Source organism: Paenibacillus sp. YIM B09110, assembly GCF_037167145.1.
Taxonomy (GTDB): domain Bacteria; phylum Bacillota; class Bacilli; order Paenibacillales; family Paenibacillaceae; genus Pristimantibacillus.
The window spans coordinates 1-81,892 of sequence record NZ_JBANSP010000026.1; the positions used below are offsets into that span (position 1 = coordinate 1).

An 81,892-nucleotide genomic window follows, 5' to 3' on the forward strand; every position below is an offset into this window, starting at 1 on the left:
GAGCTTCGCCTGCGGCGGCAGCCGCAGCGGCGCTAGCCTGCTGCAGCGTTGCGTCGCCGCCGCTTGCTGGCGCGGGAGCATCCGCCGCCGCGCCAGCACCGCCTCCGGCAGCCGATACGCTCGGCGCCGGCAGTTGCGGCTTCGCCGCCGGGCTCGGCAGCTCAGCTGCGAGCCTCGCCGCATGCGCGGCAGCGCGCTCCGCTAGCGCTGCCAGCGCCTCTGCGGCGCCAGCTTGCGAGCGTAGCCCCGCAAGCTGCGCCTGCGCCTCAGCGGCAGCGCTGCTGCTCGCTGCCGCCGCATGATCCGCCAGCGCTTCGATAATGCCGAACGCGCGCTGGCGGTATACCCCTTTCACATCCGCGGCAAGCTCGCGGCTGTAGATCATCGTATACTCGTTCCCGATCACAGCTCCGGTCTTCACGCGTTCAACGATCCAACCCGGCTCAGGCAGCCACGTCAGCTTCTCGGCCAACTGTGCTTCCAGCTGATCCGTGTTATAACCGATCCGCTCGGCCGCTTGGCGCAGCAAATGCTTCACATGCCATTCGATAGCAGCGCTAATTAACGAGTTCAGCTCCGCTCGGAACGCCTCCAGACGGCGCTCCTGCTCGGCAGCCGTCTTTGCACCTGCAAACAGCAAACCCGCCTTGAAGCCCGGCTTGCGGCTCTCCAGGAACGTCTGCGCCAGATCGCGCAGCCCTGCCGGCGTAATATTCGCGTTATCAAGCACCTTCTGCAGCTCTAGGCGAAGCTCTGCGCCGAACATTTCCTTCTGCTCCTGAAGCGAACGAATACGCTTCGTCAACCCGTCCATTTCCGACTTAAGCCGGCTAAGCGCTTCTTCCCCGCCAGCCTCCTCTGTAAGCCGTTCTCTTTCCGGCTCCTGCTGCTCCTGCATCCACTTCAAGTGGCCCTTAACGAGATGTCTAAGCGACGCATCCACGCTATAGGCACACAGCGGCGCTCTAAGCTCAGCAAGCTGCTTAAGCAACACGAGCAGCTTATCCCATTCCTGATGCGGATGGCTCGGTTCGCGCAACGACAAATAAACGATCCCCGCCGGCTCAAGATGCCAAGCATGGAACGCTTCCTCTACGCTTTTGCGATAGCTCTCGAACGACAGCTCACGATCACGATGCTTATCAATTTGATTAACGATAAAGTATAAGGGCTTGCCCCAGTCCTTAAGCTGCTTCGCAAATGCGAAGTTAATCTCGGATTGGACATGATTATAGTCCATCACGTAGAACACAACGTCTGCCAAATGAAGCGCCGATTCCGTCGCCATCCGATGCGCGTCATCCGTAGAATCAATTCCCGGCGTATCGAGCAGCACCGTATGGTCGCCAAGCGTTTCGCTCGGATAAATAATGGACACCGACGTGAACTGCTCGCCGTCTACGCAATACTTATCAAGCTCATCAATTCGAACCTCAGCCTGCGAGGTGACGCCGTTCTTGATCGTCTCCACAGCGGCGTAAGCTCTGTCTCCCCCGCGGATCGATACGACATTCGCGCTGGTCGGAATTGGACTCGATGGCAGCAGCTTCGTTCCGCAAAGCTTATTAATAAGGGTGGACTTCCCTGCCGAGAAATGTCCGCAAAAAGCGACAGTAAGCCGACCTTCGGTCAGCTTACTGTTCAGCTCCTGCACTTGCTGTGAATGTTGCCTATCTCCTGCAGCAGCCATATCGCCGGCTGCACTCGCAATAGCTCCCGCTATGCTCTGCACAGTCATTTCAGTCATTGTTCTGCTCCTTACACAGCTTCCTCTTCATCAGAAGGCAAGCAAATTTCGAACACGTTGCCGTGCTGCAAAATCATAATGTTGCGCGCCTTCTCCTTCATCACGACAACCTCAGGTTTTATACGCATACGCTCGATGTATTGTTCAGGCACGTCGCCTGAGCCGCTGACCGTAATGCCTTCAACGACGATGTCTTCGTTTTCTTGCGGTGGCGCTTCAAGCACCTGCTCGTAAATATCGGAGAAAAGCTCAAAATTGTTTGTGTACACGGAAATACATTTCATCCTTATCATCCCCTACCAGCTATTTTCAGTTCAGCTTTATTTTTCGTTTTATTGCCAGCCTTCATACGTTGCTTGCCTTCCTTGCACATATCAAGCAAAGGGCAGATCGGGCATTGCGGATTTTGAGCTTTGCAATGATAGCGGCCGAAAAAAATGAGCCGGTGATGCGTCACCGTCCACTCCTCTTGCGGAACAAGCTTCATCAGCTTCTTCTCGACCTCAAGCACATTATCGTCTAGCTTAGCTATGCCTAAACGTTTCGATACACGATCCACATGCGTATCTACCGCGATCGCTGGTACATCGAAGGCATTGGACATGACGACGTTAGCCGTCTTCCGTCCTACACCTGGCAGCTCGGTCAAGCCCTCATGGCTTGCCGGCACCTCACCGTCGTATTTATCGATCAAAATGCGGCTTAACTTCTGGATATTGGACGCTTTACTGCGAAACAGACCGATTCGGCGGATGTCCTGTTCCAGCTCCTCCAGCGGCACGCCTAAGTAATCCTCAGGCTGCTTATACTTTTGGAATAACGATGCGGTTACTTTATTTACCGTTTCGTCCGTACACTGCGCGGACAATAGAACGGCTATCGTTAGCTCGAACGGATTGCTGTGATTGAGCTCGCAATGAGCATCCGGAAACATCTCAGCAATGATGTCCAATATATGACGCATTTTCTGCTTCGCGTTCATCGTCCTCTCTCCAATCTAACACTATCGTTCAAAGTGTAGCGAAATTTGTCACGCTTAGCAACCGTAAACAGCTACTTTCTATAAAAAAAACTGCCCCGTAAGGCAGTTTTTTCACGAAACATCCTAATTTAAAGCTTTATTCCCTTGCTTTACTGCAATAAAACAAACCTCGTTATTTGTTCAATTGAACGCTAACAGCAGAAGTGCCCACATAGGAAGCTGTAATCGTATCGCCGACGGCAATATTCCCGATCAACGCTTCTTTGCCGTCCTTATTCGTTAGCGGCAAGTCTTTAATCGACAGATCGAACGCGTTGCCAGTCCCCGTAGCAGCTTTCACGCGAATCTTCTTGTTCAAAATATCGATAATTTCAACTTTATAGTTCACGTTGCGATGTGCTTTGATCTTAATAACGCTCTCCTGGGTCGGATTAAGCTCGACCGTGATGACATCGTCTTTCTTGAGCTCGCTGAGCGGCGTCGCATTGGAACCCGGCGTCTCCAAGTAATTAGCCGAATAAGGCAGCGTAATCGTAGATCCTGAATCAAGCTTCACTTTGAGCTCGTAATCCAACGTATCGATCGATACGAATTTACCCGTATACGTCGTTACGATCTTAATCGATACGACTTTATCTCCGGTGTAGGACAAAATAACTTGCGTGCCTTGCAGCAGCAGGTCATACGAGCCTTCTACCGAAATAATCGTGCCATAGTACTCGACTTTCGTTTTATCCGTTAGATAGAGCACCTTCGGGTTTTTACCGTCGAAATCCACTATCGTGAGAAGCTTCATATCCTCTACGAAGCTGGCGATCTTCGAATCGTCGAGCACTTCGACTTTACGGCTTTCTACCTTGATTTTTGACACTTGCTCATCCGCGTTTAAAGTGAGCTCTATTTGATCGGTCTCTGCGAGCAGATCGTCCAGCGTAGCTTCCTTAAGGCCCTCGATTTCCACATCAACCGCTTTCGCCAAATACTTCGTTACGAGCGTGTTGCCGCTTTTAATCGTAATAATCTTGCCGTCCGTTGAGAAGAACAATCCCTTAACCGTGTTTTGATTAACGATCGGCGCCGTCACAATTTTCAAAGTAAGCGGCTTGTCTCGGAACGTATCCTGTACAATGCTGACTACGCTATCTGCTTTAAGATCGCTTAGTTTCAGCGGTGTGCCTTCCGTATCTTCCACAACAACGGAGTCATCATAATCAAAGGGTACAGGCATTTTATTAATCCACAAATACAATTTTTTCTCGTCGTCGACATTGCGCAAGAACGTTCCGGATGTTGAAGTCGTATGTACGGTGTCGCCCTTCGCTTCTACATACAACGCTTTGCCATTCTTCGCTATAACCGTTACATCGCCGTAAGCAAGCAATTCCGCTCGCGTGATCGGGGAATCATTCAAATAGGTGTAATACAACGTGTTTTCATCCAGCGCATATGAAGTCTCGACCTTATTGCTGTATAAAGTGATTGAAGAGTCCGTAATTTTGGTTGCTATGCCTGTTGTTTGACCCTCATAATCGACTACGAACTGGGATTGCGCACGACTGAAAATCGTAGCAAGGCTGGCGCGGGTCACATTCGCTTTCGGATCGAATTTCGTTTCCGTAATACCTTTCACTAGACCTAGCTGAGCTGCAGCGTTTACGTATCCGTTATAGATCGGATCGATCGAGCCGCCGTCTGAGAATGATGACGTCGTATTTTGCAAGCCGTCCGCCACTTCCGATTTGCCGATTGCTTTAATAATAAGTTTCGTTACCCATTCACGCGAAGCAGGACGCTTGCCCCAAGCAACGCTAGTATCCTTAGCCGCAATCGTCAGCTCCGAGGAATCGAGCAACCCTTCATTAAATGCGAGGACAATATAAGGCTTGAAATAATTGCTTACAACGAAGGTGTCCGGAAATCCGTAATCAGCCCCGGTGTCTACTTTGTCAATGAGACCCGCAAAACGAAGCGCCATCAGTACCGCTTCCTCCTGGGACACGTTTTTGCTTGGCTGGAACGTATACGTTCCAGACGTCCCTACCTCATAACCTGTAATAATGCCTTGAAGAGCAAGCTTGGCAATATGCTTCTCTGCCCAATGCCCTTTGTTAATATCGGTGAATGGCGTAGATAAACCTGCTGAAGTCGTTGCTGCGTATACGGGCGCAGGCGCCGCTATGTAGCTGCTGCCCCCAATGACGAGCGACATCGCTAACGTTCCGATAATCGCTTTTTTCCAAGTGAACTGAAGTGGCATGTATTGGCCTCCCAAGAGTTGGTGATTCAACGATCATTTCTTTGTTTACAGGTATATAATAAGCTTTCACTTTATTTCCGGTAAGGGTGCTCAAGCTCGACATGGCCCATAAGCGTCTCCAATGCCTCACCGTCTACCAGAATATCGACAGCATCGACAAAGTCGAATTGAAACATCGTCTTGGTGAGCGACTCTATGGCAAGAATCTCGCCCGGTCCTCCCAGCCGCGCTTCATCAGGCAGCAATATATCGACGGTTGCGAGACCGTCTTCCAAGCTCACTTTGTCGAAGCTGATCGCCTTCCATAAGGAAATCTCTTCCGCGCCGCCGTCCTTCTGAAGCTCAGAAAGCGCAGATTTCACGAGAGCCAGCTCATCGTCGCCATCACTCAGCTCAATCTCGACTTCGCGTGCCGACGTTTTCGATAATTCGGAATCCGTTGAATAAACCGATATCGTTCGTTTCACAACAATCGATTGTTCCTCAGTCGGCGGGGTAGTTGCTCCGGACACGTCATTGCTAGATGGAAGCTTGTCCTGTCCCCCGCAGCCGGCAAGCGTTAATGTTAATAGAAAGGCAGCTAGCAGCCCTTTTGCTTTGACATTCGTCATACGACTGAACACCTGCTTTCTATTTCAATTTGAAATATTCCTTAATGCCGGCTACTAGCTCGGCTGCAATGCGATTTTGGACAGCATCGTCATAAAGTATTTTCGCGTCTGCCGCATTCGATAAGAATCCTGCCTCTACAAGCACGGCCGGCATCGTCGTTTCCTTAATGACTTTGAACGCTTCCTTCTTCACGCCGCGGTCCTTGAGCTTCGTTCCGGCTAACAGATGCTTATGAATGACTTCCGCCAAGCTTTTGCTATTATCACGATAATAATAGGTTTCAGAGCCGGTAGCGCTGCTGCCCTTCAAGCTGTTGGCGTGAATGGAGATGAACATGTCGGCTTTCAGGTTCTCAGCGAATGCTATACGTTCCAGCAAAGTCGGATACGTATCGCCCGTTCTCGTCATATGAACCTTGATCGACTTCTCGTTCGCCAAAAGCTTCTGCATCTTGAGGGCAACGCTAAGATTAAATTCCTTCTCCCATCTGTTCAGGACGCTTTGTGCGCCTGGGTCGCTTCCGCCATGACCGGCGTCAATAACAACATCATACACGTTATCCGTGACCGGTGGCTGAGGATCTACGGGAACTTCCGGTTCCACAGGAACTTCTGGTTCCGGTTCTGTCGGCGTCTCCGGCTCAGGCGGCACTTCGCCAGTCGGCATAAGATCAATTCGGAATTCTCCAACACCTTCTGTCATGACATAACCCGTATCCGTGTTAACATCAAGAACAACTCTCGCTACGGTAGGGCTATTGGAGAAGATCGAATAGCGATAGCCCGTAATTAACGGGTTATCCGTTACTTCCGCTTTCACTTGACCATTAGCCAGAGTGGTTGCGAGATCGGAGGAATAGCTCGTGTTCGGGAAGTCGAGTACGATTCGCTTCGGATTATCTAGCACTTGCACCTTATTAGGCTTGGATGATCCTTCGTAATTAACGATGACGCCGCCAATTCCGTCGAAGCCTACACCTGTAATCCATCCTGTCGGACCTTTCGGCGGTTGAACGATATGTACTTCCTTCGTGTCTGCCTTCCACTCGAATTCAAGGCCGAACTGCTCGCCTACAAAGCTAAGCGGCACAAGCGTCGTTTTGTTTACGATGATCGGTTGTGTGTCCATTTGAACCACTTGATCGTTTACAAGCGCAGTGTTGCTATTAATTGCTAGCTTAACAACATTGCTTCCGTCACTGATCGTAACTGTTTTGATCGTATTGTCCCATTCGACTTGAAAACCTAAGTTTTCCGTAATGACGCGGATAGGTACGATCGTACGCTGGTTCACAATTTGCGGATCAGCGTCTGGCTTCAGCAGCTGACCGTTCAGAAACAGCTTTGGAACGGCTTCGGCAGCTTGTCCCACGCTTGCGAACATCGTGAACAATACGGACATGAACAATAGAATGGTTACAAATTTCTTCATTTTCCACCTCGATGACTGAATTGCCCGCATCGAATGTGAACATTCGACTTTTACAGACGCAAATATAGACGCAGCTTGTCAGAAAAAGTTGCGTTTAGAGGAAAAAAGAGGACAATTGCCGTTGCCGGTAATTGTCCTCTTATCCTTCAAGCATTACACTAGCCAAGACGCGCTGCGTGCTTCTGCTCGTAAGCCGTAATCAACGATTCATGTTGAAGCGTCAAGCCGATATCGTCAAGCCCTTGAAGAAGGAACTGACGGCGGTGCTCGTCAAGCTCGAAAGCGATGCTAAGGCCATGTTCGTCAGTCAGCAATTTGTTCTCAAGATCGACCGACAGCTTGTAGCCTACATGCTTCGCAGTACGCTGGAACAAGTCTTCCACTTGCTCTTCGCTGAGCTTGATTGGCAGAATGCTGTTCTTGAAGCAGTTGTTGTAGAAAATATCGGCGTACGACGGCGCGATAATGACTTTGTAGCCATAATCGAGAATCGCCCACGGCGCATGCTCACGGGAAGAGCCGCAACCGAAGTTCGCACGGGAAATAAGGACGGATGCGCCTTCGTAGCGCGGTTTGTTCGGTTCGAACTCCGCATTCACTTCGCCGCTCTCATGGAAACGCCATTCGAAGAAAAGAAACTGTCCGAAGCCGCTGCGCTCGATGCGTTTCAAAAATTGTTTAGGAATAATAGCGTCTGTGTCGACATTGACCCGGTCGACCGGGGCGACGATGCCTGTAAGTTGTTTAAACGGTTCCATACCTAGAATACCCCTCTCTCACGTTCAATTAGTTCAACACTTCGGTTTTGATTTCCCAATCGCGTACGTCTGTGAAGCGTCCGTTAACAGCTGCAGCGACAGCCATAGCTGGCGATACAAGGTGCGTACGTCCGCCGCGGCCTTGACGACCCTCGAAGTTACGGTTGGAAGTCGATGCGCAGCGTTGGCCTGGTTTCAATACGTCCGGATTCATCGCCAGACACATCGAGCAGCCAGCATCACGCCATTCGAAGCCCGCTTCTGTGAAGATTTTGTCGAGGCCTTCCTTCTCCGCTTGAATCTTAACGCGGCCAGAGCCCGGTACGACGATTGCCGTTACTTTCTCGCTTACTTTGTAGCCGCGAGCGATCTCTGCTGCAGCGCGCAAGTCTTCGATACGGCCATTTGTGCAAGAGCCGATGAACACATAATCGATTTCGATTTCCGTCATAGGCGTGCCTGGTTTCAAATCCATATACTCAAGCGCAGCTTCAGCAGCTTTGCGCTCATTCTCAGTAGGAAGGTCAGCAGGGAATGGTACTTTTGCCGTAATGTTAGTACCCATGCCCGGGCTCGTTCCCCAAGTTACTTGCGGAATCAAAGCGTCAACGTCAAAGTGTACAACCGTGTCGTATTCAGCGCCTTCATCCGTCGTCAATTGTTTCCAAGCTGCTACCGCTTCTTCATAGTTGGCTGGAGCATATTCGCGGCCGCGAAGGTAGTTGAACGTCGTTTCGTCCGGTGCGATCAGACCTGCGCGAGCGCCGCCTTCGATCGACATGTTGCAGACCGTCATACGTTCTTCCATTGTCAGGCTAGTGATTGCTTCACCTGTATACTCGATTACATAACCTGTAGCGAAGTCCGTGCCGCCTTGAGCGATTACGCCGAGGATCATGTCTTTCGCCGTTACGCCAGGCTTGCGCTTGCCGTTGAAGCGAATTTCCATCGTCTTCGCTTTCGATTGCTGCAAGCATTGCGTTGCAAGAACGTGCTCAACCTCGCTCGTTCCGATACCGAATGCAAGTGCGCCGAATGCGCCGTGCGTCGAAGTGTGGCTGTCGCCGCACACGATTGTTTTACCCGGATGCGTCAAGCCAAGCTCAGGTCCCATAACGTGAACGACGCCTTGATCGATGCTGTCAAGATCGAACAGCTTAACGCCGAAGTCTTTACAGTTCTGCGTAAGGGTATCGATTTGTTGCTTCGAGATTGGATCGCTAATATTGAAGCGGTCTTTGGTAGGAACGTTGTGATCCATCGTTGCGAATGTCAGGTCAGGACGACGCACTTTGCGGCCCGAAAGGCGAAGGCCTTCGAACGCTTGCGGCGATGTAACCTCGTGCACAAGCTGCAAGTCGATATAAATTACGCTTGGCTTACCTGTTTCTTGATGAATGACGTGATTATCCCAGATTTTCTCAAACATTGTCTTTTTCGTCATTATGCTCACCCCATCATTTCATTGAATCTTTCATTGATTCTTTCTGCTCTGTTAACTGAACCTATCATAGCATTTCTTTCTTCATTGAACCAAGATATAATATCTATAACGTCTATAGGTAATAACTATAATGGAAATAATGTTTACAACTTTTACAATTGAAATGAGGAAATGACCATGGAGCTTAGACAATTGCAATATGTCATTCAAATTGCTATTGAAAAAAACTTCTCGAGAGCGGCTGAGAAGCTGCATATCGCGCAGCCTTCTCTCAGCCAACAGCTATCCAAGCTGGAGCAAGAAATCGGCGTATTATTGTTCCGCCGTACGACCAACTCCGTTGAGCTCACGCAAGCAGGTCAAGTGTTCGTTAATAAATCGCAATCAATACTTGATGCCGTCGAGCAATTAAAGCAAGAAATGGACGACATGGCTCAGATGCGCCGCGGCCGCCTTGTCGTTGGTACGCTGCCGATAACCGGCTCTCATATATTGCCGCTCGTCCTCCCCGTCTTCGGCGCTCAATATCCGCAGATCGAGGTTGTTCTCGTCGAGGATACGACGTCAAAGCTTGAACAATTGACCGCAAGCGGCGGAACCGACTTAAGTCTGCTTTCTTTGCCGCTGATCGATGCGTCGCTGTCCTGGGAGCCATTTCTCGAGGAAGAAATATGTCTAGCCGTGCCCCCTCATCATCAGCTTGCGAATCGACAGGAGCCGATCGACATTAGTGAATTGCAGGAGGAGCCGTTCATCGTCCTCAAGCGCGGACAGGGCTTCCGTCAAATAACGGTAGAGCTATGCGAACAATCCGGCTTCACGCCTCGCATCGTATTCGAGAGCAGCAATATGGAGACGATCCAGTCGCTCGTAGCAGGCGGCATGGGCATAGCCTTCGTTCCGCAGATGCTTACACGGCCCAAAGGTTCGGAGTTCGCTCCCGCCTACCTCTCATTCACGACGAAGCCGACTCGTACCCTTGTTATAGCGAGCCGCAAAGGCCGTTATTTATCCAAAGCTGCCGAAGCTTTTATTCGAACCTTAAATAAGACATTAACCAATTATCGTTAATTATTCGTTGTAGAGTGCAGGTCTGCGATCCTCAAATACGGGGATTTTATTTCTTACCGTATCGACTAACGACAAGTCGATGTCGGCATATAGAATCGTTTCTTCCTCGCCTGCTTCGGCGATCGTCTCGCCCCATGGATCAAGCACCATCGAATGACCGAAGAAGCTGGTATCTCCGCTCTTGCCCATCCGATTGCAGGCAATGACGAACATTTGATTCTCTATTGCGCGCGCGGTCAGCAGCGTGCGCCAATGATGCAGGCGCGGATGCGGCCATTCCGCAGGCACGAACAGCAACTTCGCGCCTTGGAGCGCCAGCTTGCGCGCCAGCTCTGGAAACCGAATGTCGTAGCAGATCATCATACCGGCTTGCTCGCCTTCGATGGTGAGCGATCCGGGCTTATCTCCTGCCTGCAAATACTTCTCTTCATCCATAAGACGGAACAGATGAATTTTGGAATAATCCCCTGCTGCATTGCCTTCACGATCGAAGGCGTAAGTGGTGTTGTAGACGCCGTCCGATTTCGACTCCGCGATCGAACCGCCAACAATATGAACCCGATGCTCTTTGGCGAAGCTTGAGAGCATTGCTTTCGTGCGCTCCCCGTTTTTGTCCGCTAGGCTTTCAATTTCAGTAAGCGCGTAACCGGTATTCCACATTTCCGGGAACACGATGACATCAGGTTTCTTTGCCCCAGATACAGCCTCCTCCAGCATTTCCTTCAACCTGCCAAAGTTTGCCTCCGGATTCCCCGCTTCTATATTCATTTGCAGCAAAGCAAGCCGCAGCGCTGTTGTCATATCCGCTTCCTCCAGTTACATCATTATTTTCCCTAATGATACCCTCTCATGGTTCAGTGTCAAGATGGGAACGTTATGGATACAGTCCTAACTACTATGCAGTCAACAAAGGAGAATTGCCCATGTGGCTCAAACGAGCAACGATCATGCTGATCGCATGTTTCGCAATGATGATGGCAGGCCAATCCGCATCCGCGTATGTATTCGACCCCGCCGAGAGCAACAACGAAACGTTGTCCGAGATCGAACAGAAGCCTGTTCAAGTATTTGATGTCGCTGCCGGCAAAGTCGTCAAGACGATAGCTAATGATACCGGTTTTCAAAAGATGGCTGCGGATTGGGTTGGCTCTATAACCGACCTAGCTCCCCAACTGTCGGCAGATGAGAGCTGCGGCTATGTATATCGTGTTCCGTTAACGAAACCCGTCACGATTAAGGTTAAGGAGATTTCGGTTACGACGGCCGATCTTTTCTTGTTTTATTGCAAAGACAAGCCGCCGCTTCTGCTCGCTTTTGACGAGAACCGCAAGCCGTTCTTATTTTTAGTCAAAGCCGATATTAAACCTTTTATTCAAAAAGTCGGAATCCCAGCGCTACCGTAAGGCTTATATCGCATCCAATCGAACAGGCTCGAAGCGACCGCTTCGGCCTGTTTTTTGCTTCTCTTCATGATCTATTCATGCTACATTATATAAAAAATATGAAGTAAGAATCAGGTGGAGTGAATCGAATGGAAACAAATATCGGGCAACAACGCATTGAGCCTGCGGAACGCATGAAAGTGCTTCCGACGCAATTTTTCGCCAAGCTGGTTGGCAAGGCGAACGCGCAAGTCGCCAAAGGTCATGATGTAATCAACTTGGGACAAGGCAATCCGGACCAGCCGACCCCTTCCCATATCGTAGCGAAGCTGCAAGAGTCAGCCGCGAACCCTCTTTATCATAAATATCCTCCCTTCAGCGGCTATGCCTTTCTGAAGGAAGCTGTCGCCAAGCGATACAAAGAGGATTACGACGTCGATGTTGATCCAGCCACTGAGGTTGCAATTCTGTTCGGCGGCAAGACAGGACTAGTGGAAATCAGCCAATGTCTGCTTAATCCAGGCGATGTATGCCTTGTACCGGACCCCGGTTACCCGGATTATTGGTCTGGCGTTGCGCTCGCTGGAGCTGAAATGTCGTTCATGCCGTTAACGGCGAATAACGATTATTTGCCCGATTACAGCGCGATTTCACCAGATATCGCGAGGCGTGCCAAGCTGATGTTCATGAACTACCCGAACAACCCGACAGGCGCAGTTGCAAGCAGCGAGTTCTACGCGGAGACGGTCAAGTTCGCCGCTGACCAAGGAATCGTTGTGGCAAGCGACTTCGCATACGGCGCAATTGGATTCGACGGCAAGAAGCCGATCAGTTTCTTGCAGACGCCTGGCGCGAAGGAAGTCGGCGTAGAGTTCTATACGTTATCCAAGACGTATAATATGGCAGGCTGGCGCGTAGGCTTTGCAATCGGGAATGCGCAGATCGTATCGCTAATCAACTTAATTCAGGATCATTATTATTGCAGCCTATTCGGCGGCATCCAAGAAGCGGCTGCGCTTGCGCTTACCGGCCCTCAAGACTGCGTAGTCGAACTGACTGCTAAATATGAGAGCCGCCGTGAAGCGTTGTTCTCTGCGCTTGATCGGATCGGCTGGAAGGCCGCTCGTCCCGGCGGCTCGTTCTTCTGCTGGCTGCCTGTGCCTGAAGGACATACGTCGCAGTCATTCGCCGATCTTGTCCTCCTGGAAGCAGACGTTGTCGTCGCGCCGGGCATCGGCTTCGGCGAGCATGGCGAGGGCTTCGTGCGACTCGGATTGCTTACAAGTGAAGAACGGCTTCAAGAAGCTGTCTTCCGCATAGGCAAGTTAGGTCTGTTCTAAGCTCCGCTAATTGCTTGGCATGCCGTTTGCCTTGCTTTACAGCGCGCCGCGAAACATGATATGCTAAGTTCAATTGAACACGAAACGTGATGACGGGACCAGTAAGCGAGATCAGGTCGTGAACAGAGAGTAAATTCCGCCGGGCTGTAAGAATTTACCTCGACCCCTTGCCGAACCTACCTCCGAGCGGCCGGCGTTTGCCGGACAGCGCCTACTGTTACAAGGCTTAAGCTGGATGTGCCGACGAAGACGGCCGTCAACAAAGGTGGTACCGCGGAAGCTAAGACTTTCGTCCTTTATGGACGGAAGTCTTTTTTGTTTTATGTTCAAATATAGGAAAGTACGCTTCTATTTCACCGCGAAACGAAAGCTTTTGCCTGAGTCATGAATCATAATCGGGGAAGTGATTTTATTATGTCCGAACGAATAGTTGTTAAGATCGGCAGCAGCTCTCTCACATCCGAGGAAGGCGGCCTGAATAACGAGCGGATCCATTATTTTGCCTCGGAGCTTGCTGCTCTGCATGCGAGCGGTCACAGCGTTATGCTCGTAACGTCGGGAGCTGTTGCAGCCGGATTCCGTCAGATCGGATATGCATCAAGACCGAAGGCCGTTCATGAGAAGCAGGCGGCTGCGGCCGTCGGCCAAGCACTGCTTATGCAGGCTTATCAAGAAGCTTTCAGCAAGTTCGGTATGGTAGCTGCTCAAATATTGCTTACACGCGCCGATTTCTCCAATCGCAGGCGCATACAGAACGCGCTGATGACGCTTGAAGAATTGCTGCATAAACGAATTATTCCAATCATCAATGAAAACGATACGGTAGCTACAGATGAGCTGGTGCCCAAGTTCGGCGATAATGACAATCTGTCTGCTCTTGTGGCCGCTATGGCGAAAGCCTCCAAGCTGATCATCATTACGGACATGGACGGTTTGTATACCGAGGATCCTCGCAAAAACCCGCAAGCGGTCAAGATTGAGCGCGTCGAACAAATATCCGAGGATATTATGAAGCTTGCCGGCGGAGCAGGCTCGTCGGTTGGCACAGGCGGCATGCGCTCTAAGATTGAAGCAGCCCGCATTGCCATGCGCGGCGGCGTCCCTGCCTTTATCGGCAAGGTACAGCAGGAAGGGGATCTTGCTTTAGCCGTAGGCGGCAATGGACGAGGTACGTACTTTGATACGAAGCTGCATAGTCTTCCTATGAAGAAGCAGTGGCTTGGCTTTCATTCGATGCCGCAAGGCCGGATCACGGTTGATGACGGCGCCGTTACCGCGCTGATCAAGGGCGGCAAGAGCCTCCTCCCTGCCGGCATAACGGCAATTGAAGGCGAGTTTCACTCTGGAGACGTCGTAGAGGTTGTCACGCCTCAAGGCGAGACGATCGGACGCGGCGTCATTAATTATGAAGCTTGGCAAATTCAAGCGGTCGTCGGGTTGTCGACCGAGGAAGTGAAGCGCCGAGTTGATGTTGGAAGAATTGAAGTCATTCATCGCGATGAGTGGATTACGTTGTAACCATAAAGAGTCATAAAGGAGGCAGTTTGAAATGTTAAGTGAAGTGAGACAAAAGGCTACGCTTGCGCAGATAGCCGCAAGCACAATGAATAATCTAACAACCGAGCAGAAGAATGAAGCGCTAGCGTGTATGGCCGATCGGTTAATCGCGGAGAGCGAGGCCATCATTGCAGCAAATGGACTTGATCTGCAACGCGGACGGGATCAAGGCACCAGCCCTTCCCTGCTCGACCGGCTAGCATTGAATCAGGCTCGCGTTGAAGCGATTGCGGAAGGGCTTCGTCAGATTGTCGCTCTACCTGATCCTGTAGGCGAATTGCTTGAGCAATTCGATCGTCCGAACGGCCTGCGCGTCGAGAAGCGCCGTGTACCGCTTGGCGTCATCGGCATGATTTATGAAGCGCGCCCTAACGTAACGGTAGATGCAACCGGCTTATGCCTCAAGACTGGCAATAGCGTCGTCTTGAGAGGCGGCTCTGCGGCTATCGAATCGAACCGCAAAATCGTGGAGGTGCTGCGCAGCGCGCTTGCCGAGACAGCTCTGCCTGCAGATGCCATCCAGCTCATCGAAGACTCTGACCGCGCTTCCGTCAATGAAATGCTTAAGCTTAACGGTCTCCTTGACGTTGTTATTCCGCGCGGCGGCGCTTCTCTTATCCGTAATGTCGTCGAGAACGCGACAGTGCCGGTCATCGAGACGGGCGCAGGTATTTGTCATACGTTTGTTGACGATAGCGCAATCTATCAAATGGCGGCTGACATTGCATTCAACGCGAAGGTTCAACGTCCCTCCGTCTGCAACTCCATGGAGACGCTGCTCGTCCATGAAGCATTCGCCGAGCGCCACCTCGCGCAGTTCGCTGAACGTTTCGTTGAGGCAAACGTTGAGCTTCGCGGCTGCAGCCGTGTCGCCGAGCTTCTCAGCGGCGTTCAAGTAAAGCTTGCTACGGATGAGGATTACGCAACGGAATATAATGATTACATTATGAATGTCCGCGTTGTCGCTAATTTAGATGAAGCGCTCGCGCATATCCGCAAATTCGGAACGAAGCATTCGGAATGTATCGTTACGGAGAACGCGGAGAATGCTGAACGTTTTATTCAAGAAATAGATGCGGCAGCCGTTTATCATAACGCCTCCACTCGGTTCACGGACGGCTTCGAATTCGGCTTTGGAGCGGAGATCGGCATTAGTACGCAGAAACTTCATGCACGCGGTCCAATGGGACTGCCTGCGCTAACATCAACGAAGTATCGCATATACGGCAACGGACAAATTCGCGGTTAATCATAATCAACTATTTAGCTTGGAGGAGAATCTTATGACGCAATTAACGCAAACCGGCATTGCATCGCTGCAGCTCTGCTTCTATGGCGCCGGCTCCATGGCCGAAGCAATCGCACGGGGAATCATTAATGAAGAACTGCTTGCCGCAGGACAAATCTCAATGCTTAATCGTCAAAATCAAGAGAGACTGACGGAGCTTCATACCCAATACGGCGTTCAAACGATCCTTCAAGGGGCCAGCAATGATGCTTATATTCAACAAGCGGATATTATCTTCCTTGCCATGAAGCCGAAGGATGCCGCGGAAGCTATTAAAGGAATGAAGTCGCTCGTATCAACGAATCAGCTCATTATTTCGGTCATTGCGGGACTATCGATCACAACGATCGAGCAGTTGCTTGGCGCGCCTGTGCCGATTGTTCGAGCGATGCCTAATACATCCAGTACGATTGGGCTTGGCGCTACAGGAATCAGCTATTCCGAGCATGTTAGCGAGCAGCAGCGACAGCTGACTGAAGCGATCTTTCAGTCGGTAGGTATTACGGCGACGGTTGAAGAACCGCTTCAATCCGCAATTACCGGAGTATCCGGCAGTGGCCCGGCATATGTCTACTACTTCATGGAAGCGATGATGAAGGCGGCTGGCGAGCTTGGTCTTGACGCCCGCGCAGCGAAGGATCTTGTCGTTCAGACAGTACTCGGCGCGGCGCAAATGGTTCGTGAGACCGGCGAAGAGCCTGCCGAGCTTCGGCGCAAAGTAACGTCTCCGAACGGAACCACGCAAGCGGCCATTGAGAAAATGGCTGAATTTCAGCTCACGGAAACGATCATTAAAGGCATGCACCGCTCCGCTGAGCGTGCAGGCGAGTTAGGCGCTGCTATCGAGAGGAGCATTAACGAATGAGCGGAGTTTGTATAGCAACGTATCGTTCCTATGACGACAAAGCTGATTTTAACAAAAAGGCGCTCTCGATCGCGGTAGGTTTAACGGTTGGCAGTTGGACGGAGCTTCCCGAAGCGAAGAAAGCAGAGATGGAGAAGCATCTCGGCAAAGTGTTGTCGATCGACGTGCATGAATCGGCTAATGCCGCACCCGGCGAGCGATATGCCGATATTCGTATCGCATATCCCGATATTAACTTCAGCCGCGACATCCCTGCCCTGCTCGTCACCGTATTCGGCAAGCTGTCCATGGACGGCCGCATTAAGCTGCTTGATCTCGACGTGTCGGACGACTTCGCGTCCGTGTTCCCCGGTCCGAAGTTCGGCTTGAACGGCGTTCGCGATCTGCTTGGCGTTCATGACCGTCCGCTGCTTATGAGTATTTTCAAGTCCGTTGTCGGCCATGATCTCGCTAATCTGCAGGATCAATTCTACAAGCAAGCGCTTGGCGGCGTCGATCTCATTAAGGACGATGAAATATTGTTCGAGAATCCGCTCACTCCGCTGGAGAAACGCGTCGAGGTATGCATGGAAGCCGCGCGCAAAGCGGAGCAGGAAACAGGACAGAAGCTGCTCTACGCGGTCAATCTGACAGGTCCAACCTCGCAGCTTGCAGCTAATGCTCGCAAAGCGATTGCGGCTGGTGCGAATGCTCTGTTGTTCAATGTGCTGTCGTATGGCTATGATGTGCTGCATGAGCTAAGCAGCGATAGGGCGATTAATGTTCCGATCGCATCGCATCCAGCTCTGGCTGGCGCTATGTATCCATCGCCACATTACGGTATTAGCGCCTCCTTGCTGCTTGGTAAGCTGATGAGGCTTGCCGGCGCCGATCTTGCGCTCTTCCCTTCCCCATACGGCTCCGTCGTCATGCCTAAGGAAGAGAATATGGCCGTTAAGGAAGCTCTGCTGCAGCCGATGCATCAATTGCGGACAAGCTTCCCGGTTCCATCGGCGGGCATTCATCCTGGACTTGTGCCGCTCATCTTGAAAGACTTCGGCACCGATGTCGTCGTGAACGCCGGAGGAGGCATTCACGGTCATCCGATGGGTACGGCAGCCGGCGGACAAGCATTCCGTATGGCGATTACGGCAACATTGAACGGTGTGCCGCTTCGCGAAGCCGCGCTGGAACAAGGCAACGAACCGCTGAGGGCGGCAATTGACGCTTGGGGGATTAAGGAATAATGACAGCTAAGAAACGCATCGTATTTTGTGATTTTGACGGAACTATTACTGTAAATGACAACATCGTTGCCATCATCAATCACTTCAATCCGCCGGGCTGGAAAGAAATTGCCGAGAAGACGCTCGCACAGGAGCTGTCCATTATGGATGGCGTCGGACAAATGTTCCGCCTGCTTCCTACTTCGTTAGAACGCGATGTGGTTGAGTTCGGCATCACGAATGCCTCAATACGCGAAGGCTTCGCTGAGTTCCTAGCGTACTGCAAGGAAGAGCAGATCGAATTCTACGTAACGAGCGGCGGCATCGATTTCTTCATCTATCCGATTTTGTCGCAGTTCGGCATTCCGGAGAATCATATCTATTGCAACGGCAGCGACTTCTCAGGCGACCAAATCGAGATTACGTGGCCGAATCCTTGCGATCATGAATGCAGCAATAACTGCGGCATGTGCAAGACGACGATTATGCGCCGTTTTCCGGCTGATGAGTATGAGAGAATCATTATTGGCGATAGCGTAACCGATTTCGAAGGCGCGAAGCTCGCTGACACCGTCTACTCCCGCTCCTATCTGACAACGAAGTGCAGAGAGCTTGGAATCGCACATACCGAATACGAGACCTTCCATGACATTATATCTAGCATGAAGTCCGAGAGGAGTCACACCTAGTATGAGCTTTGATCAAATTGCATTAGAAGATAAGCAGAAGGCGTTCGCCGATCTGCGCGATGTAAAGGAGCTCTTCTCCTCACGCGGCTGGTTCCCGGGCACAAGCGGTAATTTGTCTGTACGCGTCGGCGATTACAGCCCTGAACAATTCCAATTTGCCATTACGGCAAGCGGCAAGGACAAGACCGTTCACACGCCTGAGGATTATTTGTTCGTCGACCAAGAAGGCAAGCCTTGCGAGGCAACTCGTCTTAAGCCTTCGGCCGAAACGTTAATCCATTGCGAGATTTACCGTCTTACAGGCGCTGGAGCTATTTTTCATATTCATTCCGTATTTAACAGCATCGTTTCTGAATATTTCTGGGATCGCAAGGCTGTCCCTGTAGACGGCGTTGAGCTGATTAAAGGACTTAATATATGGGAGGAAGAAGCCCATATTGATATACCGATCGTATCGAACTTCGCCAGCATTCCAGCGATTATTCCTGAAGTAAGTGAACGGCTTGATAGCCGGATTCCAGGTATTTTGCTTCGCAAGCATGGTATATATGCTTGGGGCGCTAACGCGTTCGAGGCGAAACGCCACATCGAAGCGTTCGAATTTCTATTCGAATACGTTTATCGATGGGAGCTTCTGAACAAACGCTAATCCGTAAACAAAAGAACCAGTCAGCCTGCTAAAGGTCGACTGGTTTCTTCGTATATAGGGATTGACTTGACTTTAACGCAGCGTCAAGGTCCATCATGGTATAAAGCAGGACAGGAGGAATTCAGGTGAAAGTACATGAAGCAGCACGAAGCTTAGGCGTGACTCCGCGAACGTTGCGCTTTTATGAGGAGAAAGGACTTGTTCACCCATACAAAGAACCAAGCAGCGGTTACCGTGCTTATTCGGATATCGATATGACGAAGCTTCGCTGGGTCGTCTCATTGAGGGAGCTTGGAATGCCCCTCTCCGTCATCAAGGAAGCGCTTCAAGCCATCGATCGACCCGTACAGTTCATTCGTATAGTTGACCAGGCAAGAGCTCTGCTTTACGAAGATTGGGTCGCGGCAATGCAATCGCTTCAAGCATTGGACCAGACGATCCGATCATGGCAGCAGTTGGGCGAAACACAGCTTGCCGATGCCGAAGCAGCGGCATTGCGTATGAAACAAAATCGGATGATCCGCGAATCATGGTCTGATCAGTGGAACTATAATGAGATGGCCGTCCGATATGGCATAGAGGCACCTCTAGCTGCACTGGGAGGCCTTATAACGGCAGAACAATATGAGCACGCATTAATTCGCACCCTTGAATGGATTGACCCTAAGGAGGGCGATAGAGGCCTTGAGCTTGGCGGCGGATCGGGCAATTTATCAGTCATGCTGGCTAGTACAGGAGCAAATCTTACCGTCGTGGAGCAATCTGCGGCAATGATCGACCTGCTTCATGCTCGAATACCGCATGCCTCCATTAAGCAAGGCAATATGCTTGCATTGCCGCTTGCCGAATCCAACTTTTCATTCATCGGCTGCAGCTTCGCATTCCGCCACCTCAGCTCGTCCCAGCAATTGCTCGCGCTCGAAGAAATGGATCGCGTGCTGCTCCCAGGCGGTCGAATCATTATTACTGATATCATGCAAACAGCGGCTTCCCAGGAAGTACACGATCGGCAAAATGTCCATACGCCAGTCCAGCCTCTTCCTCTGCAACAGTGGCTCACTTCACGCGGCTACTCCGTTGTTGCCGAAGAGCTCCAATCGTCTGTTTACCTGCTTTATGCCCTTCGAATAGACAAAAACCGTCAGGAAAGTTACTCCTGACGGTCCTATTGCGACGCGCTGCCACATTCCTTTGCAACAACGTCTATGTTGGATTTTTGCAATAACTTTTGAAAATTAAGAGGGCTTTTAGACTCCATGTTGGATTTTTGTATTAACTTTGTCCAGAATTGCCTGAATCTGCTCGTTAAAGCATGAAGTTGCTGCAAAAATCCAGTATAGCGTTAATTCAAGCCTTCAAGTGACACTCTATCCTGCAGAAATCCAACATAGCAGATCGCCCAGCTAACATGCGATCTTAACTTCGTCCGCCGCCGCGGAACTTCTGGGAATGCGCGCGCGCTTCATCTACGTTCGTAACCCGATTGCGTCCCCATTCGAACAGGATCCGGTCGATATATTTGAGACTTAGCTTGCCTGCGAACACAGCTTCCTTCAAGGCGAGTAGAATGAGCTCCTCCGAGTAACGGTCTTGATCAAGCCAGACGCTAATCGTCTCGCATTCGAATGGCGACAGCAGACGGCCGAATTCCTGCTCGAACACATGGAACATTTCTCCGGCGCTTGTAACCGGTTCTGCAGTAGCTTTCATAAGCTGGCGCTCCGCCTTCTTCGTCTCCCGCTTATGCTCGGCAGTCCAATCGGCCGCCTTCATCAGCCATCCGCTCCAATTGTATCGCTCCGATTGCATGCCGGTAACGCTGTCGATATATTCGTCTATCGTCAAAAATTGATCCTTAATGAGCCTGTTCAGCATTTGTCCGATCGCTCGTGAGCCCGTGCCCATACGGTTCGCAAGCTCCTCCGGCGTCGGAAAATCGTTGTGCTCTACCTCTGCGAAAGCAATTAGCTGCAGCAGCAGCATCGCCTCTGAATCGGATAACTCCAGCTCCCTATAACTGCGGAGCAGCATGGCTGACAAATAAACGCCGCCTTCTTGAAGCGCGGCAGCCATGCCATGAGAATAGGCTTTCCATATTTCGTTGCTCATCGTCTGCCGGCCCCCTTCTCCTTATGACGAATGTGCCGCCTTAACCAGCTCATACGTATCTCTCGCGATAAGCAGCTCTTCATTTGTCGGAACAACCAATACTTTCACGCGCGAGCTGTCCTTTGATATTTCACGTACTTCCTTGCTGCGCACCGCGTTTCGCTCGTCATCGATCTCGATGCCAAGGAACGTAATGCCCTCGCACACGGCCTTTCTTACTGCCGAAGAGTTCTCGCCCACGCCCGCCGTGAAAACAAGCGTGTCGATACCATTCATCGCCGCAGTGTAAGCGCCAATATATTTCTTCAACCGATACACATACATATCGAATGCCAGCTTGGCGTTTTTGTCGCCATCCTCCATCGCCTCGGTAATCTCGCGCATGTCGCTGCTGATTCCTGATATGGCAATCATGCCGCTATGCTTATTGAGCATCGAGTTCACTTCATTCAGCGTAAGCTCTTCTTTGTTCATGACGAATGGAACGATTGCCGGATCGATATCGCCGCTGCGCGTGCCCATCATTAATCCTTCAAGCGGCGTCATCCCCATGCTTGTATCGAACGATTGACCATCCAGAATAGCAGCGCAGCTTGCGCCGTTACCAATATGACAGGATACCATTTTCAAAGACGCAAGCGGCTTGCCAAGGTATGCGGCAGCTTGTCCGCTTACATACGAATGGGAGGTGCCGTGAAAACCGTAACGACGAATCTTATGTCTGCGATACAACACTTTAGGAATTGGATATAAGTACGAAGTATTAGGCATCGTCTGATGGAACGCCGTATCGAACACTACGGCCTGCGGCACATGCGGCAGATTCGACTCGACAGCCGTAATCCCCATCATATGAGCCGGATTATGAAGCGGCGCCAAATCGAATAACCTGCGAATCTCAAGCTTAACATCCTGGGTAACGAGAACCGAGCTCTTAAACACTTCGCCGCCGTGCACAACACGATGACCAACCGCATCAATCTCATTCATGCTGCCGATCACGCCATACTCTTTATGCGTCAGCATGTCGATAACCCGTTTAACCGCGGTTACATGCTCTAGAATTTCACTTACGTCGCGAACCTCGGGCTTGCCCGCCGGCTCATGAGTCACAATCGAGGAATCCATTCCGATTCGCTCCACTCTGCCGCTCGCAAGCACAGACTCATCCCTCATATCGTACAACTGATATTTTAACGACGAGCTTCCCGCATTAATGACAAGAACTTTCATTAGATTCGGTCTCCATCCTTATCGTATTTGAAAAACCCGACGCCCGACTTGGCGCCGAGATGTCCCGCTCGCACCATCTTCTTAAGCACGATCGAAGGACGGTACTTCAGCTCGCCGTACTCTCTGAACATCCGGTCTAGCGCAGCAAGCACCGAATCAAGTCCGAAGCGATCAGCCATCTCGAATGGCCCATGCTGGAACGAATAGCCGATACGCATCGCGTTATCGATGTCTTCGGCGGAAGCGACGCCTTCTTCCAGCACATGCAGCGCTTCATTTATGAACAGGCAGATCAAGCGAGTCGTAACAAAGCCCGGCGACTCGAACACCATGATGCCTTTTTTATGAATGATCTCATCGACAAAATGTTTCGCTCTGGAGAATGTATGCTCGGATGTCTTCAAACCGCGCACAAGCTCAACGATATCGATCTTCGATACCGGATAAATGAAGTGCATGCCGATCACGCGATCCGAATATTTCGTTACGCTGGCAAGTTCCGTCAAGCTTAGCGTAGACGTATTGCTTGCAAGAATAACGTCCGGGCCGCATATTTGGTCCAGTTGCTCGAATATCGTTTTTTTGCTTTCCAAATCTTCCGTTATCGTCTCGATAACAAGCTCGCATTCCGAGAGCTTGTCATAATCCGTCGTCGTCTGCACGCGGTTCATAATGAGCTTGCGCTCCGCCTGCGTGAGCGCCCATTTCTCAATTTGCTTATCGAGACTTAGGACGATCATTTCCATCCCATATGTCAAACGTTCTTGTGTACGCTCTACTACGATAACGTCCAAGCCATTGGCTGCAAGCATCTCTGTAATGCCTTGCCCCATCGTTCCCAGGCCGACGACACCAACTGTTTTAATCAACACTGCCCATTGCTCCTTTGTATCCGGTATACGAAGCTGCCTTATAACCGGAATGCACGTTTTGTACGCATATGTAGTTCATTCTTATTATAACGAATTTCAACAAAAATAGAAGGCGGACATGGTGCCCGCCTTCAAATTGTAAGATTTGTTCTGCTATCATGCAACATATTTCGTCAAGCTGCAACTAACAATTTACGGAATTCATCGCCGCTAAGCATTTCCTCTTTCAGCAGTGTCTGAAGCGAGCTGGTGAACACGCCGCGTCTCTGTTCAAGCATCGTTTTTGTCTCCACCATCAGCTCATCCAATATCGTACGATTAATTCTTGCCCAAGCCTCGGGTGTCATCATCGAGGAATCTACGATCCCTTCCTCGGTCAGACCCGATTCCACTAATGTTTTTACGATATTCATCGCCTGCTCGAAGTCGCCTCGCGACCCGGTGCTGCGCTCGCCATAGAACATTTCCTCGGCAGCCGCGCCGCCAAGCGCAATCATAATTTGACTGTTCAAAAACTGCGTTGTATACAAGTACCGATCCTGCTTCGGATTATGCCGTACATAACCAAGTGCTTGTCCACGCGGCGATAGTGCAACCTGCGATACGCTGCCCGGACGAGTAAGCTCTGCCATAATCGCATGTCCAAGCTCATGAAGCGCTACGCGCTCTCGCTCTTCCTTTGTCGCTTCACGGTCGGTCTTCTCGCCCATCATGACTTTATCAATCGCCATAGATAGATGACGCTCGATGATCGTTGCGCTTGATTCCCGCATCGCATAAATAGCTGCTTCGTTCATCACACTTTCGAGCTGCGCCCCGGAGAAGCCGAACGACTCAGCCGCAACCTTATCCAAATCTACGGAATCATCCATAGGTTTATTATTTGCGTGGATATTTAAAATATGCAGTCTGCCCTTCTTGTCGGGAAGCTCAACGCCAATATGACGGTCGAAACGCCCTGGGCGAAGCAAGGCCGAGTCAAGCATCTCCTTGCGGTTCGTTGCCGCAATTAACAAGATACGCGGCGATTCGTTAGGATGGATACCATCCATCTCGGTCAGCAGCTGATTAAGCGTCTGATCATACTCACGATGTTGGCCGCCGTCTCGCTTTCCGCCGATAACTTCGATTTCATCAATAAAAATAACTGCGCTTTTTTTGCCTGCTTTCTTCGCTTTCGTCCGTGCCTCGGAGAACAAATCGCGAATACGGCCAGCACCAACACCGACATACATTTCTACGAATTCACTGCCGGAAGCAGCCAAATAAATCGAATCCGTGTAGTGGGCAGCCGCTCTTGCGAGCAACGTCTTACCTGTCCCCGGTGGACCTGCCAATAAAATGCCTTTCATCGGACGTATGCCGAGCTTCGCAATCTGTTCCTGCTTGACTAGAAAATCAAGGGATTCAATAAGCTCCTGCTTCGCGCGATCTTGACCGCCAATCTGCTCGAACATAAGCGGAGCCGATTTAGTAGCGGCGCTGCGCTTCCGGCTCGATGCAGCCGTCATCCGACCTTTGCCTCTTGCCAGATATACAAGCGCGAATCCAAGCACACCAAGCATCACGATAGGAACGACGTTCAAGCCAATATAAATAAAGAAAGCAATGAGTACCGGCACAACGCCGATTGCAATTTCAATCCAGTATTGACGTATATTACGCATTTTCCCACACTCCCATCTGTGCAGGCGTTCTTGGCAATACGATAAACTTAACCGCATTATCCGTTTTCAACGTAATGTAGATATTATTGTCGTCCATCTCGGTTTCAGCTTGAATTGCAGGGTTATCCTGTCCTGCTTCTTCCAGCGCCTTAGGAATATTCGAGTAAGCCTTATTTTCCATCGCTTCCGCTACTTCGAACAGCGCTTGATACCAATAGTCATCCAGCACCTTATTCGACTCGTTAAGAACATCCAGCTTGAGTTCACGGCTGCCTATGGCACCTTTACCATTATGATTAATCGATTGATAAATCTCGCGGAGATTCGCATCTTGCGATAGAGTGACATCAATCGTTACTTGATCCTTGCTCATCTTCGGCTTTGCCGAATTCACAATTCCCGGCACGTCTGCAATCGCATCCTCAAGAGGCGCAGCAACAGCGACTTGATTATATATCGTCCATCCGCCGAACAATACAGCAACGGATATAGCGGCTGTAACAATGACCGGTACGACGCTTATTTTTTTCATCTCTTTATCGCCTCCGATATAATTGATAGATCATCCGTATATCGATCACGCTATACAAAAGTATATCATAACTATCAACAGATCGGTCGGTGTAAAAACAGGAAACGGAGCCTATTGAGGCTCCGTCTTTGCTGGCAGCTTATATTCGTTTAAAAAATCGCCGCTCGTAAATGAATAAAAATCGTAGTAATAATGGGTCTGGTCTGCCTTAAGCGTATAAAAGATTTCCCATACCGGCTTGTCGCCAAGCAGTCCAGGCTGCATACGCTTTACAACAGCTTCAGGCTTCGCGAGATCGAACTTCGCCCTAATGTTATTCTTCGCTTCTGCTTCCGATGCTTTCACGACAATCGGTTCTTGCGTCGAAGTTTCTTCGTCAGTTTCTTCGTCTCCAGGTCGCGGCAGCCATACATAGATCTGTTCGCCATCCGCATTTTTACCGGAAACAAACCAACTTACTCGATCCCAAATATGTTTGCTTATTTGATCGACTTCCGTCAAGTCTGCAGCTTCTATCGCTTCTGCTTTCGCCGCCCTCTCATCCGACCAGCGAGGAGACTTGATATCCTTATAATAAATCGCTGTCGTCGTGATGATGATGAGCAGAACGGCGACGATGACAAAGATCCATCGCTGCGTAGTCATAATCGGCGGACGTTTCTTCGTATCCGCGCGCATTAGGCTTGCAGCAAACGCTCGAAGCTCGCTTGCGCTTCGAAGCGGATTTTTTCCTCATCCAGCAATGTACATTCACCATTTTGAACAACTTGACGTCCATCTACCCACACATGCTGCACATCGCGCCCCGACCCGGAATAGACCAAATGCGATAAGATATCTGTCAGCGGGTAGAACTGAGGCTGATCCAAGTTAATAGCAATAAAATCGGCTTTCATGCCAACACGCAAGACGCCAATCTGATCTTGCTGCCAGATCGAGCGGGCACCGTATACCGTTCCCATACGAAGCGCTTCTATCGCAGGTATTGCCGTCGGATCGCCAGATACTCCCTTGTGCAGAAGTGCGGCAAGCTGAATTTCTTGGAACAAGTCCAGGTTATTGTTGCTCGCTACGCTATCCGTCCCAAGTGACACGGTAACGCCAGCTTTCAGAAGATCAGTCACGCGAGCAACACCGCTCGCCAGCTTCAAGTTGCTTACCGGGTTATGGGATACCGCTACGCCGCGAGCGGCTAACAGCTCAATCTCGGCATCGTTAAGATGAACGGCATGGGCTACAAGCGATGGCCTTGAGAAAAAGCCGTGCTTGTCCAAATGCTCAACAGGACGCAAGCCGTAATCGCGAACGTTTTGCTCTACTTCGGCAATCGTCTCGGACATATGGGTATGAAGTGGCAAGTTATAGTCATGCGCCGCTTGAACGAAACGCTCTATATAATCAGGCGGACAGGTATAAGGCGCATGAGGCGATATCATCGTCGTAATTCTACCGTCGGCTTTGCCATTCCAATCACGAGCAAAGGCTATTGCTTCTGCCAGCTTCGCGTCTTGCACTTCCTTCTCGCACAAGCCGATAACGCCGCGAGTCAAGCAGCCCCTAATACCCGACTTCTCTACCATCATTGCTACCTGGTCCATCCGATCATACATATCAACGAATGCCGTTGTACCCGTCTTAAGCATTTCGACGATAGCCAAAGCGCTGCCCGCCTTTGTATCTTGATCGACATACTTCGCTTCCATCGGCCACATCTTCTCTTGCAGCCATACTTGCAAGTTTTGATCATCCGAATATCCGCGCAACAGCGTCATTGCTGCATGTCCGTGCGTGTTAATCAATCCCGGCATAAAAGCCAGCTTGCTGCCGTCAATCTTCTGCGCATCAGCCGCAACGTCGACAGGTGTAGCTTCCCCTAAGTATGTAATACGGTCATTCGTTACGACCATATGTCCTTTAAACGTCATGCGGCTCTCATCCATCGTGATGAATAAGCCGTTCTCAATCCATAGTTGACTCATTAGCTGATTCTCCTTCTCCTGCTAAATAATAGGCCAAGCTAAGCAAATCACGCGTGAAATCGGCGTTGTGAATCCGAATATGCTCGGGTACGCGCAGAATTGCGGGTGCGAAGTTCAATATGCCTTCGATACCTGCTTCCACGAATTGATTCGCGACGTTCTGCGCTTCGTGGGCAGGTACCGTAATGATACCAATTCGAATACTTTGCTGGACGATAATTCGCGGCAGTTCTTCCATCGGCAGTACCTGCAGGTTGTTAATGCTAATGCCGATCTTGCTCGGGTGAGCGTCGAACACGGCTGTGATCTTCATATTGTCTTTGGAATACTTATTGTAATTGCATAAAGCATGTCCTAGATTACCGGCACCGGCGAGCGCTACGTTAATCGGTTGATCGACCTTAAGAATTTGTCTGATCTTCTCGATGAGATACAGAACGTCGTAGCCGATCCCTTTGCGGCCGAACTCTCCGAAATATGCGAGATCCTTGCGAATCTGAGCAGGATTAAGGTCGAGCTTAACGCCCAATTCCTGAGATGAAACGGTTTGAACTTCACGAGTGTGTAGCTCGTTCAACACTTGAAGATAGATAGGCAGCCGTCTAACGACAGCTTCTGATATTTTCGTCTGCTTCAACCTTTCTCCTCCTCTGATATCGCTGGTTTCTGCTCACTCGAATCCTTCTTATCTGCTGCACTAACGCTGCTGCTTAGCCACTCTCGCATGCGCAGCACCATTTGCTCCGTATGCATCGTTTCAATCTTCGGTCCCGGTAAGGAATACAGGAAATGCTTGCCGTAATACGCATCGATGATCCGCGTATCGTAGATAATCACAATGCCTTTGTCTTGCGATGTTCGCACGAGCCGCCCGAATCCTTGCTTAAAACGAATAACGGCTTGCGGGATGGACAGCTTCATGAACGGATTTTGCTTCTGCCTCAGTAGCAGCTCTGACTTAGCTTCCGCAAGCGGATGGTTAGGCGGCTGGAAAGGCAAGCGTACAATGGCGAGACAGATGAGCGCTTCCCCGGGAATGTCTACCCCTTCCCAGAAGCTGCTCGTGCCAAGCAGAACCGATTCAGGCTGCTGCCGGAAACGTCTCGTCAACTTCGTCCGGTTGCCGCTGTCGATGCCTTGGCCAAGCACTTGTATGCCGGACTCAGACAAACGCTCCTTAAGCGGCTCATACACTTGCTTCAGCATCTTGTACGATGTGAATAATACAAGCATTCTTCCCTTCGTTTCCTTCGCCGATGCTGCCAATGATTCCGTCAACATATCTAAGTAGGCTTGATCCACATAGGAGCCTTTCAATACTGGGAAGTTGCGAGGAATGACGACAAGCGCCTGCTCCCGATAATTGAACGGCGACGGCAATTGCACGGTCTTAAGCCGGCCTTGCTCCTCGTACCCTGTAAGTCCTAGCTGTTCGGCTGCGTATTGGAACGACTTCTGTACCGACAAGGTAGCCGAAGTCATGACAATGCTTTCTTTGACATCGAAGAAATATTTCTGAAGCTGTTCACTCACATCTACCGGTGCGGCATACAAATGAACCGATCGGTAACGATATGCGCTGCTCGCCTCAATCCAGAATACTGACGCAGCCTGCTCCAGCTTGATGAAAATATGCAATTCATCTTTTACGCGGGTCAAATCCCTTAAAGCGCCGTTAAGATCTGTAATGGCAGCTTGAATCGTTGAATCATCCACACGATCCTTAATATCATTAACCATTTTATCCAACGTTCGAATAATCCGATTCAGCTCCGTATGCACATTACCTTCGGTCGTAACAGCGTCGTCCCAGCCAGCTGGCAGCTCGCCGATCTTCAATCGGCAAACCGCTTGCCCGGCTTCACCTGAAGCAAGCTCATTCGATATCGAGGTAAAGCTATAGAACATTTCGAACAGTTTATCCCAATGATCTTTAATATCGTTAAATATCGGGATGACCGTATCGATTGTTTCAAGCCAAGCTGATTGGTGCGCATCATCCTCGTATTGCAGCTTAATTCTAAGTGCTGGAAGCAAGCCAGATCTGGCATCCTTATAAAGACGCTGTACAGTCTGATTGAACGAGAAATAGCTGACCTGCATGCCAAGATGCTTGCCCGCGACCTCTTCCACATGATGCGCTTCATCTATAATAAGATGACTGTAAGTTGGAAGCAAACGATGATCCGCTTGGATATCGGTGAATAACATCGAATGATTAGTCACGCATACATCTGCGATGTTCGACTCCTGCTTGGCGCGATGGTAATAACAACGTTTGAACCACGGACATGCCCGGTTAAGGCATGAATCGGCATCGCTGGCTACGGTTGACCAGAAGTCAGCGCCTTTATTGCCGAAATTCAGCTCTTCTTGATCGCCGGTCTCCGTTTCACCAAGCCAAACGACCATTTGTGCAGCTGTAATGACATCATCTATTGGCGATACAAGATCTTTCGTATTCACTTTGCCTTCGAATTTGCGCAAACATAAGTAATTGCCTCTTCCCTTAAAGATGGAAGCCTTGAAAGGAAACGGCAGCACGTCCTCGAGCAGCGGAATATCCCGTTGCCGAAGCTGCTCTTGCAAGTTAATCGTATGTGTGCTGACAACAACCTTTTTATTGTTGCGAATACCGTAATACAAGGCCGGTATCAGATAACCTAAAGACTTGCCTGTTCCTGTGCCCGCTTCAATAAGCAAGTGCTGTTCACTGTTTAAAGCATTGTACACTTCATGGAACATTTCAGTTTGCGCTTCGCGCTCCTCGTAATTTTCGAAGCGAGCTTCGAAACGCTGCTTCACATCCGCCAAATAATGTTCGAATGACAATTCGCCGAGCGAGATATTGTCGCTCTCGGCTCTCGGCGGCTGTTCTTCTGTCCATTCCCTAGCTTTAAGCGCAAATTGATTAAAGTAATCGTATTCTGCAGGCTCGAACACATTTCGAACTTCCATACGCTGCAGCGTCTCTGCTATAAACCAGCTTAAATCGCTTCCATCGTTAATGAGCGCAGATAGCCGCTGCAACGTAAGCAGCGGCAATTGGCGAAGCTTCTGAACAATTTCGATAAATAAGTTCGCAGTAGCGAGAGCATCGCTGTCCGCACGATGGTGGCTTTCATGCTCGATGCCGAACATTTCCGTGACAGCGCCGAGCTGATAAGTCGTAATGGAAGGATATAATATGCGAAGCAGTTCAATTGTATCGAGCCTGCGTCCGGCGAAACCAAGATACCCGCAACGATCAAGCGCTTGATTCAGAAAGCCTGCATCAAAACCAACGTTATGCGCGACGAGCACAGCATCATCAAGCAAGGGTATGAGCTGTACGAGTACCTCCTGCAATTCCGGCGCATCTTCAACTACAGCATCATCAATGCCGGTTAGTTGAGTAATAAAAGCCGGTATCGGAACAGTAGGCCGTACGAAAGTGCTGAACGTTTGTAATACTTCAAGCTCTTCCGAAACAAGAGCCAGTCCGATTTGCAAAATATCGTCGGACTGGCTATGCCCGGTCGTCTCTAAATCCAGTACTGCAAATTTCATTCGTTCCCCGATCCTCTCACAAACAGCACAGCTCCGTGCTTCCAAAATATAACGATAATTGCAAAGGCGTTTGCTGACATGACTTCAAGTTGTTCAGCGGGTCGGTAAAGCTGGGATAAACTTGATGAGCCTTCATGAACAGCTTCTCCGCATGGGCAAGGTTCATATGAACCGCTTGAATGCATCCTAGCGCATTATAGCCTAAAGCAAGCCATTTAGGGAAGTCCGTTAATGCAATCAATAATTGAAAATGCCGCTGGGCTTCGTTCCAATTCTGCATATGCATATGGGTCATGGCCAGAAACAGACGAGCAAGATTGCATTCCGGCGATTGTCCTACAGCGACCTGAAACTGCGCGGCGGCTTCAGGGAACATCAATAATTTATAATAACCTTGTCCCTTGGAAATAATAGGTGCAGCATCTTCTGGAATTTCTAGATCCGCTTTGTTGCAAACGGACGAAGCAGACGCTGTGTAAACGTGAGATGCTGCCGGCTCCTGTTCAAGAGCTTTCGCAGCATCGCTACCACCTGACCCTGTCGTTGCTGGGGCGGACTTGCTTACAAGCTCGCCGTAGCTGTCCTTGAAGTCAGACAGCTTCTCTTCAAATTCAAGCCATTGTTCGATGAACGAATCGCTCACCTTCTTAAGCTCGTTCATTTGCTGCTCGAACTGCCTTTTTTGCTGCTCGCATGCATCAGGATATTGCTGGATCATCTGATCGAGCAGCTCATTCATTTCAGTAAACATATGCTGGAACATACCGCATCCCGCCTTCGCCAAAGAATTAAGGAGTGTGTTATGCTCATTTTTTGTTTTTACGACGCTTTTCATTCAGCATCCCAGCCGTTACATAAGTAAGGAATTAAGTAAAGAACAATCGCGCGCTTCCATGCAAATATTACAAAATCGTTGAATGAAGCTCTTCCGTCAGTGAACGAAGCGGCTTGTTATCGGCATCCAGTATCGTTACGATCGGCTTGTGCGCTTTCGCTTCTTCATTGCTCATAGATGCATAAGAAATAATAATGACTTGATCTCCCGGCTGTACTTGCCTTGCAGCTGCTCCATTCAAGCAAATGACGCCAGATCCGCGCTCACCGACAATGACGTACGTTTCGAAGCGTGCCCCGTTATTGTTATTAACGATTTGCACTTTCTCATTCTCCCATATATCGGCTGCATCCATCAAATCCTCATCAATGGTAATGCTACCTACATAATTGAGGTTCGCTTCCGTAACCGTGGCCCGGTGAAGTTTTGATTTCATCATTGTTCTGAACATAGTCCTGTACCTCCGTTCTCTCCAATAAACAATTATCAATTAATCTTGTCGTTCCGAATTTAACCGCCAGCGCAAGAAGCAATGGCTGCTTAACTTCAAACAACGATTCCGCTTGCGACAACGTGTCAAGTCTTGGATAATGAAGCAGCTCTACATAATCAATGACGGCTTCGCTTGATTTGCTAATATGAAGCTTCACTTTAGCCAAGAGGCGTTCTGCGTTCATGTCAGGCTCCAGGTACCATTCGCTAGCAAGTGCAAGAGCTTGCGACAGCACGACCGCCTGGCTGCGTTGCTCGGCGCTTAAATAAACGTTGCGCGAGCTCAATGCGAGTCCATCGGGCTCACGCACAATCGGACAAGGGACAATTTCTACCGGTATGTCCAGATCATTGACGATTTGCTCAATCACGGCTACTTGCTGCGCATCCTTCATGCCGAAGTAAGCGCGATCCGGTTGAACAAGATGGAACAGCTTGCTGACAACTAGACCTACTCCGTCAAAATGTCCGGGACGCGATGCCCCGCATAAGCGATCTGTAACCTGTTCAACGATCAAACGAGTCAGCGGCTTCTCCGGATACATCTCGGCAACTGACGGCATAAATACAACATCTACGCCAACCGCTTTTGCCAATGCTAGATCTCTTGCTTCATCCTTCGGATATCGGTCCAAATCTTCATTCGGACCGAATTGAAGCGGATTTACGAATATACTTAGTACCGTAATATCGTTATTTTCCTTCGATTGCCGCATCAGACTTGCATGTCCTTCATGCAAATAACCCATGGTCGGCACAAAGCCGATGCTTGCGCCCTCTTTTCGGAAGGCGGCTAATTGCTGCTTAAGGTCTGCTTTCGTTTGGCTAATGATCATGACAGCCGCACCTCCGCAGCCGACTTCGTTGACTTCTCTATCGGTTCAGAACCAGAACCGTTACCTCCGTATAGAGGTTGAACAGCCGACGTATGGCCCAGGAAAGCATGCTCCTCCGCTGGGAAGGCAGCCCCTTTAACATCTTGAACATAGGACTGAATGGCATCTCTAATCGTGGTGCCGATGTCAGCATACGTTTTAACGAATTTTTTGGGTGTATAAGGCGATGCGTATTGCAGCAGATCATGGTAGACAAGCACTTGCCCGTCACAACCGCGTCCTGCCCCGATCCCAATCGTAGGAATTGTGAGCGCCTCGCTTATTGCCGCTGCGAGAGGTTCCGTTACGAGCTCCATTACGATGCTGAACGCGCCGGCTTGCTCCAAGGCTTTAGCGTCACTCATAAGACGTTCAGCTTCCTTGTCGAGCTTACCTTGCACCTTGTAGCCGCCAAGCTGATGCACGGATTGCGGTGTAAGTCCGATATGCCCCATCACCGGAATGCCGGCTTTCACCAATGCTTCGACGTCTGCTACAATTTCTGTTCCGCCCTCGAGTTTAAGCGCGTGGGCTCCGCCCTCCTGCATGATTCGCGCCGCGTTGCGAAGAGTCGTCTCGCGTGACGCGCCGTATGTCATGAACGGCATATCGGCAACGATGAACGTTTGCCCCGCTCCGCGAGCTACCGCCCTTGTATGATAAATGATGTCGTCGATCGTTACCGGTATTGTCGTCTCGTAGCCAAGTACGACATTTCCGAGCGAATCACCGACCAATATAACGTCAATACCTGCTTCCTCGGCTAACTTCGCCGAAGGATAGTCGTAAGCGGTGAGCACGGAAATCGCATTGCGTTCCTGCTTCATTTTTTTCATTGATGTGATCGTCAGTCGTTTCCTCATCAGCTTCTCATCCCCTTCGAATGGTATAAGAACAGAACAAGTCTATTCTTATATTTTAAACACAAAAAAACCTTTTAGCCGCTGCTAAAAAGGTCCCCAAACTGAAAAGGAAACGATTTCTTATGGTGCTTCCTTCTGTCTCGGTCCTAGCGGCTCAGAGCAGAGTGTGCTTTTCCAACCATTTGCTTAAAACTTAAATTGTCGAACGATTGTCAGTGCAGCTTCCAAGGAATACCGCCTGATACCGCTATTTTAACAGACTTCTGTCTATTCGTAAACGGATGCGCGCAGCTTATGTCGGTTCGCCCATTTCAGCCGAAAAAATGGGAATGACACTGCCGTCCTCCAATTGAATGTTAATCGCGCCGGATGTATCAAGCCCTACTGGAATGCCTGTTATCGTACCTTGCGGTGTCACCAAGCTCGCTGGTTTGCCAAGCGAGACCGAGAGTGCCTCCCATATCGTAATAATTGGGCTGAACCCTTGCTCTTGGTATAGATCGTACAATTGCTCCCACTCATGCATGAACTGAATGATAATATCGCTCCGCGACAACGTTTGTCCTGAAGCGATGCGCAGTGAGGTCGCCTTCTCAAGAAGTCCGTCAACATAATCGGATGGCTCCAGATTGACGCTAATACCCACACCGGCAATCACATAACGAAGCCGTTCGTCTTCTGCTGCAGATTCCAATAAAATGCCGCTTATTTTCTTCCCTTCGATCAACAGGTCATTTGGCCATTTGATGCCGATGGACAGTCCTGTTAGCCGTATCAAGCTTCTGCACAATGCAACAGCAGTAAGCAGAGTCAATTGCGGAGCAAAGTGAATCGGCACGGATGGACGTAGCACCATGCTCATCCATATGCCTTTGCCTTTCGGCGATACCCAGCCTCTTCCCATGCGCCCCCGACCGCTCGTCTGTTGTTCTGCAATGATAAGCGTACCTTCAGGAGCACCGTTCTCTGCCGCATCCCTAGCGACAATCTGCGTCGATTGAACAGTGTCGTGCAGATGAATGTTTCTACCAAAGCGGCTTGACGTCATACGGCTTGAGAGCAGATCGGAATCGAGCTTGTCCGGAATGCTCAACAATCGGTAGCCTAAACGTCGGGATGCCTCAAAACTATAGCCCTCGGCCTCCAGCTTCTGAATCTGCTTCCATATCGCCGTTCGGCTCACTAGCAGCTCCTGGCTCATCTTCTCTCCGGATACATATTGACCCGGCTCTCGTAAAAACATTTGCAACAGCTTATCGTTACTCATTGTTATTGTCCTCTTTATCCCAAAGTTCGGCTTGCGCGAGGAGCGTCTCTCGTTCATTCGCGAGCTCGCAGCTAGCCACTTGTACAAGCAGATGATGCAGACACCGGCTCACCCAAGGACCTGTCGGTTTCATAAGCCGCTGAGCAAGCGTACGTCCATTCACATCCAGCTGCTTTAACGTTATGATTGGAAACGCATTTAATTGTTCCTTCAGCATGGACAAATCGATTGCATCTGAACCTGAGCCGACTTCATTATAATGTAGGGCAGCTTCAACGAGAAGCCAATCCTCCGACATTTGTCTGCCTTCGCGAATAACAGTCTCAACCCACCACTGCTTAAGTGAAGGAGCGTTGACAGCTCTTTCTCTCTTCATATCAATGGCATTCTCATGCAAACGGATCAATCCTGTAATTCTCATTCTTCGATTATTCGATAGCTTCAGCAGTCGCAATGATTCATCTGCAGCGACCGAAGAAATTGCGCTTTCAATCAGCACGGCAGCCCATCTGCAATCCAAATCATCAAGCAGACTGATCCGCCCGTATACTTTATCGCTTCGACTCGCGGTTAAGGTACAGTTCCGACTCAAACTTTGAAGCAGCGGAAGCTTGTCTTTCAACTTAAACAGCAAGCCGCTCGCATGCAGCCATGCGAGCGCTCTGCGCGGATCACTGCCGGCAAACATCTTGTCGAGCTCGGCTTGGACGCGCTCCATTGCAATATGCCGCATAAGTTCGCTATGTTTCTTAAGTGCCCTCCAAGTGGAGACGGTCGGCTGAAAGCCGTAGACGGCTATGAACCTGACTGCTCTCACCATTCGCAGCGCATCTTCCTGAAAGCGCGCATCGGCATCCCCAACACAGCGAATATAACGCAGCTCGATGTCGTTAGCGCCGCTGTATGGATCGTAGACGCTCCCGTCTTTCATAAGCGCCATCGCATTGATCGTGAAGTCGCGGCGCAACAGATCGCCTTCGAGACTCGTTATGTACGCAACGCCAGAAGGCTTGCGATAATCCTCGTAAGCAGACTCCTGGCGATAGGTCGTCACTTCATAGGTCTCCCCTTCATGAACGATCGTAATCGTTCCATGCTGGAGACCAGTCGGTATACATTTTGGAAACAAAGCCATAACCTGTTCAGGTCGCGCAGAAGTTGCAATATCGACGTCCTTGACCGGAAGTCCGATAACCGTATCTCTTACCGCGCCGCCTACAAACACCGCTTCATAACCGTTTTCCTCAAGCTTAGCGACAATTGGCACAGCGGCTTCGAGCAGCGTGGGCAATGTAAGCTTCATACGTTATCCAGCCTCCGATACATGTGTCAATTTGCAAGCACTTTACTCTCCGCAGACGATCATTGGCATTTCTGCTTCAATTCCGAGTACCCGGTAATAAATTTGTTCATATTGAGCAGTAATCACATCGTTGCAGAACTCATGCGTCGCACGGAAAATACATGCTTTTCTGAATTGCTCATGCAGCTTCTCGTCTTGCAGCAGACGAATCGCGTTTTCTGCCATGCTCTCCACATCGCCAATTGGGCTCAAGAAGCCCGTCTCCCCATGTGTAACAAGCTCTGGGATTCCGCCTGCGTTAGAGCCGATCGTCGGCACGCCGCATGCCATCGCTTCAAGCGCAACGAGCCCGAAGCTTTCCTTCTCGGATGGCAGCAGCAGTACATCGGCCAGTGAAATGACTTGCGCAACGTCCTCCTGCTTGCCTAGAAAGACAACGCGATCTTCAAGTCCCATGTTTTTGATTTTGCATTGGATCTTGGTCAATTCCGGCCCTTCGCCTACAAGCATCAGCTTCGCCGGCATCTTCTCCGCTACCTTGGCGAATATATCGATAACATCTCCGACCCGCTTCACGGGACGGAAGTTGGAAATATGCATGAGCACTTTCTCATGCGGCTTGACATAATCGGCACGCAGTGAAGCCGAATCTCGCGGATAATAAATCCGTTTGTCGACGAAGTTATACGTCAAGTCGATCGGCGTCATAATATCGAGCAAGTTTCTCGTTTCGTTAATCAAATCATTCGATACGGCGGTTACCGCATCACTTTGATGAATGGCTAGACGGATCAAGTCTTTAAGCGATTCGTCTTGCGCCAGTACCGTAATATCCGTACCGTGCAACGTCGTCACTGTCTTCAAACCATCGCCAATCATTTGCTTCGCCAAGTAAGCACATACCGCATGCGGAACCGCGTAATGAACATGAAGCAGGTCTAGCTGCTGCATCTTCGCCACTTGAGCCATTTTGCTGGCAAGCGATAAATCATATGGCGGGAAACGAAATACATAATAATCGTTAACTTCGACTTCATGGAAAAAAATATTTTTGTGAAAATGTCCCAATCGGAACGGAATGCTATGTGTAATAAAATGAATCTCATGACCGCGTTCGGCAAGCAGTTTACCGAGCTCTGTGGCAACAACACCTGATCCGCCAAGCGTAGGGTAGCAGGTAATGCCGATCTTCAGTTTCTTCGCCACTTTTGTCGCACCTCCTGTGCAAGCGTCTATCTGTTTAATGTATTCGACAAGAGCTGTACGATTTGTCTTTGATCTTAAAATAACGTAACAGCATGCGGGCGCTTAATCGCGAACCCTTCGGCGTAGGCCCATCCGCGGGCTTGTCCAAGCAAAGCATCTCTTGCTTCAACCCGTTCAACATAACTATTCGTCAGCGGGGTCGACACACGGTCTTCACCCGCAGAGGCTTGACTGAATTGCGAGCGATAGGCAAGCATCGATTGACGCTTCACGTCATAATGCTCGCTTACATCCACGACTAGCGATACCTGCTCGATATCGTTTATATAATAATAAATGAATTGTTCGACTTGAACTGGCGGAATCTCCGGCAAATAACGACGAAGTTTGGCATTGAATACCGCTTCCTCGATAAGCCGGCTGCAATTCACATGATCCGGATGGCGATCTACCCAATACGGCGCGAACACGATTCGAGGACGGAAATAACGAATTTCCGCAACAATTCGCTCGATCTGCTCCTTCGTGCCTTCAAGCCCTCGATCAGGCATGCCGAGATTCGTTCTTGCGGATAGACCAAGCACCGCAGAAGCATCGGCAGCTTCTTGCTGCCTCAGCTCTACGGTGCCGTTAGAAGACATTTCCGCAAGAGTCAGATCACATACACCTACACGATGACCGGCACGCACATGCTTCGCAATTGTGCCGCCCATCCCAATCTCCGCATCATCCGCATGAGCGCCGAATACGAGTATGTCCAATGACTCCGATTGCGCAGTCCTCACGTTCATTTTGTTTCCTCCGGCTTGTATTTATGTACAAGCTCTCTCCATGCAAAGTCACCGCGTTCCAACGCCTTCACAAGCAGCTCAGCTGTCGCGATATTCGTCGCTACCGGAATGCCTTGTACATCGCAAAGACGAAGCAAAGCAATAATGTCCGGCTCATGCGGCTGCGCCATTAACGGGTCGCGTAAAAAAACAATCAAATCCATTTCATTATCCGCAACGAGAGCGCCAATCTGCTGGTCGCCGCCAAGCGGACCCGATCTGAAGCGATGTATGTTAAGCTTCGTCTGCTCCATAATACGAGTGCCGGTCGTACCGGTCGAATATAATTGATGAGGAACAAATACATGCTCATAAGCGATAACGAAATTAACCATTTCTTCCTTCTTGCGATCATGTGCGATAAATGCGATCTTTAACATGCCTTTCCCCTCTCCCGCTGCGCAAGCTCATTAATCCATAATATGTTCGAAACCGTAGATCATCCCGCTGTAGTTCATAACCTTCTTCACCGCGAGATTAACACCCGGCATATAACCGGCGCGGTCATAAGAATCGTGGCGAATCTTGAGCGTTTGTCCATGACCGCCGAAGATAACCTCCTGCTGGGCGAATACGCCCGGCAGCCTGACGCTATGTATGCGGAATCCGTTGTAATAGCCGCCGCGAGCCCCTTCAATCGTTTCCTCTTCCTTCGGATTGCCTTGGCGAAGCTCTTGTCTCACTTGAGAGATCAGCTCCGCTGTCTTGATTGATGTACCAGATGGCGCATCAAGCTTCTGATCGCCGTGATATTCGATAATTTCGACATGCGGCATATATTTGGAAGCTTGTGCGGCGAACTTCATCATCAGTATAGCACCGATGGAGAAGTTAGGCGCGATCAAACCGCCAATGCCTCTCTCCTTGCAAAGCTCGTCCAGCTCCACGATCTGTTCCGGCGTAAACCCCGTTGTCCCCATAATCGGACGAACTCCGTGAAGTATGGATTTCTTAGCATTGCTATATGCCGCTTGCGGTACCGTGAAATCAACAAGAACATCGGCCCCGGCGCTTGCCAGTGCTTCCTCTAGCGTTGCGCTTACGGTTACGCCTGTTTCGCGAACGCCTGCGAAGATCCCTGCGTCGACAGGGCCGGCCGAAGGAGCGACGGCTGCGACGAGCTGCAGCGCCTCATCCTCCAGCACCATTTTCACAACTTCCCGACCCATTCTTCCGCTTGCGCCTACTACAGCAACTTTTATTTTCTCAGTCGTCATCGCAATCACCTATTCCTTTTTCGTTTCATTCCGCCGTTCTTTAGCCGTTCCGACCGCCGTTTGCGGATTACGTCAGCGAACAAAGTCCGAGCAGACGAATGTTCGGGTTCAAGCCGTATCGCCTCGCGCGCGGAAGCAACTGCTTCATCCAATCTCCCGAGTGAACCATATACGACACCTAATGTATAGAAGGCTTCGAAGCAGAGCGGATCCAGCCTCGTTGCTTCAATAAGCAGCAGGGTCGCCTTATCAGGTTGATTCGGATCGTTCAATAGAAGCAGTTTCGCTTCAGTCAGAAGCAGCTTCGATTCTATCGTATGCAAGTGGAATCTGAATTCTGCGTTGTCCGGTTCAAGCGCCAGCGCGCCATCCGCATAATGCTTCGCTTTGTTCCACTTGCCGCTGCGCGAGCAAGAGATCGCGCATTTATGATAATAACTCGCATTGTCCGGCTCTACCGCTATGGCTTGCTCAAACCAATATATCGCTTGCTCAAAATCACTGTTAAGGATGAATTCATAAGCTTTCTTGATGCAGCCCTCTCCGTCCATCCGCCCATCCTCCTTGTACACAGGTTGATGGTACAGCATATGTAAGGAGCTTGTTTACAGTTCGGTCGTTTTCTTCGTCCACCGATTAGCATCGCGCGTCGCGAACTTGTGCATGACCTTATCATGAGCCTCAGTGAGGTCAATGCCTAGTGAATTAGCGAAGCAGGATAGCAGGAACAAAATGTCCCCGAGCTCCATTTCGACCGAGTTATCCGCCTCGTCCGCTTTCTTGGGCTTCTCGCCGTAGAAGTGGTTGATTTCTCTAGCGAGCTCGCCTACTTCCTCAGACATTCTTGCCATAAGCGCAAGCGGACTGAAGTAACCTTCCTTGAATTGCGAAATATAAGCGTCAACTTCACCTTGTATATCCTTCAACGATTTATCTGACATCGTCTCTAATTCCTTTCCGACTAAGCTGCAACTTGGGTTTGGTTTGTAGAAATGCCCAAATCCATATACGTTTCTATGTTAACGTAAGTCGTTCATGAAAATCAATGTTTTTCGTTTATTGAATGACCAAGCGCAAATGTTGTACTCGATGCTCGGCACATTGTCGCTTTCCGGCCGACTTACGCCGCTTCAGGCCAATAGCAAAGCAAGTAACGTATGACCTAAATCGAGGCGTCACGCTGCTCCCTGCGAAGGGCGCGTATTCCGAACAACAAAAAGAGGTCGTCTATTGCGTCGTCCAATGGCAGGAAACCCGCCGATTGAAACAAATTGTACGCAATATCGACCCTCGTGCCTTTATCGTCATTAACGAAGCGCATGATGTGCTAGGTGAAGGATTCAAGGAAGAATAGCTCTATTTCAAAGGCTTGATTCCATATGGCGAGCGTTGATATTTGCGCCACCCTGAATAGGTTAGAACTGCGCAAATAATTGTCCCTAGAAACAGCGCCCAACTGATAGGATTCGTTGAGACGGCAGGCGCAACGACCGGCAAAACAGCTGTCTCACGTCCTTCATCGAACAATTGAACGAGCTTATCCCTTAACGCATCCAGCGACTTGTTAACCCGTTCACCATTCGATCCGCCGTCCATAATGCCGTCCAATAGCAAGTCTGTATAATGGGCACGAATAAGTGCTTCATTAATTGCAGTATCGCCATACTGAATAGATGCTGCTAGCTCGATTCGGATCAAATGCTCGTTTAAGCTATCCATAGCCGCGCTTGCAGCGAGTGCGCCATCGTCTGTCGACCGCTTCCATGATTGCTGCACTCTCGTCCAATCATGAAGCAGCACGCTCTCATATTGCAGCCATAAGGCATGCTCTGGACGCACCAAAGCATCCGTAGACAGCTCGATGCGCGATGCAGCCATTAGCCAGCCTGAACCTGGCTCGCCTCTAACTAAAGCCTGCTCGATCTGGGCGACAGCCTCGTTAATCGCTTCCCAACCAGCTTGTGATCCTGAACCAGACGCAGAAGCTTGTTTGGTAAGTTGATTGAACTGCTGAAGCTTTAGAAATCCGGCTTGGCGATTATTCGTATAAGCTGCTTCATACAATGAAGCGGCCGCCTCGTCCAGGCTCGCTAACATTCTCGCCTCGGAACCTGCTATCAATGAATTGCCGCTAGGGCCAAATAATGTGTTTCCCCATACTGCGCTTGCTGAACCGATCGTCATGACGATACATAAGACGAATGGAATCATAATCCGTATCTTCATGGACATCCCCCCATAGTTTCATTCTATGAGGGTAAGACAAGCGTTATACCTTCTTTCTAAAGCGCCAGACGATCATTGCTGCAAAAAAGCTGAATATCGACAATCCGTATGTGAAGGCGCGTACGGCAGGAATATCGTCTTCCAACTCATCTGCAAGCCATGGGAAAACCTCATACGTATAATCAATCGTATCATTCAACAGCAGCCAAGCTGTGCCGACAAGCAGCGCGGCAAATCCGGCTTTCATATAGCGGAAGTATAACAAAGCTTCGACCGCCATCCCCAAATGCGATGCCATCAGCATATAATGCGTCCACTCTAGTTGATCGCCTTGCCAAGCGCCTGCTTCGATCATCGCTACTGCCCAAATACCGTATTTCACGGAGCATACGACAGCAAGAGCTTCGATAATAACACGCCCCCCAGTAACTAGACGCGAAGAACTTCTTGGCGGAAATAGCAAGTAGAGCAGCGCTAGCGTAAAAAATAAGCTGGCAGTCGGGCTGTCCGGCACGAACACCAAAACCCAAGAATCGAAGTTTTCGGATGTATAGATAAGCTGGCTTTCATACCAAATGTAGCCGTATACCGTTCCGAGCAGGTTGACCAAGAAGAGCAGCCATAGAAAAGGACGATAAAGCAAGATCGAGCTGTTCCATACCATTTTGTTCATTGTTCTCCTTTCAAGCGTAAACGGCTGAGGCCGTCCTTTGGCGGCAACTGCTATCGTTTCGCGGTGAAATATAAGCCAAGCATAAGCAGCAGATTTATACTTCTTATATTTCAAAAAAAACCTGACCGCATGATACGATCAGGTTTTTCTATTGCTTATGTTATTCGGTTGCAGCCTTCTGCTTAGACAGCCACGTTGTTAATTGATCTATCTCTTCAGTAGAAAGCTTAGAGCCAAATTCAGGCATAGCCCCGTTATTTTTACCGTTCGTTACGATCTCGACAAGCTCTTCCTTCGAATGCCTGTCGCCTACGCCTACCAAGCTAGGTACAGATCCTTGGCCTTTCAGGTCAGCTGCATGACACGAAACACATTGTGCTTGCTTCGCGATATCCATTGCTGGATCATTCGCGTCAACCAGTGCTGCTTCCACGGTAGGCTTCGTATAGTTCGGTCTTTCTTCGCCCTTCTCGGCAGCCTCGCGAGCTTTCTCCTCGCGCTCGATATGCTCTGGAACTTGTCCATTGATCTCGAGCTGGTGCTGATAGTGATCCCACGATATGACCGTCAAGTATACACATGCAATCAATGTAAGACCCATAAGCGATGAAGCGATCGGACGGCGGTAGAAGCGGCGTTCCTTGCCTGTATCGAGGAAAGGAGCGAGCAGCAAAGCGCCGAACATAACGCCTGGAATACCCATTGTACCAAGAACGATGTAGTCCTGGGATACGTAAGGATACTTAAGGAATTGATACAGGAACAGGAAGTACCAGTCCGGCATCGGAATAAATGCAGCGTTCGTCGGATCCGCAGGATAACCTAGCGGAGCCGGCTCAGCAATTGTCCATACTAGAAAACCGACCAAGACTACGCAACCGACCATCCATTCTTTAAGCAGGAAGTTCGGAATAAAGGCTTCCGACTTGCCCGGGTAAGAGGTATAGTCCGGCGGTATGTTCGGATGGTTGTTTTTCTTAACACGAGAATCGCCTACGTAGACAACTTTCTCGTCTGACTTATGACCATGCGCCATAATAAAATCCTCCCTTCGCTTAAAGTGGTCCAGAAATACCTTGCTTCCGTATCATCAAGAAGTGAGCTGCCAGCATGGCGATCAATGCGCCAGGCAAGAAGAACACGTGGATAGCGAAGAAGCGAGTCAACGTCTGAGCGCCTACGATGTCGCCGCCGTATAGGAACGATGCGATATACGGCCCGATATACGGAACGGATTCAGCGATCTGAACACCAACTTTTGTTGCGAAGTAAGCTTTGTTATCCCAAGGCAACAGGTAACCTGTGAAACCGAGGCCTAACATAATGAAGAAAATAAGCATCCCGACTACCCAGTTCATTTCGCGCGGTGCTTTGTAAGAACCGGTAAAGAATACACGCAGGGTATGTAGGAACATCATTACGATAACTAAGCTTGCGCCGAAGTGATGCATGCCTCGAACGATTTGTCCGAATGCAACTTTGTGCTGCAAGTAGTCAACGCTGGCATAAGCATTAATAATGTCCGGAACATAATACATGGTAAGGAACATGCCGGACAAAATTTGAATTACAGTGATGAAGAACGTCAAACCGCCAAAGCAGTATACGAAAGCGGAGAAATGATGAGCCGGGTTAACGTGCTCGGGCACCTCGTGGTCCGCAACGTCTCTCCAAAGCGGCGTAATGTCTAGACGTTCGTCAATCCAGTTGTACACACTTTTAAACATCTGAAATACGCCCTCCTTAACTCATCCGCGAGTTCGGCTTAACCGGACCGAGATAAACAAATCCGTCCTCAAGCTTCACTTCGTATTCATCCAACGGGTTCGGTGCTACGGCAAGGTTTTTGCCGTCCTTCGTATAACGCGCGTCATGACAAGGACAATCATACTCGTTTTTGCCTTTCGTGTTCCAGCCTATCGTGCAGCCCAAATGCTTGCACACTGGCGAAAGTGCAAATACCGTACCGTTGTCATCCTTGGAAATCCATGCCGCGAGCTCAGGATCGCTCACGTACCATCCATCGATTTGATGGATTTTGAATTTGAATTCTTGCGGTTCATTTGTAATTTTGCTTTCTTCAACAACTTTGACAAAAGTGCCTTCGCCCTTCTTCTCAAGGAGCGGGTCCACTGCAAAACGGACCATTGGCAATACCGCGCCGCCCATCATAAATGCAGTCGTGCCGCCGAGCGTATATGACAAAAATTGACGCCGGGACATTTCTTTGCGCTGAACCGGTCGATGCGCGGTCTCGTGTTGTTCGTGGTTACTCATCTTCTGTTCTAACCCCCTTTGCCAACCATATCTCGCGTCTTGCCGCACGGCAAAACACATGACGAACTAGGACATAACTTATAATAGCCTAGGTGCTAGGGAGCGTCAAGAATATGGCTGGATATTTGCGCGTCTAACAAAATGCCGTTCATTAATTTGTTATCATTTTGTCACATTTGACCTTGTCTGCCATAAGTTTTCCCCAAAACCCGATTTTATTATACAAAATGCCAATCGCCGCATCATTCCGTCTGAGATTGCCATAATAACCGAATTTCGTGAGAAACGAACGCTTGTTCAGGAATATGCCCATCTTCATTCGGTCGTATCCATAGGTCGGCTTCCTCGCAGCTCAGTTCAAGCGCCGGATTGGCCGACACAAGGACGACATATTTGAAGCCTGAACGCTTCAGACCCGCGCACATGGCGTTCACACTTTCAGAGAATGAACCGGATGAAGTCACATAATGGCAGGCCGGATAGGTCACTATACGCCCCTTGAACGGTATTTCAATTAAATCCATTATATCTCGCAATCTCTCCAGCCACTCGGTCGCCTCGTAAGGCTGCTCTGAACCGTCCATGCCCGTTACAGGCAGCAAGCAGGTGTCCAAATACGGGCGCAGCTCTTCCCATTGCTCCTTCTCGATCTCGCTAAACTTCATACTCTCTCTCCCAGCCCTCGTTTTGTGAACATCATACCTGAGTTTAATTGATAATTCCTTAGATTTCAAAAAAAAGCTTCCGTTCCGCATAGCTTCGGGCATCATATCCCGGTATGCGGACTTGGAAGCTTCTTATTTTCACGATTCCAACGGAACTTCGACCACGCTCGCGCCGTTATCGTTTTAATGCATTCAATTGTTTAGCAAGACGGTAAAACGTATCCTCATCGCCAGCAGCCAGCGCCTTATCGATTGCCTCGTGAATTTGCTTCGTCTGAAACTTGAGCACAGCATCGTCCAGCACCAGTTCGGCTGCCAGGCCGAGCATGGCTTCATACGCTACCTTCATTTTGTCCATAGGATACACCTCCAAACCGGCGTTAAGAGATCCTATATTCTATACCTTTCGTCACATAGCTCTCCATCGTCCTTCTCATGCGCTGCAAATCGTCATCTGTTAGTTCTCTTACGACTTTGGCGGGTGATCCGAGTGATAGAGTATAGGGTGGTATTTTTTTGTTCTCTGTAACAATCGAACCGGCTCCTATTAAAGCATATTCACCGATGTCTGCGCCGTTAAGTACGATTGCCCCCATTCCAATTAAAGTGCCTTTGCCTATCGTACAGCCGTGGATGATTGCCCCGTGCCCGACTGATACCTCATCGTCCAGGATAAGCGGCTGATCCGTATTCACATGCCCGATTACGCCGTCTTGGATGTTGCAGCTATGTCCAATGCGGATTGGAGCGAGGTCGCCTCGCAGCACAGCGTTGAACCATACGGTGCTCTGACGTCCTAAGCTTACGTCACCGATCAGCTTAGCGCCTTCCGCAATATAGACTTGCTCCTGCAACGAAGGCATTACTCCTTTGTAAGGCAATAGCATTATCCTTCATCTCCCATACATTCAAGTAGAGAGATACTACCAATTCACTAATTGAAAGTCAAATCATCCCGCAGCGTTCAAAATAACGGTTCGGCCAGCGAAACCCCAGCCACAATCGCTCTTCCTGCCTTTGTCATGCGAACAACCGTTCCATGCTCCGGGTGTTCACCCAGCCTGAGTAATCCGAGGTGAACCATCATCATCATAATACGCTGCTCGAGTATCATTTCCGCGCTGTCATAATAATACGGCTTAATAAACGGCAGAAGCACCTGACGGAGCGATTGCACCGTCACCCATTCCTCAGACAAAGCATTGATCCAGTGCACCAACGACAACAAGTTAGGGATGGGACTCTTATACAGCTTTAACCAGTAACGGTACATCTCCTCGGCTTCGGCCGGCGGCTTCGCAACGATCCGCTCTTGCCCGATTGCCGTTACCGTTAAGACGGCCTGCTGCTCGCTTATGTATTTGGCGTGATAGCAATAGTCATATAGATAGGACATCCGGTTCGGGTAGTAATTGAAATGTTTCCCGTATCCGAACCGCCACTCGCCTTTCCCTGGAAGTTCCTCTCTAACGCCGAATCGATCCAACAGCTGTACACTGAAGCGCTTATACATCGAGCCGTCTGGCGTCAATTGGATTTCGTTGTGATAGGCATAATGGAGAAGCTGCCTGATATCATCCTGGATGAGCATCTGTTCATCACGGTATACTGGCGGTTCATCGGCATACTGCAGCTCTGCGGCGAACTTCCGTTTTAATGTATCGCGAAATCGCGACTTCAAATCGTTGGGCACTTGGAACAAATAACGATTCGGACCGCTGAAGCCATTGAATAACCAGCCCTGATGCTTAAATTTTGCGATGATGTCTCGCGGACTTAATGGCTGCGGCTCCTGTTCAGTTTTTTTCCGGGTACGCTTCGATTTGGGCGGAGGTGCTGCCTCTTCGCGAATTTCGGATTCGCCGAATCGCGCTTGCTGCACGCGGGCAACAAGATCCTCTAGACTGTAGGAGCTGCGTACTTCAAAGAGAAGCGAATTTAGAAATCGCAAATCCTCCAGCTTCATCGTGCTGATCTGCGCTTCAAATACATCATTTCGACTTACCGTAGAGAGAATGGATTGAATCAACTCGTTTTTGGAATGACCGTTGCACTCGCAGCGGTATACGTCTGCAATTCTGCTGAGCTGCTGGATATCTGCGTATCCTAGCATATCCGATAAATTCATCGCTCTCTCCTTTCTGCCTGACGCGAACAGCTTGCCTGTCTTTGCCGCGTCTTTTACGTAAGCTTACTGTGTGTGAATTAGCGTCATTTATAACCATTATGGGTCAATCTCGCACATTTAAAACATGAGGAAAGCAGGGTCTGCGCAAAAAAAAGAAGCCACATCATCGATAAAGATGAAGTGACTTCCTTCTATTTCAGGCTCGGCTCAAGATGCCTCGTACAATTATGAAGAAGCGGAGACCAAAGACCATCCTTAAATTCAAGTATCGAATACGATAAATTGTTCAGACGCTCGTCGCTAAGACCTTCGCAAAGCTTATGTAGCAGCATTGCAAGGAAACTGCCATGCGAGACGATCAGGACATTACGTTCATTATATAGCAAGCTTAGCTCCTTCAAAGCGCTAAGCCCTCTCTCCAGCATTTGGCCATCCGTTTCTATACCGCTTGCCACACGGTCCCATTCATCGCCCCAACGGTTGATGCGTTCTTCCTTGGTCAGCCCTTCTGCTTCTCCGAAACTGCGCTCGCGAAGTCTGCTGTCCCCAGTAATCAATGGGATCTCCAGCCTATTCGCAATAATGTCAGCCGTGATATAAGCTCTCTGAAGGTCACTGGAAACGACCATGTCCCACTTCTTAGGCTCGGATAGGAGACGTTCTGCCAAAGCTCCTGCTTGCCTAATGCCATTCTCGTTCAAGGGAATGTCTGTCTGGCCCTGTATTCTGCCAAGCGCGTTCCAATCGGTTTGACCATGACGTACAAATCCTATCAGCAAGAGATGTTGCCTCCCTATCCGCATTGTTCTTTGATTTTCTCAATTTCTCGTCCGAGACAGCCAATTCAGTATAAGCAGTGTCATGATTATGCCAAGCAAGGACAACGCAACATAATATTGCGGGAAAGAAGGAACGATCTTAAGCACGAACGGATCGCTAATGCTTGCTACAGGCACTTCAGCGTAGAAGCCTGCATTAATCGTCATCGCATCGCCCGAAGCGTTAGCCGTCTCGATAAGACCCGATAAGTCCGCAATCTGTGCTTGCTGTGTTCCATTCTCTTGATCGAATACAAAAACAAAAAAAGCGCACGCGAACATGGCTAAGCATGCAGCAACGACAATCGCTATGTTCCGGCGGAATGAGCGTGAGAAATGATAACTTTTGTGGGCAACCGGCATCAGCCACGACTGCTCCGCATAGATACGCTCCATTACGTCACGGTTGACATGCTCTGACGGACCAATGAAGTCTTCCTCTTCCGATAAAATACGAATCAGCTCTTCGCTCTCTTCCCATAAGCGAAACTGTTCCGCACATGATTCACATTCCATCAGATGGCGGTCTAGGGCTCCGCGTTCAGCATCGTCTTCGGATAACTCCCAATATTGTCCGAAAGTGTTTTGGGCATCGATGCACTTCATCTTGTATTCATCCCTTCGAATTCCTCCAAAATCGGCGATTGTCCGAAATAAGGCTCGAGCTGCGTCTTCACGCTGGACCTCGCACGGAACAGCAGCGACTTCACGGAGCTGACCGTCTGACCCAGTATACTCGCAATTTCCTGATAATCGAGCTGCTCATATTCGCGAAGAATGAGCGCAGAGCGCTGCTTCTCCGGCAAATTATTTATGGCCTCCCGCACCATAGCCATCCGCTCATTGCGGAGCACATGCTGCTCTGGCGCAGCATCGAGCGCCGCGACAGGTTCGAAGCCCGACTCGTCGAGCGAGACGCTAGCCGCCTTCTGTTTGCGAAGCTCGCTTAGAACCGTATTGCGAGCAATTGTATATAGCCATGTGGAAAAAGAAGCATCCATTTCCCTAAAGGAATGAAGGCTGCGATACGCTTTGTAAAAAGTTTCGGAACATAAGTCCTCTGCCATCAGCTCGAGCTTAGCGCTCTTCAGCATATGGTAGATGAACGCTAATATTTTACGTTGATAGCGTCGCATCAGCTCGGAGTAGAGCTCGACGTTGCCATCCTTAATCTCACGTATTAGCTGGGAATCAGTCATGACAGGCGAACCTCCTCCACCTGCGGATTATTCCCGGACGATACATATATATTGTACCTGCCGGACAATGAAAAGTTGCGGTGTTATCACAATAAATTCGATGTAATACGAGTATTAGTACAATTCGAGTTCGAAAGCTAAAATCCTGCTTCTTTCGACAAAAGGATAAAATTCCATAAATTATCATCGACTCTTGGAATCAGGGCAAAAAAAATAACCGCCTTATAAAAGGCGGTCCGCACATTGTGCGAATGATTTGGATAGGAGTGGAGAGAAACCATACTGTACTTTTATTATATGTATACGCTTCCAGTTTGTCAATAAGCGCTTTCATTTTTATTCAAACTTTTTTGTAAGCGTTTTTCGGTTAAATGTTCAAGCGTAAACGGCTGTCGCTACGCACGAACCGTTAGCTGCTTCTTTGCGCAGCGCTGCTCGGTTCTGTGCCATCCTTGGCGGCATAAGCTTTCGTTTCGCGTTGAAATATAGGCAGAAGTATACGAGTGAAACTTATACTTTCCTATATTTTAAACAAAACAACGTGCACCTTAAAGGTGCACGTCGTAGCCGCTCGCGGTGAGCTGTTCGATCGCTTGATCTAAATTTTCTTGATTGCGGAACGACAGCCTTAGAATGCCGGGCACGTCTTCCCTGCTCTCGATGATATGCATGTTGCTTAGATTAATCCTCTTATTGCCTAGCTCGCTGGCAATCTTACCGATTATGCCCGGCGTATCGGGCACGTCGACGTAACAATCGAATGTCGAATGAATGATCCCTTTGCGTCGCTCAGGCATTTTACTGCGGAATTCCCTTGCTGTGCGGAAAGCTTCTTCGATCGATTCGCCATCAGATCGCTCGATCATATCGGCGAACTTGTTTGTCTCATCGCTCCAATCGCGCAGAAGCTGCAGCAGCACACTGCGGTTGTTCACCAATATATCGCGCCATACGACGGGATCACTGGAAGCAATGCGCGTAATGTCGCGGAAGCCGCCAGCAGCAAGCGATTCATACAAGCCGTTGCTCTCATTGTAATTCCGGACTTGATTCACGAGCGCAACTGCAATCATATGCGGCAGATGGCTGATGGCGCCTACAATCTCATCATGTTCCCGAGAATCGACGATAACCATGTTCGCCTTTGTATGACTAAGCAGTTCCTTCAGCTTTTCCACAGCGACTGCAGGTGTATGATGATCAGGCGTTAGCACGTAATAGGCGTTCTCTAACAAGTAGACGGAAGCCGCTTCAACTCCTGAACGCTCCGAGCCCGCCATTGGATGACCGCCGATAAATACCGCATCTCCTAAATCCAGCGTGCGCGCACATGCCGCAACCGACGCCTTTGTGCTCCCTACATCCGTAATAATACAGCCTGGCTTCAAGTTGAATGTGCTAAGCTCAATCAAGTATTCTTCCAAGTTGCCGACCGGGACGCATAATATGATGAAGTCTGCTTGCTCAGCGGCTTCCCGCTTCGAGGTCGTTGCATAATCAACAACGCCGCGCTGCATATATTTCTCTACCGAGGATTGTCGGTTGGAATAGCCGATGACGTGCATATCGGGTTTCCCTTTCAGACAGAGAGCGATAGACCCTCCGATCAATCCGACGCCAAAAATCGCAACCGTAGTCATAAAATTATTTTTGCACCGCCGATTCTTGCAATACCTGCTCCAAAGCTGCTACAAACTTCTCGTTCTGCTCATGTGTCCCTACTGAAATACGAACGTAAGTTGGATAGTTAGCCCAGCGCGGTCTTGAGATGATTCCTTTGCGAAGCAGCGCATCGAACACTTCCTGCGACGGACGCTTCGCGTCGAACATCACGAAGTTGCCGTGTGCCGGGAAATAAGGTAATCCGAGACGCTCGAGCTCACCTGTAATGTACCTTATGCCACGGTTGTTCTGCTCTCTGCAGTACGCAACGTAGTCCTGATCGTCAAGCGCAGCTCTTGCCGCTGCTTGAGCCATGCGTGACGTGTTGAACGGTTCTCTTACTTGATTGATGAAGCCGACTATTTCCGGTTGGCCTACGCCGTAGCCGATGCGCAGCGACGACAATCCGTATATTTTTGAGAAAGTACGCAGTACGATCAGATTAGGATATTCATTCAGCAGCTTAATGCCGTTCGGGAAGTCCGGATTGTCGACAAACTCGCAATAAGCCTCATCAAGCACAACAAGCACATGGCTTGGCACCTGATTCAAAAACGCTGTCAGCTCGTCTTTCGTTACGATCGTGCCAGTCGGGTTGTTAGGATTGCATACCCACAGCAGCTTCGTCCGGCTTGTCACCTTCGCGAGCATCGCATCGAGATCATGTTTGCCGTCCTTGAGCGGCACTTCAACGATATTCGCGTTCTCGATCTCGACATTATGTTTATATTGGGAAAAAGTTTCGTTAGCCATGATCGTCTCGTCGCCCGGAGCGATGAATGCTCTCGCAAGCATAAGAATAATGTCGCTGGAGCCTGTTCCGAATATAATCTGATTCGGGTTCACGCCCAGGTGTTTGGCAAGCGCTTCTGTCAGCTCTACGCTGGCGCCGTCGGGATAAATGCTCACTTGATCGAGCTCAGCGATAGCGGCTGCTTTCGCTTTCGGAGAAGCGCCAAACGGATTTTCATTCGAAGCGAGCTTAATAACCTCTTGTAGACCAAGCTCTCTCTTTACGTCTTCGATCGGCTTGCCCGGTTGATAAACGGGAAGATGAAGAATATTGCTTTTTGGCTGCATGCGCCGTTCACCTCTTTAGATATGGACTATAGTCTATGTGCTGTCATCCATTGTCTCATAATTCGAGAAGCTTTTAAAGCATTTTTACTGACAAACATTTTAGCGTCGACGCTTTAAAGCAGCACAAGGTATAGCGGTGAAACGATATACGATCCTATATTCCAAAGAAGAGGCTGCCCTTAAGTCGCCTTAAGTGACAGCCTCTCTTATTGAGGGATATTCAACAATCGCTTATTAAGCCTTGAGACTTGCTACGAAATCGCCGATGGAACGCAATCCTTCTGCTTTCTTGTCGGCATCCTTCAGAAGCGGTAACGCATTTTCGATCGTGCGTACAATGGCGCTGCCGACGATTACGCCGTCAACCTGCTTCTCGAAGCGCTCTACCTGATCGCGGCTGGAAATGCCGAAGCCTACGGCAATCGGTAAATCCGTTGCCTCGCGTACAGTAGAGAGGAAATCATCGATGCCGCTATGGAAGTCAGCTCTGACGCCTGTTACGCCGAGTGAGGAGACGCAATAAACGAAGCCTCTCGCTTTACGGGAAATGCGGACGACTCGATCCTTGGAAGTAGGCGCGACAAGCGGTATAAGATGAACGTTAGCCGCTTCCGCAAGCGCGCGCACCTCTTCGTCCTCTTCAATCGGCAGATCAGGAATAATAAGACCGCTGATGCCTTTGCTCTGAACAAGCTCGAAGAAACGATCGAGTCCATATTGCAGCACCGGATTGAAGTAGGTGAACAAGATGAAAGGCAACTTCACTCCCGCTTCCCTCGCTTGCTCGGCAATGTTAATGCAATCCACCAGCGTAATTCGGTTCTGAAGCGCTCTCTCGGAGGCGCGTTGAATGACAGGTCCATCTGCGAGCGGATCGGAGTAAGGAACGCCCAGCTCCACCATATCCGCTCCAGCATCTTCTAATGTCTTCAGTATCTCTACCGAGGTTTCCAAATTGGGATCGCCCATCGTAAGGAATGGAATCAGCGCGGTACGGCCTTCGCTTCTCAGCTTCGCAAATACGTTATCAATGAGATTCATTCGGCGTGCCTCCCAAGTAACCCATAATCGCTTCTACGTCCTTGTCACCACGGCCGGATAAGCTAACGACAATCACTTTATCTTTGTCTAGCGTAGGTGCAAGTTTCATTGTCTGTGCAATGGCATGCGATGATTCTAGAGCTGGAATAATACCTTCTGTTCTCGACAGCAACTGAAGCGCTTCTAACGCCTCAGCGTCAGTAATCGGTACATACTCCGCACGTCCGGAATCTTTTAAGTAAGCATGCTCAGGACCGATACCCGGGTAATCAAGTCCTGCCGAGATGGAATGCGCCGGCTGTACTTGTCCGTGCTCGTCCTGCAGCACATAGCTGAGTGAGCCTTGGAATACGCCGTGACGGCCTTTCGTCATGGTAGCCGCATGCTCTTCTGTCTCAACGCCGCGGCCTGCCGCCTCAACGCCGAGCAGCCTCACGCCATCATCGTTTACGAATGGATAGAAGATACCCATCGCATTACTGCCGCCGCCTACTGCTGCAACGACATAATCCGGCAAACGGCCTTCTTCTTTAACAATTTGCTCACGTGCTTCATCGCCGATAATCCGTTGGAAGTCGCGTACCATCATCGGATAAGGATGAGGTCCGGTAACCGATCCCAGAATATAATACGTATCGTCTACATGGCTTACCCAGTAGCGAAGCGTTTCGTTGCATGCATCCTTAAGCGTTCGGGTGCCGGAAAGAACAGGCACAACCTCGGAGCCTAGCAGCTGCATACGGAATACGTTAAGCTGTTGGCGCTTCATATCCTCTTCGCCCATGAATACTTTGCATTCCAGTCCAAGTAAAGCAGCTACGGTTGCAGAAGCGACACCATGCTGTCCCGCACCAGTCTCAGCAATAATCTTCGACTTGCCCATCCGCTTGGCAAGCAAGCCTTGTCCGATCGTATTATTGATTTTATGAGCGCCCGTATGGTTAAGATCTTCGCGCTTCAAATAAATTTTCGCGCCGCCAAGATGTTCGCTTAGCCGCTCGGCATAATACAAGGAAGTCGGTCTGCCTGAATACTTATGCAGCAGATAACGAACTTCTTCTTGGAATTGCGCATCCTTCGAATAATGCAAGTAAGCTTCTTCTAGCTCCAACAGCGCGTTCATGAGCGTCTCTGGAACGTAGCGGCCGCCGAACTTGCCATATCGGCCATTCTCGTCTGGTACTTGAATCATGACTCCATCACCCTTCTTACGAATAATCGAATTTTCTCAATATCCTTCTGTCCTTCTGTCTCGACACCGCTTGACACATCTATTCCATCAGGAGCGTATACATTCAGCAGCTCCTGTACGTTATCCGCATGAAGTCCTCCGGCAACATAAAGCGGCAACTCGATTGATCGTGCGGCTGCAAGGTACTCCTTGATCGTCACCCAATCGAAAGTATGTCCGGTTCCGCCACCGGCGGAATCAATAAGTATAGCGTCAACAGAACTATGGTAAGGCATTATGCGCTCAATAGCCGTTTGCGATAACTCAGATATGTTATCCGTTGATGACGGCTTCATACCGAGCGCTTTCCATACTTGTACCCGAAAGCGCTCCTTAACCGCACGGCATAAATCAGCGGATTCGTCGCCGTGAAGCTGCACGATATCAAGCGGAGCAATGGACAGTACGCTAACTAGCTCCTCAAGTGTTGGATTAACGAATACGCCGGCTGATTTCGGCCGTTCGCCGCCCCTTGCCGTTAACCGGTTCGCTGCTTCGATCAGCGCTGCCGCCGACTCCGGCGTCACCTGCCGCTTGCTCTTCGCGAACACGAATCCGATCTCGTTAATAGGCAAGCCATCCATCGCTTCAATCGTTGCGATATCCTTAAGTCCGCATATCTTGATATGCGGCGACTTTTTGCCGGTCATCGCACCGTCACCGCACCCATCAGATCATGAACAGAGCCCGCGACATCATCGTGGCGCATGAAATGCTCGCCAATTAATACACCTTGAGCGCCGATGGACTGTAAGTAGTCCATATCAGCCCTGCCGGCTATACCGCTTTCGCTTATGACCGTAACATCCTTCGGCATCATGCCGATAAGCGCCTCTGTCGTACGAAGATCAGTAACGAATGATTTTAAATCACGATTGTTAATACCGATCAGCTTCGCTTTATCCAGCTCCAGCACAAGCTCCAGCTCTTCGCGGTTATGAACCTCTACCAGCACGTCTAGACCTATCGATTTCGCGATATCGTGCAGCTCGCCAAGTGTTTCCTTCGTTAGAATCGCTGCAATCAGCAAGATGGCATCCGCCCCAATAACCCGAGCCTCATATACTTGACGATAATCGATAGTAAAGTCTTTGCGCAGCAAAGGCAGTCCGACAACCGAACGGATCGCGCTCAAATATTCATTGGCGCCTTGAAAGTAATCCCGATCGGTTAGTACCGATATGCAGTCAGCACCTGCGGTTTCATATGCCAAAGCCAGCTCAGTCGGATTAAAGTCTGGGCGAATAAGTCCTTTCGAAGGCGATGCCTTCTTCACCTCGGCAATCAATCCCATTGAACGGTTGCGTACGCCAGCGCTCAGTGCCCGCTCGAATCCTTTGCAGCTTGGCAGCTCCGCAATCCGCTTCTCATAGTCGGACAATGAGAACGCCGCGGCGAGCGCTTCAACCTCTACCTTTTTCGTAGCAACTATTTTATCAAGAAACATGAGCCAGCTCTCCTGTCGTTTGAATTAGCTGTTCGAGCTTACGCTCGGCTTTGCCTGAATCGATCACTTCGGCTGCGATGGCCGCGCCTTCGCTCAACGACTCTGCAAGTCCGCCTACATAGATGCACGCTCCTGCGTTCGCGAGTACGATATCGCGGTAGGCGCCGCGTTCTTCACCTGTGAAGATGGAACGGATAATGCCTGCATTGACTGCAGGCTCCCCGCCCAGCACATTCTCGATCGCCCAACGTTTAAGCCCGATTTCCTCCGGAGTTAGATCATAGGTGCGGACGCTGCCATCCTTCAATTCGGATATTTGCGTCGGTGAGGAAATACTGATTTCGTCCAGTCCATCATGACTGCTGACGACTAGCGCGCGCTTAAGCCCAAGATCCTTCATCACTTCAGCTACCGTCGATGTGCGCGAACGGTCGTATAGACCGAGCAGTTGACGATCTGCGCCTGCCGGATTCGTTAATGGACCCAACATATTAAAGATCGTCCGAATCCCAAGCTCTCGACGAGGGGCAGCGGCATGACGAAGCGACGGATGATAGTGCTGCGCAAACATGAAGCAGATTCCGATCTTCTCCAAGCAGGCTGCAGCCTGTTCTGGCGAAATCCCGATCTGAACTCCCAGCGCTTCCAACACATCAGCGCTTCCGGTCTTGCCGGACATCGCACGGTTGCCGTGTTTTGCAACGCGAATGCCGGACGCCGCCGCAATGATGGATGATGCCGTAGAAATATTGAATTTATGAATGCCTGAGCCGCCCGTACCGCATGTGTCGAGCAAGCCTTCCTGATCCGTCTGAACATGGCTCGAATGGGAACGCATAACCTCAGCGAAACCCGTAATCTCGTCCTTCGTTTCCCCCTTGATGCGCATTGCCGTTACGACGCCAGCGATCTGGGCAGCAGTGGCTTCCCCGTTCATAATGATGCTCATGACCGACCTTGCTTGCTCGCGAGTGAGGTCCGTTCCCTCAATTAATGAACGCAGCGCTTGCTGCATCGAGTATATTTCCGTTTGCTGCGTCATTACCGAGTCAACCCCTCTCTTGTTTCCACATCGTAATCCGTATTCACCGACTGATATAAACCCGCGTTGCCGCTTGGCTTCGCGAAGATCGCTTCCGCTGCGCGTATCGCCTTCAGCATCGCTTTCGCTTTATTAACGGTCTCCATATATTCGCTCTCTGGAACCGAGTCCCATACGATTCCCGCTCCGGCTTGAACGTACGCTTTGCCGTGCTTGAATATAATGGTCCGAATCGTAATACACGTATCCATCGTTCCACCGAAGCCTAAGTAACCGATCGCCCCCGCATATGCGCCGCGCGCTTCGTTCTCAAGCTCTGCAATAATTTCCATCGCTCTTAGCTTTGGCGCGCCCGACACCGTGCCTGCCGGCAAGCAAGAAAGAAAAGCGTCGAAGAAATCTTTATCTTTATGGAGCTTTCCGGATACGTTCGATACGATGTGCATGACATGCGAGTACCGTTCAATTTCCATAAACGAATCGCATTTGACCGTGCCGAACTCCGATACGCGTCCAAGATCGTTCCGTCCAAGATCGACAAGCATAAGATGCTCGGCCCGTTCCTTCTCATCGGCTAGTAGCTCACGCTCGTACGCCAAATCCTCTTCCGGCGTTTTGCCTCGCGGCCTTGTTCCGGCAATCGGCCTTGTCTCCAGCTTGTCGCCGCTCACCTTCACCAATGCTTCTGGCGATGTGCCTACTATGATTTCTTCGCCCATCTTCAAGTAATACATGTAAGGCGACGGATTCATCGTCCGCAAGACGCGATACACGTGAAGCGGATCGATGTCTGTTTCAATGCTGAACCGCTGCGAAAGCACTACTTGGAATATGTCGCCCGCACGAATATATTCTTTGGCCTTCTCGATATTAGCGATGAATTGTTCCTTTGTCACATTCGACTGAATATCACCCAGCTCATGATCCGTGGAGATCGCCTGGCCCGTCGTAACCGGTGTTGCCGCCGGTTTCTTCAAACGCTCGATAGTCGCTTCTGTCTTGGCAACCGCAGCCGCATAAGCTATCGCAATATCGTCATCCGTAGCGCCTTCTTTGACGTGAACATTGCCGATCACTTGGAGCTGCTGCTTGAAGTGGTCGAAAGCAATAATTTGATCACAGAACATAAATTGCATATCGTTCATTTGTAGATCATCTATCCGATGGGATGGCAGCTTCTCGTAATACTGCAGCAGATCATAGCCGAAAAATCCGATGGCTCCTCCCGTGAATGGAGGCAGATCTGCAATTGCCGGACTGCGGAAGGAGCGAAGCCGCGCTTTGAGCAGCTCGATCGGTTTGTCGCGGAGCGTTTGCTTTTCTCCGTTATGCTCGAGCACCATCTCCCCGTTTTTACCGTAAAGCATCATGAACGGATCTGTGCCGATAAACGAATGGCGCGCCCATTTCACTCCGCCTTCTACACTTTCAAGCAGAAACGCGTATTCTTCCTTAGCGAAATGCTGGAATAATCTGATTGGCGTTTCTGTATCGGCCATCATATAGCGCACGATCGGAATCAAGTTGAATTGGCTGGCGAGACGGGTCACTTGCTGCAGCTCGGTTGACATTGGAACGACCTCCATTGGGGATGAAATAGGTTTCTCTTAACAAAAATAAAAAAGCTCCTGCCGCAGCAGGAGCGTTGAATGTAGATGATAGCGAAAGTGTGCAGTAATAAAGAAGCTACTCATTGTATAGGAAAATACAGCTCCGCCATGACGCTGCAGCCACTTGATCTGAACGAATCAGAACTGAGCTATGCGTATGCAAAACGATAGTAATTCCCTATGTCCCCTCGGGACGCTCTTCTCTAATCTGCTCTTAACTGGGCTCGACTCATCTAGGCTCAACTGTAAAACCTGCTCTGACTATTCTCACTTACGATCTTCAATATACAACAACTTACGACTTCCCGTCAACCGATGAATATGCCGTACATTAAAGTTTATTAGACGCTTCAGCAGCTCTTCTTTACGACTGCGATAGGTCAGGACGAAGCACGCTGGCTCCGCCTAAATAGACATGCTTAATGTCTGCTTGGCCTCTGTCCGTATTAATAAGGAGCATGAAGCGTATGCACTTCTCTAGACTGCCCTTCACCGGAACCTCAAGCGCGCACATCAGCGGTACAAGCTCCCATCCGCTCGTTTCGCGAATCGCTTTGGCAGGAAACGCTTCATCCAAATCATTCGTTACCGTTATGAAAATACTGCAAACATCGTCCGGAACGATACCATTCTCGGCTGTCATGGTGTGAAGCAGCTCTAATGTTGCATCCAGCACCTGTTGTTTGTCGTTAATCTCGACCGTTATCGCACCTCGAATACCTCTTACGCTCATTGCAGCTCTGCCTCCTGTTTCAGTTGTTCAACGATCTCACGCACCCATGCTACGGGTACGTCCTTCACGATATCGACTTTGCCAATGGCTGTTGGGACGACGAATACCATCGTACCTTCCTTAAACTTCTTGTCATGCATCATCGCATCCATAATCGCGTCAACGTCATAGTGCTCCGGAAGTCGAACCGGCAGGCCGCAGGCGGACAACACCCGCTTCGTCGTCGTGTACACTTCTTCGTCAGCACCATATTTCAGCCCAAGCTTGGCCGATCCGATCATGCCGATCGAAATCGCTTCGCCATGAAGCAGCTCACCGTATCCTGCAACGGCTTCCAAGGCGTGGCCGATCGTATGCCCAAGATTCAATATTGCCCGCAGATCGTTCTCGCGTTCATCCTGCGAGACGACCGCCGCTTTCACGCTGCTGCCTTTGTACAGCGCATAGCCAAGCGTATCGGGATCTAGCGCCAGCAGCTTCTCTGCATTTGCCTCGCACCATTCTACGAAGCCGGCATCCCAGATGAATCCATGCTTAACGACTTCAGACAGGCCGGCGCTTACCTCTCTCGGAGGAAGCGTCTGCAGCGTTTGCAGATCGTAAAGGACAAGCTCCGGTTGGTGGAAAGCTCCGATAATATTTTTGGCAAGCGGATGATTAACCGCAACTTTGCCGCCTACGCTGCTGTCATGCGCTAGAATCGTAGTTGGCACTTGTACAAACTTAACGCCTCGCATATAAGATGCTGCTACGAAGCCAGCTAGATCGCCCACAACGCCGCCGCCGAGAGCTACGATCGCCGAATTGCGATCAAGACCCGCTTCAAGCGCTTTCCCGACCAGCATGCCGAGCATAGCTAGTGATTTGGAGCTCTCGCCTGCCTCTACGACCGCACTGACTACGTTGAAGCCCCCATCTTTCAATGATTGCTCAAGAGCCGCAAGATGACGACCTGCGACATGCTCGTCGGTGATGATCATAAGCGGTGATTTCTTGCTGATGCCATGCTTAATGAAATAGGAGGAAGCCTCGCCAATCAGACCTTCTCCAATATAGATCGGATAAGAACGTTCACCTAATTCAACCGTTAGTTCTCTCATATTAGTAACGCTCCAATTGCGCTTGATAACTGTTAACATTGGCGCGAATCTCTTCAATGGAATCGCCGCCGAATTTCTCTAGGAAAGCCTTCGCGACTTCCCATGCGACAACATGCTCCATAACGACACTCGCCGCAGGCACGGCACAACTGTCCGAACGCTCTACTTGCGCAGTGAACGGCTCTTTCGTATCAATGTCTACGCTGCGAAGCGGCTTGTATAATGTAGGGATCGGCTTCATAACGCCGCGAACAACAATCTGCTCGCCATTAGTCATGCCGCCCTCGAATCCGCCCAGACGGTTAGTTGCGCGATGATAGCCGCGCTCCTCGTTGTACATGATTTCATCATGTACCTGCGAACCGCGAAGCTTAGCCGCTTCAAAACCGATGCCGATCTCGCAGCCTTTGAATGCGTTGATCGATACGACTGCTTGCGCAATGCGACCGTCAAGCTTGCGGTCGTATTGCACATGACTGCCAAGGCCGATTGGCACGCCTTCGATGATGCACTCGACGATACCGCCAATGGAATCGCCTTCCGCTTTTATCTGATCGATAAAAGCAGTCATCTTCTCTTCCGTTTCCTTATCCACAACGCGTACGGACGATTCCTCCGTCAATCGGATCAGCTCGTCGACCGAGAGATCGTTAGCCGGCGCTTCAATCTCGCCGATGCGAATAACTTGTCCGGCAACCTTGATTCCGAATTCAGCCAACAGCTGACGCGCAACAGCACCTACGGCAACTCTGGCCGCCGTCTCGCGCGCGCTTGAACGTTCCAGCACGTTGCGCAAATCCTTCAAGTTGTATTTTAATCCGCCGTTCAGGTCGGCATGACCTGGCCGCGGTCTATGTACACGGCGCTTCTCTTCATCGCTGCCTTCAATCGGCTCGATATTCATCACGCTCGTCCAGTGCTTCCAGTCGTTGTTCTCAACGACCAGCGCTACCGGTGCCCCAGTTGTCTTGCCGTGGCGTACGCCGCCCACAATGTTCGCAGTGTCCTTCTCGATCTGCATGCGGCGACCGCGCCCATGACCCTTCTGGCGGCGATGGAGTTGAAAGTTAAGTTCCTCAAAGTCGATTTTTAAATTGCTTGGAAGTCCTTCAATAATTGCGGTTAATTGTGGACCGTGGGTTTCCCCCGCTGTCAAATAACGTAAACTCAAGACCAAGCTCCTCCTTCAAAGCAAGCATTTTTGCACTTGCTCTTCTATAACTCTATCTCGCATGAGCCTCAACATCTTTGCTCATTATAGTACAGCCCATAAGGTTTGACAAGAAATTGACAGGCCTCTAAGCCAATATTTCAACAAAGATTTAAAGCGTCAACGCAGTATCGGACAAAAGCAACCGAAATAAAGAAAAATTAACGCAAAAAACTGGCAACATGCTTATCTATCAAGCCTGTTGCCAGTTTTCTCTTCACTGCTTCTAAACGATCATGAGTTGATATTCATCTAATCATCTGCTTAGACCGCTGTAGCACAGCCTCAGACATAAGCCGCGGGTCATCAACAAGCCGGACCATTTGGCCGCTGTCAACGCCGATGATTTGCGCGCACTCTTGAATCGATATCAAGCCTCGCCGATAAGCAGCGATTACTTTGCGCTTGTCCACTCTTCTCATCAACCTCCAAATCGCTCCGATTATGATTAGTATTGGAGAAGATGGAAAACGGTATACATGAGCTGTGAAGTTAAACCCGGCGGTAGAAGAATGTATCCGCCGTTTCGAAGCCGTATTGCGCCGGAGAGAAGATTTGCTCCGTGCTGCCGACGAATAACAGTCCACCCGGTTTCAGTGCTTTTGCAAATTTATGATACAATAAGTGCTTGGCTTCCTCGGTAAAATAAATCATAACATTGCGGCATACAATTAGGTCGAACGAGCTGTCGAACGTATCATGCAGCAGGTTTTGCTGCTTGAACTGAATGAATTGCTTAAGTTGATCAGAGATGAGATAAGCGCCGTCCTGCTGCCTGAAATATTTTTGCCTGCATTCAGGCGGCACATCGCGCAGAGAACGCTCCAGGTAGCTGCCGTCCATCGCCTTCTTTAGAACATTGCTGTCCAGATCGGTAGCCAGCAGGCTTGTCTTGCCGATTGCCCCGAGCTCCGAGAGCATCATAGCTAGCGTGTAAGGCTCTTCACCCGTAGAGCATGCAGCACTCCATACTTTCAGCCTTGCATTGTTCTTAAGCATTTCAGGGAAAAACCGATTCTGAAGGACATCCCAGCGTGAAGGATTGCGCCAAAACTCGGAGACGTTGATCGTCATCCGATCCAGAAACTCATTGAGCATGCTGCGATTCTGCTCGATTGCTTTCCAGTACTCCTCGAAGGTCGCGTATCCGTGCTTCATTCGCAGCGTCGTTAACCTGCGCTTCATTTGAGCTTCCTTATATTGCGATAGATCGATGTCTGTCTTCTGCTTAATGCGAGTAACAAACAACGAGAAATCCCGATCGTCGAGCATAAGTCCCTCCGCTGCAAGCGGCAACTAGGCTTTAACTACACCCACCGCTGAATTGTATGTTCGTAATCGACAATCTCATCTTGCTTAAAGAAGATTCCCATTTCACGTTTCGCATTCTCTGCAGAATCAGAGCCGTGAATGAGATTGAAATTCGTATGTACGGCAAAGTCGGAACGAATCGTTCCCGGTGCTGCGTCGAGCGCATCAGTCTTGCCGATAAGGGCGCGTGACAATGCGATAACATTATCCCCTTGCCATACCATGGCGAATACAGGACCCGATGTAATAAATTCAAGCAGCGGCTCATAGAACACTTTGCCTTTGTGCTCGGCATAGTGAATCTCCGCCAGCTCCAGAGGAATAACCATAAATTTGGCTGCAGCGAGCTGTAGTCCTTTTCTCTCGAGTCTTGATACGATTTCACCGATCAAACCGCGTTGAACGCCATCCGGCTTAATCATCAGAAATGTTTTTTCCATGGCTAATCTGTCCTTTCAGCACCGCTTTGGTTTAATAATTACGTTTGCCTACGAAATGAGCAATGTCAGCTAAGTTTTTCTTCGCGGCAATGTTCGGCAATCCTTCTAAAGCAGCCAGCGCTTTATTTATATATCGGCTCGCAAGCTGATCTGCTTGAGCGACACCGTCGCTATTGCGAATCATTTCGATTGCGCGGCTCGTGTCCGACACGCTTCCGCTCTCTCGGATAAGCACAAGCTCGCGGCTCAGCGCTTCTTGAATCCGCTTTTCCTTCAAGGCCAGTATGACCGGAAGCGTAATATTTCCTTGCCTCATGTCCGAGCCCGGCGGCTTGCCAATCTGCTTCTCTGTGCCAAGAAGATCAAGAAGATCATCCCTAATTTGGTAAGCCATACCTACATTATACCCAAATCTGTACAATTTGTTCGCCGTTTCACGATCGGCGCTTGCGGCTACAGCACCGAGTTGGCAACTGATCGCGATCAACAGCGCTGTTTTTCTCCGTATACGCAGGAAATAGTCGCGCACTGACTGCTCCATGTTGAAGAAGTCGCGTATTTGCTCCATCTCGCCTACACACATCTGCACCATCGCTTTGGACAAGATTTGATGGATAACCGGATTTGTCAGCTTAGTCGCAAGCGTCAGCGCTTTGCCATATATATAATCGCCGGTATACATCGCAATACGATTATCCCATTGGGATTTGACCGTTAGTCGCCCCCGCCTGGTCTCCGCATCGTCGATGACATCGTCATGCACGAGGGAGGCCATATGAATGAGCTCGAGAGGAACGGCGATATGCTTCATCACTTCCAAGCTGTAGTTGCCGAACTTACCTGAGAGCAGTACGAATATGGGGCGAATTCGCTTGCCGCCTGCCTTGAGCAGATGTACCGAAGCTTCGCTAAGCAGCGCATGGTCCGTCGTTACGGTGCGCTCCAGTTCTTGTTCGATTTGATTTAAATCGCCTTTCATCTTTGCATACAAGTCTAGTAGTTTCATTCTTTCACCTATTGGGCAGATTGGTCTTCAAAAAAAGTAAACTCGACGTCCCTCGCCAGCAGTCCAAGCTGCTTCGCATAGCGGAAATACAGGGCTAAACCTTCTTGCAGCTTGCTGCCAAAATCATATTGCAGAGAATGAAAGTACATATCCCAATAAGCGGCGTCTCCGCCGAGCTGCTTGCAGGCTTGCCGAATTAACGGTTCTAGATGATTTTGGTTATGCTGCTTACACTTAAGAATAGCAGCATATGCAGCTTGTACAGCTTCAGGGTTCGAGCGGATAACTTCCTTACGCGCAGCAACGACCGCATACGTCATGCCAAGTCCCGTCCACTCATTCCAAAGACGGCCAAGATCAATCACATGCAGCCCTTGTTCCTTCCATGAAGCATGGATTGCAGGATCGCCGATCAATAACGCCGCATCAGCATCCCGAAGCATCTCCTCAAGTCTTGGCTCGGCCGTTACATACGTTGGCGAACATTCATAATACATTTCCATTAAAATTTTCAACAAATTCACGGACGTTGCCGATGTTGACGTGACGGCAATCGTAGACGGCCGCTTCAATTCGAGCGGCTCTTTAAGGAACAACAGGATCGAATGGACAGGTCCAGTCGATCCAACGGATAATTGCGGAAGCAGCATATAGCTCTCCGAATGCAAGCCATAGGAATAAGAGGATATGGCCGATATATCTAGCTCGCCCGCCTGCAGCAATCGATTCAGCTCTGCAGGATAGCGGGAAATGCTCTCATAATTCACATGGCCTGCGAACGACTCCAATTGATGAAAGAGCGGCCATGCATTCGCATAATCAATTGTGCCGATGGTAATTGGGCGATTATAGCCCATTGTACTCATCTCCCCATCTTCGATACAAATCGTGATCAATATCTGCCTGATCGAGCACCTTTCCTACGAGGAAATCAATCATTTGCTCCATCGATTGCGGTTTATAGTAAAAAGCCGGCATAGCAGGTACGATACGCACCCCTAATTTGGCCAGTGTAAGCATATTTTCCAAATGAATCGCGTGAAGTGGCGTTTCTCTTGGCACAATCAGTAGTTTGCGGGCTTCCTTCAGCATAACATCAGCCGCTCTCGTCATCAAATCATCGGATATGCCGTGAGCGATCGAAGCAAGCGTCCCCATCGAGCAGGGCATGATCATCATGCCCTCAACACGGAATGAACCGCTTGCGATGCTGGCGCCAATGTCTGCATTCGGATGAAAAACAAGCCTTCCATCCGTCAGACTGGCTCCGAAGCAAGCTTCCAAAGCCGCTTGCCTGCGCGTCGTTTCCCAACCGAGCTCTTCCTTCAATACGCGCCAGCCCGCTTCCGTAATGACAAGATGCACGTCAAAGCCGCTGACGAGCAGCTCCTGAATAAGCCGAATGCCATAAATCGAGCCGCTTGCACCCGTAATGCCGACAATCCATCTGCGCCTGCGGGAAGACGAGTTATGACTTGATGGCGCATCTAACGCTACCATTGCTTAAGCACCAACAAATCGAAGATCGTGAAAACAAATAATACGACGCTAAGCGTACCGTTCATACCGAAGAAAGCAGTCTGAACGCGTGACAAATCATTAGGCCGCACGAGCCAGTGTTGATAGAACAGCAGCGATATCGACACAATCGTTCCAACCAAGTATGCCCAGCTTAATTCCGTCATCACGAACAGCATAATAAAGCCGATCGCGGTCACCATATGCAAAATACGAGCAAACCATAACGCGCCGGCAAGGCCGAATCGCGCCGGTATGGAATGCAGGCCTGCACCACGGTCATACTCGAAATCTTGTGTAGCGTAGACAATATCGAACCCGGCAATCCACAGCGCGACAGTCGCGTACAGCAGCAACGCCGCTGGATCGAAGTGTCCCGTTACGGCTACCCATGCGCCAAGCGGCGACAAACCGATTGTGAAACCAAGCACAAGGTGGCACAGCCAAGTAAACCGCTTCGTATACGAATACAAAACGAGCAGTGCAACCGCAATCGGCATTAGCTTCAGCGCAATCGGCTGCAAGTTAGCTGCAGCGATGAACATGAGCACGAGTGAAACAACAATAAAAAGAATAACTTCAGCCGATTTCAATAATCCGGCTGGCAAAGCCCGTTTCTCGGTTCGCGGATTGCGAAGATCGATCGCCTTGTCAATGACGCGGTTAAGTCCCATTGCGGCGCTGCGCGCGCCGAACATCGCAAGCGTAATCCAACCGATCTCTTCCCATGAAGGAAGACGCTGTTCCATTGCAACAGCGCCCAAGATTGCTCCCATAAAGGCGAACGGCAAAGCAAATATCGTATGCTCAAACTTAATCATTTCAAGAATAATGCCTATTTTGCGAATCATTGACGCTTCTTCTCCTTTGTCCCCATATGCAACGCTGCTACTCCGCCGGTCAGCGGATACGCGTTCACGCTTTGCAAGCCCGCCTTCTCGAACAGCTTGACGAGCTGCTTCGCATCTGGAAACACCTTAAGCGATTCCGGAAGCCACTTGTATTCATCGAATCGCTTCGCCACCAGCTTGCCCATTAACGGCAGAATTTGACCGAAGTACATGTTGTACATCGCTTTAAACGGCTGCCAAGTCGGCTTGGACACCTCCAAGCATACGACCATGCCACCAGGCTTCACAACGCGTTCCATTTCCTTCAGCACTTGCAAGAAATCGGGACAATTGCGAAGTCCGAAGCCGATTGTTGCATAATCGAATTGATTGTCCTCGAACGGCAAGCTCATCGCATTGCCTTGTACCAGCTTAATCTGTTTGCCAAGTCCTTGCTTCTCCACTTTCGCAGCGCCTACATCGAGCATATTTTGGCTGAAATCAAGTCCAATAATTTCACCCGATACGCTTGCCTCCGCCAGCGCAATCGTCCAATCGCAAGTGCCGCAGCATAGATCGATGGCAGTCTGCCCCGGCTGCATGTTCATTTTCTTCATCGTAAATTTCCGCCATGCTTTATGCCTGCGGAAACTGATCAAGTCATTCATCATATCGTACTTCGGCGCTACACGCTCGAATACGCCATGAACATGACTTTTAGAGTTCGCATCCATTTCGTCTTTCACCTCGTCTCGTGAAGGGCCGGTGTTCTGCCCGCCGCTCTGTTCAGCATTTCTTCCAAGATCCGAATCGGCTCATTATTCATGAAATCCGGATCAAGCTTCGCAGTAATCGTACGTACCATCTCAGCCGCTAAGTTAAGCTTAGCCGTCAGCTTACCATGAATATCGTATTGGTTAACGAGCTCGTATACGCGTTCCGAATCGACTAACGATTCCGTCAACGATGCGCGCTCAGCTTCCGTGCCGTCTTGCATGACAAGCCAGTAGGCCCAGCTATGCTCGAAATTCGAGGCGTCTTTCAAACACTCCAGCTCTTCCAGAATAACCTCGCAACGCGTAACTGCAACCAGTAGATCCTGCCATGCTCGCGACTGTTCGACATCCAGCAGCGCTGTGAACGACTGGAACAGCTCGCTGCGAATCTGAGTCATACAGCTTAAATAATCATCTGCCGTAAGTTTCATTTGCTTCATTCTCATGTAAAGATTCGTCTTTAGACGATTCACTTCGCATACTGCTTCGCTTAGAATCTCAATCATTTCTATTTGCCCTGCTTGCGCGAGCAATTGGTAAAAAATACTGCTGAAGTAGTCGCCTGCAAGCACCTTAAGCTGCTTGGCACGCATCTCATTCTCTGCACGCTGCGTAGTATCAGCGTCGTTATTAATCCGATCATGCGTATCCATTCCGAGTTGAACAAGCGATGCGACTAGCGTATACAGCTCGCTATGCTTCTCATACGCTTGCCCGCGAGTGAGGAAAGAATGAAGCAATTGCAGCCTTGGATGCGCAAGCGCAGGCAGATCCGTATGAATCTGGATCATGTCATATTCGGTATATTTGCGTGCAATGGATGGTATTCGATACGATTTCATGGGGAAGCCTCCGAACAGAGAAGCGCAACAATCGCCGCTCAATAATCTAAACTATTATAGCACAACTTTTTTAAAGAGCATACGATTGCAACAAACGTAACCGACAATCGCTGTCGATTGGCGGTTAGAACTTACCGTTTGACGGTCAATATGTACTTGAACAAAACAGATTTAATAGGCTGTTTCTTTCGCACGCTCGACTGAATAACTCGAAACGCGGCCTAATCGTTCTTCCCACGCAGCTGTAAAGCTAACTCTCAGCCTCTTCCTCCATCGCTCATCATGAACCGGATCCGCGTATCGCAAAGCATCAAGCTCAGTATCCAGCCAGCTATCTGTCTTGCGTACGTCGACGGCCGCTAACAACCTAGGCTCCTGCTGGGCGTCTTCTACGATCCTGACTAGAACGCGTTTCACGTTCTCCAATTGCAGGAACGATACGCGCAGCAGCTTCTCTACATCGGAGAACCAGGAGGCCGGACGCCCCTCTTCCGCGTTGACTTTAAGATCAATCGACAAGATCGCGTTATGCCAGTCGACTTTTTTGATTCGTTCGTTCAATTGAGCACTGATGAGTACATCAACCAAATTTTGATTGGACAGGCGAGCGACAGGTGCAGGGTGGAATACCGCGACTTCCCCTCGCTCGTTAGCGGTTTTCCATATATGATGCGGAAGCGCTGAGAATAACAGCGTAAGCGCAATAGTTGCCAAACATGCGGTTAGCAGCGGTTTGCTGATTCGCATCGGACACCTCCCGTTATTGCTTGCATACATCATGTGTATGTATTCATTGTACGAGCAAGTCTGTCCGATTATTCAACCGCTATTGTTGTTCCGCATGAAAAAAAGCAGGCTATGCCTGCTCCGCGCATTGCTTATTGGTCTGTTTCTACCGTACCGTACTTCGTCATCACAATCGCTTTGCCGCGAATCTTGATTGCCGATGTATGATCGGTAAACTGACAAATCAATACTTCATTCCGATCCAGCTTTTCCGTATGATGAAATTTTGTATCTTGCCCCCGAGTCAGGCCGATGACATTCACGCCCTGCTCCTTAGCCTTGATCACAATATAATCCCCGACTGTAGGTTCCATCGTCTTCCCTCCGCATCTATCAGTACCGTAATTCTTAATGCTTGCAAAGTTATGTATACTTTCTTCAAATGAATTATAGTTGATGAGACTCAAATGTGCAATGATACGGATTGTTGCAATTGTCTCTAGGAACGAAAATACGCCTAGGCGAGCCCGCCCAGGCGTATACGTAACGAATAAGTATCGGATAAGGAGGTAACATGTACATCCTTAACTTATTTAATTGGATACAAGGTCTTTGAGAGATTTGCCCGGTTTGAAGGCAGGCATTTTGCTGGCAGCGATTTCGATCGGATCTCCCGTTTGCGGGTTGCGTCCTTTTCTCGCTTGGCGCTCGCGCACCTCAAAGTTTCCGAATCCTACCAGTTGCACTTTGTCTCCGCTTTGCAGCGCATCGGAAATCGCATCAAAAACGGCATCTACCGCTTTGGTTGCATCCTTCTTCGACAGGTCTGTCAATTCAGCGACTTTAGCAATCAAATCTGTTTTGTTCATGGTTTCACCTCCTTAAAGTTTTGCGAAGCAAAACTACTTCGTAAGCATCAGCTTAGTTTTGCTTCGCAAAACTACTTCGTAAGCATCAAACATATCTTATCCCTCTTATTAACGGAAAACTTCAAAAATATACCTTTTGACCGAACAAACCTATAGTAATACAGCCGATTCGCAATTTCAAGTAGGTAAATGCATTTCTTCCATTCAAAATCGCAAGGCCGCTCCCCGACTTTCGGAAGCGGCCTCGCAAACGTATTTTGAATCGCCTTAGAGAATGATAGCAATTAATCCGCCAGAGCCCTCGTTGATGATACGGCCAAGCGTCTCTTGCAGCTTGTAGCGCGCGTTGTCCGGCATCATCGCGATTTTGCCCTGAATGCCTTCCCTTACGATCGAATGGAGTGACCGTCCGAAGATGTCCGACTCCCAAATCTTGATCGGGTCGTTCTCGAAATCTTGCATTAAGTAACGGACGAGCTCCTCGCTCTGCTTCTCAGTACCGATAATCGGAGCGAACTCAGACTCTACATCCACGCGGATCATATGAATCGATGGAGCAGTCGCTTTCAAGCGAACGCCGAAGCGAGAGCCTTGCCTGATCAACTCCGGCTCATCGAGCGCCATCTCTGCCAGCGTAGGAGCGGCGATGCCGTAGCCCGTCGTCTTCACCATCTCCAGCGCTTCGGCGAAGCGGTCATACTCGCGCTTCGCATGCGAGAAGTCCTGCATGAGTTGGAGCAAGTGATCCTTGCCTCGTATCTCGACGCCGACAACCTCCATCAGAATGCGATCATACAGCTCGTCAGGAGCATACAGATCAATCTCCGCCACGCCTTGACCCATGTTCATTCCGCTTAAGCCAGCTCTGGCGATAAAATCATATTCCATGAACTGCGAAACGACACGATCGACATCGCGCAGACGGCGAATATCCTTCACCGTGTCACGAACCGAGCTTTCGTAGTTGTTGCGCAGCCAGTGGTTATCATTCAGCACCATGACCCAGCTTGGAAGATTAACGTTAACCTCATGCACTGGGAATTCATAGAGCACTTCGCGCAGTACGGAGATAACCTCTTCCTCGCCCATTGTCGCAACGCTAAGCGTCATAACTGGAATATCGTATTTCGATTGCAGCTCATTGCGCAATTGAAGCGCCTCTTCGCCACGAGGTCTAGTTGAGTTAATAATAAGCACGAAAGGCTTACCGACTTCTTTCAGCTCATTGATGACGCGCTCTTCGGCGACCACATAAGAGCTGCGCGGTATCTCGGCGATTGAGCCGTCCGTCGTTACGACGACGCCAAGCGTCGAATGCTCCTGAATGACTTTGCGCGTGCCGATCTCCGCTGCTTCCTGGAACGGGATCGGTTCATCGAACCATGGAGTTGTAATCATCCGCGGACCGTTCTCGTCCTCGTAGCCCTTCGCACCTTCAACCGCGTAACCAACGCAATCCACCAATCTCACATTTACTTCGAGCCCGTCGGTTACTTTCAGTTGTACCGCTTGGTTCGGCACGAACTTCGGTTCTGTTGTCATAATCGTTTTACCCGCAGCGCTTTGAGGAAGTTCGTCCACGGCTCTGGCACGATCAGATTCGCTGGCGATGTTCGGCAGCACGACCGTCTCCATAAACCGTTTAATGAACGTTGATTTGCCCGTCCGGACTGCCCCAACCACACCGAGGTAAATATCCCCGCCAGTTCTCTCGGCTATGTCTTTGAAAATGTCCACTTTCTCCACTGAATATCCCCTCCCAATTGATTTTCCGGTTCGCCGCCATCCACCGGACAAGAGGGCAGGCCAGCGACGCAACTCGTACATACTTTTTGGACTAGTAATATCTTATGTTGGGCCTTACCGATTATGACGATTCCTTCCCTGAAATCTTTTTTGCCACCTCGTCGGTCAACATCCCTTCCAAGATTGAATTATATGAGCTGCCGAGTTTCACTAGTACATCGATATACAAAAAAAACCTCCGCAAGCCATTGAATGGCTGACAGAGGTCTTACCCGAGATGGGCCGATTATGGCTTGGCCGCTTGCGGCTCGCCATTCACATAGTGGTAGATCGGTGATTTAACTGGAACATAGTCGGAATCGTCGACAAGCAAAGTTCGCAGGTCCAGTTTCACATCGATGGACGTGTCGCCGTTTTTCTGAATGAGCTGCATGATGTCAATGCCATAATCGGCGTACACAACACCGCCCTCGTCTACGAGTGCGTTAATGGATTGTCCTGAGAATACGCTTTGAATGACAGGCGCAGTCTTGCTCATCAATTTATAATCGATTTGATAGAAGCCTGGATACATTTGTTCGCCTTTAGGCAGCTCGCCGCCATTTTGCACATAAGCTTTAACCCAATTCTGTATATCGTTCACCTTCTGATAGGTGACCAAATCCATCAGCTTCACGCGCGGGTTCGTCTCCTCGTCTATGACGAGAAAATAGAAGTTGCCGCCCTTCTCGAATGCCGCGTTAGGAATATCGCTCAAGTAGCCTGTTCGCTGCAGCTTTGCAAAATCGATCAAAAATTTCTCGTATACAGGGGTTTGTGCATCGCTGTTCTTAATTGGAAGCATACCCGTCTCTTCCTTGTACTGGTCGATAGCCCCTTGTACATTGCGGATTGCTTCCTTCGGCGCCGCTTGATTCTGCTTGCGCTGATCATCCGGGTACATACAGCCAGATAATGTTGCGGCAAATAAGCTAACTGCTGTTACTATAGCTAATAAACGTAAATATAGCGCAAATCTTCTGTTCGTAAATAAAGCCATTGTTAATCCTCCTGCAACAATTGTGTTACGCAACTTGTTAACGCCTGCTTCTAATTCGAATAGATCGTGCAACTAAACTTACCAAAGAGGCTCATCCTGCTCTGCCTGTCTAGCTAATTGGCGCGCAATAGCTGCCTTAAGCGGGTCAAGCGGCACCGTCACTTCTACTTTGCCGTCAACACGCGCTTGACAGCCGAGTCGGATTCCTTCGCCGTCAAGTCCCGCCAGCTTCCGGCGTTCATTATCCGATATTGGCATCAGCTCACTGCCCGGAAGCACCGTCAGTTTGCACATAAAGCATGCCGCCTTGCCTCCGCAACGCGTCTGAATGAGAACATTGGCACGTCTTGCCGCGTCAAGCAGCGTCGTTCCGCGCTTAACCGCAACCTTCTTGCCCGATGGCCAAAACGTAACTTCCGCGCTCAACGCCTTGACCCCGCTTTCGACTCGCTAATGAAGCTGTGCACATACTGCCTTGCTTGCTCCGAAAAGCGGTTAACCGTCTCAATGGCCCTCAGAGCGGGCCCATCGGCCGAATGATTAAAGCTCTCTGCAATAAGCTGCACTCGATCCTCGCGGGCACGCAGCGCGTTGAACCATAATTCGTGCGCGAGAGGCACGACGTTCGCCTGCTTTGCTGTTCCATCCACTGTAAGCTTAGTACCGTACGGTAGCAGAAGGTTCTTCACATCGGTACGATAGAAGCTGTCACCCGAAGTCACTTCGAAGCCGCCGACCAGTTCGACAGATACCCCTTCAATGTTAAAATGACACAAACGAGAGCGATACATATTCGTAATGCTCAAATCCGGTTCATCAACCGCATACCCACTTAACATATTGTATATGCCCTCAACATCCTCGTCGTCGCAATAGAGATCAAGATCTCGAGGGCTTGCTTGAAGCGGAAGCTTGCGCAGCAGCAAACCTGCGCTTCCGCCTACGATCCAATTCGGACAATCATTGCCGGTAACGTCAATTACGGAAGCCAGCGCTCTGTATATTTGCTTATTCTCATTCATCGCCGGCACTCCTTCTTTTGTCATCAAGCGTAAACGGCTGTCACCGTCCTTGGCGGCAACAGCGACCGTTTCGCAATGAAATATAAGCACAGAAAAAACAGCAAATTTTATACTATCTTATATTTTTAGAAATAAGGCTTATTGGCAGCAGCGATCGGGCCGGCATTCGGCTTCACTATCGCTTGGCAAGCAAGTCGATAGCCCTCCTCGAACTCCTCTGGCTCAAGCCGATCCCATTCATCATCGGTTACTTCCTCGAGTTGATCGCCACCCTCTGTAACGAGGCAGCGGCAACGAGCGCATGTACCTCTGGCACAAGAGAAGCTCCAATCCACATTATGCTTGATTGCCAGATCAAGCAGCGACATGCCTTCCTCCGGCTCGACAACAGCTGTTTTTGTTTTTCCTTTTAGTTCGATCATTGCGTCTCCAGGTCTCCCTTTCGCAGCCCTTAATTATTATATATCGTATGTAAGCTTTCTCTATATGATGGAAAATAAGCCGTATACGAATCCGAGGACTAGCAGTATAAATGCGACAAGCGATAAAACAAATTTTACAACGCCCTTCGTTTTCAACCGGGCGAATGTGATTAAAGCCGCGGCGATAGCCATCAGGCCTATGCCGACAAAGGATACCCACATTTTTGTCATTGCATCCATTTCGAATCGATTCTCCTAATCTGTAACGGAATAAGTTCCCGACTATTATAACATTCGACAAGCCTGACTTGTACCTATCTCAGCACAAAAAAAGGACAAAAGCCGGCAGGTTGTGACGAACGAATGAAAACATTCGCTGTCCTGCCGAGCTCTTGCCGCTATGCGTTACTTCTTCATCATCATTTTCATGATCGTTTCCATGCCGCCGGCGGTCATGCCACTAGCCTTGACAGCTTTAACAATATCGTTAACCGTCGAGTCGGACACTTTCACCTTTGCCATATCCGATACTTGCTTGATGAGCTTGCGAAGCTCCGCTTCGTTTTGCATCGTTTCGGCTGTTACGCCTCCGGCAATTTTTTTCACCGCGCTCTCGGTAATGTTTTTGCCGGTTTTCTTATTAATCGCGCCTAATACGTCTTTGGACATATCCTTGGACAACGCTCTAACCTCCTCATAGGCTTGCGGGCGCAAACTTAAGGCTCGTCGGCATAACATAAAGTATGCCAACGCCTGCGCTCTGCAGCGCTCCTAGCATCATATGAGGAGGTGGACGTTTTGGTATAGGCGTACGTCCTTATCCGATTTCTTCGATTTCATGCGTCCGCAATCGACCCATCAAGTGCTCGACCGCGGTTCTCGGACTCTTATTCGCGAACAATACCTCATACAGCTGGACTGTAATCGGCATCTCCACATTATATTGCTTCGCGAGCTCATAGGCAGCTCGTGTGGTCCTTACGCCTTCGACGACCATGCCCATCTTGTTAAGCACCTCTTCAAGCGGTGTCCCGTCTGCCAGCATGTAGCCCGCCCGCCAATTACGGCTGTGCTTGCTAGTGCAAGTGACCACTAGATCGCCTACGCCGGCGAGTCCGGCGAACGTAAGCGCGTTAGCCCCCATAGCCGTGCCTAATCTTCCGATCTCCGCTAAGCCGCGCGTTAGAAGCGCAGCTTTCGCATTATCTCCGAAGTTAAGACCATCGGACAAACCCGCGCCTAACGCAATAATGTTCTTAATCGCGCCGGCAACCTCAACGCCCGGCACGTCCGGATTCGTATAAACGCGGAAGTATCCGTTCATTAGCGCATCCTGCGCCTGCTCAGCAGCCTTTAGCTTGGCAGAAGCGACGACGACAGTGGTTGGCTGCTGGCGAATAACCTCTTCAGCATGGCTTGGACCTGAGAGCACAACTAAATGATCAGCAGATCGTCCGAGTTCCTCGGCTAGAACGGAAGTCATCCGCTTCAGCGTATCACTCTCGAATCCTTTGGTCGCATGGATGACAAGCGTCTCCGGCGACAAGTAAGCAGCAGCTTGTCTCGCCACGTCCCGCATCGCTCCTGAAGGAGCAACGAAGAGCGCAAGCTCGGCATGCTCCACCGCTTCCTTCATATCTGTCGTAGCTTCGATCAAGCTATTCAGCTTCACTCCAGGCAGGAATTTGCTATTCTCGCGATTCGTATTAATATCGCTCGCTTGCTCGGCATTTCTCGTCCAGAGCTTGACCTTGTAGCCGTTAGTCGCAAGCACGGAAGCGAGCGCCGTTCCCCAACTGCCTGCCACGAGTACTGCCGCGATGCGGGCAGTTGATGTATGTTCGTTGGTCATAGCTGCATTCACGTCCCTTTCTTTGCACCAAGCTTGTTCTCAGTACCTTGGAACAGCTTTACGATATTCGTGCGATGACGAACAAACGCAAATAGACATAACACGATGCTTGCTGTAAGCAAAGGCAAAGAATAATAAAAGGATGCAATTAATAATGGCGTTATGCTGGCGAACAATAGCGATCCTAACGATACGTACCTTGTAACGACGATAGACAAGATGGCAATAACGCCGGCGCATATTGCAGGTACGAAGGCCAAGGTGGCAATGACGCCTACTGTCGTAGCAATGCCCTTACCACCCTTGAACTTGAACCAAATCGGCCAGTTATGGCCGATAATAGCCGCTAACCCGGATAATACCGGTATCCATTCATTATCTCCGCCAAGTCCATGACCGATCCATACTGCTGCGATCCCTTTGGCGATGTCCAGCAGGAATACAAGTATGCCTGGGCCTTTGCCCAGCACCCGCAGCGTATTTGTCGCTCCGGCATTGCCGCTGCCATGCTGTCTGATGTCAATCCCCTTGACCCATTTGGCAATGACGATGCTGAATGAAACCGAGCCTAACAAATAGCTCAAAACAACCGCAATGACTCCGTATGCCAAGCTTCTTCTCCCCTAATCCTCTTCGTTCTTCCGACGCGTGTAGATACGAACCGGCGTTCCTTCAAAATTGAAAGCAGCTCGAATTTTATTTTCCAAATAGCGTTCATACGAGAAATGCATAATCTCCGGTTCGTTAACGAACACGACGATCGTCGGCGGCTTCGTTGCGACTTGCGTCACATAATTAATGCGAAGTCGCTTGCCCTTGTCAGCCGGAGGCGGGTTAATCGCTACGGCATCGGAGACGACATCGTTGAGCAAATGCGTCTGAATACGCAGCGCATGCTGCTCCGACACATGATTGACAACTGGCAGAAGCTTCTGTAAGCGCTGTTTCGTCAATGCCGATAAATAAACGATCGGAGCGTACGACATGAACAAGAAATGATCACGAATATTCGTCGTGAACTGCTGCATCGTTTTCTCGTCTTTCTCGACAACATCCCACTTATTCACGACAAATATTGAAGCCTTGCCTGCTTCATGGGCATAACCAGCGATATGCTTGTCCTGCTCGATGATGCCTTCTTCGCCATTGATCAGAACGAGGACGACATCAGCCCGCTCGATCGCTTTCATCGCGCGCATGACGCTGTACTTCTCTGTCGATTCGTATACTTTGCCTCTCTTGCGCATGCCCGCTGTGTCAATAAGCACGTAACGTTGACCGTCACGTTCGAACGGCGTATCGATCGCATCGCGTGTCGTACCCGCGACATTGCTCACGATGACGCGCTCTTCGCCCAGCAAGGCGTTCACGAGCGACGACTTGCCCACATTCGGTCTGCCGATTAAAGCTACACGAATGACATCTTCATCATAGCCGTCTTCCTCGATCTCAGGGAGCAATTCAACGGCAGCTTCAAGTAAGTCACCAATGCCTATGCCATGCGATCCAGAGATCGCAATCGGCGTCCCGAAGCCAAGTCCATAGAACTCGTACACTTCGTCCATTCGATTCATATTATCTACTTTATTCACAGCCACGACTACCGGCTTGCGCGAACGGAACAGCATTTGCGCCACTTCATCGTCGGCATGCGTAAGTCCGGTCTTCGCATCGACCATGAAAATAATGACGTCTGCTTCCTCGATCGCCAGCTCGGCCTGCATGCGTACCGACTTCATAATCTCATCTTCGCCGTCAATTTCGATACCGCCGGTATCGATAATGCTAAAAGGCTTTCCAGCCCACTCGCCAATACCATACAGACGGTCACGCGTGACGCCTGGTTTATCTTCTACAATTGCTAGCCTGTCGCCGATGACACGGTTAAAAATAGTGGACTTGCCCACATTGGGTCGCCCGACGATGGCAATAACAGGTCTTGCCATAATTAGCTTTTCACTCCTTCAAAAATACTCACGCTAATCATCATAGCAAAAAACTACGATCTTGGCTAACTTTTCATATTAATGATGATTGACTAGTATGTAGGTTCCATTCTTCAAATCATGCGCGCTTGCATCCAAAATTTTCTCTAGCAGGAAGGATGTATGCTCTAATGCCTGCTCATCATCCACTATAAAAATAGGCGCACCGCCGTCTACTTGGTTGCCATGCATCGTTACGATTGCAACAATCTTAGCCAAGCTCGCCCGCCCCCTTCTTATTGACGGCCGCCTCTGTCGGCATGCGAACCGCCGACTCCAGAATCGGCACGCGAAGAATAACTTCCTTCCCTTTGTCTTGATCCCGCTCTTGGGGCAATAAGAAGATCGCAAGTCTGCCGTCCTTCAGATCTAACTTTGCCATCGGAATGAGAGCCGGCTCACCGTCATCGCGATATACGCCCATAATCGTCGCCAAATCGTACAGGATCGCTTGTCTTTGTCCGAGATTGCTCAGCGTGACTTTGCTATTGGCATTGATCGGCTTCAAAATATAACCAATACCGCGTTCGGCAATAATTTGCTGATTGCTCTTAAGTCCGACATTCATAATATAAATATCATCTACGAGCAGATCAGGCCCATCAATGATAACCGGCGCAGATACGACCTCCGCAATATGCGAGATCGACTTTCCCGATTTCAGCCATTCGACCAGCAATAAGGATACTCCTCCTGCTAGAATGCCGATCCATACATTGAACAATACAGCAAACAAGCTCGTAAGCAGAGCCGACATAATGACGAGATAGTTGCGTCCTTCGAACACCATCGCAATGCCTTCTATATAAGTCGAGCCGCGACTTACAAGCTCCATGCTATCGATCTTTGTCAGCGTCTCGCGTTCCATCTTGCGAACGTCCCGGAATTGCTGTGCAGCCAAGCTTAAAAAAGTAATCGCCGTATAGTCCTTATTGTACAGTGCGGGAACCGCAACCGCTCCAAGCGCAGCGGCAATTACGCCTAACGAAATATGAATAATCCGTCCATGGGGATATGTCGGATATTGCCGATAATCGGTTCGAAGCATCAGGAGACGAGCGATTATACCGAAAACAATTCCCAGCAAAACACCGATAAGATGTTTGTTCTGATCCAAATATTGCAGCATTAGGACGAGCGGCCTCCTCTGTAGTTCAGTAATAAATCGCTAATTTTCGACCCGGTCATACGAACGGCCCGGTGCGCAACACTAGCTAGACTGGCTGCAACAAGCGATACAAGAAAACGATCCCACCAAGCCACAGAACCAATGCTCGTCATTACAATTCCTTTGTATAACAACGCATATACAAATTCTCCGATTACGGCTCCCCAAATCATAACGCCAAACTGCTGCCTGCCATTGGAAGTACATATACCGCATAGCGCGCCGCTTAAGATCGGAGCATCCCAGCTTGGTCCGAGCCAATAAAACACGGGATCGTAACTGTATAGCTTCCTCACAATTCCCCACACTAGTCCGACAATTACGCCGCATAACACCAAATAGAGCTTGTTGTTCCACCCCTCATCGCCCCAGCCTGTAACCATTCCTGCAAGAAGCAGCAATATAATTGCAGCATGAATATGAATAACAGCCGTAACAGCTGCTCCTGGTCTTAAATGGATATCGATCCATAACGGCATCATGAGCATAATGGCGCTAACCGCTCCTAATACGATTAATGTTCTTCTGCTGATCCCGGGAGCCAGATATTCTCGCCAGCCTGTTGCGAATAAGATCAATGCCATAATAACGATCCAAACCGAAATAAATCCGGGATTCATCCCATCACCTCTTATCCGCATATTATGCTCCCAAGCATTGACGACTATGCCAACTAAGTGTTTTCCTGCATCGCTCCGCACAAAAAAAGGCTATCCCGGTGCGTTAGCACAGGAATAGCCTTTTCCATTCAAACATTATTTCAAATTTTTAAGTTTGTCGCCGAAACGTTCCGCAAGGGAGTAGCTCATGCTTTCATTGCTCAAGCTTACGTTCGGGTTGTCGATTTTTTCAACTTTAGGAGCACGAGGCGCTCTCTCAGCACGCGGGCTTTGAGCTGGCTTCTCAGGAGCTTCTTCCGTTTCTTTGATGCTTAGGCTAACGCGTTTCTCAGCAGGGTTGAAGTCCAAAACTTTCGCTTGTACTTCTTGACCTTCTTTAAGAACCTCGTTAGGCGTAGCGATATGCTGGTGCGAAATTTGGGAAATGTGTACAAGTCCTTCAACGCCCGGAGCGATCTCTACGAAAGCGCCGAATGCTACGATACGGCGAACCGTACCAGTAACAATGCTGCCGATAGCGAATTGGCCTGCAGCCGTATCCCAAGGACCTGGTTGTGCAGCTTTAATGCTAAGGCTGATTTTGCCTACAGCAGGATCAACTTTAAGTACTTTAACGCGTACCGATTGTCCTTCAGCTACAACATCCTTCGGATGTGCAACATGCTGCCAGGAAAGCTCGGATACGTGTACAAGTCCGTCAATGCCGCCGATATCAACGAAAGCACCGAATGGTGTCAGGCGTTGAACCGTACCGTCAAGCTCTTGACCTACTTGCAACGAAGCCATAACCTGTTGCTTGCTTTGCTCGAACTCAGCGTCCAATACTTCCTTCTGGGAAAGGATCACTTTATTGTTCTCACGATCGATTTCTTTCACTTTAACGCGAAGCGTACGGCCTTTGTAGCCGCTGAAATCTTCTACGAAGTGACGTTCAACCATCGATGCAGGAATGAAGCCGCGAACGCCCACGTCTACAACAAGGCCGCCTTTGACTACGTCTGCTACCGCTACTTCGAATACTTCGCCGCTCTCGAAATTAGCTTGAAGTACGTCCCATGCTTTCTCGCCGTCAACTTGACGTTTCGAAAGGACAAGTTTTTCTTTCTCGTCGTCGATGCTGACAACTTTAAGCTCTACCTCTTGGCCAATTTGAACCGCTTCGGTTGCGTTCTCGATTTGAACAGCGGAAAGCTCACGAATTGGAATGACACCGTCATATTTATATCCAAGGCTTACGTAAGCTTGGTTATCTTCGATTTTGACGATCGTACCTTTGACGGAATCGCCTTTTTTCAAAGACACGAAATTGTCCATAGCATCTTGGCTTACTTCTTCTGCTACAGTTTCTTGAACATTAGTTTCTTCTGACATTGAAATAACCTCCTCAATTCATACCCCAACTTTATTTAAATCCGCTGACGATTGCCCTTTTCTCTCGAAATAGCTCCGCCAGCAGCATTTAAAACGCGCGC

The 81,892-nt window shown here is 49.7% G+C and carries 89 protein-coding genes and 1 pseudogene; 11 read left to right on the forward strand and 79 right to left on the reverse strand.

Translation table 11 applies throughout. The features are described 5' to 3' along the window. From V8F51_RS25970 to leuC, 8 genes are all read right to left on the reverse strand, one after another. The coding region (locus V8F51_RS25970) for a dynamin family protein (RefSeq protein ID WP_337103410.1) at nucleotides 1–1,747 on the reverse strand (1,747 nt) is incomplete at its 3' end. An 11-nt stretch (nucleotides 1,748–1,758) separates the two neighbouring features. After that, complete coding sequence (locus tag V8F51_RS25975; RefSeq protein ID WP_307201479.1) at nucleotides 1,759–2,031, reverse strand: NAD/NADP transhydrogenase alpha subunit; 273 nt, start codon at nucleotides 2,029–2,031, stop codon at nucleotides 1,759–1,761. Nucleotides 2,032–2,036: 5 nt separating this feature from the next. After that, on the reverse strand, nucleotides 2,037–2,729 hold the full coding sequence (gene nth / locus V8F51_RS25980; protein WP_337103411.1) for an endonuclease III: 693 nt from the start codon (nucleotides 2,727–2,729) through the stop codon (nucleotides 2,037–2,039). 172 nt (nucleotides 2,730–2,901) lie between these two features. Further along, nucleotides 2,902–4,986 (reverse strand): S-layer homology domain-containing protein, encoded by a 2,085-nt coding sequence (locus V8F51_RS25985; protein ID WP_337103412.1) that lies wholly within the window; start codon nucleotides 4,984–4,986, stop codon nucleotides 2,902–2,904. 71 nt (nucleotides 4,987–5,057) lie between these two features. After that, the gene (locus tag V8F51_RS25990; protein WP_337103413.1) at nucleotides 5,058–5,597 is read right to left on the reverse strand and encodes a GerMN domain-containing protein; all 540 of its coding nucleotides are present in this window, start codon (nucleotides 5,595–5,597) and stop codon (nucleotides 5,058–5,060) included. A gap of 19 nt (nucleotides 5,598–5,616) precedes the next feature. After that, a complete protein-coding gene (locus V8F51_RS25995; RefSeq protein WP_337103414.1) occupies nucleotides 5,617–7,029 on the reverse strand; it encodes an N-acetylmuramoyl-L-alanine amidase in 1,413 nt (470 codons plus the stop codon). Between the two features lie 158 nt (nucleotides 7,030–7,187). Beyond that, the gene (gene leuD, locus V8F51_RS26000; protein WP_337103415.1) at nucleotides 7,188–7,787 is read right to left on the reverse strand and encodes a 3-isopropylmalate dehydratase small subunit; all 600 of its coding nucleotides are present in this window, start codon (nucleotides 7,785–7,787) and stop codon (nucleotides 7,188–7,190) included. Between the two features lie 28 nt (nucleotides 7,788–7,815). Then, entirely contained in the window at nucleotides 7,816–9,231 is a 1,416-nt protein-coding gene (gene leuC, locus V8F51_RS26005) for a 3-isopropylmalate dehydratase large subunit (protein ID WP_337103416.1), read from the reverse strand. A 177-nt stretch (nucleotides 9,232–9,408) separates the two neighbouring features. Between leuC and V8F51_RS26010 the strand changes: the two genes are divergently transcribed. Beyond that, nucleotides 9,409–10,302, forward strand: coding sequence for a LysR family transcriptional regulator (locus tag V8F51_RS26010; RefSeq protein ID WP_337103417.1), 894 nt, complete (start codon nucleotides 9,409–9,411; stop codon nucleotides 10,300–10,302). Here the strand turns inward: V8F51_RS26010 and V8F51_RS26015 are convergent, their stop codons facing one another. Continuing rightward, complete coding sequence (locus tag V8F51_RS26015) at nucleotides 10,303–11,103, reverse strand: carbon-nitrogen family hydrolase (RefSeq protein ID WP_337103418.1); 801 nt, start codon at nucleotides 11,101–11,103, stop codon at nucleotides 10,303–10,305. It abuts the gene before it with no gap. A gap of 122 nt (nucleotides 11,104–11,225) precedes the next feature. Here V8F51_RS26015 and V8F51_RS26020 point away from each other — a divergent pair, with 122 nt between their 5' ends. The 9 genes from V8F51_RS26020 (at nucleotide 11,226) to V8F51_RS26060 (ending at nucleotide 20,437) form a co-directional block, all read left to right on the forward strand. Continuing rightward, the gene (locus V8F51_RS26020; protein WP_337103419.1) at nucleotides 11,226–11,705 is read left to right on the forward strand and encodes a hypothetical protein; all 480 of its coding nucleotides are present in this window, start codon (nucleotides 11,226–11,228) and stop codon (nucleotides 11,703–11,705) included. Between the two features lie 128 nt (nucleotides 11,706–11,833). Beyond that, a complete protein-coding gene (locus tag V8F51_RS26025; RefSeq protein WP_337103420.1) occupies nucleotides 11,834–13,024 on the forward strand; it encodes a pyridoxal phosphate-dependent aminotransferase in 1,191 nt (396 codons plus the stop codon). A 414-nt stretch (nucleotides 13,025–13,438) separates the two neighbouring features. Beyond that, nucleotides 13,439–14,542, forward strand: coding sequence for a glutamate 5-kinase (proB, locus tag V8F51_RS26030; RefSeq protein ID WP_337103491.1), 1,104 nt, complete (start codon nucleotides 13,439–13,441; stop codon nucleotides 14,540–14,542). 31 nt (nucleotides 14,543–14,573) lie between these two features. Beyond that, entirely contained in the window at nucleotides 14,574–15,830 is a 1,257-nt protein-coding gene (locus V8F51_RS26035) for a glutamate-5-semialdehyde dehydrogenase (protein WP_337103421.1), read from the forward strand. A 34-nt stretch (nucleotides 15,831–15,864) separates the two neighbouring features. Then, a complete protein-coding gene (gene proC / locus V8F51_RS26040) occupies nucleotides 15,865–16,734 on the forward strand; it encodes a pyrroline-5-carboxylate reductase (protein ID WP_337103422.1) in 870 nt (289 codons plus the stop codon). Beyond that, a complete protein-coding gene (locus V8F51_RS26045; RefSeq protein WP_337103423.1) occupies nucleotides 16,731–17,960 on the forward strand; it encodes a 2,3-diketo-5-methylthiopentyl-1-phosphate enolase in 1,230 nt (409 codons plus the stop codon). The genes proC and V8F51_RS26045 overlap by 4 nt, the downstream gene beginning before the upstream one ends. Further along, nucleotides 17,960–18,628 carry a 2-hydroxy-3-keto-5-methylthiopentenyl-1-phosphate phosphatase gene (locus V8F51_RS26050; RefSeq protein ID WP_337103424.1) on the forward strand — a complete coding sequence of 223 codons (669 nt, stop codon included), beginning with the start codon at nucleotides 17,960–17,962 and terminating at the stop codon, nucleotides 18,626–18,628. The genes V8F51_RS26045 and V8F51_RS26050 overlap by 1 nt, the downstream gene beginning before the upstream one ends. A gap of 1 nt (nucleotide 18,629) precedes the next feature. Continuing rightward, nucleotides 18,630–19,277, forward strand: a complete 648-nt coding sequence (mtnB, locus tag V8F51_RS26055) for a methylthioribulose 1-phosphate dehydratase (RefSeq protein WP_337103425.1) — start codon at nucleotides 18,630–18,632, stop codon at nucleotides 19,275–19,277. Between the two features lie 125 nt (nucleotides 19,278–19,402). Then, nucleotides 19,403–20,437, forward strand: coding sequence for a MerR family transcriptional regulator (locus V8F51_RS26060; RefSeq protein ID WP_337103426.1), 1,035 nt, complete (start codon nucleotides 19,403–19,405; stop codon nucleotides 20,435–20,437). Nucleotides 20,438–20,693: 256 nt separating this feature from the next. On the opposite strand, the gene V8F51_RS26065 is transcribed toward V8F51_RS26060, so the two are convergent. The 21 genes from V8F51_RS26065 to V8F51_RS26165 all read right to left on the reverse strand — a co-directional run bounded on the left by V8F51_RS26065 (nucleotide 20,694) and on the right by V8F51_RS26165 (nucleotide 41,047). Then, nucleotides 20,694–21,386 (reverse strand): DnaD domain protein, encoded by a 693-nt coding sequence (locus V8F51_RS26065; RefSeq protein ID WP_337103427.1) that lies wholly within the window; start codon nucleotides 21,384–21,386, stop codon nucleotides 20,694–20,696. A gap of 21 nt (nucleotides 21,387–21,407) precedes the next feature. Then, nucleotides 21,408–22,619 carry an acetate/propionate family kinase gene (locus tag V8F51_RS26070; protein ID WP_337103428.1) on the reverse strand — a complete coding sequence of 404 codons (1,212 nt, stop codon included), beginning with the start codon at nucleotides 22,617–22,619 and terminating at the stop codon, nucleotides 21,408–21,410. Next, nucleotides 22,619–23,491, reverse strand: coding sequence for a 3-hydroxyacyl-CoA dehydrogenase family protein (locus tag V8F51_RS26075; protein ID WP_337103429.1), 873 nt, complete (start codon nucleotides 23,489–23,491; stop codon nucleotides 22,619–22,621). The genes V8F51_RS26070 and V8F51_RS26075 overlap by 1 nt, the downstream gene beginning before the upstream one ends. A 173-nt stretch (nucleotides 23,492–23,664) precedes the next feature. Continuing rightward, nucleotides 23,665–25,158 carry an AAA family ATPase gene (locus tag V8F51_RS26080; protein ID WP_337103430.1) on the reverse strand — a complete coding sequence of 498 codons (1,494 nt, stop codon included), beginning with the start codon at nucleotides 25,156–25,158 and terminating at the stop codon, nucleotides 23,665–23,667. After that, nucleotides 25,151–25,690, reverse strand: a complete 540-nt coding sequence (locus tag V8F51_RS26085) for a hypothetical protein (RefSeq protein ID WP_337103431.1) — start codon at nucleotides 25,688–25,690, stop codon at nucleotides 25,151–25,153. The genes V8F51_RS26080 and V8F51_RS26085 overlap by 8 nt, the downstream gene beginning before the upstream one ends. A gap of 111 nt (nucleotides 25,691–25,801) precedes the next feature. Beyond that, nucleotides 25,802–26,368: a cell wall elongation regulator TseB-like domain-containing protein gene (locus tag V8F51_RS26090; protein WP_337103432.1), complete on the reverse strand. Its 567-nt coding sequence runs from the start codon at nucleotides 26,366–26,368 to the stop codon at nucleotides 25,802–25,804. After that, nucleotides 26,368–27,669 carry an amidohydrolase gene (locus tag V8F51_RS26095; protein WP_442956492.1) on the reverse strand — a complete coding sequence of 434 codons (1,302 nt, stop codon included), beginning with the start codon at nucleotides 27,667–27,669 and terminating at the stop codon, nucleotides 26,368–26,370. Before V8F51_RS26095 ends, V8F51_RS26090 begins: the two co-directional genes overlap by 1 nt. Continuing rightward, on the reverse strand, nucleotides 27,650–28,306 hold the full coding sequence (locus V8F51_RS26100) for a redox-sensing transcriptional repressor Rex (RefSeq protein ID WP_337103433.1): 657 nt from the start codon (nucleotides 28,304–28,306) through the stop codon (nucleotides 27,650–27,652). Before V8F51_RS26100 ends, V8F51_RS26095 begins: the two co-directional genes overlap by 20 nt. After that, nucleotides 28,303–31,230: an ATP-dependent DNA helicase DinG gene (gene dinG, locus V8F51_RS26105; RefSeq protein ID WP_337103493.1), complete on the reverse strand. Its 2,928-nt coding sequence runs from the start codon at nucleotides 31,228–31,230 to the stop codon at nucleotides 28,303–28,305. The genes V8F51_RS26100 and dinG overlap by 4 nt, the downstream gene beginning before the upstream one ends. A 4-nt stretch (nucleotides 31,231–31,234) precedes the next feature. Then, on the reverse strand, nucleotides 31,235–31,981 hold the full coding sequence (locus V8F51_RS26110) for a hypothetical protein (protein ID WP_337103434.1): 747 nt from the start codon (nucleotides 31,979–31,981) through the stop codon (nucleotides 31,235–31,237). Between the two features lie 139 nt (nucleotides 31,982–32,120). Further along, a complete protein-coding gene (gene panD, locus V8F51_RS26115; protein WP_337103435.1) occupies nucleotides 32,121–32,504 on the reverse strand; it encodes an aspartate 1-decarboxylase in 384 nt (127 codons plus the stop codon). Next, nucleotides 32,431–33,381, reverse strand: coding sequence for a pantoate--beta-alanine ligase (gene panC / locus V8F51_RS26120; protein ID WP_337103436.1), 951 nt, complete (start codon nucleotides 33,379–33,381; stop codon nucleotides 32,431–32,433). Before panC ends, panD begins: the two co-directional genes overlap by 74 nt. Continuing rightward, nucleotides 33,378–34,283 carry a 3-methyl-2-oxobutanoate hydroxymethyltransferase gene (gene panB / locus V8F51_RS26125; protein WP_337103437.1) on the reverse strand — a complete coding sequence of 302 codons (906 nt, stop codon included), beginning with the start codon at nucleotides 34,281–34,283 and terminating at the stop codon, nucleotides 33,378–33,380. Before panB ends, panC begins: the two co-directional genes overlap by 4 nt. A 292-nt stretch (nucleotides 34,284–34,575) precedes the next feature. Beyond that, nucleotides 34,576–35,550, reverse strand: coding sequence for a biotin--[acetyl-CoA-carboxylase] ligase (locus V8F51_RS26130; RefSeq protein ID WP_337103438.1), 975 nt, complete (start codon nucleotides 35,548–35,550; stop codon nucleotides 34,576–34,578). Beyond that, nucleotides 35,543–36,853: a CCA tRNA nucleotidyltransferase gene (locus tag V8F51_RS26135; RefSeq protein ID WP_337103439.1), complete on the reverse strand. Its 1,311-nt coding sequence runs from the start codon at nucleotides 36,851–36,853 to the stop codon at nucleotides 35,543–35,545. Before V8F51_RS26135 ends, V8F51_RS26130 begins: the two co-directional genes overlap by 8 nt. A 42-nt stretch (nucleotides 36,854–36,895) precedes the next feature. Then, nucleotides 36,896–38,059 carry an N-acetyl-alpha-D-glucosaminyl L-malate synthase BshA gene (bshA, locus tag V8F51_RS26140; protein WP_337103440.1) on the reverse strand — a complete coding sequence of 388 codons (1,164 nt, stop codon included), beginning with the start codon at nucleotides 38,057–38,059 and terminating at the stop codon, nucleotides 36,896–36,898. Between the two features lie 74 nt (nucleotides 38,060–38,133). Next, a complete protein-coding gene (gene bshB1 / locus V8F51_RS26145; protein ID WP_337103441.1) occupies nucleotides 38,134–38,850 on the reverse strand; it encodes a bacillithiol biosynthesis deacetylase BshB1 in 717 nt (238 codons plus the stop codon). Continuing rightward, complete coding sequence (locus V8F51_RS26150; RefSeq protein WP_337103443.1) at nucleotides 38,847–39,269, reverse strand: methylglyoxal synthase; 423 nt, start codon at nucleotides 39,267–39,269, stop codon at nucleotides 38,847–38,849. Before V8F51_RS26150 ends, bshB1 begins: the two co-directional genes overlap by 4 nt. Before the next feature lie 30 nt (nucleotides 39,270–39,299). Continuing rightward, nucleotides 39,300–40,106, reverse strand: a complete 807-nt coding sequence (dapB, locus tag V8F51_RS26155; protein ID WP_337103444.1) for a 4-hydroxy-tetrahydrodipicolinate reductase — start codon at nucleotides 40,104–40,106, stop codon at nucleotides 39,300–39,302. 5 nt (nucleotides 40,107–40,111) lie between these two features. Then, nucleotides 40,112–40,657 carry a tetratricopeptide repeat protein gene (locus V8F51_RS26160; RefSeq protein WP_337103445.1) on the reverse strand — a complete coding sequence of 182 codons (546 nt, stop codon included), beginning with the start codon at nucleotides 40,655–40,657 and terminating at the stop codon, nucleotides 40,112–40,114. A 54-nt stretch (nucleotides 40,658–40,711) separates the two neighbouring features. After that, nucleotides 40,712–41,047, reverse strand: coding sequence for a nucleotide pyrophosphohydrolase (locus tag V8F51_RS26165; protein ID WP_337103446.1), 336 nt, complete (start codon nucleotides 41,045–41,047; stop codon nucleotides 40,712–40,714). Nucleotides 41,048–41,244: 197 nt separating this feature from the next. On the opposite strand from V8F51_RS26165, the pseudogene V8F51_RS26170 reads away from it, so the two are divergent. Next, nucleotides 41,245–41,460 (forward strand): annotated as a pseudogene (locus V8F51_RS26170) (YitT family protein); the annotation flags it as partial. Between the two features lie 2 nt (nucleotides 41,461–41,462). Here the strand turns inward: V8F51_RS26170 and V8F51_RS26175 are convergent. The 49 genes from V8F51_RS26175 to rpsA form a co-directional block, all read right to left on the reverse strand. Next, entirely contained in the window at nucleotides 41,463–42,332 is an 870-nt protein-coding gene (locus V8F51_RS26175) for a sporulation protein YpjB (RefSeq protein WP_337103447.1), read from the reverse strand. A gap of 43 nt (nucleotides 42,333–42,375) precedes the next feature. Then, complete coding sequence (locus V8F51_RS26180; RefSeq protein ID WP_337103494.1) at nucleotides 42,376–43,005, reverse strand: DUF1405 domain-containing protein; 630 nt, start codon at nucleotides 43,003–43,005, stop codon at nucleotides 42,376–42,378. A gap of 160 nt (nucleotides 43,006–43,165) precedes the next feature. Beyond that, nucleotides 43,166–44,041 carry a c-type cytochrome gene (locus V8F51_RS26185; protein WP_337103448.1) on the reverse strand — a complete coding sequence of 292 codons (876 nt, stop codon included), beginning with the start codon at nucleotides 44,039–44,041 and terminating at the stop codon, nucleotides 43,166–43,168. Between the two features lie 19 nt (nucleotides 44,042–44,060). After that, nucleotides 44,061–44,732 carry a menaquinol-cytochrome c reductase cytochrome b subunit gene (qcrB, locus tag V8F51_RS26190; RefSeq protein WP_307201559.1) on the reverse strand — a complete coding sequence of 224 codons (672 nt, stop codon included), beginning with the start codon at nucleotides 44,730–44,732 and terminating at the stop codon, nucleotides 44,061–44,063. A gap of 16 nt (nucleotides 44,733–44,748) precedes the next feature. Then, nucleotides 44,749–45,282 carry a ubiquinol-cytochrome c reductase iron-sulfur subunit gene (locus tag V8F51_RS26195; RefSeq protein ID WP_337103449.1) on the reverse strand — a complete coding sequence of 178 codons (534 nt, stop codon included), beginning with the start codon at nucleotides 45,280–45,282 and terminating at the stop codon, nucleotides 44,749–44,751. Nucleotides 45,283–45,524: 242 nt separating this feature from the next. Next, a complete protein-coding gene (locus tag V8F51_RS26200; RefSeq protein WP_337103450.1) occupies nucleotides 45,525–45,947 on the reverse strand; it encodes a DUF2487 family protein in 423 nt (140 codons plus the stop codon). A gap of 175 nt (nucleotides 45,948–46,122) precedes the next feature. After that, nucleotides 46,123–46,305, reverse strand: coding sequence for an IDEAL domain-containing protein (locus V8F51_RS26205; protein WP_307467129.1), 183 nt, complete (start codon nucleotides 46,303–46,305; stop codon nucleotides 46,123–46,125). Between the two features lie 22 nt (nucleotides 46,306–46,327). Further along, nucleotides 46,328–46,834, reverse strand: coding sequence for a gamma carbonic anhydrase family protein (locus V8F51_RS26210; RefSeq protein ID WP_337103451.1), 507 nt, complete (start codon nucleotides 46,832–46,834; stop codon nucleotides 46,328–46,330). A 77-nt stretch (nucleotides 46,835–46,911) separates the two neighbouring features. Beyond that, nucleotides 46,912–48,075 (reverse strand): hypothetical protein, encoded by a 1,164-nt coding sequence (locus tag V8F51_RS26215; protein WP_337103452.1) that lies wholly within the window; start codon nucleotides 48,073–48,075, stop codon nucleotides 46,912–46,914. Nucleotides 48,076–48,266: 191 nt separating this feature from the next. Continuing rightward, nucleotides 48,267–48,854, reverse strand: coding sequence for a histidine phosphatase family protein (locus tag V8F51_RS26220; RefSeq protein WP_337103453.1), 588 nt, complete (start codon nucleotides 48,852–48,854; stop codon nucleotides 48,267–48,269). A gap of 39 nt (nucleotides 48,855–48,893) precedes the next feature. Beyond that, nucleotides 48,894–49,499, reverse strand: a complete 606-nt coding sequence (locus tag V8F51_RS26225; RefSeq protein WP_337103454.1) for a hypothetical protein — start codon at nucleotides 49,497–49,499, stop codon at nucleotides 48,894–48,896. Then, the gene (locus V8F51_RS26230; protein WP_337103455.1) at nucleotides 49,496–50,092 is read right to left on the reverse strand and encodes an RNA polymerase sigma factor; all 597 of its coding nucleotides are present in this window, start codon (nucleotides 50,090–50,092) and stop codon (nucleotides 49,496–49,498) included. Before V8F51_RS26230 ends, V8F51_RS26225 begins: the two co-directional genes overlap by 4 nt. 548 nt (nucleotides 50,093–50,640) lie before the next feature. Next, entirely contained in the window at nucleotides 50,641–51,732 is a 1,092-nt protein-coding gene (locus V8F51_RS26235) for a prephenate dehydrogenase (protein WP_337103456.1), read from the reverse strand. A 4-nt stretch (nucleotides 51,733–51,736) separates the two neighbouring features. Continuing rightward, a complete protein-coding gene (gene hisC / locus V8F51_RS26240; protein ID WP_337103457.1) occupies nucleotides 51,737–52,834 on the reverse strand; it encodes a histidinol-phosphate transaminase in 1,098 nt (365 codons plus the stop codon). A 234-nt stretch (nucleotides 52,835–53,068) separates the two neighbouring features. Beyond that, entirely contained in the window at nucleotides 53,069–53,875 is an 807-nt protein-coding gene (gene trpA / locus V8F51_RS26245) for a tryptophan synthase subunit alpha (protein ID WP_337103458.1), read from the reverse strand. Continuing rightward, nucleotides 53,862–55,067: a tryptophan synthase subunit beta gene (gene trpB / locus V8F51_RS26250; RefSeq protein WP_337103459.1), complete on the reverse strand. Its 1,206-nt coding sequence runs from the start codon at nucleotides 55,065–55,067 to the stop codon at nucleotides 53,862–53,864. Before trpB ends, trpA begins: the two co-directional genes overlap by 14 nt. After that, a complete protein-coding gene (locus V8F51_RS26255; RefSeq protein WP_337103460.1) occupies nucleotides 55,064–55,756 on the reverse strand; it encodes a phosphoribosylanthranilate isomerase in 693 nt (230 codons plus the stop codon). Before V8F51_RS26255 ends, trpB begins: the two co-directional genes overlap by 4 nt. Beyond that, complete coding sequence (gene trpC / locus V8F51_RS26260; protein WP_337103461.1) at nucleotides 55,753–56,553, reverse strand: indole-3-glycerol phosphate synthase TrpC; 801 nt, start codon at nucleotides 56,551–56,553, stop codon at nucleotides 55,753–55,755. Before trpC ends, V8F51_RS26255 begins: the two co-directional genes overlap by 4 nt. Further along, complete coding sequence (trpD, locus tag V8F51_RS26265; protein ID WP_337103462.1) at nucleotides 56,543–57,595, reverse strand: anthranilate phosphoribosyltransferase; 1,053 nt, start codon at nucleotides 57,593–57,595, stop codon at nucleotides 56,543–56,545. The genes trpC and trpD overlap by 11 nt, the downstream gene beginning before the upstream one ends. Then, complete coding sequence (gene trpE, locus V8F51_RS26270; RefSeq protein ID WP_337103463.1) at nucleotides 57,595–59,166, reverse strand: anthranilate synthase component I; 1,572 nt, start codon at nucleotides 59,164–59,166, stop codon at nucleotides 57,595–57,597. The genes trpD and trpE overlap by 1 nt, the downstream gene beginning before the upstream one ends. 403 nt (nucleotides 59,167–59,569) lie before the next feature. Then, a complete protein-coding gene (gene aroH / locus V8F51_RS26275; RefSeq protein WP_337103464.1) occupies nucleotides 59,570–59,938 on the reverse strand; it encodes a chorismate mutase in 369 nt (122 codons plus the stop codon). Beyond that, nucleotides 59,935–61,038, reverse strand: coding sequence for a 3-dehydroquinate synthase (gene aroB, locus V8F51_RS26280; RefSeq protein ID WP_337103465.1), 1,104 nt, complete (start codon nucleotides 61,036–61,038; stop codon nucleotides 59,935–59,937). Before aroB ends, aroH begins: the two co-directional genes overlap by 4 nt. 1 nt (nucleotide 61,039) lies before the next feature. Further along, a complete protein-coding gene (gene aroC, locus V8F51_RS26285; RefSeq protein WP_337103466.1) occupies nucleotides 61,040–62,209 on the reverse strand; it encodes a chorismate synthase in 1,170 nt (389 codons plus the stop codon). A 287-nt stretch (nucleotides 62,210–62,496) separates the two neighbouring features. Further along, nucleotides 62,497–62,661 carry a hypothetical protein gene (locus tag V8F51_RS26290; RefSeq protein WP_337103467.1) on the reverse strand — a complete coding sequence of 55 codons (165 nt, stop codon included), beginning with the start codon at nucleotides 62,659–62,661 and terminating at the stop codon, nucleotides 62,497–62,499. A 79-nt stretch (nucleotides 62,662–62,740) separates the two neighbouring features. Beyond that, on the reverse strand, nucleotides 62,741–63,520 hold the full coding sequence (locus tag V8F51_RS26295; protein WP_337103468.1) for a CheR family methyltransferase: 780 nt from the start codon (nucleotides 63,518–63,520) through the stop codon (nucleotides 62,741–62,743). Between the two features lie 35 nt (nucleotides 63,521–63,555). After that, complete coding sequence (ndk, locus tag V8F51_RS26300; RefSeq protein WP_337103469.1) at nucleotides 63,556–63,999, reverse strand: nucleoside-diphosphate kinase; 444 nt, start codon at nucleotides 63,997–63,999, stop codon at nucleotides 63,556–63,558. Between the two features lie 31 nt (nucleotides 64,000–64,030). Continuing rightward, on the reverse strand, nucleotides 64,031–65,005 hold the full coding sequence (gene hepT / locus V8F51_RS26305) for a heptaprenyl diphosphate synthase component II (RefSeq protein WP_337103470.1): 975 nt from the start codon (nucleotides 65,003–65,005) through the stop codon (nucleotides 64,031–64,033). An 8-nt stretch (nucleotides 65,006–65,013) separates the two neighbouring features. After that, nucleotides 65,014–65,862 (reverse strand): menaquinone biosynthesis protein, encoded by an 849-nt coding sequence (locus V8F51_RS26310; protein ID WP_337103471.1) that lies wholly within the window; start codon nucleotides 65,860–65,862, stop codon nucleotides 65,014–65,016. Continuing rightward, complete coding sequence (locus V8F51_RS26315) at nucleotides 65,852–66,505, reverse strand: UbiX family flavin prenyltransferase (RefSeq protein ID WP_337103472.1); 654 nt, start codon at nucleotides 66,503–66,505, stop codon at nucleotides 65,852–65,854. The genes V8F51_RS26310 and V8F51_RS26315 overlap by 11 nt, the downstream gene beginning before the upstream one ends. Further along, nucleotides 66,499–67,374: a UbiA-like polyprenyltransferase gene (locus V8F51_RS26320; RefSeq protein ID WP_337103473.1), complete on the reverse strand. Its 876-nt coding sequence runs from the start codon at nucleotides 67,372–67,374 to the stop codon at nucleotides 66,499–66,501. Before V8F51_RS26320 ends, V8F51_RS26315 begins: the two co-directional genes overlap by 7 nt. Further along, a complete protein-coding gene (locus tag V8F51_RS26325) occupies nucleotides 67,371–68,087 on the reverse strand; it encodes a demethylmenaquinone methyltransferase (RefSeq protein ID WP_337103474.1) in 717 nt (238 codons plus the stop codon). Before V8F51_RS26325 ends, V8F51_RS26320 begins: the two co-directional genes overlap by 4 nt. Before the next feature lie 8 nt (nucleotides 68,088–68,095). Further along, nucleotides 68,096–68,971, reverse strand: coding sequence for a heptaprenyl diphosphate synthase component 1 (locus V8F51_RS26330; RefSeq protein WP_337103475.1), 876 nt, complete (start codon nucleotides 68,969–68,971; stop codon nucleotides 68,096–68,098). Between the two features lie 171 nt (nucleotides 68,972–69,142). Beyond that, on the reverse strand, nucleotides 69,143–69,718 hold the full coding sequence (locus V8F51_RS26335; protein WP_337103476.1) for a hypothetical protein: 576 nt from the start codon (nucleotides 69,716–69,718) through the stop codon (nucleotides 69,143–69,145). 131 nt (nucleotides 69,719–69,849) lie between these two features. Continuing rightward, nucleotides 69,850–70,071: a trp RNA-binding attenuation protein MtrB gene (gene mtrB, locus V8F51_RS26340; protein WP_337103477.1), complete on the reverse strand. Its 222-nt coding sequence runs from the start codon at nucleotides 70,069–70,071 to the stop codon at nucleotides 69,850–69,852. 219 nt (nucleotides 70,072–70,290) lie between these two features. Further along, a complete protein-coding gene (locus tag V8F51_RS26345) occupies nucleotides 70,291–70,566 on the reverse strand; it encodes an HU family DNA-binding protein (RefSeq protein WP_307201611.1) in 276 nt (91 codons plus the stop codon). Nucleotides 70,567–70,833: 267 nt separating this feature from the next. After that, entirely contained in the window at nucleotides 70,834–72,312 is a 1,479-nt protein-coding gene (gene spoIVA / locus V8F51_RS26350; RefSeq protein ID WP_337103478.1) for a stage IV sporulation protein A, read from the reverse strand. 286 nt (nucleotides 72,313–72,598) lie between these two features. After that, complete coding sequence (locus V8F51_RS26355; RefSeq protein ID WP_337103479.1) at nucleotides 72,599–73,351, reverse strand: hypothetical protein; 753 nt, start codon at nucleotides 73,349–73,351, stop codon at nucleotides 72,599–72,601. 78 nt (nucleotides 73,352–73,429) lie between these two features. Further along, complete coding sequence (locus V8F51_RS26360) at nucleotides 73,430–73,777, reverse strand: 2Fe-2S iron-sulfur cluster-binding protein (RefSeq protein ID WP_337103480.1); 348 nt, start codon at nucleotides 73,775–73,777, stop codon at nucleotides 73,430–73,432. Beyond that, nucleotides 73,774–74,373 (reverse strand): hypothetical protein, encoded by a 600-nt coding sequence (locus V8F51_RS26365; protein ID WP_337103481.1) that lies wholly within the window; start codon nucleotides 74,371–74,373, stop codon nucleotides 73,774–73,776. The genes V8F51_RS26360 and V8F51_RS26365 overlap by 4 nt, the downstream gene beginning before the upstream one ends. 125 nt (nucleotides 74,374–74,498) lie before the next feature. Beyond that, entirely contained in the window at nucleotides 74,499–74,795 is a 297-nt protein-coding gene (locus V8F51_RS26370) for a 2Fe-2S iron-sulfur cluster-binding protein (RefSeq protein WP_337103482.1), read from the reverse strand. A gap of 60 nt (nucleotides 74,796–74,855) precedes the next feature. Next, on the reverse strand, nucleotides 74,856–75,035 hold the full coding sequence (locus tag V8F51_RS26375; RefSeq protein WP_337103483.1) for a DUF2768 family protein: 180 nt from the start codon (nucleotides 75,033–75,035) through the stop codon (nucleotides 74,856–74,858). Nucleotides 75,036–75,200: 165 nt separating this feature from the next. After that, a complete protein-coding gene (locus tag V8F51_RS26380) occupies nucleotides 75,201–75,476 on the reverse strand; it encodes a stage VI sporulation protein F (protein ID WP_307202332.1) in 276 nt (91 codons plus the stop codon). Between the two features lie 136 nt (nucleotides 75,477–75,612). Next, nucleotides 75,613–76,647, reverse strand: a complete 1,035-nt coding sequence (locus tag V8F51_RS26385) for an NAD(P)H-dependent glycerol-3-phosphate dehydrogenase (protein ID WP_337103484.1) — start codon at nucleotides 76,645–76,647, stop codon at nucleotides 75,613–75,615. A gap of 8 nt (nucleotides 76,648–76,655) precedes the next feature. After that, entirely contained in the window at nucleotides 76,656–77,258 is a 603-nt protein-coding gene (gene plsY / locus V8F51_RS26390; protein ID WP_337103485.1) for a glycerol-3-phosphate 1-O-acyltransferase PlsY, read from the reverse strand. Between the two features lie 12 nt (nucleotides 77,259–77,270). Then, nucleotides 77,271–78,593, reverse strand: coding sequence for a ribosome biogenesis GTPase Der (gene der / locus V8F51_RS26395; RefSeq protein WP_337103486.1), 1,323 nt, complete (start codon nucleotides 78,591–78,593; stop codon nucleotides 77,271–77,273). A 78-nt stretch (nucleotides 78,594–78,671) separates the two neighbouring features. After that, complete coding sequence (locus tag V8F51_RS26400) at nucleotides 78,672–78,851, reverse strand: capping complex subunit for YIEGIA (RefSeq protein ID WP_337103487.1); 180 nt, start codon at nucleotides 78,849–78,851, stop codon at nucleotides 78,672–78,674. Next, entirely contained in the window at nucleotides 78,844–79,761 is a 918-nt protein-coding gene (locus V8F51_RS26405; RefSeq protein ID WP_337103488.1) for a YIEGIA family protein, read from the reverse strand. The genes V8F51_RS26400 and V8F51_RS26405 overlap by 8 nt, the downstream gene beginning before the upstream one ends. Next, entirely contained in the window at nucleotides 79,761–80,420 is a 660-nt protein-coding gene (locus tag V8F51_RS26410; RefSeq protein WP_337103489.1) for a YphA family membrane protein, read from the reverse strand. The genes V8F51_RS26405 and V8F51_RS26410 overlap by 1 nt, the downstream gene beginning before the upstream one ends. A 135-nt stretch (nucleotides 80,421–80,555) precedes the next feature. Then, nucleotides 80,556–81,791: a 30S ribosomal protein S1 gene (gene rpsA, locus V8F51_RS26415; RefSeq protein ID WP_337103490.1), complete on the reverse strand. Its 1,236-nt coding sequence runs from the start codon at nucleotides 81,789–81,791 to the stop codon at nucleotides 80,556–80,558. Nucleotides 81,792–81,892: the final 101 nt, after the last annotated feature.

Bases quoted from the DNA above. Each gene is read 5' to 3' on its own strand.
- V8F51_RS25975 (WP_307201479.1), bottom strand. From the start codon at position 2,031: ATGAAATGTATTTCCGTGTACACAAACAATTTTGAGCTTTTCTCCGAT.
- nth (WP_337103411.1), bottom strand. From the start codon at position 2,729: ATGAACGCGAAGCAGAAAATGCGTCATATATTGGACATCATTGCTGAG.
- V8F51_RS25985 (WP_337103412.1), bottom strand. From the start codon at position 4,986: ATGCCACTTCAGTTCACTTGGAAAAAAGCGATTATCGGAACGTTAGCG.
- V8F51_RS25990 (WP_337103413.1), bottom strand. From the start codon at position 5,597: ATGACGAATGTCAAAGCAAAAGGGCTGCTAGCTGCCTTTCTATTAACA.
- V8F51_RS25995 (WP_337103414.1), bottom strand. From the start codon at position 7,029: ATGAAGAAATTTGTAACCATTCTATTGTTCATGTCCGTATTGTTCACG.
- leuD (WP_337103415.1), bottom strand. From the start codon at position 7,787: ATGGAACCGTTTAAACAACTTACAGGCATCGTCGCCCCGGTCGACCGG.
- leuC (WP_337103416.1), bottom strand. From the start codon at position 9,231: ATGACGAAAAAGACAATGTTTGAGAAAATCTGGGATAATCACGTCATT.
- V8F51_RS26010 (WP_337103417.1), top strand. From the start codon at position 9,409: ATGGAGCTTAGACAATTGCAATATGTCATTCAAATTGCTATTGAAAAA.
- V8F51_RS26015 (WP_337103418.1), bottom strand. From the start codon at position 11,103: ATGACAACAGCGCTGCGGCTTGCTTTGCTGCAAATGAATATAGAAGCG.
- V8F51_RS26020 (WP_337103419.1), top strand. From the start codon at position 11,226: ATGTGGCTCAAACGAGCAACGATCATGCTGATCGCATGTTTCGCAATG.
- V8F51_RS26025 (WP_337103420.1), top strand. From the start codon at position 11,834: ATGGAAACAAATATCGGGCAACAACGCATTGAGCCTGCGGAACGCATG.
- proB (WP_337103491.1), top strand. From the start codon at position 13,439: ATGTCCGAACGAATAGTTGTTAAGATCGGCAGCAGCTCTCTCACATCC.
- V8F51_RS26035 (WP_337103421.1), top strand. From the start codon at position 14,574: ATGTTAAGTGAAGTGAGACAAAAGGCTACGCTTGCGCAGATAGCCGCA.
- proC (WP_337103422.1), top strand. From the start codon at position 15,865: ATGACGCAATTAACGCAAACCGGCATTGCATCGCTGCAGCTCTGCTTC.
- V8F51_RS26045 (WP_337103423.1), top strand. From the start codon at position 16,731: ATGAGCGGAGTTTGTATAGCAACGTATCGTTCCTATGACGACAAAGCT.
- V8F51_RS26050 (WP_337103424.1), top strand. From the start codon at position 17,960: ATGACAGCTAAGAAACGCATCGTATTTTGTGATTTTGACGGAACTATT.
- mtnB (WP_337103425.1), top strand. From the start codon at position 18,630: ATGAGCTTTGATCAAATTGCATTAGAAGATAAGCAGAAGGCGTTCGCC.
- V8F51_RS26065 (WP_337103427.1), bottom strand. From the start codon at position 21,386: ATGAGCAACGAAATATGGAAAGCCTATTCTCATGGCATGGCTGCCGCG.
- V8F51_RS26070 (WP_337103428.1), bottom strand. From the start codon at position 22,619: ATGAAAGTTCTTGTCATTAATGCGGGAAGCTCGTCGTTAAAATATCAG.
- V8F51_RS26080 (WP_337103430.1), bottom strand. From the start codon at position 25,158: ATGCGTAATATACGTCAATACTGGATTGAAATTGCAATCGGCGTTGTG.
- V8F51_RS26085 (WP_337103431.1), bottom strand. From the start codon at position 25,690: ATGAAAAAAATAAGCGTCGTACCGGTCATTGTTACAGCCGCTATATCC.
- V8F51_RS26090 (WP_337103432.1), bottom strand. From the start codon at position 26,368: ATGCGCGCGGATACGAAGAAACGTCCGCCGATTATGACTACGCAGCGA.
- V8F51_RS26095 (WP_442956492.1), bottom strand. From the start codon at position 27,669: ATGAGTCAACTATGGATTGAGAACGGCTTATTCATCACGATGGATGAG.
- V8F51_RS26110 (WP_337103434.1), bottom strand. From the start codon at position 31,981: ATGTTCCAGCATATGTTTACTGAAATGAATGAGCTGCTCGATCAGATG.
- panD (WP_337103435.1), bottom strand. From the start codon at position 32,504: ATGTTCAGAACAATGATGAAATCAAAACTTCACCGGGCCACGGTTACG.
- panC (WP_337103436.1), bottom strand. From the start codon at position 33,381: ATGATCATTAGCCAAACGAAAGCAGACCTTAAGCAGCAATTAGCCGCC.
- panB (WP_337103437.1), bottom strand. From the start codon at position 34,283: ATGAGGAAACGACTGACGATCACATCAATGAAAAAAATGAAGCAGGAA.
- V8F51_RS26130 (WP_337103438.1), bottom strand. From the start codon at position 35,550: ATGAGTAACGATAAGCTGTTGCAAATGTTTTTACGAGAGCCGGGTCAA.
- V8F51_RS26135 (WP_337103439.1), bottom strand. From the start codon at position 36,853: ATGAAGCTTACATTGCCCACGCTGCTCGAAGCCGCTGTGCCAATTGTC.
- bshB1 (WP_337103441.1), bottom strand. From the start codon at position 38,850: ATGAACGTGAGGACTGCGCAATCGGAGTCATTGGACATACTCGTATTC.
- V8F51_RS26150 (WP_337103443.1), bottom strand. From the start codon at position 39,269: ATGTTAAAGATCGCATTTATCGCACATGATCGCAAGAAGGAAGAAATG.
- dapB (WP_337103444.1), bottom strand. From the start codon at position 40,106: ATGACGACTGAGAAAATAAAAGTTGCTGTAGTAGGCGCAAGCGGAAGA.
- V8F51_RS26160 (WP_337103445.1), bottom strand. From the start codon at position 40,657: ATGGACGGAGAGGGCTGCATCAAGAAAGCTTATGAATTCATCCTTAAC.
- V8F51_RS26165 (WP_337103446.1), bottom strand. From the start codon at position 41,047: ATGTCAGATAAATCGTTGAAGGATATACAAGGTGAAGTTGACGCTTAT.
- V8F51_RS26175 (WP_337103447.1), bottom strand. From the start codon at position 42,332: ATGAAGATACGGATTATGATTCCATTCGTCTTATGTATCGTCATGACG.
- V8F51_RS26180 (WP_337103494.1), bottom strand. From the start codon at position 43,005: ATGAACAAAATGGTATGGAACAGCTCGATCTTGCTTTATCGTCCTTTT.
- V8F51_RS26185 (WP_337103448.1), bottom strand. From the start codon at position 44,041: ATGGCGCATGGTCATAAGTCAGACGAGAAAGTTGTCTACGTAGGCGAT.
- qcrB (WP_307201559.1), bottom strand. From the start codon at position 44,732: ATGTTTAAAAGTGTGTACAACTGGATTGACGAACGTCTAGACATTACG.
- V8F51_RS26195 (WP_337103449.1), bottom strand. From the start codon at position 45,282: ATGAGTAACCACGAACAACACGAGACCGCGCATCGACCGGTTCAGCGC.
- V8F51_RS26200 (WP_337103450.1), bottom strand. From the start codon at position 45,947: ATGAAGTTTAGCGAGATCGAGAAGGAGCAATGGGAAGAGCTGCGCCCG.
- V8F51_RS26205 (WP_307467129.1), bottom strand. From the start codon at position 46,305: ATGGACAAAATGAAGGTAGCGTATGAAGCCATGCTCGGCCTGGCAGCC.
- V8F51_RS26210 (WP_337103451.1), bottom strand. From the start codon at position 46,834: ATGCTATTGCCTTACAAAGGAGTAATGCCTTCGTTGCAGGAGCAAGTC.
- V8F51_RS26215 (WP_337103452.1), bottom strand. From the start codon at position 48,075: ATGAATTTATCGGATATGCTAGGATACGCAGATATCCAGCAGCTCAGC.
- V8F51_RS26225 (WP_337103454.1), bottom strand. From the start codon at position 49,499: ATGAAGTGCATCGATGCCCAAAACACTTTCGGACAATATTGGGAGTTA.
- V8F51_RS26230 (WP_337103455.1), bottom strand. From the start codon at position 50,092: ATGACTGATTCCCAGCTAATACGTGAGATTAAGGATGGCAACGTCGAG.
- V8F51_RS26235 (WP_337103456.1), bottom strand. From the start codon at position 51,732: ATGACTACGGTTGCGATTTTTGGCGTCGGATTGATCGGAGGGTCTATC.
- hisC (WP_337103457.1), bottom strand. From the start codon at position 52,834: ATGCAGCCAAAAAGCAATATTCTTCATCTTCCCGTTTATCAACCGGGC.
- trpA (WP_337103458.1), bottom strand. From the start codon at position 53,875: ATGAATCTCATTGATAACGTATTTGCGAAGCTGAGAAGCGAAGGCCGT.
- trpB (WP_337103459.1), bottom strand. From the start codon at position 55,067: ATGATTCAAGTACCAGACGAGAATGGCCGATATGGCAAGTTCGGCGGC.
- V8F51_RS26255 (WP_337103460.1), bottom strand. From the start codon at position 55,756: ATGACCGGCAAAAAGTCGCCGCATATCAAGATATGCGGACTTAAGGAT.
- trpC (WP_337103461.1), bottom strand. From the start codon at position 56,553: ATGTTTCTTGATAAAATAGTTGCTACGAAAAAGGTAGAGGTTGAAGCG.
- trpD (WP_337103462.1), bottom strand. From the start codon at position 57,595: ATGACGCAGCAAACGGAAATATACTCGATGCAGCAAGCGCTGCGTTCA.
- trpE (WP_337103463.1), bottom strand. From the start codon at position 59,166: ATGTCAACCGAGCTGCAGCAAGTGACCCGTCTCGCCAGCCAATTCAAC.
- aroH (WP_337103464.1), bottom strand. From the start codon at position 59,938: ATGAGCGTAAGAGGTATTCGAGGTGCGATAACGGTCGAGATTAACGAC.
- aroB (WP_337103465.1), bottom strand. From the start codon at position 61,038: ATGAGAGAACTAACGGTTGAATTAGGTGAACGTTCTTATCCGATCTAT.
- V8F51_RS26295 (WP_337103468.1), bottom strand. From the start codon at position 63,520: ATGCTCGACGATCGGGATTTCTCGTTGTTTGTTACTCGCATTAAGCAG.
- ndk (WP_337103469.1), bottom strand. From the start codon at position 63,999: ATGGAAAAAACATTTCTGATGATTAAGCCGGATGGCGTTCAACGCGGT.
- hepT (WP_337103470.1), bottom strand. From the start codon at position 65,005: ATGAAACTACTAGACTTGTATGCAAAGATGAAAGGCGATTTAAATCAA.
- V8F51_RS26310 (WP_337103471.1), bottom strand. From the start codon at position 65,862: ATGGGCTATAATCGCCCAATTACCATCGGCACAATTGATTATGCGAAT.
- V8F51_RS26315 (WP_337103472.1), bottom strand. From the start codon at position 66,505: ATGGTAGCGTTAGATGCGCCATCAAGTCATAACTCGTCTTCCCGCAGG.
- V8F51_RS26320 (WP_337103473.1), bottom strand. From the start codon at position 67,374: ATGATTCGCAAAATAGGCATTATTCTTGAAATGATTAAGTTTGAGCAT.
- V8F51_RS26325 (WP_337103474.1), bottom strand. From the start codon at position 68,087: ATGGATGCGAACTCTAAAAGTCATGTTCATGGCGTATTCGAGCGTGTA.
- V8F51_RS26330 (WP_337103475.1), bottom strand. From the start codon at position 68,971: ATGAAATCGTATCGAATACCATCCATTGCACGCAAATATACCGAATAT.
- V8F51_RS26335 (WP_337103476.1), bottom strand. From the start codon at position 69,718: ATGCGAATCAGCAAACCGCTGCTAACCGCATGTTTGGCAACTATTGCG.
- mtrB (WP_337103477.1), bottom strand. From the start codon at position 70,071: ATGGAACCTACAGTCGGGGATTATATTGTGATCAAGGCTAAGGAGCAG.
- V8F51_RS26345 (WP_307201611.1), bottom strand. From the start codon at position 70,566: ATGAACAAAACAGATTTGATTGCTAAAGTCGCTGAATTGACAGACCTG.
- V8F51_RS26355 (WP_337103479.1), bottom strand. From the start codon at position 73,351: ATGGCTTTATTTACGAACAGAAGATTTGCGCTATATTTACGTTTATTA.
- V8F51_RS26365 (WP_337103481.1), bottom strand. From the start codon at position 74,373: ATGAATGAGAATAAGCAAATATACAGAGCGCTGGCTTCCGTAATTGAC.
- V8F51_RS26370 (WP_337103482.1), bottom strand. From the start codon at position 74,795: ATGATCGAACTAAAAGGAAAAACAAAAACAGCTGTTGTCGAGCCGGAG.
- V8F51_RS26375 (WP_337103483.1), bottom strand. From the start codon at position 75,035: ATGGATGCAATGACAAAAATGTGGGTATCCTTTGTCGGCATAGGCCTG.
- V8F51_RS26385 (WP_337103484.1), bottom strand. From the start codon at position 76,647: ATGACCAACGAACATACATCAACTGCCCGCATCGCGGCAGTACTCGTG.
- der (WP_337103486.1), bottom strand. From the start codon at position 78,593: ATGGCAAGACCTGTTATTGCCATCGTCGGGCGACCCAATGTGGGCAAG.
- V8F51_RS26405 (WP_337103488.1), bottom strand. From the start codon at position 79,761: ATGCTGCAATATTTGGATCAGAACAAACATCTTATCGGTGTTTTGCTG.
- V8F51_RS26410 (WP_337103489.1), bottom strand. From the start codon at position 80,420: ATGAATCCCGGATTTATTTCGGTTTGGATCGTTATTATGGCATTGATC.
- rpsA (WP_337103490.1), bottom strand. From the start codon at position 81,791: ATGTCAGAAGAAACTAATGTTCAAGAAACTGTAGCAGAAGAAGTAAGC.